The organism is Paenibacillus sp. P5_B5, from assembly GCF_056400365.1.
The window spans coordinates 287,853-403,195 of the sequence record NZ_JBFULK010000001.1 but is presented as its reverse complement, the minus strand read 5'-3'; the positions used below and the strand labels follow the sequence as shown (position 1 = coordinate 403,195).

At 40.6% G+C, this 115,343-nt stretch carries 118 protein-coding genes, 1 tRNA gene and 1 pseudogene (2 of these 120 cut by a window edge); 22 read left to right on the top strand and 98 right to left on the bottom strand.

The genetic code is table 11. The features are described from left to right. A protein-coding gene (corA, locus tag AC1DOK_RS02060; protein WP_477552678.1) for a magnesium/cobalt transporter CorA crosses the window boundary here: on the bottom strand, positions 1–43 show its 5' end (the start). 908 nt of this gene lie to the left of the window's left edge; 43 of the gene's 951 nt are visible here — the first part of the coding sequence; it begins with the start codon at positions 41–43; the stop codon falls past the left edge of the window. 671 nt (positions 44–714) lie between these two features. On the opposite strand from corA, the gene AC1DOK_RS02055 reads away from it, so the two are divergent. Beyond that, positions 715–2,532 (top strand): APC family permease, encoded by a 1,818-nt coding sequence (locus AC1DOK_RS02055; RefSeq protein WP_477552553.1) that lies wholly within the window; start codon positions 715–717, stop codon positions 2,530–2,532. Between the two features lie 41 nt (positions 2,533–2,573). Here the strand turns inward: AC1DOK_RS02055 and AC1DOK_RS02050 are convergent, their stop codons facing one another. Continuing rightward, positions 2,574–3,671 (bottom strand): winged helix DNA-binding domain-containing protein, encoded by a 1,098-nt coding sequence (locus AC1DOK_RS02050; RefSeq protein ID WP_477552552.1) that lies wholly within the window; start codon positions 3,669–3,671, stop codon positions 2,574–2,576. A 151-nt stretch (positions 3,672–3,822) separates the two neighbouring features. On the opposite strand from AC1DOK_RS02050, the gene AC1DOK_RS02045 reads away from it, so the two are divergent. Beyond that, positions 3,823–4,323, top strand: a complete 501-nt coding sequence (locus AC1DOK_RS02045) for a ferritin family protein (protein ID WP_477552551.1) — start codon at positions 3,823–3,825, stop codon at positions 4,321–4,323. Positions 4,324–4,400: 77 nt separating this feature from the next. Here the strand turns inward: AC1DOK_RS02045 and AC1DOK_RS02040 are convergent, their stop codons facing one another. Beyond that, entirely contained in the window at positions 4,401–5,177 is a 777-nt protein-coding gene (locus AC1DOK_RS02040; RefSeq protein WP_477552677.1) for a DeoR/GlpR family DNA-binding transcription regulator, read from the bottom strand. Positions 5,178–5,423: 246 nt separating this feature from the next. On the opposite strand from AC1DOK_RS02040, the gene AC1DOK_RS02035 reads away from it, so the two are divergent. Together AC1DOK_RS02035 and AC1DOK_RS02030 are read left to right on the top strand one after the other, a co-directional pair. After that, positions 5,424–5,732 (top strand): antibiotic biosynthesis monooxygenase family protein, encoded by a 309-nt coding sequence (locus AC1DOK_RS02035; protein ID WP_477552550.1) that lies wholly within the window; start codon positions 5,424–5,426, stop codon positions 5,730–5,732. A 177-nt stretch (positions 5,733–5,909) separates the two neighbouring features. Continuing rightward, positions 5,910–6,671, top strand: coding sequence for an SDR family oxidoreductase (locus tag AC1DOK_RS02030; protein WP_477552549.1), 762 nt, complete (start codon positions 5,910–5,912; stop codon positions 6,669–6,671). Between the two features lie 144 nt (positions 6,672–6,815). Here the strand turns inward: AC1DOK_RS02030 and AC1DOK_RS02025 are convergent, their stop codons facing one another. The 5 genes from AC1DOK_RS02025 to AC1DOK_RS02005 all read right to left on the bottom strand — a co-directional run bounded on the left by AC1DOK_RS02025 (position 6,816) and on the right by AC1DOK_RS02005 (position 10,007). After that, entirely contained in the window at positions 6,816–6,977 is a 162-nt protein-coding gene (locus AC1DOK_RS02025; protein ID WP_477552548.1) for a hypothetical protein, read from the bottom strand. A gap of 157 nt (positions 6,978–7,134) precedes the next feature. Then, positions 7,135–7,356, bottom strand: a complete 222-nt coding sequence (locus AC1DOK_RS02020; protein ID WP_477552547.1) for an XRE family transcriptional regulator — start codon at positions 7,354–7,356, stop codon at positions 7,135–7,137. 148 nt (positions 7,357–7,504) lie between these two features. Beyond that, complete coding sequence (locus AC1DOK_RS02015) at positions 7,505–8,383, bottom strand: hypothetical protein (RefSeq protein WP_477552546.1); 879 nt, start codon at positions 8,381–8,383, stop codon at positions 7,505–7,507. 167 nt (positions 8,384–8,550) lie between these two features. Then, positions 8,551–9,240: a Crp/Fnr family transcriptional regulator gene (locus tag AC1DOK_RS02010; RefSeq protein WP_477552545.1), complete on the bottom strand. Its 690-nt coding sequence runs from the start codon at positions 9,238–9,240 to the stop codon at positions 8,551–8,553. A 182-nt stretch (positions 9,241–9,422) separates the two neighbouring features. Continuing rightward, on the bottom strand, positions 9,423–10,007 hold the full coding sequence (locus tag AC1DOK_RS02005; protein WP_477552544.1) for a phosphatase PAP2 family protein: 585 nt from the start codon (positions 10,005–10,007) through the stop codon (positions 9,423–9,425). A gap of 334 nt (positions 10,008–10,341) precedes the next feature. Between AC1DOK_RS02005 and AC1DOK_RS02000 the strand changes: the two genes are divergently transcribed. From AC1DOK_RS02000 to AC1DOK_RS01990, 3 genes are all read left to right on the top strand, one after another. Beyond that, positions 10,342–10,770 carry a VOC family protein gene (locus AC1DOK_RS02000; protein WP_477552543.1) on the top strand — a complete coding sequence of 143 codons (429 nt, stop codon included), beginning with the start codon at positions 10,342–10,344 and terminating at the stop codon, positions 10,768–10,770. A gap of 207 nt (positions 10,771–10,977) precedes the next feature. Next, positions 10,978–11,781 carry a DUF2935 domain-containing protein gene (locus tag AC1DOK_RS01995; RefSeq protein ID WP_477552542.1) on the top strand — a complete coding sequence of 268 codons (804 nt, stop codon included), beginning with the start codon at positions 10,978–10,980 and terminating at the stop codon, positions 11,779–11,781. A 307-nt stretch (positions 11,782–12,088) separates the two neighbouring features. Beyond that, entirely contained in the window at positions 12,089–12,556 is a 468-nt protein-coding gene (locus AC1DOK_RS01990; RefSeq protein WP_477552541.1) for a GNAT family N-acetyltransferase, read from the top strand. A gap of 14 nt (positions 12,557–12,570) precedes the next feature. Here AC1DOK_RS01990 and AC1DOK_RS01985 read toward each other — a convergent pair whose 3' ends face one another. Both AC1DOK_RS01985 and AC1DOK_RS01980 read right to left on the bottom strand, forming a co-directional pair. Further along, positions 12,571–13,092 carry a type 1 glutamine amidotransferase domain-containing protein gene (locus AC1DOK_RS01985; RefSeq protein WP_477552540.1) on the bottom strand — a complete coding sequence of 174 codons (522 nt, stop codon included), beginning with the start codon at positions 13,090–13,092 and terminating at the stop codon, positions 12,571–12,573. 93 nt (positions 13,093–13,185) lie between these two features. Further along, complete coding sequence (locus AC1DOK_RS01980; protein WP_477552676.1) at positions 13,186–14,031, bottom strand: DUF421 domain-containing protein; 846 nt, start codon at positions 14,029–14,031, stop codon at positions 13,186–13,188. A 264-nt stretch (positions 14,032–14,295) separates the two neighbouring features. On the opposite strand from AC1DOK_RS01980, the gene AC1DOK_RS01975 reads away from it, so the two are divergent. Together AC1DOK_RS01975 and AC1DOK_RS01970 are read left to right on the top strand one after the other, a co-directional pair. Further along, on the top strand, positions 14,296–14,484 hold the full coding sequence (locus AC1DOK_RS01975; RefSeq protein WP_477552539.1) for a hypothetical protein: 189 nt from the start codon (positions 14,296–14,298) through the stop codon (positions 14,482–14,484). A 64-nt stretch (positions 14,485–14,548) separates the two neighbouring features. After that, positions 14,549–15,022: a hypothetical protein gene (locus AC1DOK_RS01970; RefSeq protein ID WP_477552538.1), complete on the top strand. Its 474-nt coding sequence runs from the start codon at positions 14,549–14,551 to the stop codon at positions 15,020–15,022. Between the two features lie 244 nt (positions 15,023–15,266). On the opposite strand, the gene hemQ is transcribed toward AC1DOK_RS01970, so the two are convergent. The 7 genes from hemQ to hemA form a co-directional block, all read right to left on the bottom strand. After that, positions 15,267–16,013, bottom strand: coding sequence for a hydrogen peroxide-dependent heme synthase (gene hemQ / locus AC1DOK_RS01965; protein ID WP_477552537.1), 747 nt, complete (start codon positions 16,011–16,013; stop codon positions 15,267–15,269). A 63-nt stretch (positions 16,014–16,076) separates the two neighbouring features. After that, positions 16,077–17,390, bottom strand: coding sequence for a glutamate-1-semialdehyde 2,1-aminomutase (gene hemL / locus AC1DOK_RS01960; protein ID WP_477552536.1), 1,314 nt, complete (start codon positions 17,388–17,390; stop codon positions 16,077–16,079). Next, entirely contained in the window at positions 17,387–18,325 is a 939-nt protein-coding gene (gene hemH, locus AC1DOK_RS01955) for a ferrochelatase (RefSeq protein ID WP_477552535.1), read from the bottom strand. The genes hemL and hemH overlap by 4 nt, the downstream gene beginning before the upstream one ends. 26 nt (positions 18,326–18,351) lie before the next feature. Next, the gene (gene hemE / locus AC1DOK_RS01950; RefSeq protein WP_477552534.1) at positions 18,352–19,398 is read right to left on the bottom strand and encodes a uroporphyrinogen decarboxylase; all 1,047 of its coding nucleotides are present in this window, start codon (positions 19,396–19,398) and stop codon (positions 18,352–18,354) included. Between the two features lie 47 nt (positions 19,399–19,445). Further along, positions 19,446–20,435 (bottom strand): porphobilinogen synthase, encoded by a 990-nt coding sequence (gene hemB / locus AC1DOK_RS01945; RefSeq protein ID WP_477552533.1) that lies wholly within the window; start codon positions 20,433–20,435, stop codon positions 19,446–19,448. 5 nt (positions 20,436–20,440) lie between these two features. Next, a complete protein-coding gene (gene hemC, locus AC1DOK_RS01940; RefSeq protein WP_477552532.1) occupies positions 20,441–21,385 on the bottom strand; it encodes a hydroxymethylbilane synthase in 945 nt (314 codons plus the stop codon). Then, entirely contained in the window at positions 21,306–22,655 is a 1,350-nt protein-coding gene (hemA, locus tag AC1DOK_RS01935) for a glutamyl-tRNA reductase (protein WP_477552531.1), read from the bottom strand. The genes hemC and hemA overlap by 80 nt, the downstream gene beginning before the upstream one ends. A gap of 205 nt (positions 22,656–22,860) precedes the next feature. On the opposite strand from hemA, the gene AC1DOK_RS01930 reads away from it, so the two are divergent. Then, complete coding sequence (locus tag AC1DOK_RS01930) at positions 22,861–23,724, top strand: class I SAM-dependent methyltransferase (RefSeq protein WP_477552675.1); 864 nt, start codon at positions 22,861–22,863, stop codon at positions 23,722–23,724. Positions 23,725–23,727: 3 nt separating this feature from the next. Next, a complete protein-coding gene (locus AC1DOK_RS01925; protein ID WP_477552530.1) occupies positions 23,728–24,450 on the top strand; it encodes an RluA family pseudouridine synthase in 723 nt (240 codons plus the stop codon). Here the strand turns inward: AC1DOK_RS01925 and AC1DOK_RS01920 are convergent. The 15 genes from AC1DOK_RS01920 to leuC form a co-directional block, all read right to left on the bottom strand. Further along, positions 24,430–24,834 (bottom strand): MarR family winged helix-turn-helix transcriptional regulator, encoded by a 405-nt coding sequence (locus AC1DOK_RS01920; protein WP_477552529.1) that lies wholly within the window; start codon positions 24,832–24,834, stop codon positions 24,430–24,432. The two genes, AC1DOK_RS01925 and AC1DOK_RS01920, sit on opposite strands and share 21 nt — an antisense overlap. 182 nt (positions 24,835–25,016) lie before the next feature. After that, positions 25,017–27,458 carry a DNA gyrase subunit A gene (gene gyrA, locus AC1DOK_RS01915; protein WP_477552528.1) on the bottom strand — a complete coding sequence of 814 codons (2,442 nt, stop codon included), beginning with the start codon at positions 27,456–27,458 and terminating at the stop codon, positions 25,017–25,019. A gap of 24 nt (positions 27,459–27,482) precedes the next feature. Beyond that, positions 27,483–29,453, bottom strand: coding sequence for a DNA topoisomerase IV subunit B (parE, locus tag AC1DOK_RS01910; protein WP_477552527.1), 1,971 nt, complete (start codon positions 29,451–29,453; stop codon positions 27,483–27,485). Positions 29,454–29,466: 13 nt separating this feature from the next. Then, positions 29,467–30,459, bottom strand: coding sequence for an ABC transporter permease (locus AC1DOK_RS01905; RefSeq protein WP_477552526.1), 993 nt, complete (start codon positions 30,457–30,459; stop codon positions 29,467–29,469). Continuing rightward, a complete protein-coding gene (locus AC1DOK_RS01900) occupies positions 30,452–31,459 on the bottom strand; it encodes an ABC transporter ATP-binding protein (protein ID WP_477552525.1) in 1,008 nt (335 codons plus the stop codon). The genes AC1DOK_RS01905 and AC1DOK_RS01900 overlap by 8 nt, the downstream gene beginning before the upstream one ends. 25 nt (positions 31,460–31,484) lie before the next feature. Beyond that, entirely contained in the window at positions 31,485–32,306 is an 822-nt protein-coding gene (locus AC1DOK_RS01895) for a GDSL-type esterase/lipase family protein (RefSeq protein ID WP_477552524.1), read from the bottom strand. Positions 32,307–32,450: 144 nt separating this feature from the next. Beyond that, entirely contained in the window at positions 32,451–34,286 is a 1,836-nt protein-coding gene (locus AC1DOK_RS01890; RefSeq protein ID WP_477552523.1) for an ABC transporter ATP-binding protein, read from the bottom strand. After that, positions 34,286–36,073: an ABC transporter ATP-binding protein gene (locus tag AC1DOK_RS01885; RefSeq protein ID WP_477552522.1), complete on the bottom strand. Its 1,788-nt coding sequence runs from the start codon at positions 36,071–36,073 to the stop codon at positions 34,286–34,288. The genes AC1DOK_RS01890 and AC1DOK_RS01885 overlap by 1 nt, the downstream gene beginning before the upstream one ends. 194 nt (positions 36,074–36,267) lie before the next feature. Next, positions 36,268–39,978, bottom strand: a complete 3,711-nt coding sequence (locus AC1DOK_RS01880) for a dynamin family protein (RefSeq protein ID WP_477552521.1) — start codon at positions 39,976–39,978, stop codon at positions 36,268–36,270. Positions 39,979–40,169: 191 nt separating this feature from the next. Then, positions 40,170–40,445, bottom strand: coding sequence for an NAD/NADP transhydrogenase alpha subunit (locus tag AC1DOK_RS01875; RefSeq protein WP_477552520.1), 276 nt, complete (start codon positions 40,443–40,445; stop codon positions 40,170–40,172). Between the two features lie 29 nt (positions 40,446–40,474). Beyond that, positions 40,475–41,143, bottom strand: a complete 669-nt coding sequence (gene nth / locus AC1DOK_RS01870) for an endonuclease III (protein ID WP_477552519.1) — start codon at positions 41,141–41,143, stop codon at positions 40,475–40,477. Between the two features lie 9 nt (positions 41,144–41,152). Further along, positions 41,153–41,722 carry a GerMN domain-containing protein gene (locus tag AC1DOK_RS01865; protein WP_477552518.1) on the bottom strand — a complete coding sequence of 190 codons (570 nt, stop codon included), beginning with the start codon at positions 41,720–41,722 and terminating at the stop codon, positions 41,153–41,155. Further along, on the bottom strand, positions 41,719–43,197 hold the full coding sequence (locus AC1DOK_RS01860; RefSeq protein ID WP_477552517.1) for an N-acetylmuramoyl-L-alanine amidase: 1,479 nt from the start codon (positions 43,195–43,197) through the stop codon (positions 41,719–41,721). Before AC1DOK_RS01860 ends, AC1DOK_RS01865 begins: the two co-directional genes overlap by 4 nt. 371 nt (positions 43,198–43,568) lie before the next feature. Then, positions 43,569–44,153 (bottom strand): 3-isopropylmalate dehydratase small subunit, encoded by a 585-nt coding sequence (gene leuD / locus AC1DOK_RS01855; protein ID WP_477552516.1) that lies wholly within the window; start codon positions 44,151–44,153, stop codon positions 43,569–43,571. Position 44,154: 1 nt separating this feature from the next. After that, a complete protein-coding gene (leuC, locus tag AC1DOK_RS01850; protein ID WP_477552515.1) occupies positions 44,155–45,570 on the bottom strand; it encodes a 3-isopropylmalate dehydratase large subunit in 1,416 nt (471 codons plus the stop codon). A 131-nt stretch (positions 45,571–45,701) separates the two neighbouring features. Here leuC and AC1DOK_RS01845 point away from each other — a divergent pair, with 131 nt between their 5' ends. Then, positions 45,702–46,601, top strand: a complete 900-nt coding sequence (locus tag AC1DOK_RS01845) for a LysR family transcriptional regulator (RefSeq protein WP_477552514.1) — start codon at positions 45,702–45,704, stop codon at positions 46,599–46,601. A 107-nt stretch (positions 46,602–46,708) separates the two neighbouring features. Here AC1DOK_RS01845 and AC1DOK_RS01840 read toward each other — a convergent pair whose 3' ends face one another. From AC1DOK_RS01840 to AC1DOK_RS01830, 3 genes are all read right to left on the bottom strand, one after another. Beyond that, positions 46,709–47,548: a carbon-nitrogen family hydrolase gene (locus AC1DOK_RS01840; RefSeq protein ID WP_477552513.1), complete on the bottom strand. Its 840-nt coding sequence runs from the start codon at positions 47,546–47,548 to the stop codon at positions 46,709–46,711. A gap of 74 nt (positions 47,549–47,622) precedes the next feature. Beyond that, entirely contained in the window at positions 47,623–47,991 is a 369-nt protein-coding gene (locus AC1DOK_RS01835; protein ID WP_477552512.1) for a VOC family protein, read from the bottom strand. Between the two features lie 13 nt (positions 47,992–48,004). Beyond that, positions 48,005–48,784, bottom strand: a complete 780-nt coding sequence (locus AC1DOK_RS01830) for a methyltransferase domain-containing protein (protein WP_477552511.1) — start codon at positions 48,782–48,784, stop codon at positions 48,005–48,007. A gap of 193 nt (positions 48,785–48,977) precedes the next feature. Here AC1DOK_RS01830 and AC1DOK_RS01825 point away from each other — a divergent pair, with 193 nt between their 5' ends. From AC1DOK_RS01825 to mtnB, 7 genes are all read left to right on the top strand, one after another. Continuing rightward, on the top strand, positions 48,978–50,171 hold the full coding sequence (locus AC1DOK_RS01825) for an aminotransferase class I/II-fold pyridoxal phosphate-dependent enzyme (protein ID WP_477552510.1): 1,194 nt from the start codon (positions 48,978–48,980) through the stop codon (positions 50,169–50,171). A gap of 579 nt (positions 50,172–50,750) precedes the next feature. Further along, positions 50,751–51,857: a glutamate 5-kinase gene (gene proB / locus AC1DOK_RS01820; protein ID WP_477552509.1), complete on the top strand. Its 1,107-nt coding sequence runs from the start codon at positions 50,751–50,753 to the stop codon at positions 51,855–51,857. A gap of 25 nt (positions 51,858–51,882) precedes the next feature. Next, a complete protein-coding gene (locus AC1DOK_RS01815) occupies positions 51,883–53,130 on the top strand; it encodes a glutamate-5-semialdehyde dehydrogenase (RefSeq protein ID WP_477552508.1) in 1,248 nt (415 codons plus the stop codon). A 14-nt stretch (positions 53,131–53,144) separates the two neighbouring features. Further along, complete coding sequence (gene proC / locus AC1DOK_RS01810) at positions 53,145–54,008, top strand: pyrroline-5-carboxylate reductase (protein ID WP_477552507.1); 864 nt, start codon at positions 53,145–53,147, stop codon at positions 54,006–54,008. A gap of 37 nt (positions 54,009–54,045) precedes the next feature. Beyond that, entirely contained in the window at positions 54,046–55,314 is a 1,269-nt protein-coding gene (locus AC1DOK_RS01805) for a 2,3-diketo-5-methylthiopentyl-1-phosphate enolase (protein ID WP_477552506.1), read from the top strand. Positions 55,315–55,316: 2 nt separating this feature from the next. Next, a complete protein-coding gene (locus AC1DOK_RS01800) occupies positions 55,317–55,982 on the top strand; it encodes a 2-hydroxy-3-keto-5-methylthiopentenyl-1-phosphate phosphatase (protein WP_477552505.1) in 666 nt (221 codons plus the stop codon). 8 nt (positions 55,983–55,990) lie between these two features. Beyond that, complete coding sequence (mtnB, locus tag AC1DOK_RS01795) at positions 55,991–56,650, top strand: methylthioribulose 1-phosphate dehydratase (RefSeq protein WP_477552504.1); 660 nt, start codon at positions 55,991–55,993, stop codon at positions 56,648–56,650. Positions 56,651–56,722: 72 nt separating this feature from the next. Here the strand turns inward: mtnB and AC1DOK_RS01790 are convergent, their stop codons facing one another. The 9 genes from AC1DOK_RS01790 to AC1DOK_RS01750 form a co-directional block, all read right to left on the bottom strand. Continuing rightward, positions 56,723–57,400, bottom strand: coding sequence for a DnaD domain-containing protein (locus tag AC1DOK_RS01790; protein ID WP_477552674.1), 678 nt, complete (start codon positions 57,398–57,400; stop codon positions 56,723–56,725). Positions 57,401–57,511: 111 nt separating this feature from the next. Then, a complete protein-coding gene (locus AC1DOK_RS01785; protein WP_477552503.1) occupies positions 57,512–57,733 on the bottom strand; it encodes a hypothetical protein in 222 nt (73 codons plus the stop codon). A gap of 58 nt (positions 57,734–57,791) precedes the next feature. Continuing rightward, positions 57,792–59,087, bottom strand: coding sequence for an asparagine--tRNA ligase (gene asnS / locus AC1DOK_RS01780; protein WP_477552502.1), 1,296 nt, complete (start codon positions 59,085–59,087; stop codon positions 57,792–57,794). A gap of 202 nt (positions 59,088–59,289) precedes the next feature. After that, a complete protein-coding gene (locus AC1DOK_RS01775) occupies positions 59,290–60,489 on the bottom strand; it encodes an acetate kinase (protein WP_477552501.1) in 1,200 nt (399 codons plus the stop codon). Beyond that, the gene (locus tag AC1DOK_RS01770; RefSeq protein WP_477552500.1) at positions 60,486–61,361 is read right to left on the bottom strand and encodes a 3-hydroxyacyl-CoA dehydrogenase family protein; all 876 of its coding nucleotides are present in this window, start codon (positions 61,359–61,361) and stop codon (positions 60,486–60,488) included. Before AC1DOK_RS01770 ends, AC1DOK_RS01775 begins: the two co-directional genes overlap by 4 nt. 228 nt (positions 61,362–61,589) lie before the next feature. Further along, on the bottom strand, positions 61,590–63,107 hold the full coding sequence (locus AC1DOK_RS01765; RefSeq protein WP_477552499.1) for an AAA family ATPase: 1,518 nt from the start codon (positions 63,105–63,107) through the stop codon (positions 61,590–61,592). Further along, positions 63,100–63,636 (bottom strand): hypothetical protein, encoded by a 537-nt coding sequence (locus tag AC1DOK_RS01760; protein ID WP_477552498.1) that lies wholly within the window; start codon positions 63,634–63,636, stop codon positions 63,100–63,102. The genes AC1DOK_RS01765 and AC1DOK_RS01760 overlap by 8 nt, the downstream gene beginning before the upstream one ends. 115 nt (positions 63,637–63,751) lie before the next feature. Further along, a complete protein-coding gene (locus AC1DOK_RS01755; protein WP_477552497.1) occupies positions 63,752–64,276 on the bottom strand; it encodes a cell wall elongation regulator TseB-like domain-containing protein in 525 nt (174 codons plus the stop codon). After that, entirely contained in the window at positions 64,257–65,549 is a 1,293-nt protein-coding gene (locus AC1DOK_RS01750) for an amidohydrolase (RefSeq protein ID WP_477552496.1), read from the bottom strand. Before AC1DOK_RS01750 ends, AC1DOK_RS01755 begins: the two co-directional genes overlap by 20 nt. A 327-nt stretch (positions 65,550–65,876) precedes the next feature. On the opposite strand from AC1DOK_RS01750, the gene AC1DOK_RS01745 reads away from it, so the two are divergent. Continuing rightward, complete coding sequence (locus tag AC1DOK_RS01745) at positions 65,877–66,497, top strand: DUF47 domain-containing protein (protein WP_477552495.1); 621 nt, start codon at positions 65,877–65,879, stop codon at positions 66,495–66,497. Positions 66,498–66,523: 26 nt separating this feature from the next. Further along, complete coding sequence (locus tag AC1DOK_RS01740; RefSeq protein ID WP_477552494.1) at positions 66,524–67,534, top strand: inorganic phosphate transporter; 1,011 nt, start codon at positions 66,524–66,526, stop codon at positions 67,532–67,534. Between the two features lie 121 nt (positions 67,535–67,655). Here the strand turns inward: AC1DOK_RS01740 and AC1DOK_RS01735 are convergent, their stop codons facing one another. The 14 genes from AC1DOK_RS01735 to AC1DOK_RS01670 all read right to left on the bottom strand — a co-directional run bounded on the left by AC1DOK_RS01735 (position 67,656) and on the right by AC1DOK_RS01670 (position 81,099). After that, on the bottom strand, positions 67,656–68,276 hold the full coding sequence (locus AC1DOK_RS01735) for a redox-sensing transcriptional repressor Rex (RefSeq protein ID WP_477552493.1): 621 nt from the start codon (positions 68,274–68,276) through the stop codon (positions 67,656–67,658). Next, the gene (gene dinG / locus AC1DOK_RS01730) at positions 68,254–71,130 is read right to left on the bottom strand and encodes an ATP-dependent DNA helicase DinG (protein WP_477552492.1); all 2,877 of its coding nucleotides are present in this window, start codon (positions 71,128–71,130) and stop codon (positions 68,254–68,256) included. Before dinG ends, AC1DOK_RS01735 begins: the two co-directional genes overlap by 23 nt. Before the next feature lie 78 nt (positions 71,131–71,208). After that, positions 71,209–71,820, bottom strand: coding sequence for a tetratricopeptide repeat protein (locus tag AC1DOK_RS01725; RefSeq protein WP_477552491.1), 612 nt, complete (start codon positions 71,818–71,820; stop codon positions 71,209–71,211). A 108-nt stretch (positions 71,821–71,928) separates the two neighbouring features. Then, on the bottom strand, positions 71,929–72,312 hold the full coding sequence (gene panD, locus AC1DOK_RS01720; RefSeq protein WP_477552490.1) for an aspartate 1-decarboxylase: 384 nt from the start codon (positions 72,310–72,312) through the stop codon (positions 71,929–71,931). A gap of 5 nt (positions 72,313–72,317) precedes the next feature. Further along, positions 72,318–73,193, bottom strand: a complete 876-nt coding sequence (panC, locus tag AC1DOK_RS01715) for a pantoate--beta-alanine ligase (protein ID WP_477552673.1) — start codon at positions 73,191–73,193, stop codon at positions 72,318–72,320. A gap of 129 nt (positions 73,194–73,322) precedes the next feature. After that, positions 73,323–74,174 (bottom strand): 3-methyl-2-oxobutanoate hydroxymethyltransferase, encoded by an 852-nt coding sequence (gene panB, locus AC1DOK_RS01710; RefSeq protein ID WP_477552489.1) that lies wholly within the window; start codon positions 74,172–74,174, stop codon positions 73,323–73,325. A 345-nt stretch (positions 74,175–74,519) separates the two neighbouring features. After that, the gene (locus tag AC1DOK_RS01705) at positions 74,520–75,497 is read right to left on the bottom strand and encodes a biotin--[acetyl-CoA-carboxylase] ligase (protein WP_477552488.1); all 978 of its coding nucleotides are present in this window, start codon (positions 75,495–75,497) and stop codon (positions 74,520–74,522) included. Continuing rightward, positions 75,494–76,936 (bottom strand): CCA tRNA nucleotidyltransferase, encoded by a 1,443-nt coding sequence (locus tag AC1DOK_RS01700; RefSeq protein ID WP_477552487.1) that lies wholly within the window; start codon positions 76,934–76,936, stop codon positions 75,494–75,496. The genes AC1DOK_RS01705 and AC1DOK_RS01700 overlap by 4 nt, the downstream gene beginning before the upstream one ends. 44 nt (positions 76,937–76,980) lie before the next feature. Then, positions 76,981–78,180, bottom strand: coding sequence for an N-acetyl-alpha-D-glucosaminyl L-malate synthase BshA (gene bshA / locus AC1DOK_RS01695; RefSeq protein ID WP_477552486.1), 1,200 nt, complete (start codon positions 78,178–78,180; stop codon positions 76,981–76,983). A gap of 5 nt (positions 78,181–78,185) precedes the next feature. After that, complete coding sequence (bshB1, locus tag AC1DOK_RS01690; RefSeq protein ID WP_477552485.1) at positions 78,186–78,890, bottom strand: bacillithiol biosynthesis deacetylase BshB1; 705 nt, start codon at positions 78,888–78,890, stop codon at positions 78,186–78,188. Next, the gene (gene mgsA / locus AC1DOK_RS01685) at positions 78,890–79,312 is read right to left on the bottom strand and encodes a methylglyoxal synthase (protein WP_477552484.1); all 423 of its coding nucleotides are present in this window, start codon (positions 79,310–79,312) and stop codon (positions 78,890–78,892) included. The genes bshB1 and mgsA overlap by 1 nt, the downstream gene beginning before the upstream one ends. Before the next feature lie 15 nt (positions 79,313–79,327). Further along, the gene (dapB, locus tag AC1DOK_RS01680) at positions 79,328–80,131 is read right to left on the bottom strand and encodes a 4-hydroxy-tetrahydrodipicolinate reductase (protein WP_477552483.1); all 804 of its coding nucleotides are present in this window, start codon (positions 80,129–80,131) and stop codon (positions 79,328–79,330) included. A 57-nt stretch (positions 80,132–80,188) separates the two neighbouring features. Further along, a complete protein-coding gene (locus tag AC1DOK_RS01675; RefSeq protein WP_477552482.1) occupies positions 80,189–80,701 on the bottom strand; it encodes a tetratricopeptide repeat protein in 513 nt (170 codons plus the stop codon). 59 nt (positions 80,702–80,760) lie between these two features. After that, positions 80,761–81,099, bottom strand: coding sequence for a nucleotide pyrophosphohydrolase (locus AC1DOK_RS01670; RefSeq protein WP_477552481.1), 339 nt, complete (start codon positions 81,097–81,099; stop codon positions 80,761–80,763). Positions 81,100–81,214: 115 nt separating this feature from the next. Between AC1DOK_RS01670 and AC1DOK_RS01665 the strand changes: the two genes are divergently transcribed. Beyond that, on the top strand, positions 81,215–82,057 hold the full coding sequence (locus AC1DOK_RS01665; RefSeq protein WP_477552672.1) for a YitT family protein: 843 nt from the start codon (positions 81,215–81,217) through the stop codon (positions 82,055–82,057). A 14-nt stretch (positions 82,058–82,071) separates the two neighbouring features. On the opposite strand, the gene AC1DOK_RS01660 is transcribed toward AC1DOK_RS01665, so the two are convergent. The 40 genes and pseudogenes from AC1DOK_RS01660 to AC1DOK_RS01465 form a co-directional block, all read right to left on the bottom strand. Continuing rightward, positions 82,072–82,950, bottom strand: a complete 879-nt coding sequence (locus tag AC1DOK_RS01660) for a sporulation protein YpjB (protein ID WP_477552480.1) — start codon at positions 82,948–82,950, stop codon at positions 82,072–82,074. 60 nt (positions 82,951–83,010) lie between these two features. Further along, positions 83,011–83,616, bottom strand: coding sequence for a DUF1405 domain-containing protein (locus tag AC1DOK_RS01655; protein WP_477552479.1), 606 nt, complete (start codon positions 83,614–83,616; stop codon positions 83,011–83,013). A 156-nt stretch (positions 83,617–83,772) separates the two neighbouring features. Then, entirely contained in the window at positions 83,773–84,642 is an 870-nt protein-coding gene (locus AC1DOK_RS01650; protein ID WP_477552478.1) for a c-type cytochrome, read from the bottom strand. A 22-nt stretch (positions 84,643–84,664) separates the two neighbouring features. After that, entirely contained in the window at positions 84,665–85,336 is a 672-nt protein-coding gene (gene qcrB, locus AC1DOK_RS01645; RefSeq protein WP_477552477.1) for a menaquinol-cytochrome c reductase cytochrome b subunit, read from the bottom strand. 16 nt (positions 85,337–85,352) lie between these two features. Further along, positions 85,353–85,898 (bottom strand): Rieske (2Fe-2S) protein, encoded by a 546-nt coding sequence (locus AC1DOK_RS01640; RefSeq protein WP_477552476.1) that lies wholly within the window; start codon positions 85,896–85,898, stop codon positions 85,353–85,355. Between the two features lie 210 nt (positions 85,899–86,108). Beyond that, entirely contained in the window at positions 86,109–86,540 is a 432-nt protein-coding gene (locus tag AC1DOK_RS01635) for a DUF2487 family protein (protein WP_477552475.1), read from the bottom strand. 204 nt (positions 86,541–86,744) lie between these two features. After that, the gene (locus AC1DOK_RS01630; RefSeq protein WP_477552474.1) at positions 86,745–86,933 is read right to left on the bottom strand and encodes an IDEAL domain-containing protein; all 189 of its coding nucleotides are present in this window, start codon (positions 86,931–86,933) and stop codon (positions 86,745–86,747) included. Positions 86,934–86,980: 47 nt separating this feature from the next. Continuing rightward, the gene (locus tag AC1DOK_RS01625) at positions 86,981–87,493 is read right to left on the bottom strand and encodes a gamma carbonic anhydrase family protein (RefSeq protein WP_477552473.1); all 513 of its coding nucleotides are present in this window, start codon (positions 87,491–87,493) and stop codon (positions 86,981–86,983) included. Between the two features lie 95 nt (positions 87,494–87,588). Continuing rightward, positions 87,589–88,710, bottom strand: a complete 1,122-nt coding sequence (locus AC1DOK_RS01620; protein ID WP_477552472.1) for a hypothetical protein — start codon at positions 88,708–88,710, stop codon at positions 87,589–87,591. 144 nt (positions 88,711–88,854) lie between these two features. Then, a complete protein-coding gene (locus AC1DOK_RS01615) occupies positions 88,855–89,427 on the bottom strand; it encodes a histidine phosphatase family protein (RefSeq protein ID WP_477552471.1) in 573 nt (190 codons plus the stop codon). Positions 89,428–89,476: 49 nt separating this feature from the next. Next, a complete protein-coding gene (locus AC1DOK_RS01610; RefSeq protein WP_477552470.1) occupies positions 89,477–90,115 on the bottom strand; it encodes a hypothetical protein in 639 nt (212 codons plus the stop codon). 15 nt (positions 90,116–90,130) lie between these two features. Then, a complete protein-coding gene (locus AC1DOK_RS01605; protein WP_477552469.1) occupies positions 90,131–90,703 on the bottom strand; it encodes an RNA polymerase sigma factor in 573 nt (190 codons plus the stop codon). 490 nt (positions 90,704–91,193) lie between these two features. Continuing rightward, positions 91,194–92,279, bottom strand: coding sequence for a prephenate dehydrogenase (locus AC1DOK_RS01600; RefSeq protein WP_477552468.1), 1,086 nt, complete (start codon positions 92,277–92,279; stop codon positions 91,194–91,196). Next, positions 92,276–93,379, bottom strand: coding sequence for a histidinol-phosphate transaminase (gene hisC, locus AC1DOK_RS01595; protein WP_477552467.1), 1,104 nt, complete (start codon positions 93,377–93,379; stop codon positions 92,276–92,278). The genes AC1DOK_RS01600 and hisC overlap by 4 nt, the downstream gene beginning before the upstream one ends. Before the next feature lie 67 nt (positions 93,380–93,446). Further along, positions 93,447–94,259: a tryptophan synthase subunit alpha gene (gene trpA / locus AC1DOK_RS01590; protein ID WP_477552466.1), complete on the bottom strand. Its 813-nt coding sequence runs from the start codon at positions 94,257–94,259 to the stop codon at positions 93,447–93,449. After that, positions 94,246–95,460, bottom strand: coding sequence for a tryptophan synthase subunit beta (gene trpB / locus AC1DOK_RS01585; RefSeq protein ID WP_477552671.1), 1,215 nt, complete (start codon positions 95,458–95,460; stop codon positions 94,246–94,248). Before trpB ends, trpA begins: the two co-directional genes overlap by 14 nt. A gap of 1 nt (position 95,461) precedes the next feature. Then, complete coding sequence (locus AC1DOK_RS01580) at positions 95,462–96,163, bottom strand: phosphoribosylanthranilate isomerase (RefSeq protein ID WP_477552465.1); 702 nt, start codon at positions 96,161–96,163, stop codon at positions 95,462–95,464. Continuing rightward, positions 96,160–96,960 (bottom strand): indole-3-glycerol phosphate synthase TrpC, encoded by an 801-nt coding sequence (gene trpC / locus AC1DOK_RS01575; RefSeq protein ID WP_477552464.1) that lies wholly within the window; start codon positions 96,958–96,960, stop codon positions 96,160–96,162. The genes AC1DOK_RS01580 and trpC overlap by 4 nt, the downstream gene beginning before the upstream one ends. Beyond that, positions 96,950–97,993, bottom strand: coding sequence for an anthranilate phosphoribosyltransferase (gene trpD, locus AC1DOK_RS01570; RefSeq protein ID WP_477552463.1), 1,044 nt, complete (start codon positions 97,991–97,993; stop codon positions 96,950–96,952). Before trpD ends, trpC begins: the two co-directional genes overlap by 11 nt. A gap of 39 nt (positions 97,994–98,032) precedes the next feature. Further along, on the bottom strand, positions 98,033–99,607 hold the full coding sequence (gene trpE / locus AC1DOK_RS01565) for an anthranilate synthase component I (RefSeq protein ID WP_477552462.1): 1,575 nt from the start codon (positions 99,605–99,607) through the stop codon (positions 98,033–98,035). Positions 99,608–100,078: 471 nt separating this feature from the next. After that, positions 100,079–100,453, bottom strand: coding sequence for a chorismate mutase (aroH, locus tag AC1DOK_RS01560; RefSeq protein ID WP_477552461.1), 375 nt, complete (start codon positions 100,451–100,453; stop codon positions 100,079–100,081). A gap of 3 nt (positions 100,454–100,456) precedes the next feature. Then, positions 100,457–101,560 carry a 3-dehydroquinate synthase gene (gene aroB, locus AC1DOK_RS01555; RefSeq protein ID WP_477552460.1) on the bottom strand — a complete coding sequence of 368 codons (1,104 nt, stop codon included), beginning with the start codon at positions 101,558–101,560 and terminating at the stop codon, positions 100,457–100,459. Between the two features lies 1 nt (position 101,561). Next, positions 101,562–102,722 (bottom strand): chorismate synthase, encoded by a 1,161-nt coding sequence (gene aroC / locus AC1DOK_RS01550; RefSeq protein ID WP_477552459.1) that lies wholly within the window; start codon positions 102,720–102,722, stop codon positions 101,562–101,564. Positions 102,723–102,902: 180 nt separating this feature from the next. Continuing rightward, positions 102,903–103,073: a hypothetical protein gene (locus AC1DOK_RS01545; RefSeq protein ID WP_477552458.1), complete on the bottom strand. Its 171-nt coding sequence runs from the start codon at positions 103,071–103,073 to the stop codon at positions 102,903–102,905. A 100-nt stretch (positions 103,074–103,173) separates the two neighbouring features. Further along, complete coding sequence (locus tag AC1DOK_RS01540) at positions 103,174–103,992, bottom strand: CheR family methyltransferase (RefSeq protein ID WP_477552457.1); 819 nt, start codon at positions 103,990–103,992, stop codon at positions 103,174–103,176. A 29-nt stretch (positions 103,993–104,021) separates the two neighbouring features. Next, positions 104,022–104,465, bottom strand: coding sequence for a nucleoside-diphosphate kinase (gene ndk / locus AC1DOK_RS01535; RefSeq protein WP_477552456.1), 444 nt, complete (start codon positions 104,463–104,465; stop codon positions 104,022–104,024). 136 nt (positions 104,466–104,601) lie between these two features. Then, positions 104,602–105,576: a heptaprenyl diphosphate synthase component II gene (hepT, locus tag AC1DOK_RS01530; protein ID WP_477552455.1), complete on the bottom strand. Its 975-nt coding sequence runs from the start codon at positions 105,574–105,576 to the stop codon at positions 104,602–104,604. A 35-nt stretch (positions 105,577–105,611) separates the two neighbouring features. Continuing rightward, positions 105,612–106,445 (bottom strand): menaquinone biosynthesis protein, encoded by an 834-nt coding sequence (locus AC1DOK_RS01525; protein WP_477552454.1) that lies wholly within the window; start codon positions 106,443–106,445, stop codon positions 105,612–105,614. Next, the gene (locus AC1DOK_RS01520; protein ID WP_477552453.1) at positions 106,438–107,022 is read right to left on the bottom strand and encodes a UbiX family flavin prenyltransferase; all 585 of its coding nucleotides are present in this window, start codon (positions 107,020–107,022) and stop codon (positions 106,438–106,440) included. The genes AC1DOK_RS01525 and AC1DOK_RS01520 overlap by 8 nt, the downstream gene beginning before the upstream one ends. Positions 107,023–107,029: 7 nt before the next feature. Then, on the bottom strand, positions 107,030–107,899 hold the full coding sequence (locus AC1DOK_RS01515; RefSeq protein ID WP_477552452.1) for a UbiA-like polyprenyltransferase: 870 nt from the start codon (positions 107,897–107,899) through the stop codon (positions 107,030–107,032). Positions 107,900–107,928: 29 nt separating this feature from the next. Next, on the bottom strand, positions 107,929–108,633 hold the full coding sequence (locus tag AC1DOK_RS01510) for a demethylmenaquinone methyltransferase (protein ID WP_477552451.1): 705 nt from the start codon (positions 108,631–108,633) through the stop codon (positions 107,929–107,931). Positions 108,634–108,660: 27 nt separating this feature from the next. Then, on the bottom strand, positions 108,661–109,524 hold the full coding sequence (locus tag AC1DOK_RS01505; RefSeq protein WP_477552450.1) for a heptaprenyl diphosphate synthase component 1: 864 nt from the start codon (positions 109,522–109,524) through the stop codon (positions 108,661–108,663). A 108-nt stretch (positions 109,525–109,632) separates the two neighbouring features. After that, complete coding sequence (locus AC1DOK_RS01500; protein ID WP_477552449.1) at positions 109,633–110,154, bottom strand: hypothetical protein; 522 nt, start codon at positions 110,152–110,154, stop codon at positions 109,633–109,635. Positions 110,155–110,215: 61 nt separating this feature from the next. Further along, positions 110,216–110,437 carry a trp RNA-binding attenuation protein MtrB gene (gene mtrB, locus AC1DOK_RS01495; protein ID WP_477552448.1) on the bottom strand — a complete coding sequence of 74 codons (222 nt, stop codon included), beginning with the start codon at positions 110,435–110,437 and terminating at the stop codon, positions 110,216–110,218. 101 nt (positions 110,438–110,538) lie between these two features. Then, positions 110,539–110,612 (bottom strand) — tRNA-Pro (locus AC1DOK_RS01490). A gap of 109 nt (positions 110,613–110,721) precedes the next feature. Beyond that, positions 110,722–111,762 (bottom strand): HD-GYP domain-containing protein, encoded by a 1,041-nt coding sequence (locus tag AC1DOK_RS01485; protein WP_477552447.1) that lies wholly within the window; start codon positions 111,760–111,762, stop codon positions 110,722–110,724. A gap of 182 nt (positions 111,763–111,944) precedes the next feature. After that, positions 111,945–112,229: pseudogene (locus AC1DOK_RS01480) on the bottom strand (HU family DNA-binding protein); the annotation flags it as partial. Positions 112,230–112,618: 389 nt separating this feature from the next. Then, positions 112,619–114,097, bottom strand: coding sequence for a stage IV sporulation protein A (gene spoIVA, locus AC1DOK_RS01475; RefSeq protein ID WP_477552446.1), 1,479 nt, complete (start codon positions 114,095–114,097; stop codon positions 112,619–112,621). A gap of 244 nt (positions 114,098–114,341) precedes the next feature. Further along, complete coding sequence (locus AC1DOK_RS01470; RefSeq protein WP_477552445.1) at positions 114,342–115,082, bottom strand: hypothetical protein; 741 nt, start codon at positions 115,080–115,082, stop codon at positions 114,342–114,344. A 27-nt stretch (positions 115,083–115,109) separates the two neighbouring features. Then, on the bottom strand, positions 115,110–115,343 hold the 3' portion of the coding sequence (locus AC1DOK_RS01465; protein ID WP_477552444.1) for a 2Fe-2S iron-sulfur cluster-binding protein. Its footprint extends 123 nt past the window's final position; the window shows 234 of its 357 coding nt (coding positions 124–357); the start codon falls outside the window, past its right edge; it ends in the stop codon at positions 115,110–115,112.

Sequence of the window (115,343 nt, the reverse complement as noted above, 5' to 3'; positions counted from 1 at the left end):
TAAGCACTGTGTGGTCATAAGTTATAGCAATTGATCGAAGCAGACAATCTCACCTCTATCTAAAATCCTATTTAACGTTATTGTTAGCAAAAACAGAAAAATACAACCAGATATCGAAATAACCTATATATATATACAGTTTTACAGTTTTTTCTGTCCATATCATTTAATTTATCCCATTTTTATTTGATATGTTAATTCCTTTATACCTTCTTTTCTTACGTATTTTGACATATTTATTACAAGTTCGCCACAATAAATAAGGTATAATATATGTTGAAAACAACAGAAAACAATAATAATTCTATAAAAGTAGAGAAAGAGGAGATACCAAATGGTTACTACCATTACATACTGTGGAAAACAAATTACGGTTTACCAAAATCAACCCTCGATTAAATCAAATTTTAAAATACTTTATAACAAGTTGAATGATCTGGCTTTGAATTTCGAATTCAGAAAAAAATTAAAAATCATTCTCTATATTGAACTCATCCGTGATTGCGCCATATTTTATTTCGCAGATAAAACGAAGCTATATTTATAAATGTAAAAAACCGACAACGGCCATAACCCCTATTACCTCTTTTGTGTTCATTTTCAGTATCCATTGGGAATATCTACTTTCTCGGTATTGTGCGAAACTGGGGAACATATAAGTAAAGACCACATTCAATTATTTAGCTAAAGTGGATGAATAAAGGGGAAGTCAACATGGTCAGGAAGTTAAAACGAGTCTTAATCGGGCGCCCGAGGAAAAGTGCAGAAATTGAAGGGGAGAAGCTAACGAAGCTGAAGGCTCTTGCCGTACTTTCCTCGGATGCACTCTCATCCGTCGCCTACGGTACGGAACAGATCTTGATTGTGTTAATGGCAGTCGGGTTTACGGCAGTCTGGTATTCCATCCCGATTTCCATCGCTGTATTGGGACTCTTATTGATTTTGATTTTATCGTACCGTCAAACCATCTTTTCTTATCCGGCAGGCGGTGGTGCATATATGGTTGCCAAGGATAATCTAGGGGTATCCACGGGACTATTGGCAGGCGGATCGTTGCTTATTGACTACATTTTAACCGTGGCGGTAAGTTCCTCGGCAGGAACAGACGCGATTACATCTGCATTTCCTGCTCTGCACGATCATCGGGTGCTGATTGCGCTGACAATGATTGTGTTTCTGACGTTAATGAATTTACGGGGGGTCACGGAGTCGGCTTCCGTATTAGCGTTACCGATTTATTTATTCGTTATTGCCATTTTTATATTAATTATTTCCGGCGTGATCAAGTATATGATAGGTGGCGCACATGCTGCCGTTCCGCAGCTTGGTTCAGCCGTGTCGAACATCAGTCTATTTATATTGTTAAAAGCATTTAGTTCGGGTTGTTCCGCCTTAACCGGGGTTGAAGCAGTATCCAACGCTATTCCGAACTTCAAGCAACCATCCGAACGGAATGCAGCTGCAACGCTTGTAATGATGGGCGTGATTCTTGGCTGCATGTTTATTGGAATTAGCTTACTTGCCTATTGGTATGGCATTACACCGAACGAGAAAGAGACGGTCGTATCGCAAATTGCCAATTCCGTATTCGGTCGCGGAACGATTTACTATATCATTCAAGGGATTACAGCACTGATCTTGTTTTTGGCTGCGAACACGGCTTACTCCGCATTTCCTTTACTTGCGTATATGCTTGCCAAAGATAAATTCATGCCGCGAATGTTCATGGCTCGCGGCGACCGTTTAGGGTTCTCAAACGGTATTATTATTCTTGGTATTTTGTCCGCTGTACTAGTTATTGCATTCCGTGGGAATACGAAGAATCTGATCCCGCTCTATGCCGTTGGGGTATTTATTCCGTTCACATTATCTCAGCTGGGAATGATGATACGTTGGATCAAGCTGAAACCCAGAGGCTGGGTGACCAAGTTAATAATTAATACCATCGGGATGTTAACCACCCTTACGATTACCATGATCTTTATTATCACGAAGTTTAGCCAAGTGTGGATGGTCTTTATTTTCTTGCCAATTGTGATTATTACTTTCTTCAAAATTCACAAGCATTATAAGAATACAGCTTATGAATTGCGTATTAATATGCAAGAAGACAAGCCAACGATCAAGGGAAGTACCATCATTGTCCCAATCGCAGGTGTGACACGCGTGGTGATGCACTCCTTGAGTTATGCAAAATCACTGACGGATAATGTGATCGCCGTCTATGTTGGCTTTGATGATGAAGAAATCGAACAAATGGAGAAAAAGTGGGCTGAGTGGAATCCAGGCGTACGCTTGATTGTACTGCGTTCAAGCTATCGGAGTATTACGCGCCCGTTAATTAAGTTCATTGATACGGTGGAATGGAAGACACATGAGACAGATCATCTGACGATTCTAATTCCTCAATTTATTACGAAGCATAGGTGGCAAAATATACTACACAATCAGACGAGTCTGATGCTTCGAACTATTCTTTATGCTCGTAAAGATGTCGTTATTGCGACAGTACCTTATCATTTTCAACGTTAATTAGAACTTTTAATATAGAACGCTTGAAAGCAACGATTACATTATAATTCCATCACTTGAAAAGAGGTCGAAGCTAAGGGCATTTCCATAAACTCGCAATATCGCCGAGCATTCTCTAAAATGCCATCTTCCTTGTCTTCCTGAGGCCTAAATAAGTTAAATTCAATATCAATACCTTTAGGTTTGATCGTTCGTTTCCATATACCGGCGACTTGACCGTCGATGATAATGATCGGCATAAATACGCCGTTGTTACCTGGAACAATTGTATGTGCATATTCCGCTCTAAGTATCATGCTTCGATCTTTATAGCCGAGTAAATACTCATCGTACCCCGGAAGCAAATAGACAGTTGGTCCATCATCGGTAGATTTTGTTTGGGAATGATCGCTCTCCCAATAGACCTGATTATTTATCTTCTCTGATACCAACCTTGATTGTATAGCTTCGACACCCTCCCTAGCATCTGAGAGCGTGATACCTGCCCACCAAGCAAAATCATGGACAGTTGCAGGCCCGTGACTGGTAAAATATCGTTCCGCGAGCATAGCAAGTGCTTCGTTCATCGTTAATTCTTTGGCCTTGGGTATCCACTCATCTAGTAACACAAAGGTTTGCTGCTTCCCTTCCCTCGGCCCTTGACAGATAAAACCGGTCTGTGCGAGTAGCCATAGTATGTGATACCCTCGTTGATTCTTTGTACTGATCCCTGCTTCCTCGAGCAATTGCATTAGCTGGGGCCTGGATATCCGCTTGTTCCCGTGTAAGGCGTCATAAATGATCAGCCCACAGCGTTCAATAATCTCCTCGGTAAGCTCCAATTGTTCCAACCTTCGGTTATTCTGCGCCAGAACACGTGAAGCCGTGAGCTTTAACATCCATCTTACATCTTCCGGAGGTACAAAATGGATCGTGCCTCGCATCGGCCAGGTCAGCATGATTTTACGATCTGCAATGGATTGCTGAATATCCGCAACAGTTGAAGATGGCATTCGCAAACCGAGCGCCCATAGGGCTTGATGATAATCCTGAGCCTGCACAGCGCCAAGCTGCTTTACGATTTGTTCGGGATTCCTCAGCCTCTCGCCATGTATACCGAGATTGTGTAACCGCCGATTAGAAATACTTTGCTTCTTCATGGACTTCCCCCTAATTAGGATAATAAATAATAAAGAATCGTCTTAACTCAAGGAGCTTCTCCATGAGAAGGTGTGCCAAAGTTCGCACATATGTGGGCATTTGTGCATATCAATAATCCTGGAGAGATTGTTCTAGGAGGGAATGTACATTATGTATATTTGGGACTCACCTTATTGGTATCGTACTGAATTTAAACCCCTTTGGGCAACGGATTATCCTCAAGCTCTAGAAATGATGAAGCAGGCAGTTCAGGGTGAACGTAACGACGAATTGTTTTACGAGGAATTAATTCAACAAGCGCCATCGAAATACCAGAAAGATATCATTTCTTCAATTAGGGACGATGAACGTGGACATAATCAGATGTTTCGTGCCATGTACCAGGATTTAACCGGAATGATAATCTCTCCAAGCGGGAATGAACCATACCAGAAGATTGGAACTTATACTGAAGGGCTTGTGAAGGCATTATTCGGCGAACTTAGCGCAGTCGAGAAGTATAGAAGAATATGGTCTGGTCTGCCAGCGGGAGTGTACCATGATACAGTTCAAGGTATTATCATGGACGAACAAAAGCATGCTGATAAATATAATTATCTATATACTTTAAATCAGATTCAAGGTAAGCGTCAAATAGCCTCCATCTTGTGAAAGGATGAGGGCTATTTGACGTTTATTTCGTATAAACTCAGCAGGCGATCGGTAAAGTCTTGCATACATAATACTGATCATTCAATATCTTCCACTTGTGCAATGAGCACCTTGACCCCTAGCGCCTGAATCCGTTCGATCACTTTCTGATCAGCCTTCTCATCTGTAATTAACAGATCGAGATCCTCAACCACTCCATTCTTTGCAAAACCATCGTTTCCGATGGAATGATGGGTCGCAATTCCAATTCGGCGACGGGATACAGAAGTGACCGCTCGTCCGAATGCTGCTACTTCAGGAGTTGCCACAAATATACCCTCGTCAGATATACCTCCTCCAGTGGAAAAACTGATATCAAACCTGAATTGACGAACAAATTCGTTCGCGAGTACATCTGTAATATTTCCTGAATGCTTTACCCTACCACCAATTAAGTAGGTATCGATCCACTCCCGTTCACGTAATACATCCGCCACCCGCATACAATTGGTAACGATCGTTAGTGGCATCTGGTCCGGTAGATGCTTCAATAACAAATACGAAATTGAGGCACTGCCAATAAATAAAGTATCTTTTTCTCGAATATACGATACTGCTAATTTGGCGATTGCATTCCCTTCCGGTGACCCATCGCCATATCGCTTTTCTGGAGGTTGAGCGGGCTGTCGAACTTTCATAGAAATAATCGCCCCACCATGAGTTTTCTGGAGTAAACTCTTTTCCTCCATAATGGAAAGGTCACGACGGATAGAATCGATAGAAATCTGAAACATCTCTGCCAAGTCTTTTGCTAATACCCGTTTGTGTTGATGCAGTAAAGCAAGAATCTTCTCACGTCGTTCTTCGGCAAACATTCCTGAACCATCATGCGCCACGCTTTATTCCTCCTAAATATTCATTTATTTTCCAATTACTCTTTGAGTATATTCTGTTATATTCATTTATGCAACTATTTTCATTATATTGGATTCATTATTATTCTTGTTTATTCATTTTTGTTCATTTAATTTAACTTTTAACACATTCGCTATTTTATCGAATTTATAATAGTATAATCTAATATAAACATAGACTTTTACAATTGAAGGAGATTGATAAGATTGGTTCATGAAACAAACGGATCGTATTATGCAGTTATATTTTCGAGTCAACGCACTGCGGGGGATAATGGTTATGCTGACATGGCTGACAAAATGGAGAAACTAGCAGCTGAGCAACCTGGTTTCCTAGGAGTTGAAAGTGTCAGGGATGCTTCAGGAGCCGGCATTACCATATCCTACTGGGATAGCCTGGAAGCGATCAGTAACTGGAAGCAGAATCAATCTCACAAAGTTGCTCAAGAGAAAGGTATGCAAGACTGGTATCAAAACTACAAAGTGAAAATATGTAAAGTTGAAAGAGAATATTAATAAGAGCCTGCGTTAATATGCAGGCAATTGTTTTAATACTCAGAATAATATGATTTTAACTACATTATTGTGCGAAATGTCACAGTAATATTACAGGATGTGATATCCTTATTATTAACAACATGAGTTCGTTTAACAAAGAAAGAACATATCCAACCAGTTGAAAGGATGATACAAATGAAATTACAAGGAAAAACTGCCGTAATTACAGGTGCTGCATCGGGTATGGGTAAAGAAATGGCTATACTATTTGCTCAAGAAGGAGCTCAAGTTGTTGTAACTGATATCAATGAAACTGCAGTAAACGAGGTTGTCGCGGAAATCACTTCAGCTGGAGGACAAGCAATTGGTGTCGTTGCCAATGTTGCCAAGGAAGAGGATATAGCTAACATGATCGACATAGCTGTTAACGGTTACGGTAAACTCGATATCCTGGTGAATAATGCAGGTATTATGGATCAAATGCAAGCTGCTGAGTCTGTTACGGACGAAATGTGGAATAGAGTAATGGATATTAATGTTACAGGACCAATGAGAGCGATCCGTAAAGCAATTCCTCTCATGAAAGAGCAAGGCCATGGTGTAATTATTAATACGGCTTCAGTCGGTGGACTTAACGGATCACGTGCTGGAATTGCCTACACCGCTTCGAAACATGCTGTTATTGGTCTAACTAAGAATGTCGGGTTCCAATATGCTAAGTTCGGAATTCGTTGCAATGCGATAGCTCCAGGCGCAGTTGCTACCAACATAGGTTTAGGGTTAACACAGCCTGATCCTCATGGTTTACAGCAAGCGATGTCTGGTATGTCATTACAACGCGGAGAACCAGGAGACCCGAAACAAATCGCTACAGTTGCCTTGTTCCTAGCTTCTGAAGATTCTAGCTTCGTGAACGGAACTGTGATTACAGCCGATGGCGGATGGACCGCATACTAATTCTTTGATACTATTCTTTAAAAGCAGAGGGAGCCATCATTGTCGATGGCTCCTTATTAATTTCCATCCAACCTCATCTCATTCCTTCTGTTCTTTAACTTTTGCGCCAAAGTCGATTTAAGTACATTTGGTCTATTTCTCAAATCACACATGATATTTCTCTACTGGTGCATTCAAAACCCATTCCAGCATTTCGATTCTCATTTGAAATTGATTGGCTACATCTTGATTGCCTGCTGCCTGCATTTGCTGCATAGTCATTTGTAGCTCAATAATTTTACGTTTAATTTGATCCTCGCTTCTCATCCTTACACCTACCCGTTATCTATTATCCTGACCGTATTCGGTCTCTTCGCTAAGTATAGATTTTCTATACCGACTGATAGTTTTCTTGCTGTTGCAAAATGCCGAGCTGATGAACCAACAGGTCTGAATTAGAACAGGGAACTCCTGAATACAGTAGTTATCTCATTTCAACTGCAATTAGCTCATATAACTCTTTCACCCCACAACCGATCGTTTCCGAGATAGAGATTGCCGTTTTCAAAGGCATGATTCTCCTGTTTTCGATAAAGTCGGCTTGGCGTTCAGGCTTATAGCGTAGGGTATGGGCGAGCTCCTCCTGGGTTATTCCGGCTTCCGCCAATCGTACATGTAGCAAGCAATTGCCAAGTTCGATTTTCATGTTACTTGATCCCCCCTTATCAGTTGATATAGAAACATCTTTGCCCATTAAGTGAATTAACAGTCCCCAACAATAGTATTAATGCCATGGACAAGCCCCCTTATAACTGATGGTGGCGATGAAGAAACTTCTTAGTACGATTCTCCGATCAATCCCTACAAAGTATAAAATAATCCCTCAAATCACGCTGAAAATCTGTAGTTACACGCTTTGGTTCGCGTATCTTACATTTTTCTAAATACTCAATTGCAATACTTTTCGTATTTGGGTATTTATTAGCGATTGCAATAAGGCATCCAATGATTCCTAGATTATTCACTTCATCTTTCTTCTTTAATTTATAGGTGGCATTCGCAATAAAATGACTTAACCACAATTCATACGTTTTATCACTATCCGGTATCTTGGTTTCAAAACATCCATTTCTAACCGCTGCCCATATAGCCAAAAGAGAATTTTGAACGAGTTCATCTGTTTCTCTGTTATGGAATATCGTAACGAGTGATCCAATAACACTTGATATATTGACGCCTTGGTCTGCAAGTCTCCAATAAATACTACAGCTAAATTCTTTTGTTGCATGATCAGATAAGTATTTGTTTCCTGAAGCAAGGATCGTTGTTATCACTTCTTTTGAAAATCGGATTTCCTGTGCAAGTAAAGTATCTAAAATGGCAGTGGCTCGGTATTGAAGATAAAGCTCAGTCTTAGATTTGGTAGATTCTTTGCGGTCCAGATAATGGATTTGAGTAATTAGTAGGATTAAATCAAACAAGTCCCCACCTTCTTGAAAACAGTGCTGAAGTATCTCCAATAGACTAACAACTAACTCTGGATCACTGACATTTATATAAGTACCAATATCTCCGAGTTCCTGTCCCCTTAGTGTATTCTCCAAGTAATCTTTTACTAATACAATCGCTTTTGAAGCCGTTTCTGGAGAGAAGATTAATTCTATGATCTCTGTTACAAGACTCTCACGAATTTCTAAATCTGATAATATTAACTGTTGCACTTTTTGTTCCAAGCTACATACGTTCATATATTACCCACCGTGTTCGTTGATTTATTACATTTCATTATACCATATAGAGGAAGAATTAAGTGGGGGGAGAAGTCGACTCAGATCATCCAAAGCCGATCTTCATTACACACAAAAGGGTTGCCAATGGCAACCCTTTATCCTTAGCAGAATCACATGGACCCCGTCATCGCTTCTAATTTCGCACTATTGCAAATCAAAATCTTCTTCTTATCAACCTTTATCATTTCCTGGTTTTGCAGCTCAAGCATAACCTTCGTTACTGTCTCCCTAACTGTGCCCGTCATATCGGAAATTTGTTGATGAGTCAGCTTAAGATCAATCAAGATCCCATCTTCAATTTGGACCCCATGTATTTCTATTAATCGAAGTAGACCTCTGGCAATTCGAGTGCGGGCATCAAGTATAGTCAAGTCCGTAATAAATTCATTCGCTTTTCTTAGACGCTCAAGCGCCGTCTGCAGAATCTTGAATGTAATTTGCGGATTGTTGTTCATAAGCCAAGCAAAGTCATTCCGTTTCAATACATACAACGTCGTTTTCTCTACAGTTTGAGCAGAGGCAGAGCGCACTTGTTCATTTTCAAGCACAGCCATTTCTCCAAAAAAGTCCCCTTCTCTAAAAATAGCAAGAATGATTTCTCTAGCTTCGTTTTCCTTGTAAATTTTGACGACACCGGATTGAATAATATAAAGCTCATCACCCTCATCATCTTCAAGAAACACATTAATTCCTTTCTCATAGGTTCGAATCATGAATAACGAGGCAACCTTCTCCAGATCTTCTTCCTCTAGATTATGAAAAAAAGGAAAGTCTCGTAAAAAGCCAAGCATTTCTTTCATATTATGTACCGCCTTTTATATGAAATGGTTGATTAGAATAAGTTCAATTAACTAATTATACCATTCCTCCCTTATTACAGGAACTCATTTCAGATTAAAGTTATGTCAATTCAATAAATTATTAGGCGCACGCAAAAACCTCCGTCCAGCTAGGAACGGAGGTACACGTTGTAGCATTTTATTTAAGACTCAAACCCTTGATCTTGTAATTCTCGTTTTCTAGCATATCGACTCCGGTATAGTGCTGGCAACGTATAAATTAATAAGTAGTAGACTTCAACTAGTGCAATGGCACTAATAACATCCCAGATCACATGCTGCTTAACAAACAATGTAGATGCGATAATAAGCAGCGACATCCCGCTAATTAAAGTTGTATTCACACGATTACGTGCAGGACTTGTAAGCATTAAGCGCATCACCATATAACTGGAGAAACAATGAATACTAGGAAAACAGTTATACGGCAGATCTCGATTATAAATGAATCTAACAAGCTGAGCGAACGGGTCACTGCCTATTACTTCAGGCCGCGGTACGGTTGTTTGAAATACTAGATAAATAACATAACAAGTAAGTGCACAGATCGTATATAACAACATGGCCCGATAATACGATGTTCGATCACGGATGAAGAAATACACAACGCAGACGTAGATATAGAAGATCCACACACCGTAAGGTAAAGCAAAATATTTAATAAATGGAATTGCCTCATCTACTGGAGTCATTAGAGAATAGACCTCAGCTGGAAGGGTGTTAACCAAATGATAGATTTCTCCTAGCACGGGGAAAATTAGCATTAGCGATAGAGGCGCCCATCTAATAACCTGCTTGGGAAATCGCGAAAAAAATCTTATCACACAAATCAATACCTTTCTATTGCAAAGTCACATGATGTTATTTATACAAAGAGTACCGGTTTATTATATAAACCTGAATTTATCTCGTTACATTATAAGCAACAGATTAGCTGTTAATCAACACAATGTTAATCGAAATCGATCCGATTATTTGAAATTTTGTCCATAAATGATAAAATAAAACTATAATCATTGCATCATTGCATATGATTAACATTAGATTTTAAGGAGTGAGCGCATGTCCGTTGATGTTTATCTGAATTTTAATGGAAACTGCCGTCAAGCAGTAGAGTTCTACGCAGAGGTTTTTGGGACAGAGAAACCGCAAATTATGACCTTTGGAGAAGCGCCTCCTGCCCCGGAATTCTCCCTTCCAGAGCAAGCCAAAGATTTGGTCATGCACACAAGGCTTAACATTATGGGTAGCAATGTGATGTTCTCAGATGTTTTTCCTGGCATGGAGTTTATTGTAGGAAACAATATTACTCTTGCATTAGTCCTGAACGACATTGATGCCGTTAAATCGTTGTTCCATAAGCTAAAAGAAGGCGGAACTGTAGTGATGGAGCTGCAAGAAACCTTCTGGAGCAAATGCTATGGCCAAATCACAGATAAATTTGGAATTGCATGGCAATTTAACTATGACAATGGCGAAATGGCCATGTAATACATTCTTGTTTTTTAAAATAAAGGGCCAGTGATGTTAGTCAGAACATTTGACTTCATCACTGGCCCTATTTATTAGATATACTTATTAATGAAGGACAGTTGTCTTTCATCAATAGTTGTCCTATTTTGTAAAAGTATGGCATACCTTTCTCTCCAAGGCAGTAAACATAAGATATTAGAATGTCTGCGGGGAGAGTGATAAATTTTGGCTAATGAGTTTGTTACGCGTTCTTTGGATGAAATACGGTTCTGGTCACGTATCATGAAAGAACATTCCTTTTTCCTAAAGCTAGGATTTCGGGCTGAGGACACACTATTAATTCAAGAAGCGAATCAATTTTACAGTATTTTTGAGCAAATAGAAGGGAAATCTCATTCCTTTAACGAACAGACCGACCCTGAAACAATTAGAAAATTCAACTCGGAAGTACATTTGGCTGTTACACATATTTGGGTTTTTAAAAGAAAGGTGTTAGGACTTATCCTACAATGCAAATTACCCGGTGGAACCAATTTCCCGTTATTAGTAGACCATATTAGCAGAGAAGCAAACTATTTTAGAAATCGATTAGAGGAATTAAATCAAGGCAAGCTAGAACCACTACCCGATGCCATAATTGATGAAAATGTATTCTTTCTACGCATAATGGCTGACCACTCCAAATTCATTGGACATCTTCTTGACCCATCTGAACGCCAATTAGTTGAGCAAGCCCGTAATTTTAGTCATGATTTTGACCAACTTCTATTTCAAGCTATTGATTTAAGCGGAATGCGTCCTCAATCTCAGACTAAACCTCTACTGGATCAATTTCTTGACCAAAATCGTGTTTCTGTGGTGTCTCTCCGTGATTTTAAAAAGACGGCAAAAGATCTAATCGATGCATGTCGCATTAAAAGTATCATCCACCCCTTGTTAGCTGACCATGTGTTTCGTGAAGCAGAAAGATTCTTACACATTATTGATCTATTTGAAGCAAGCTTAGCAGGTAAGCAAGCAATACAATAGTATATTTAGGCCAACCTAGTCAACTTTGATTATATCTAACCTTCTCGACTTATGATAGATAGAGATAGGTATATTATTCCAATATATGGGGATAGTAAATCGTATAGGCATATGCCTTTTATAAAAACGTCAGTGATTCCTTCTCCCCAGAAGTCATTGGCGTTTTAATTTGTTTATATAACAATAGAACCTTCAAATCTTGCCTCAGCAAATAGGTATGAACACAAATATTCTAGATGAGATTGTATCCTTTTAGTAGACTCAATCATCTATCACTAGCATATATATAAGGGTAGGAGGCGATTAAATGTGGGATATTGTGAATCAAGAAACGAGTATAATTCTAAGTCAAGGACATCATCATATCAAGAACTCAGTTGCTAATGATAATGCCGTTTTAATCCTCTATCACCCTGTTTACAGTAAGCATGCGATCTTCGCTCGGGTCGTTACACCAGATCGTAGCAGAACCTCAGAATTCGTTAACGATTTGAAAATGTTTGTTATCAAGGGAGCCAACAATCAATTTGAGTTAGTGAACATCCTCATACATCCTAGCTTTATGAATAAAGGCTATGGAACGATTCTTATGAATCAACTAATTGAGAATGCCACCAAACGTTGCATCAATTATATTGAAGGACATTTAAGGAACACAGATGGTAACGATGATCCTAAATTGCAGCATTTTTATGCTAAACATGGGTTTGATATTGATGAGTATAGAAATATTCTTTGGCGTAATCGAGTTCAGGTTACCATGAATTCTTCATAACCAAATCTCCATAATTACTCTGCGAGTAAATCTGCAAATGCTTTGGCATACTCTGGTAAATCAGATGGGCGACGTGATCCAACAATATGTCCATCCACTACAACAACTTCATCCACCCAAGCTGCCCCCGCATTCTCGATGTCATCTTTAATTCCAGGTGTTGAGGTAGTTCTTACTCCCTGCAATATTTTGGCTGAAGCAAGAACCCACCCTGCATGACAGATATGACCAATTGGTTTCTTGGCCTGATCCATTTCCTGAATAAACGATATTACTTCTGGATAACGTCTAAGCTTATCGGGAGCCCATCCACCAGGAACAAGCACACCATCATAATCAGGAGCAGCTATATCTGAGAGTGCCTTATCAGTTCGACATGGAACACCGTATTTCCCTTTGTATGTATAATTAGCTTGAGGGCCAACAAGATGAACGATAGCGCCTTCTTCACGTAAACGATACACAGGATACCATAGTTCTAAGTCTTCAAAATCCTCTTCTACAAAACAAACTATTTTCTTTCCTTCAAGACGCATAAGTAGACACTCCCCATCCAATTCATTTATGAAATTTAATAAGCATTATAACATAAATTTGAAGAGTCTTCTCTAAGGCCTTGAAATAAACCGTTACCGCCGCAATAAAGGCTTTAAAGATTGAACTGCGTTATCCAATTGCAATGAGCATTGCTCATACATGTTTTTGGCAGTTTTATTAGTTGTAGTTAGACTGTAAAGCTCAATATCTGCTTCACATTTCTTTAAGGTTGCAAATAACTCAGCTCTAGCTTGAGGCAATGGTACTGAGATTTGATCATCATACAAATCAACAAACAACGTACCATATGAATCGACTTGTCCTATGAGAACATTGTCCACAGTTAGCCCTTGTTTTTCTAGTTCAGTATTCAACCATTGCCTTGTGAATCCGATAGTGACTAAAGGTTCGTCCATTATTTTACCATCCATAATAACGCACTGTGGGGTCTGTTCAGGTGCGACCTTAATACCTAAGTGCTTAGCGGTTAGAGGACTATTTTCTTTCTTTAACAGAACATTAATATCTCCACTCGGCTCCATAATGGCAAATTCAACTTCAGCTATATTGAACGCTCTTTTCTTACGCAATTGTTCCATGAGCTCATCCGTAGTTAAACGTTCTTTCTTGAGATTATCTTCTAGAATCTTACCATCTTGAATCAGGGTAGAGCCTTTACCGTCAATAAAATCCCTTGCTTTTTTACTTTTCATTTGTAAGAATTCAATTCCTAGCGATACAGCAACCCATACCACTACAGCAATGATCCCCAGATACCATTTTGTATCTAAATCAAGCGAAATATATGCCGCAATGCTACCGATCGTAATGCCTGTAATGTACTCAAACATAGATAATTGAGAAACCTGTCGTTTACCCAATACCTTCGTCATAATGAATAGAACCACTACAGCTAATAAAGTACGCCAAACAATCATAAACTCATCTGCCAAGATTAGTCCTCCTATGCAAAACATTTTACCTGTCAAAAGTATTCCTCATAAAAATACCATCCATTCATCCTTTACGAACAAACGACATGGTATATAAATGGCAAATAGCAATTTCAATAACTTTTTTATAATATTGCAAATATTGTAATAATTGCTCTAAATAACAGCGATAAATATGTGACATTTTTAACAGTGTTCCATTTAATGGATATGTTACCATTTGCAAAAAAGCTACAAAGGTGGATTAAAATGCCAAAGAAAATATTAAGAAGTCAGTCCGAACAATACCCTTACAGAGTTCAGATAAATATTACTAAGGTTCAAACACGTGATGGAATAGGAACTGTAACACATCAGATGTCAGAGTGGTTAATGGTTAAGCTTGATCATAACGAAAGAACAATTAGAACCAATATTTACTTAGCAGAGCCTATATAAGCATAAAACATTACTTTTAGAGAAAAATAACACCACAAATGAATTTATTCATGGAGGTAGTAGGATGCTTAAGCCCCAGGACAAGAACAAACAAGCCGATGAGCTCATGAAACAGAATGAGACGCTTATGAATGCTCTGCAAAACGCGAATCAACTATTAGAGCAATTAAGCAAACAACCGCAGCAATCAGATCAACAACAGAACGTTCAAAGCCAACAGAATCAACAGCAACAATCAAATCCTTATACTCAGCAACAGAATTCTAATCCAAATCAACAGCAAGCCTTGGATTGTTCGAACCCTAATCAACAACAGAATCAACAAGGACAACAAGCGGGTGAACTCGCTAATGAATTACTAAAAATTAAGGAGCTTGTCACTACGCTAGAAGCTAAGACAGAGAACTATGTAGTTAATTCATCCAGCAAAGCGCTTAACGAAAAAGACGTTGCCTCATTAGTTCTCATATTAATCGATGGTATGATCGATTGGGCTACTGAATTTATTAATCAGAAGAATGGGTCATCTAATAGTTAATCTCGTTTATGTAGATGGGATGCCGAGAATCCTGGCGAATAGAAGCATCCCTACTTTCTCACAAGAAGAAATAACTTTACCGTCTTTAACAGACGAATACGTTTCTTATGGTGATACTTAGAATTTGTGAACTGAAAGTTGTAAATTCTATATTATAAAAAAAGAACCAATAATTACCTCTACTCGAGTAAAGGTAACTATCGATTCATACTTTTACGAGGTCAGAGAAAGAAATTACTTTCTCTTACACTGTGAATAACTGTTTTAACTTGTCATCTGTTAGAAGATTTCCAACATAGAATTCCCCGAACTCACCGAAGCGTGCGCTGACTTCATCAAAACGCATCTCATATACTAGCTTTTTGAATTGAAGGGCATCGTCTGCAAACAGTGTAACTCCCCATTCCCAGTTATCAAAACCAACAGAACCTGTAATGATCTGTTTAACTTTACCTGCATAGGAACGTCCAATCATACTATGTGAGCGCATCATTTCTTTACGCTCTTCCATGCTAAGCATGTACCAATTGTCATTTAAGTCCCGTTTTTTATTCATAGGATAGAAGCATACGTGATTAGATTTAGGTAACACTGGTTTCAATCTTTCAACAATTTGAGGAACTGACATAGGGTCTACACCTGGTGCCGCCATGTAAGCACTAAGCTCCACGATTGATACATACGAATGAACAGGGATCGTAAAACTAGCGAATCCAGATTTATTAAATGAAGTTTCAATGGATTCCAATTCTTCGAGTGTTTCACGTAAATGCATAAGCATGAAATCAGCTTTCTGACCCACTATCGTGTAGAAAGCAGTTGAGCCAAGTTTATTAGCTTCAACTTCACGCCAGTTTTGCAGCATACTCACTAATTCGCTTTCCGCTGCAATTCTTTCCTCTGATGTAGCAGCTTTCCAAGCCTTCCAATCTATTCGTCTAAAATCATGTAACGCATACCAACCTTCTAGCGTTCCGACAGCTTCACTCATATAATGCGCCTCCTTGGGATAAACCTATTTAATACGAATCAATTTCCTAACTCATTGAAACCATTACAATAACTGTTTTAACGCTACTCTATGAGCTTCGATTGTAAGTTCGATATCTTCGTCAGAATGTGCTGTTGATACGAACAACGCTTCAAACTGCGAAGGAGCTATCGATATACCCAGATCAATCATAGCGGAGAAATATTGTTTGAACCGTGATAGATCAGATGTATTTGCTGTGGAGAAGTCTACCACCTGTTGATCTGTAAAGAACATACTCATCATCGCTCCGACTCGATTGATGCACACTGGAATTCCGACTTCTGCAGCACTATCGCGTAAGCCTTCTTCTAACCGGGCGGATTTGCGTTCGAGTTCTTCATATACATCAGGCCGTCCAAGTATTTCAAGCGTCTTCAGACCTGATATCATAGCTAATGGATTACCAGATAATGTCCCTGCTTGATAAATCGGACCGCTTGGAGCAACCTGCTCCATTATTTCACGTTTGCCACCATAAGCACCCACTGGCAATCCACCGCCGATTACTTTACCTAGACAAGTTAGATCAGGAATAACACCGTATCGGCCTTGTGCAGAGTGCAAACCAACTCTGAATCCAGTCATAACCTCGTCAAAAATGAGCAAAGCTCCATGATGTGTAGTGATATCACGCAATCCTTGAAGGTAACCAGGTAATGGTGGTACCACTCCCATATTACCTGCAATTGGTTCCATGATGATTGCCGCGATTTGTTCCGGATATTTATCAAATGCCAATTGAACAGCAGAAATATCATTATAAGGTACTGTGATCGTATTAACAGCTACACTTTCAGGTACACCAGGAGAGTCAGGTAAACCTAGTGTTGCAACACCTGAACCGGCCTTAATGAGCAGGGCATCAGCATGACCATGATAACCGCCTTCGAACTTAAGAATAATACTGCGACCAGTATAGCCTCTTGCTAGACGAAGTGCACTCATGGTCGCCTCTGTACCAGAGTTTACCATACGAACTACTTCAATTGAGGGAACTCGATCAATAACCAGCTTGGCCATCTCTGTCTCAAGCAATGTCGGTGCACCAAAACTAGTACCATTCGCTGCAGTATCCTGTATAGCAGCAATAACCTCTGGATGTGCATGACCGACAATAAGTGGTCCCCATGAACCGATGTAATCGATATACGTATTGCCATCGATATCCACTATACGAGAACCACTGCCTTTCTTCATAAATAGTGGTGAACGGTCTACGGATTTAAACGCACGAACAGGAGAATTCACGCCTCCTGGTATATACTGCTTCGCTTCTTCAAATGCCTGAGCTGATAGAACAGTTTTGTTGCTATTCCCCTCATTCAGTTCGTTCATTCAGTGGTTTCCCCCCGCTTTAATTGCTTATACACACAATCACTTAATGTTTCAATATAAAGTGGATCATCATTTAATGAGGTCGTACGCTCCAAATGGATACCTAACTCCTTGCATAATTGCTGGCATTCAATGTCGATGTCGTACAGGACTTCCAAATGATCGGATACAAATCCAATCGGACACATTAATACATTCTTGATCTTCTCTTCTTGATGAAACTTGTACAACACTTCAGTAATATCCGGTCCAAGCCATGGTACTGAGGTGCGGCCTGCGCTTTGCCAAGCGAATTGCCATTCATGTACACCTGCTGCTTCAGCAACTGCTTTGGATGAAGCGAGCAATTGATCCTGATAAGGATCGCCCATCTCAAGAATTTTCTCTGGCAAACTATGCGCACTGAAAATCACTCGTACGGGCTCACCATTAAATTTCTTCAAAGCTGTTTCAACCCGTTCAGTTAAAGCTTGGAGCAGCAAAGGATGCAGATGATAATTCCGAACAAACGACATTTCTATCCCTAGCTCAGTAGCTTTGGATTCCGCTCTTTGGATGTAACCCCCAACACTCATGACGGAGTAATGCGGAGCAAGTACAATCCCAACAGCCCGCTTTATTCCAGCTTCAGCTATTTGGCTAAGGCCATCTTCAATAAATGGATATGCATGCTTGAGTCCTTGATAACAATGGAAATCAAATTCTGGATACGTATGATTTAAGGACTCTTGTAGCTTTTCAACCTGACGATTCGTATTTTCACGTAGTGGGAATACACCACCTACAATAGCTTTATAACGATGTGTGAGCTCTGCTAATTGTTCGCTAGTTGGTGGATTTCCCCGACGAATATGTGTGTAATAGGATTCAACCTGCTCTAAACTTTCGGGTGTTCCATACGACATGACGAGTACACCGATTTGCTCTTTAGCCATCAGACGTCACTCCTATTCTTACGTTATTAATTTTTGTTCAGAATGGAACTTGAGTATGAATGAATAAACGAAGTGAGATCTTTCAATTTATCTAATGATGCTTCAGGGAACAAACCATGACCTAGATTAAAAATATAACCAGGCTTCTGTATACCTGCATCAATAATCGCCTTAGCTTGTTTCTCTATGACGTCCATAGGCGCTGTTAATATAAAGGGATCTAAATTACCTTGAACTGCATAACGTTCGCCTAGTCGACTTCTTCCTTCTTCAATCGATACTCTCCAGTCAAGACCGATTACATCCGCCTCGATACCACGAAGTGTGGGAAGAAGCTCGCCAGATGCTACACCTGGGAAATAAATTTTAGGCTGTGGCAAATCAGATAATGATGCCAAAATACGAGTTATTGTCGGCAATACATACTTCTCGAAATCAGCTGGCGCAAGAGACCCAACCCAGGAGTCGAATAATTGAATTGCCTTTGCACCGCTCGCAATTTGTGCTCTTAGATACGTAATAACCATATCTCCCAGCTTATCCATTAGTGCAAACCATAGCTCAGGGCGACTGTACATCATGGTTTTGGTACGAATGTAGGTTCTAGAAGGACGACCTTCGATTAAGTAAGAAGCAATTGTAAAAGGCGCGCCAGCAAAAGTAATCAAGGGTACTTGTAATTCACGATCTAGAAGGCGAATCGTTTGCATGATGTGACTTAAGTCTGCATCAACATCGATTGGTTTAAGCTTCTTTATGTCATCTTCTGAACGAATCGGATTCGCTATGACCGGACCAATATTCGGTACGATGTCAAAGTCAATTCCGAGTGATGCGACAGGATTCATAATATCGGAATATAGAATAGCTGCATCGACACCTAGCTTACGAACTGGCATCATCGTAACTTCTGCAGCAAGTTCAGGCTGTTTACATATTTCTAAGAGGGAGTATTTCTCTTTGATTTTACGGTATTCGGGATCGTAACGTCCTGCTTGTCGCATATACCATACAGGCAATTGATCAACAGCTTCTTGTCTACATGCCCTAATAAAAGTCTCGTTGTAGCTCATATGTACCTTCTTTCCTCAGGGTAAAATTTAAATTAGCAAGATCAGCTTTATTTAAGCCAGTTTGCAGCATCTTTGGCATAATAGGTAAGGATAATGTCCGCACCTGCTCGTTTGAAACCAAGTAGCATTTCCATCACAATCGCTTGCTCATCAATCCATCCGTTTCTTGCAGCAGCCTTCACCATCGAATATTCACCTGAAACATTATAAGCAACAACAGGAAGATCGAAATTCTGTTTCAACAGTTGAATAACATCCATATAAGCTAGTGCTGGTTTTACCATCAAGAAATCAGCACCTTCAGTTACATCGCTCTCTGCTTCGCGTAATGCTTCACGTGCGTTAGCAGGATCCATTTGGTACGTTTTGCGATCTCCGAATTGTGGCGCAGAATGTGCTGCATCTCGGAAAGGTCCGTAGAAGGCAGAAGCATATTTAACCGAATAGGACATGATGGGGATATGAGAGTACCCTTCATGATCAAGACCAGCCCGTATTGCAGTTACGAAGCCATCCATCATATTAGAAGGAGCAATAATATCTGCACCCGCACGAGCTTGCGAAACCGCTGTACGTGTCAATAATGCGAGCGATTCGTCATTCGTCACATCAGCACGACCTGTAAGAGGGTTATGATGAATAACGCCGCAATGCCCTGTACTTGTAAACTGACATAGACATGTATCTGCTATAACAAGCATTTCTGGATACAATTCTTTCACTCTTCTTGTTGCTCGTTGAACAATTCCGTTATCATCAAATGCAGAAGTACCAATTTCATCCTTCTCATCAGGGACACCAAACAAAAGAATACCTTGCAAGCCTAAAGCTGCAATTTCATGTACTTCTTCATCAAGACGATCCATCGAGAAATGGTATACTCCTGGCATGGAGGAAATCTCTTCTTTAACATTATTACCCATAGTGACAAATATAGGCTGAATTAAATCATGAACTGTCAATCTATTCTCTCTTACGATATTACGGATTGCAGCTGAGCTGCGTAATCTTCTATGACGAATAGTCGGAAATCCCATTGAAATTAACCCCTTCCTCTAACCGATGCAAGTATTTGTTCAGCACCTTGCGCCTTAAGCTGTTCCCCAACTTCGATACCCAGCTGTTCTGGGTTCGTGCTTGGGCCACTAACCGTCTCGCGAAGTAATTGCTTACCATCTGGTGTTCCCACGATGGCCGTGATCGTTAACATTGACGTATCCGTATCTAACGTTGCGTGTGCGCCGATTGGTACTTCGCAGCCGCCGTTTAGGCTGCCAAGGAACGCGCGCTCGGCTCTAACAGCGAGCGCAGTCGGTTCATGCTGAATCAATCCGAGTAGATTCAGCATGAACGTGTCGTCTCCGCGGCACTCAATCGCTAGAGCTCCCTGCCCTACAGCAGGGATGAACGTCTCAAGTGCCACATTCGCTGAGATGCGATCTTCCCATCCCATACGCTTTAAACCAGCGGCAGCTAATAGAATCGCATCGAAGCTTCCCGCTTGTAATTTATTTAATCGCGAGTCAATGTTGCCTCTAATCGATTCAACTCGTAAATCATGACGCAGGTTCATCAATTGACACGCTCTGCGAAGTGAGCTTGTACCCACGAGTGCTCCGATTGGCAACTGTTCAAGCGTTAAGTTATTTTTAGACACAATAACATCTCTTGCATCTTCACGTTCTGGTATAGCCCCAATTACAAGACCCTCTGGCAGTTCAAATGGCATATCCTTCATCGAGTGGATGGCAATATCAATTTCTTGATTAAGAAGTGCTTGTTCGATTTCTTTCACGAATAAGCCCTTACCTCCAACCTTGGATAACATCGTATCCAAAATGCGGTCGCCTTTGGTAACGATTGTGTGGATTTCAAAATCACAATCTATCCCATGCTTACGACTTAGTTCACGCAATTGTTCCAATACTTGCCCGGTTTGAGTCGTTGCTAATTCGCTTTGTCTGGTCCCCACTTTGATCGTGCGCATCCATGTGTTCCTCCAATGCAAAAATTTTAGTGAAAAAGGATAATGCTTCATCCTTATTACGATCAGCCGACATTTCTTTAATTCGAAGAATTGGATCTTGCAGCATTTGGTTTATAATGCTCTTCGTTAGTTTGCGAATTACTTTAACTTCCCTCTCTTCAAGATCAGGGAGTTTCTTGAACAAGCTTTCCATCGTATCTTCATGCAGCGTTTTGGCCTTTGAATGAAGTGCTTGAATAACAGGAACAACATCTAAGGTCTGCACCCAAGTATCATATTCCACCAATTGAGAATCAATTAAGCCCTCAATCTTCTGTGCTTCTTCTCTACGTTTGGACAAATTGCTTTCGACAAGCAGCTGTAAATCATCTATATCATGCAAGAACATATTTGGTAGCTCAGTGATTGCAGGATCTATATCACGTGGTACTGCGATGTCCATTAAATATAGCGGTCTGCTGTTACGATCATTCAGAGTCGTTTCAAGCATGTCTTTGGTTAGAATATAACCAGTCGCACTTGTCGAAGATATGACAATATCCGCTTCAACTAAACGTTCTAACAATTGATCCCATAGATAGGCTGTTCCTCCGCATTGTCCTGCTAATTCTGCAGCCTTGTCAAATGTTCTATTTATCACATAGACTTCCTTAACTCCACTAGAAATTAAGTGTTTAATCGTCAATTCGCTCATCTCACCTGCACCGATGATCATTGCTTTCTTTCCTGTATATGAACCTAATACCTGTTTGCCAATTTCTACTGCAGCGTACGATACCGATATGGGGTGATCACCAACAGAAGTCTCATTATAAGCTCGTTTTGCAAACGTAATCGCTTGTTTAAACAAGCCATTAAATAAAGTGCTGGTCGTGTTAAGCTTCTGCGCCATGAAGAAGGAATCTTTAACTTGTCCTAATATTTGAGTTTCACCGACAATCATCGAATCCAAACCTGATGTGACACGAAATAAATGCTCGATTGCTTTTTGTTTTTCATGCATGTATATATATTTACGAAATTGTTGTTTGGGGATTCCAAATTGCTTCTCCATAAAACCACTTATATCATCAGCACATGGATTCGACTGATTCACAACTGCATAGATCTCAGTTCGATTACATGTGGCTACAATAACGCATTCTAAAATGCCTTTGGTATGTTTTAAATCCAGAAGCGCTTGTGACAAATCATCGGTAGATATGGTGAATTTCTCACGCAAATCAACTGGTGCCGTTCGATAATTCATGCCAACGACCACAATGTGCATGATACACTTCCTTTCGAGAAAAACATTCATTTAACAGAACATAGTTTCTATTAATCTTATCACACACATAAATCATTAGAATTAAGGGGAAATGAACAATTTATGAATACCAGACATACTAATGAATTCCAGTTGGATATTGGACCAATACTCATGTACAATATGTAGTTAGAACTTTGATACATATATGGAGGAACACTTTATGATGTTTTTAGCGGATAGTTGGAAGGATTACGAACTACTGGATACAGGGAATGGTGAGAAGCTTGAACGCTGGGGATCACATGTATTGCGAAGACCAGACCCTCAAATCATCTGGCCATTAGTAAACGAAAGTAATGAGTGGATACAAGCAGAAGGACATTATCATCGTAGCAATAGTGGTGGTGGACAATGGGATTTCAATCCTAAATTACCTGAGCGTTGGACGATTGAGTGGAATAAGCTTAGATTTCACATTAAACCAACAGGATTCAAGCATACGGGGTTATTTCCGGAGCAAGCTGCTAACTGGCAGTGGATGATTGATAAAATTCAAGCGGCAAATAGACCGATTAAGGTATTGAATTTGTTTGCTTATACAGGCGGAGCATCGGTAGCATGTGCTTATGCTGGAGCAAGCGTATGTCATGTAGATGCGGCTAAAGGAATGGTTCAGTGGGCTAAAGAGAATGTCCAGCTATCTGGACTAAGCGAGAAACCTGTGCGTTATATTACAGATGATGTATTCAAATTCGTACAGCGTGAACAAAGACGTGGATCTAAATATGATGCGATTATTATGGATCCTCCTTCTTATGGCCGTGGTCCAAGTGGAGAAACATGGAAGCTAGAGAACGATCTATACCCTTTCATCCAATCCTGTATGGGTATTATGTCAGATGACCCTCTCTTCATGTTAATTAACTCATATACGACAGGAATCTCATCAACTGTTCTTCATAACATCCTATCGATGGCGATGAAAAATAAATTTGGCGGAACAATCACTAGTGGGGAAATCGGATTACCGATTACAAGATCAGGGCTCGTATTGCCATGTGGTATTCTAGGCCGCTGGGAGGCGTAGAACGTGGCTGGACCTGCGCATAGTGCGGATGGGAGTAAGATCCCAATTATATATGAGGATAATCATATTCTAGTGGTTGAGAAGCCTGTCAATATGCCTTCCCAAGCAGATGATTCTCGTGACCCTGACCTATTGTCTGTCCTTAAAGAAGATATTAAACGCCGCTATGGCAAGCCTGGGAACGTTTATCTAGGGCTTGTCCATAGATTGGACAGACCTGTTGGAGGTGTGATGGTATTTGCCAAAACATCCAAAGCAGCGTCGAGACTATCGGACGCAATCCGAACAAGGCACTTCGACAAAACCTATATTGCGGTCGTTCACAAGAAGCCACAGGATAAGCAAGCAACCCTCAGACATCACTTACTCAAAGATACAAGAAATAACATGGTGTCTGTGGTGTCCTCCCAAGTAGATGGTGCCAAGGAAGCGATCCTAGATTACCAGACACTATCTTCGTCAGATGGGCTGTCATTAGTGAAAGTCAAGTTGCATACAGGGCGTCCGCATCAGATTCGTGTACAATTTGCAGCCATTGGTTGTCCCTTATTTGGGGATCAACGTTATGGAGCAGAGGTCAATTCACACGGTCAACAGCTCGCCCTATGGTCAACTAGTCTAGCATTTGAACATCCAACAACCAAAGAAATGCTTCATTTCTCATCTAAACCACCAGAGCAGCACCCATGGTTTCTCTGGACAGAATTAATTCGCAACCTTACCTAGTAGATATATAAGTAATTGTTGATTATGAGCGGATATGCGGTTCAGATAGTGATTCAGGAGTTCCTCCCGAATGGCTATCCCTCTCGCACATTCCGCTTTTCCTTTATCTGTAACATGAATCCATACAATTCGACGATCCTTCTCGTCTCTATGTCTAGTAATTAATTCATTCTTCTCCATACGATCTAGTAAAGTTGTAATAGCCGCTGGTGTTGTTTCTAAATGTTCAATAAAATCTGAAGGCTTCATCCGTTCTTGTGACGTTGCTAACTCAAGTACAATCAGCTGGCCTTCCGTCAGTACGGGAGCAAGCCTATCTTCCATATGCGATTTGAATTCCTTGGAGAGCTTAAACCACAGCTTGGCAAACTCATTTGAGTACATTCATCAATCACTCCCGAGAAACATCTTTACCAAATTATTCTAGTTATATTATATCACGAACCATCAGAATTGAAAGACTTACCTCATAAATACTATAGTTACAAGAAAGCCCATATTAGCTTAATCGATCGAGAAGTAGCAACTATGCTTACGAACGATCAATGCTATTATGGGCTACAACATTAAGATTGTGGTAGTCTTAACACTTGTATAATCGAATCTGTTTTAGCCGTAGGTACAAGTAACTTGCCTGTTGATTTACGGTCATCCAGCGGTGCAGCATCAGTTGAGAATCGAACAGTTTCACCTGATCCAAGCACTACGGTTAATTCATAATCCAGCTTTACAATAAACGTTTTAATCAGTGAGTTCCCATTCGGACGTACTCTTTTGCCTTCTTTAAACTCGAATGTTGAAATACCTTTACCGCCACGTCCCTGCAGTGGATAATCGCATAGCAAGGTTCGCTTGGCATAGCCAAGATCCGAAATAACGAGCAATTCTCCCTCATCCTCTTGCATGAATTCTGCTGAGATGATTTCATCATCATCCTTTAACTGGATGCCTCTGACGCCACCTGCAACACGTCCCATCGCATTTACCTCATCCTCGCGGAATCGAATGCACATGCCTTTGCTCGTAACGAGCATCACTTGCTTCGAGTAATCACTTTGGGATACTTGAACGACTTCATCGCCATCACTCAGCTTACAAGCCACTATCGCAGAAGAACGATTCGTCATATATTCCTTCAGCTCAGTACGCTTTACTTGTCCCTTGCGAGTGAAGAATATCAGTGTTTGAGAAGGTGCTTCAAAGTCTTTCACAGCAATCACCGAAACAATTCGATCCTCTTTGGCAATCGGAATTACGTTCACGATCGCTGTACCCGATTCCTTCCACTTGTACTCAGGTATTTGGTGAACCGGCAGCATGAAATACTGACCTCGCTTGGTAAACACGAGTAAATTATCGATCGTGTTTACTTCACTCACATACTTAACGAAGTCCCCTTCCTTGACGCCTGAAGACTCAATTTCGCCACCAGAACGTGTGTAGGAAAGCATGGAAGTCCGCTTAATATAGCCTTCGTGCGATAAGGTTACAAGAACATCCTCTGGTGTAACCATCACTTCCAGATTTACCTTCAGCTCTTCAACTTCACCCTGTATTTCAGAGCGCCTAGCAATACCGTATTTATCACGAATAGCGGTCATTTCCGATTTGATCACATTAAGCAATTTTCGAACGGAACCCAGAACACCTTGCAAATACTCAACCGTTTTTTGCGTTTCCTTCAGTTCTTTCTCAAGCGTTGTGATCTCAAGATTAGTTAATCGGTATAATTGAAGGGTTAAAATGGCATCTGCTTGACGTTCCGTGAAATCAAATTTACTCACCAAGTTATTCTGCGCATCTAATCGATTCTTGGATGCCTTAATGGTCGCGATGACTTCATCTAGGATGTTGAGTGCTTTAACAAGCCCTTCTAACACCTGTTCTCGATCAAGTGCACGATCCAGATCGTATTGTGTCCGGTAAGTCACAACTTCCTTCTGGTGTTCAATATAAGCTTCTAGCAATTCTCTTAGGCCAAGTTGCTTTGGCGTTTTATTTACGATCGCTACCATGTTGAAGTTATAGGTTACCTGTAGATCCGTTTTCTTAAGCAAGTAAGTCAGGATTCCCTTGGCATCTGCATCCTTGCGAAGTTCGATTACAATCCGAAGTCCATCTCGTCCACTTTCATCACGAACTTCTTGAATACCTTCCACTTTCTTCTCAAGTCGGATATTCTCCATGGCCGTAACTAGACGCGATTTCACTACACCATAAGGAATCTCGGTAACTACGATTTGCTGTCGTCCTGCACGCATATCTTCGATTGCCGTTTTGGATCTGATATAGATGCGTCCCTTACCGGTCTTATATGCTTCTCGTATTCCTTCTTCCCCCATAATAGTGCCGCCAGTCGGGAAGTCTGGACCCTTAATAATTCCCATCAATTCGTTAACCGTAAGGCCTGGAGAATCGATCATTGCGATACATGCATCCACGACTTCAATTAAGTTATGAGGCGGGATTTCAGTAGCAAAACCAGCCGAAATTCCGCTTACACCGTTAACAAGTAAATTCGGATAACGGGATGGCAATACAACGGGTTCTTTGGTCGAGTTATCAAAGTTATCCTTGAACGGAACGGTATTCTTCTCAATATCTCGAAGTAGTTCTAGTGCAATTGGAGATAACCGAGCCTCTGTATAACGCATAGCTGCTGGAGGATCATCATCAATAGAGCCCCAGTTACCATGACCATCCACAAGCATATGCCCCATTTTCCAAGGCTGTGCCATCCGTACCATTCCATCATAAATGGAAGAATCACCGTGTGGGTGATAATTACCCATTACATCTCCGACCGTTTTGGCTGATTTGCGGTACGCTTTATCCGGATGGTTTCCCGAGTCATACATCGCATATAAGATACGTCTTTGTACCGGTTTAAGCCCATCACGAACATCAGGAATAGCACGATCTTGGATGATATATTTGGAGTAACGGCCAAATCTGTCGCCAACTATTTCTTCCAGATAAGCAGGCAAAAACTCTTCTAAAATGCCCATTCTCTCGTCTCTTCCACCTTTCTATTATTCCTCGAATTCCGTAAAGTCAACATTGTCAATAATCCAGCGTTTACGAGGATCTACTTTATCTCCCATGAGCGTTGATACACGGCGCTCAGCTTTGGCCGCGTCTTCAATCTGCACTTGCAACAAGGTGCGTGATTCAGGGTTCATCGTTGTTTCCCACAGCTGTTCCGGATTCATCTCACCTAGTCCTTTGTAACGCTGTAGTTCAACTCCTTTACCGAACTCCTTCGTTATCGCATTAAGCTGCTCATCTGTCCATGCATAACGCATCATGCTATTTTTCCCAGCCTTCTTCGTCACCTTATATAAAGGCGGCTGTGCAATGTACACTTGGCCTAGATCTATAAGTGGTTTCATGTATCTGTAGAAGAATGTCAGTAAGAGCACTTGAATATGCGCTCCATCTGTATCCGCATCCGTCATGATGATGATTTTACCATAATTACTCTCTTCTGCATCGAACTCCGACCCTACACCTGCACCAATTGAAGCGATAATGGCTTGATACTCATCATTCTTCAGAATATCGATCAGCTTTGCCTTCTCGGGATTCATCGGCTTACCTTTGAGCGGCAGAATAGCTTGATGCTTCGAGTCTCGTCCCTGCTTAGCAGAGCCACCTGCTGAATTTCCTTCGACAATAAACAATTCGTTCCGTTTATAATCCTTAGACTGTGCAGGTGTGAGTTTACCATTCAAATTCGAGCTCTCACTTCTGCCCTTCTTACCATTACGGATATCTTCACGAGCTTTGCGTGCTGCTTCACGAGCCTTGGAAGCTTGTACCGCTTTCTTCAGCATACTCTGAGCAACAGCAGGATTCTCTTCAAGGAAGATCGCCATTTTCTCTGATACGACTGAATCAACCGCACTTCGAGCAGAGGCAGAACCAAGCTGATCCTTCGTTTGGCCCACGAACTCGACTTCACTCATTTTAATATTAATGACGGCCATCATGCCTTCTCGTAAATCAGTACCGTCTAGATTCTTATCTTTTTCCTTAAGAATGGCACTCTTACGAGCGTAATCATTCAACACACGGGTGAATGCGGTTTTGAAGCCAGTTTCATGCGTTCCTCCACCACGAGTCGGAATCGAGTTAACGAAGGAAGCAAGAGTTTCCGTATAACCATCGTTGTACTGGAGCGCTACTTCGACTTCAATATCATCCTTCTCCGCGTAGAAGTGAACGACATCATTGAGCACTGTTTTGCCTTCATTCAAGAAACGAACAAATTCACTTGCGCCGCCAACATATAGAAAGGTGTCATTCTTATCAGCACGTTCATCCTTAACCACAACTTCAAGTCCAGAGTTAAGAAAAGCGATTTCTTGCAACCGTTCTGCTAGTGTATCATAGTTAATCGCAATGCCGGCAGAAAACACACGTTTATCTGGTTTAAAAGTTACTTTGGTCCCCGTGCGGTTAGTAGTCCCGACTACCTCAAGACCAGTCGATGGCTCACCTACATGCTCCACACCTTTGTTATCCACCCAATATTCGAACCGCTGCTTGTGAATTTTACCTTCACGATAAATTTCTACTTCTAACCATTCGGACAAGGCATTCGTAACTGATGCACCTACACCGTGCAATCCACCTGATTTCTTATATCCTCCACCGCCGAATTTACCTCCAGCATGTAGAATGGTAAACACGACTTGAGGGGTAGGAATACCAGTCTTATGCATGCCAGTCGGAATTCCGCGGCCATTATCGTGAACCGTTACTGAACTATCTTTATGTAAAGTAACCGTAATCTTGGAACAATGCTTTGCTAGATGCTCATCGACCGCATTGTCAACAATTTCCCAGACAAGATGGTGTAAACCCGATGAACTCGTCGAGCCAATATACATGCCGGGACGCTTACGTACAGCGGTCAGTCCTTCTAGTACTTGAATATCATCGACACCATAATCTGCCGAGGATTCTTCACCTGTAAATAAATTTAACTGATCGGCCAACCTAGGATCCCCCTTAATTTAAAACATCTCTTCTTGTAAAAACAGTAAATGAAATCACTAACGAAATAATTGTCCATACGAGCAATACAATTAATGAGAAGCCTAATGTCATACCTTGAATAGGCGGCAATGCACCTGTTAAGTAATCAGTTAGTCTTAAATTCACCATGAACAAATATTTAGCTGACTCCCAAGATGATACCATATTTGTAAGTATTGTACCTGATATTAATACGGCAAGCATGATGCCCATTCCTGCTGCGGTTGAACGAATTAATACAGATAACATAAGTGACAACACCGCAACAACGAACCCAACGAACCAAATAAGGCCGAATTCCATCAGAATAAACACCCATTGATCAACGGCACGGACATAGGAATAATCGACTTCTGTACCCGTAGTTTTGAAGCCTATGAACACTGGCATATCCCATCCACCAAAGCCAAATACGAGCCCGGATATGAGATAAGACATCAGACCTGTGGCAAAAACAATTAACGAAACAAAAAATATAAGTGTAATCAATTTACTCATTAGGATTTTCCACCGTGAAACCGGTCTTGTCAATAACAATTTAATAGTACCCGAACTAAACTCTGATGATACAATGTCCGCAGCAATCACCATAATGATTAATGGAATGAACAAAGAAATTGCATTTTTGGCAAACTCACGTGTAAATGTAACCGCATTAGGGGCGTTCGGATCGACATCTTTTTCTAAATAATATTCAGCTAACTGAATTTGTACCTTCAAGTTCTGTTTCCACTCTTCAGCAATTCGTGGTGAACCAAGAGCACGCGACCAATCAGCAATCTTCTGACGTTGTTCAGCACGCCAATCTGTTGTTCCAAATTGCTTCTGGTTATTTTCTGCTACGCGCATCTGTGCATATGTAAACATGGGAATGAGAGCAAGCAAAATTAGAATTACGACGTAGAAGCGTTTTTTCTTAATCATTTTGATGCATTCATTCTTTACGAGTTGAACTAAATTATTCAATACGCTCACCTCCTGTTAAACCAAGGAACAGGTCTTCGAGCGTCGGATTTTTAATTTCAATCGAATAGATCCGTACTCCTGCTTGTACAAGTGCCATATTAATCTCAGGAATATGGTCTGCATGAACACTTGTCATAAAGGTTGCTTTGGTACTGGTATTCACATTCTGCACATAAGCTTTATCAGGATCCATTGGCTCCGTATAATTGTCCAAATGATCTTCATTCCATTCAGATAATAGCTGAACTTCCTCTCGTTCTGACAGTATTCCAGCAGCTTGTCCTGCAGGTTCAACGGTCCACAGAACCTTGGTTCCTGTAGAAGACACAAGCTCTTCCACTTCACCAACTTGTACAACTTTACCGTGGGATATAATCGCAACACGATCACACATCTGCTGAATTTCACTCAGTAAGTGTGACGAAACAAATAGAGATAGTCCACCTTCTGCTAAACGGCGAATAAACTCCCTCATCTCTTTAATCCCCTTGGGATCTAACCCATTCGTAGGCTCATCTAGAATAAGAAGTTTAGGACGTCCAAGTAAAGCTTGTGCGATTCCAAGCCGCTGACGCATTCCTAGGGAATAGGTCTTAACCTTATCATGAATACGCTGATCAAGGCCAACTGTTTCGACTACCTCGATAATACGATCCTGCCCAACGTCAGGAAGCATACGCGCAAAATACTCTAAGTTCTCCCATCCTGTTAAATAGGGATATAACTCAGGATTTTCAACGATGCAGCCAACTTGGCGCAAGGCTTCATTATGCTCCGTACGAATGTCATGACCACATACAATAACCGTTCCTTCAGTGGGTTTAATAAGTCCAACCAGCATACGAATTGTTGTTGTTTTACCTGATCCGTTCGGTCCTAGAAAGCCGAAAATTTCTCCCCTATATACTTCAAAAGAAATCCCCTTTATGATCTCTTTATCACGAATCCGCTTTTTGAGATTCTGAACGGATAATACAACCTCATCTCTTCTATATGTCATCTGCTTGATTCTCCTCCCCATTGTTTTAACGTAGTATTTGGGCCATTCGTTCTGCTATCCGTTCATAACCATCGCTATTCGGATGAAAATGATCAGTAAACAAATATCGTGTTCCATCACGTTCAAATAAATCATAAGTTGGGACGAAAACCATATTCGGATAACGATTTAGTATACGAAACATGCCATCATTGAACGTCTGAACCCCGTAAACACCCTTTTTATCTTTATCCATATCCATAAAAGGATGATATAAGCCAAAATATAATACAATTGCGTTCGGATTAGCACTGTTGATTTCCGCTACAATTTGTTCTATTAGTGCAAGTGTAGGCTCTATTCTCGCAACGGCTTTATCTGCATTAAACTCAAGCTCATCTCCATTCATTGTAAAACCACCTGTTGTGCTTGGGAAGATATCGTTACCACCAATACTAAACAGAATAAGATCCGCATCTGCTAACGCATCTCTGACCTTCTTCTGCTTCAAATTTTGAAGGAGCTGCTCACTCCGATAGCCAGGAATAGCTAAATTATTTAACACATGTGTTTCTTTCCCTGATTGCTCTTGCAGCTTGTCCTTTAACCTGAGCACATAACCCTTACCCGTTGTGTCACCCGTTCCAGAGGTTAATGAATCCCCTAAAGCGACAATCGCAATTTTATTTTCTTTTCCTAACTCTTCCTTCTTCTCAGGAGTTGATGAAGGTGTCCCCGCAATGTTAGCGGCAGATTTCTCTGGATAAATAATTTGTTTGACTCCATAAACGAATCCAGTCACGAACACAACAGTTAATATGACCGATGTAATTGCAATCGTAACCCAAAGTAGACGCGATGATTTCAAGGTGGCCCCTCCTATATAACTGAAAAAATGTAATTTTCAATAGATATACGCTTATTGTATCAGCAGATGACACGAACTACAAAAAAACCTTTACTTTCACAATCCATTATAGGACTGGACTGTCAAAGCAAAGGTTACATGTATTTAGGATTGCAAGAAGCGGTATTGCGATTGAATTAAGCCGTGATAAATACCTTGATGCTCCATTAATTCATCATGAGAACCCTTCTCCATCATTCGACCATGATCCATAACTACAATAAGGTCAGCATGTCTGATCGTGGATAAACGATGAGCTACAATGAAGGATGTACGACCTGCTAGCAATGTCTTAAGTGCCTCTTGGATCTTCAGCTCAGTCTCGGTATCAATGCTGGCCGTAGCTTCATCCAATATGAGAATACGTGGGTTGGCTAAGAGTGCACGAGCGAATGAAAGTAGCTGACGTTGTCCCATTGACAGAACACTTCCACGTTCCTCAACCTCTGTATCATAGCCATCTGGTAAGTTCATAATAAAGTCATGTGCATGAACAGCTTTGGCGGCTTCGAGAATCTCATCCTCACTTGCATTTGGCTTACCAAAAGCAATATTTTCTCTTATTGTACCCGAGAATATGAATGTATCCTGAAGTACTATTCCAATTTGTGAACGCAGACTTTGGATCGTAACATCTTGAATATTATGACCATCAATCCGTACACTTCCACTTATAACATCATAGAATCGGCAGATCAGATTAATAATTGTACTTTTACCTGATCCAGTATGACCTACTAGGGCAATCGATTGACCTGATTTAACCTCAAGTGATATTCCACTAAGTGCAGGACGACCCTTCTCATACTCGAATACAACATCTTCGAGCACAACATTACCTTTAATTGTTGGCAATACATGAGCATCTGACTTCTGTCCAACAGCAGGCTCTTCATCAATAAATTCAAAAATCCGTTCTGCTGAAGCCATAGCTAATAATAGTTGCGTATACATTTGCCCAATCCGGTTAATTGGATCCCAGAAGAAAGCAATATAAGACGAGAAAGCTACGAGTTGGCCAACCGACATGTCTCCTACATTAATTAATTGTGCACCATACCAGAATAGAATACAGTAACCGATTGCACCTGTTATTTCAATGATGGGTCCAAACATGTTATTGAGTTTAACGGCTTTTTTCCAAGTAAGTCTATTGTCAGCATTCATTTCTTTGAAAAACTTCATATTCTCTTGTTCTTGTGTATAGGCTTGCGTAACTCGCATCCCTTGAATACTCTCATTTAAATGTGAATTAAGACGTGATTGCTTAATATTCACAAGCTGCCAAGACCATCTAATATGTTTGCGTAGCTTCGTAGATACTAGGAACATAATAGGTACGGTACAAATTATGGCAAGCCCCAGCTTGAAATTGAGTGTCAATAAGATCACAACAATACCAATCAATTGCACAATATCAATCATCAGATTGACTACACCGTTAGAGAACAAGTCCTGTAATGAATTGACGTAGTTTGTAATTCTTACAAGGATTGAACCCGCTGGTCTTGTATCGTAGAAACGAAACGAAAGACTTTGGATATGAGAGAACAAATGATGTCTTAGATCATAGATGATATTGTTACCAATAATATTCGTATATTTAATTTTGATCGTATTAGCGATCCATTGCACAATGTATGTAATCAGTAAGATACCTACCATCCAAATAAGAAGCTGTGCGTTTTTCGTCTCAAGTGAATGATCAATTGTATAAGAGATAATGAGTGGATAAATTAATTTCGTTGCCGTGCCGACAATCATCATGATAATGATGATCGGTAATATTTGTTTTGCATACGGCTTCATATAGCTAGCTAAACGTTTAATTTGCTTCCAATCAAATTTCTTATCGATTAACGTATCATCTTGATAAATAAATCGTTCTTGTTTATGTTCTGAATTAGCCTTAGTCGATTGTTGTTTAACCGTCTCTGACATTATAACTGCCTCCCTTCAGCAACCTGCCCAATCGTGTCTAATTCTGTCGATTGCTTAGGCCGATCAGCATATTGGATGTTATAGGTTGTCAAATACGGTCCGTCTTCCTTGACAAGCTGCGCATGACTACCACGCTGCACAATCCGCCCTTTATCAAGTACGATAATTTCATCTGCATTCTTTAGGGAGGATATCCGATGCGCAATAATAAAGGTCGTGCGACCTTGCATCAATTGCCGGAATCCGGCCTGAATCTCATGCTCTGTCTCCATATCAACCGCACTTGTAGCATCATCAAGCAGAAGAATGTGTGGATTGATCACTAGTGCACGAGCAATCGCAATTCGCTGCTTCTGACCACCTGATAAGCCAAGTCCACGTTCACCAACAATCGTATCATAACCTAATGGAAGCTCCATAATGAAATCATGTGCCTGAGCTAATTTGGCTGCAGCCACAATTTCATCCATTGTTACATTCTTAGCACCGTACGCAATGTTATTGCGAATCGTAGATGAGAATAGGAATGTTTCCTGAAAGACAGTGGCAATCTCTTTACGCAGACTTTGGAGCCCAATATTCTGAATATTAACACCATCTAATGTAATTCTTCCATTCTTGGTATCATATGCGCGCATAAGGAGTGAAATAATGGTTGTTTTGCCTGAGCCTGTGCCTCCTAGTATCCCAATAACAGAGCCTGCAGGGGCATCAATATTGATGTTGTGCAGAGATGGCTCACTGTCTCTATAAGCGAACGTAACATCTTCAAATCGCACATGACCTTTAATCTCTTCTTTTTTCAAAACGACTGCATTTGGTTTATCCTGCACATTCACATTTTGATTGAGTAAACCCAGGATTCGTTCTGCAGAAGATTTGCAGTTAGCATAGTTGTTAATATGATAACCAAGTCCCCACATCGGACCGATAATAAACCAGATTAAGCTGAAAAAAGCTACAAATTCACCGATCGTGATATGACCTTGTATGACTCGATAACCGCCAACACCTAGTAGAATCACAATACTTAAGTTTGCGATAAGCTCCATCACTGGGAAATATTTAGCCCAAATACGTGACGTCAATATGTTCTTTGAACGATACTCATCATTCTGCTTAGCAAATTTATCCGTTTCATTCTCTTCACCCGCAAATGATTTAACCGTACGAACGCCCATAATATTTTCTTGCACTGAGGTTGTTAACATCGACAATGCTTGGCGAACAGAACGGAATGCAGGATGGACTTTATTCTCGAATGAAAAGGCTGTAAAAGCTAGAAAAGGAATGGTGACCATAGTGACAAGTGTCAGGAACCAATCAATCGAGAACATCATCGCCATACCAAATACAACCATTAATACAATGTTAAAAATTTGAGCAAACCCGAACGCCAAAAACATCCGAACAGCTTCAAGGTCCGCCGTTAGACGAGACATTAATTCACCTGTACGTGCAGAATCGTAATATTGATACGACAATGTCTGCAATTTGTTATACAGTGTATTACGCATGTTATATGCGGTATTAAGTCCGAACACTGCCCCCGTATAACCATGAATAAATTGAATAAGTGCCTTAACCGAGATTACAGCGACAAGTAGTAAAGATAAGAACGGAACAACATCAAAATTACCTTCTCTGATCACATCATCAATTAAATAACGTAGTAAATTTGGATAAACAAGTCCAAGCGCAGTTGTCAGTATGAGTGTGATGATCGAAATGATGAACCATTTACGTTCCGACCAGTAAAAAGACTTCAACTGGCGAAAAGCTTCCATGAATTGTACCTCCCGAATTTAATTCGAGCTACGCGAGTTGTCATAGCAATGAATGCATATTATCATCAACCACTAAATCCGGCAACGAGACTATACACGCAAACAATACGCAATTAGCGATTAAAATGCTAAATAGCGTAAATATTCCCTAAAATACAGCATATTGCTACCGATTAAAGCGAATTTCTTATTTATCAGGCCTCAGAAGCCACATACTGGCTCAATAAATAACGTTTATCATTTAAGGTAGAAACATCGATTTTCATTTCTAGAGCAGCAATTGATCCTTGAATATATTCTGATAAAGCGGCCTCTTGACCCTCTTGAAGTTCAGTTAGGCCTGTTGTTAAATAATCGCTATATGTTTGAATCAATGTATGCTCCAATTGTTTAAGCTCATCTGCAATTCCTTCGTTCAAATACTTCTCAAGCTCAGCCTTCAGCTTATTGCGTCCATCTGACTCAAAGAAATATTTTGCATTCTTGTAGAAGCTTGATAGCAGCTTGGCATTTACCTCCGAAGCTTTCGCCTGTATCGTGATCTGAGGGGTAGGAAGCCTACGTGCTTCATAGGACTCATACTCATAGCCATCCGCTACAGTTTGCAGCATGTGCCCCCACTTATCATATTGCTTACTGTACATCTTATTAATGGCCTTCTCAATTCGCAGAGTCGTTGCAAGTCCCTCTTGTTCAAGATCGAAGGAGATCAGTCTTAACAGTTCATTCCAAGCAGATACGAGTATTTCTTTGCTATCCTTGCTCTCATCCCGAAATACAGCTGGATTGAATGAATACGCAAACAACTCCCCGTAACGATACATCGTTCGCTGCTTTACATAATAAAGAAGCTCTGCTATTTCTCTAGTTAGTTCTCGTCCCATATCATCTGCATCGGACACTCCTAATACTTGAGAAGCTTGTGTATAAGTTGCTTGTAAATGCACAATCCGTACATTACGTTCTTCTTCAGATGCTTGCATTTCACCGATTAAACGATCTAGTGTATGGATGCCGCGCTTAAACTCTGCTTCAGCAGACCGAATGGCAACCTGTGACAGTTCGTCAAACGCATATTTCGTAAAATCAGCTTCAAATGGCGGCAAACCAGATTCAGCTAACAATGCGTGATCGTTCTTTAATTTGCCATCTGCAGCATTCTGACTCGAGATTGGGTATATGCGTGGATGTCTTATGCCATGAGCAAGTAGATTGGACTCTACATGCCTAACAACACCGCTCAGCTCTTCCTCTGAAGCCGCTAGGTCAGCCGCATTGACGATAAAGAACATTTTATCTAGCTCAAAGGCATCTTTCACCCTGCCAAGTTGTAATAAGAATTCTTTATCCGCATGAGAGAACGCATGATTATAGTAGGTAACAAACAGGATTGCGTCTGCATTCTTAATATAATTAAAAGCAACTCCAGTATGTCGTGCGTTAATGGAATCTGCTCCTGGTGTGTCTACAAGCACAATGCCTTGATCAGTTAACGGACTTGAATAATACAGTACAATGCCATCAATAAAGCAGGATTTACTCTCTTCAGCTACATACTGAGTAAATTGTTCATGATTCGCTCTAATTTCAGTCCCCAGCAGCGGCTCAGCTTCATTCCATCCTTTATGAACAGCTCTTAGGAATGAATAGTGCGGTTTACCTTTGGCAGTGACATGGTTAGGAGATAGCTCCTTAATCGCTTGTAGAGCTGTCTGCATATCACTTACTTTAACTCCAAGCAGTTCAAGTGAATACAAGACATCACTTAATAAAGCCTCAAATGACTTCATAGTTACCCTAGCTGAGCCATGTGGCCAATCTGATTCTGGTGGCATAATTCGGTTAATTGCCGCGGTCGTTGGATTTGGTGACACAGGTAATACACGCTCACCCATCAAAGCATTAGCAAACGACGATTTACCTGCTGAAAAAGCTCCAAATAAAGCAACTGTATAAGTCTGCTTTATCAAGCGATTCGCTTTATCCGTCAGCGACCGTGCAATTAGCTTGAGGGCTGGTATGTCACCCATTGCTTGTGCTGCCGTTAGGAAGGAACCCGCACGTTTTTTCACCAGATCTGCACGAGCAAGATTATCACTCATAGCCTGCTCCTGTAGCTGTGATTCAACTGACTGTGAATCATTCAAATGCTCATTCGTATGTGAAGCACGAAGTACGACATCGATCGAAGCCGTATGTAGTTTATTATCCTTCTGTACTCGTAACCACTTATTTGCTGATAAATTAGTAGATAAACTATGTAAGTTCGGCAATTCTGGAACAGATAGAAGAACCTTGCCCATCAGTGCGTACAGCTTACGATCCGCTTCAGCCTCCTGTGCTTCGATTCGCTTCCGTTCATCATAAGCCTCTAGACGAACGTCAAGCTTCGTAATTGCTTCACTTTGCATGATAACCAATTGTTTTGCTGCTTGTTCAGCTTCAGCCACGAGCAAATCAATTGCCTCATAAGCTTTCTTCTTATAGTGTGCTTTGACCTCACTCGCTACTTGCTTCATATAATTGAGTGTATATTCATTGCCGAAGACAGCTGCTGTATTCACTTGTCCAGCAAGCCAGGCTGGTGAAATGTCCATATGGATGTTGTCGATCACTTCTATAAATGCAGGTGTCTCTAGCCCTGCCTTATTAGTTGCTTCCCGCATGAGGATCTGTAGATGCCGTTCTAGCTGTGTTGATACACTGCTGATAAATGCCTCATGAAGCTTATCTAGGCGCTTCTGTATCTCAGCAGCAGTCTGTGATGCACGCGCGAAGAAGCCCGCTTTAAAGCCTGCTTCACGGCTTTGCAGGTAATGGTGCGCGACATCGCGTGCCACTGCAGGGGTTACATTGGCATTCTCGATAATACCAGTAACCTCACGCCGCAGCGCAGCTTGTAATCGCTGCGGTTCTTGCTGAGCCGATGCTAGTCCTTGCTGCAGCTCCTCACGCTGCTTCGCTAATGCTTCACCCTCGCCTGCCAGAGCCTCATCCAGCGTGGCTTTGCGTGGAGCAAGCTGCTGCGATCTTGCCTCGCGATGCTCTTCGAGCAAATGACGAGCTGCCTCGTCCATGCTGTACGAGCTCAGTTCATTGCCGCGACTAATAAGCTCTGCAATTAATGCACACAGCTTCTCCCAGTCATTACGCGGATGCTGTGGGGCCTTCATGGATACATATAACACACCATCAGGCTGTATCCCCCAAGATTGAAACACATGATCGACACCTTCACAGTAGGTGTCAAATGGCAGTTCTTCTTCCCGATGCTTATCGATCATATTCACGATCAGATAAAGTGGTTTGCCACGCTCTTTCATTTGCTTTGCAAAAGCAAGATTAATTTCAGATTGTACATGGTTGTAGTCCATGACATAGAATACAACATCAGCTAGATACAAGGCAGATTCAGTCGCCATGTGATGAGCATCATCTGTTGAATCAATGCCAGGAGTATCAAGCAAAGCTGCATGCTTACCTAAGAATGGCAAATCAAATGTAATCTCTACGCGCTCGATTCCTTTACCATCTACACAATAGGCAGCTAAATCCTCTAGCTGCACTGGCTTCATCAGCGTATCCATACCAGCTTGCTTTCTCTCAATGACAACTGCTCCATTCGAGCCGTTAGCAATTGATACAATATTGGCACTAGTTGGAATAGGGGATGAAGGTAGCAATGGATAACCACATAACTGGTTAATAAGCGTTGATTTACCTGCAGAGAAATGCCCACAGAATGCAATATAGAAACGATTAGCCTCACCTTTATGAATTAAGCCATCGAGCTGATTTACCCGCTCCATATCACCTTCAGCTTGCATATAATTTCTTAAACCATCTAATCTGTTCATAATTTCTGATTTACTTAACCCTTGCCGATCTATACTTGCAATTGTCATCATGAATCTCCTCAATGTATAGTCACGTTATGCTGCATGGTACCAACCATAAGTGTAATAGGCAGATAAGTCATTGACAAGATATTTCAAAAAATTCTTTAAAATCATTTCGATCGATAAAACAAAATAAGCTTCCGATCGATAGACCCTTAAAGTCTAATGATCGGAAGCTTATGTGAAGAAGCATGCTATTAGATGCTTGCCACTGGGTTTTTTTCAGGGAAAATAATTTCAAATACACTACCATGTTGTAAGATCGTTACACCATGTTCCTTCTGCTTCATAACAACTACATCTAATCTTTCTTTCATGCGATCAACATAATCGCTTGTTACTTCTCCTGCTTCAGAAACGGTAATACCTTCAATCTCGGTTTCTTCATTTTCTGCTAGCGAGGTTTGCATTACTTCTTCATAAATGTCGGAAAATGCTCCGAAATCACCGGTATATACGGAGATACACTTCATGTCATCCCATCCTTTTTCTATTTTCGCGTCTATCCCATAGTTTTTCTACCCGTTGCTATTTTCATTCGTTTCTTACCTTCTCGGCAAGAATCAAGTAACGGACAAAGTTCGCACGCTGGGTTTTGCGCCTTACAATGGTATCTCCCAAAGAAAATCAACCGATGATGTGTTAGCGTCCATTCATCCTTTGGTATCTTGCGCATTAGCTTCTTCTCTACTTCAAGTACAGAATCATCTACATCAGCAAGTCCAAGTCGCTTAGCTACACGTTCAACGTGCGTATCAACTGCGATTGCTGGCACCCCAAAGGCATTTGAAACTACTACATTAGCAGTTTTACGTCCAACACCAGGTAACTCGACCAATTTGGCATGCTCTTGTGGCACTTCACCATTATACTTTTCCAATAAAAGATGACAAAGCTTTTGAATATGCTTAGATTTATTACGAAATAATCCAATCCTGCGAATATCCTGCTCCAATTCTTCAATCGGAACTGCAATATAATCTTCTGGACCCTTGTATTTCTGAAACAAATCATTCGTCACTTTATTAACCGTTTCGTCCGTACACTGAGCCGACAATAGGACTGCAATGACAAGTTCAAACGGATTAGAATGGTTCAACTCACAATGTGCATCAGGAAACATAGCTGCCATTGTATCAAGAAAATGTCTTACTTTCTTCGACTGACTCATGTAGACTCCTTATCTGGTGAAGGGAGAATCCAAAGAGACATGTCCCATCAAAGATTCGACTTTCTTACCATCTCGTGTCACATATAGAGAATTCACTTCAGCAAATTGAAAAGCAACGTTATTCAAAGCTTGAACGAAGAAGCTTTCACCGCTTGATCCAAGCTGAGCTCCCTCATTTAAAGTAAGATCGACTCGCAAGGCATCGCCATCCAATTTAGCAGAATTAAATGTAACCTTTTTGAACAAAGAACTCAAGTTAGGTTCATCAGTCGTCTTAAGCGCATTGAATGTAGCCAGATACTCGTCTCCATCTTTCTTATATGTAATCTTCACAACTCTTTCGAGTAACTTTTCCAGATTATCATCAGTAAAGTAAACTTTAACTTCCTTCGTTTTATCTGGAATTGGAGTTGGTGTTGGTTCAGGCGTTGGCGTTGGCGTTGGTGATGGCGTCTCAGTTGAAATTACAGGAGTTTCAGTCTCAGGTGCTCCTACTAGGGCTTTGTTCTTCTGTCCACACCCAGTTAATATTAACGCAACCGTAAGCATTAACACAACCCATTTTAGTAGTTTATTCATTTGATTCCCTCCTTGATGCCAGTAAACTCAATTATTGATTCTGCAATTGACTCTGCTAGATTGTTCTGAAATGCTTCGTTATACATCAAAGCTTCGTTATTAAGATTAGATAAGTACCCAGCTTCTAACAATACGGCAGGCATCGTAGTTTTAGTAATAACTCGGAAATTATTTTTACGGACTCCGCGATCTGCAAACCCACTCATTTTAAGCACATTTTCATGAATGATATTGGCCAAGCCTATACTATCTTCACGCCAATAATAGGTTTCAGTCCCATTGACTGTTTTCTTATCGAATTTGTTACCATGAATAGATAAGAATACTGCGGCATTATTATTGTTAGCAAACGCTACGCGATCATCTAGCTCGACAAAGGTGTCATCTTTTCTAGTATATAATACATTCAAATGCTGTTGTTTTTCAAGAATAGCTCCAACCTTCATAATCATAGGTAAAGTAAAATCTTTTTCAGCTCGATTAAGAATGGATGATGCTCCTGGATCTGTTCCTCCATGTCCTGCATCAAGCACAACCGTATATTTCTTAACCCCATCGATGACAACAACTTTATGGCTAGGAATGGAATAGGTTGTAATCTCGACTGCGATTTGCCCTTGAGGTGTTTGAGGTACGATAAAATGGTTCGCACCTTTCTTCAGCTCAAGCGTTACACGCACTGTGGCTGGGCTTTGACTATACTGCGAATATCGAACTTGCGTAATCAACGGATGGTTAGATACTAAATTACCCTCTCCTACCTTAGCGCTTTCAGATAGTTTAGCATCCAATCGTGCATTAGGAATATCAATGACAAGTCGGCTAGGATTATCTAGATTAAACATTTTGGTTTCAGGCTTATCAGCATCTGTTTGAATAATAATACCATTCTCATTAAGTGTAATTCCAGTCACTAATGACGATTTTTCTTGATCAACTGGATCTTTATCCCCATTATTCGTTTCATTGCCATTATTTACGTCTGGATCCAGTGGTTTGTTACCATTATTTACTTCGTCTCCAGGTTCGATGACGGGTGGTGGAGCAGATTCCATATGTACTGTCTTCGTGTCACCATCATATTTGAACTGAACACCAAACCGTTCCGCTACAAACCGTAAAGGCACAAGCGTAGTCCCACTATCAATGATCGGAGCCACTTCAAACTCTGTTTCCAGACCGTTTATGTATACTTTCTTCATACCGATAAATAGTGATATCTTATTGTTCTTTTCTTCAATAATGACATTTTTCTTTTCATTATCCCACGTTATTTTGGCATTGAATTCATCCGCTATAACCCGAAGTGGCACGAATGTATAATTCTCCATAATTCGAGCTGGAACAGGTGTGTCGAGCGGTTTGCCGTCTAGCACTAGCTGAACAGGTCGTTCAGGCGAAGCATTCGCTTTAGCTTTAGCATCAGCCTTTGCTGGCGTCGTAGCAGCAAATGTGCTGCTTAGAGGTATTAGCATACATACCAAGATGATTGAACATAATAGTTTTAAAAATCTCATGAAGCACCTCGAATCAGAATGATAGTTTTAGCGATAATACCCTACAGCAAGAAAGAAACGGTTTTCCGTCTTTAAAAGACAGAATATCGCCCAGTTCAACATATATGTATACATATAGACGTGAAGAAGATCAAAAAAGTTTCTATATCTACAAAGAATAAATTGTTTCCACATTATTTTCAATAAAGAAATGAATAAATAGTAAAATAATAGCTAAATTTCCAGCCAAGAAAACAAAAAAAGACTCTATTTCTAGTAGATACTAGTAATAGAGCTTCTCATAAATGAGATATATGATTATACGAATTTATTTGTTAGCTAGACTTATATTACGAACGTTGTTCAAAAGCTGTAATCTTCTCTTCATGTTGCAATGTAAGCCCAATATCATCAAGCCCTTGTAACAAGAATTGACGACGGTGCTCATCTAGCTCGAAATCATAGGAAAGTCCATGGTCATCTGTAAGTTTCTTTGCTTCTAAATCTACATGAAGCTGATAATTCTCGAACTTACCCGTGCGCTCGAACAATTCATCAACTTGCTCTTCAGACAATTTAATGGGTAGAATACCGTTCTTAAAACAGTTGTTATAGAAAATGTCCGCATAAGATGGAGCAATAATAACTTTGAAGCCATAATCAAGAATCGCCCAAGGAGCATGTTCACGAGATGAACCGCAACCAAAGTTGGCTCTTGATATCAATACAGAAGCACCTTCGTAGCGAGATTTATTCAATTCAAACTCAGGATTTACGACACCACTTTCATCAAATCTCCATTCGAAGAATAGAAATTGTCCGAATCCTGTACGCTCGATGCGTTTAAGAAATTGTTTAGGGATAATTGCATCGGTATCCACGTTAACGCGGTCTACTGGAGCTACGATACCTGTTAGTTGTTTGAAAGCTTCCATGTTACTTTGCCTCCTTAAATTCCCAATTACGAACATCATAGAAATGTCCTTTGATCGCAGCTGCTGCTGCCATTTCAGGGGATACTAGATGCGTTCTACCACCACGACCTTGACGACCTTCAAAGTTACGGTTAGATGTTGATGCACATCGTTCACCAGGACTCAGTACATCTGGGTTCATTGCTAGACACATCGAACAACCCGCATCACGCCATTCAAAACCAGCCTTAATGAAAATTTGATCCAAGCCCTCTTGCTCAGCTTGTGCTTTCACGCGGCCAGAACCAGGTACAACAATCGCGTTCACATGTGATGCTACTTGATGGCCACTCGCTACTTCTGCAGCTGCACGTAAATCTTCGATTCTACCGTTTGTGCAGGAACCAATAAATACAACGTCAATTTTCAAATCGCTCATTGGGGTTCCCGGAGTCAGCCCCATATATTCAAGCGCTTTTTCAGCAGCTTTACGTTCATTTTCAGTTGTAAAATCTTGTGGATTTGGTACATTAGCAGTAACATCAGTACCCATACCTGGGCTAGTTCCCCAAGTTACCTGTGGAATTAGCGTGTCAGCGTCAAATTCACAAAGAAGATCATACGTTGCACCTTCATCTGTAGGTAGAAGTTTCCATGCTTCAACAGCTTGATCGAAAGCTTCACCTTGAGGTACGTACTCACGTCCACGAAGATAATTGAATGTCGTTTCATCAGGTGCAATTAGTCCAGCTCTTGCTCCACCTTCAATAGACATGTTACATACGGTCATACGCTCTTCCATCGTAAGATTGCGAATAGCTTCACCTGTATACTCTATAACATAACCTGTAGCAAAGTCTGTTCCGTACTTCGCAATAATACCAAGGATTAAATCCTTTGCTTTAACGCCTGGCTTAAGTGAACCGTTCACTCTTACCTCAAGCGTCTTAGCTTTGGCTTGTTGCAATGTTTGTGTAGCCATAACATGCTCCACTTCACTTGTACCAATCCCAAAAGCAAGCGCACCGAATGCTCCGTGTGTTGATGTATGTGAGTCACCACATACGATTGTTTTGCCCGGATGAGTAAGACCTAGTTCAGGTCCCATAACATGGACGACACCTTGGTCAGCAGAGTACAAATCAAAGCATTTTACACCAAAGTCAGCACAGTTCTGTGATAATGTATCAATTTGCTGTTTAGATATTGGATCCTTAATATTAAAACGATCTTTGGTAGGAACATTGTGATCCATTGTTGCAAATGTTAAATCGGGTCTACGTACCTTGCGGCCTGCAAGACGCAATCCTTCGAATGCTTGTGGAGAAGTAACTTCATGCACCAAATGCAAATCGATATAAATAATACTTGGTTTACCTTCTTCTTGATGAACAATATGATTATCCCAAATTTTCTCGAACATTGTCTTTTTACTCATAACCTTCACCCCATGTTCAAATCTTTGTTCTAATCCTAGCATTTCTTTCTTCATTGTTCCAAGATATAATATCTATAATCTTAATAGGTAAAAGCAATAAGGAAGATCGACACAGGGGGTATTTTAATCTAATGGAACTCAGACAACTATCATATGCCGTACAAATAGCCAAGGAACACAATTTCTCAAGAGCTGCAGAGAAGCTTCATATCGCACAGCCTTCACTTTCGCAACAACTATCCAAGCTTGAGAAGGAAATTGGTGTGCTGCTCTTCCATCGGAATACGAGTTCTGTTGAGCTCACACATGCGGGATCATTGTTCGTTAATAAAGCACAACAGATCTTAGGTATGGTTGAAGGATTAAGACAAGAGATGGAAGATATATCTCAAATGAAAAAAGGACGTCTCATAGTTGGCTCCATGCCAATCACTGGAGCAACCATCATGCCTCTTGTTCTCCCTATATTTCAGAAGCGATATCCCCAAATTGAAGTTACCTTAATTGAAGAAACATCTGCTAATCTCGAAGGCTTGACCGCTAGCGGTGAAACCGATATTTCTCTGCTTATGCTTCCATTGCAGCAAGAGACACTTGTATATGAAACCATCTATGATGAAGAGATCGTGATTGCTGTACCGCCTACACATGAATTAGCAGCAAGAGAATCGACCATTATCGATATCTCAGAGCTCTCAAATGAGCCGTTCATTGCACTCAAAAGAGGTCAAGGCTTGCGTAAAATGACGAATGAATTATGCGAAGATGCTGGCTTTGTTCCACGAGTTGTTTTTGAGAGCAGCAATATGGAAACCGTACTGTCACTCGTTGCAGCAGGTATGGGGGTTGCTTTTGTTCCATCTATGATTTCGAAGCGAACTTATAGCGATATTTCACCTGTTAGTCTACGCCTAACAAATATGCCAACTCGTACACTAGTTATCGCTCATCGTAAGGGACGATATTTATCAAAAGCTGCAGAAGCATTTATTTCTACACTCAGCGAAGTCATGCGTGCTCAAACCCAATGACTAAATCAACATAATGTTCCCCTAATATAATTCGGCGTCATGAACGAGCTAATATTAATAGCCATTCAGGACGCCGAATTATAGTAAATGAATTCCTATCTAACCCATCAGTAAAGCTCAGGTCTGCGATCAGCAAAAACAGGAATACGACTTCGCACTTCACCAACAAGATTAAGATCAATTTCAGCATAGATAATTTGTTCACTTTCATTACCTTCAGCTAGGATCTCTCCCCAAGGATCGATGACAAGTGAATGACCGAAGAACGCTGTGGTGCCACTCGTTCCCACCCGATTACAAGCAACAACATATGCCTGGTTCTCAATCGCCCTTGCCATCAACAGCGTACGCCAGTGATGTAATCTCGGGTGTGGCCATTCCGCAGGAACAAATATGATTTGGGCACCATCAAGTGCAAGTTTACGTGATAGCTCTGGAAAACGAATATCATAGCAGATCATCATACCTGCTTGGATATCATCGAGTGAAAATTTACCTAGTTGATCACCTGAAGCTAGGTGAAGATGCTCATCCATTAAACGGAACAAATGAATTTTAGAGTAATCTGCTACAAGGTTCCCTGCTCTATCAAATACATAAATCGTATTATAGACTTCTTCTTCACGTCGATCAGCGACTGAACCAGCAATAATATTAACTTGATGCTGTTTTGCAAATGAGGAAAGGAGTTGCTTCGTTCGATCCCCACTATGATCTGCCAAATCGTGAATACGATCTAATGCATAGCCTGTATTCCACATCTCAGGAAATAGAATGACATCTGGTTTACTACCTGCTTCCAGAATCGCTCTATTTAATTGCATCATTAGATGAGCTTCATTCGTATCTGGTTCTCCAATTTGGATATCCATTTGAATGAGACATATATTTAACTTATTCGAATTATTCATACCTTTATCCCGCTCCTCATGCATCAATAATGCCATATATATTTATGATAATGTTAATGATAGAATAATCGATCACCATGCGGAGTGCAATTCAAGATTCCGGGCTAGATTTACTTTCGTTCCATAAATTCCAATCGGTTACCATAGGGATCTTCTGCATGAAACCGAATTACATCTTCAATTGAATCATCAACTTGTACCGCTACCCCTAGCTTCATTAATCGATCACGAAGTAGGTGAATATGTTGAATTTCAAAGCCAGGATGAGCCTTCTTCGCTGGTTGAAATGGATCCTCTACACCGATATGAATTTGCTGATCTCCGCACTGGAACCACACGCCACCACGACTTTGTAATTTCTCTGGCTTTGGTATTTCAGTTAGTCCTAACCACTCTCCATAGAACTCTCTTGCTAGCTGTTCACAACCAATTGGTGCTGCTATTTGTATATGATCAATACCCCTAATCGCAAATTCCATTCGAATCACTCCTTTATTTGGTTGCAGTCCATATCGTCCAGCGATCCATCTCTATAATCTGCTTATCTGTCACATTCGACATGCTCGCTTCTACACCATCTACTAGCTCCACTAGTTCTTCATCACTTAATTCATGAAGAATAGATCTGCCCTTGCGACAAAGTAAATCTGCTCTAAGCTCACTCTTTTCAGAATAAACCTGTCTAACCTCCCACAGCTGTGTCTCTTGGATTTGCGTAAACCCAGATAACTGTAAAGCGGCTTGAACAGTCTTGCTCTCATGTCTTCGTCCTAGCTCAAAATCAATTAAACGAGGGAATTTCTCAGTAAAATATCCACGAATATGAGTTTCACTTCCTGGAAGTATACAATCCTCCGGTGTTCGATCTTGAATCATCAATTGGCCGCCTGATCGAAGCAATCGATACGCTTCTCCCAAACAAGCTCCCAAATCCTCTACATGGTGCAGAAGTGCCCTTTGCAAAATAAAATCATATTCTGCGCTCATTAGCCCTGTACATAGTGCATTTCCTTGTTGGTAATCAATTTGATGATTATTCATGGTCGAATTACGGGCACCCTCGAGCATGCTATTAGAGAAATCCATCCCTAACACCTCTGCAGCACCAAGCTCCGCTAGGGCTCTTGAATAAATTCCGCCACCACAGCCAAGGTCAAGAACCTTCTTTCCGCGCAGATCGTACTTACTATGGACCCAGTCAATCCAAGATGCATTTGCTTCACGCAAAGCATAACTATTCGTTAATTTCTGATCATGAAAATCAAATGACATTCAAATACACCCCTTCAATTAATTTCATCTAATGAAACTTAGTATTACATAATGAAACTATATGTTTCCATTATAATCCTATAATTGATCCAGTCAAGATACTCAGTAATGAAACTCTATACCTATACATCCCGATCGTTTTTTGTTAAATTAACAATACAATAATAATTCTTACGGAGCGTGAACAAGTATCATGAATGGACAGCAGCCTTTTCAAATAACACCTGCAGACCGAATGAATGCACTTCCGACTCAATTCTTCTCTAGCCTAGTATCGAAAGCGAATGCCCAAATAAATGCAGGTCACGATGTCATTAATTTAGGACAAGGTAATCCGGACCAACCAACGCCTTCTCACATTGTTCAATCCTTACAAACTGCAGCAACTAACCCGCTTTATCATAAATATCCACCTTTCTCTGGCTTTAGGTTCCTCAAAGAAGCTGTCGCTAAGCGGTATCAAGAGGATTATGGCGTGATTGTGGATCCAGACACAGAAGTTGCTGTTCTGTTCGGTGGTAAAACAGGACTTGTTGAATTGCCTCAGTGTTTACTCAATCCCGGTGACGTTTGTCTTGTACCTGATCCTGGATACCCCGATTATTGGTCTGGAGTAGCTCTTGCCAGAGCACGAATGAGCTTCATGCCTCTAGTAGCAGACAATGCTTTTTTGCCTGATTATTCGGCTATTTCAGAGTCTGATCTCAGAGATGCCAAGCTGATGTTCCTGAACTATCCGAATAATCCAACGGGTGCTGTCGCCCCATTATCCTTCTATGAAGACACTGTTAAATTTGCTGCCAAGCATGGAATCGTTGTAGCAAGTGATTTTGCCTATGGTGCAATCGGATTTGATGGGAATAAACCAGTTAGCTTTTTACAAGTGCCAGGAGCCAAAGAAGTCGGGGTCGAGTTCTATACCTTATCCAAAACGTACAATATGGCTGGGTGGCGTGTTGGATTTGCATTAGGCAATAGCGAAATTATTCGACTGATTAATCTCATGCAAGATCATTACTACTGCTCCTTATTTGGCGGCATTCAAGAAGCGGCTGCTACAGCTTTAACGGGTTCTCAAGCTTGTGTTCAAGAGTTAGTTGCTAGGTATGAAAGCAGAAGAAATGCGCTATTCGGCGCTTTAGATACAATCGGTTGGAATGCCAAACCTTCTCAAGGCTCCTTCTTCACTTGGCTCCCAGTTCCTCAGGGACATACAGCATCAAGCTTTGCTGATCTTGTACTGCAAGAAGCGAAGGTTGTTGTAGCACCAGGTATTGGCTTTGGGGAACACGGTGAAGGCTATGTTCGACTCGCTTTACTTGCTTCAGAAGAAAGATTAACTGAAGCTGTTAACAGAATTGGCAAACTTCATCTGTTTGATCGCTGATCTTACCTTTACATCGGGCTTCATTATATGTTATTTTATACAAAACGAAACGCACTCTCCGTCCATCACTGGATGGTAACTGATATAATCAACGTATTGATGGGAATAGTAGGAATAAGATGCCATGTTACAGAGAGTAAGCTTCTTAGTCTGGAAGAGCTTACCTTGAGCCTTGTCCGAACCCGCCCCTGAACGGTCAGCGATGAGCTGAACAGCCTACCCTGCTGTTATCTAGGGACACAAGGAAACTTCTTTGCAGTTTGCAGTCTTTAAGCTGTAGATAGGCATGAATTTCCTGCAGTCGTACATATCTTATTAGGATCATTAATCACCTTAATAGTTGTATGATTGAATAAGTTGGATGCTTGCATCAATTAAGGTGGTACCGCGGAAGCTTAGACTTTCGTCCTTGACAGGACGGAAGTCTTTTTTGCTATAACCAGACTTATAGTAACCTCGTCATGCTTAGTAATACTTTAATGAAACGACATTATCCTTCATAAGGATGAACCCGTTTCAATTCATGGCATATAGACATGATATTCAAATAATGATGTAAGAAAGGGATAAGAAACTACTATGGAAATTCAACGGATTGTAGTCAAAATTGGCTCTTCTTCCCTAACATCCGAAACTGGTGGATTGAACCTCAATCAAATTGAGTACTATGCTAAAGAACTCTCCACCCTGTATAAGGCAGGCTATCAGATTCTGCTTGTTACATCTGGCGCAGTTGCGGCTGGATTCAAGGCTCTTGGCTTTGAAACACGCCCAAAGCTTCTACATGAGAAGCAAGCTGCCGCTGCAGTAGGCCAAGCGCTACTAATGCAAGCTTATCAGGATAAACTAAGTCAATATGGTATCGGAGCTGCCCAAATTTTGCTAACACGCTATGATTTTACAAGTCGGCAGAGAGTTCATAACGCTTCCATGACCATTGACGAATTGCTTAAACGCGGTGTGATCCCCATTATTAACGAGAATGATACGGTATCTGTCGATGAACTTAAATTTGGTGACAATGATACCCTATCTGCGCTCGTAGCCAATTTAGTGAAGGCATCTAACTTATTGATTGTGACGGATATAGATGGCTTATATACCGATAATCCACGAAACAATCCATCTGCTACTCGGATTGAGCGGGTATCCGAAATTACGGATGATATCTACCAAATTGCAGGCGGGTCTGGTTCTGCTGTAGGTACAGGTGGAATGCGTTCCAAAATCGAAGCTGCTCGCATTGCGATTCGAGGTGGGGTATCTGTGTTCATAGGCCGAGTGACTGCACAAGATGATTTAATTGATGCTGCCAATAATAAAGGACATGGCACTTATTTTGATACAAACAATAGTACACATAACCTATCCATGAAAAAACAATGGGTGGGTTATCATTCAATTGTCCATGGATCGATAATGGTCGATCAAGGCGCAGTCGGTGCGCTTAAGATCGGCGGTAAAAGCTTACTTCCAGTAGGAGTAAAAGCCGTATCTGGTGAATTTCACCCCGGTGATGTTGTTGAGGTTGTTGATCTGAATGAAGCCATCATTGGTCGCGGCATCGTGAACTATACTTCTTGGCAGTTACAGGCTGTTGCTGGCTTATCCACTGATGAAGTAAGCAAGCGAATTGAAGTCAATCGAATTGAGGTCATTCATCGTGATGAATGGGTTACTTTATAAATCAATTGATTAGGAGTGATTAGTAATGAGTGAAGTGATCAAGAAAGCAACACTTGCCAAGGCTACTGCTACCCTTCTTGCCAGTCTATCAACGCAGCAGAAGAATAATGCGCTACAATTAATGGCAACTGCCTTACTACAGCATAAACAATCCATTATCGAAGCAAACGAGCAAGACCTTGAAAGGGGTCGTCAGAGTGGTATTAGTTCCTCTCTACTCGACCGATTGCGATTAAACAGTGAGCGAATTGATGCGATGGCTGAAGGCTTAACGCAAATTATCAGCTTGCCTGATCCGATCGGTGACTTATTAGAGTCAATTGATCGACCTAATGGACTTCAAATTAAGAAAATTCGTGTTCCGCTAGGCGTGATCGGTATTATTTACGAAGCACGTCCTAACGTAACAGTCGATGCTGCTGGGCTCTGTCTCAAAACAGGTAATGCAGTTGTGTTACGTGGCGGATCGTCTGCATTAAGCTCGAATGAGCGAATTGTAGAAGTTCTGCATGAAGCTTTACGTCAATCCGATCTGCCTGCTGATGCCTTGCAATTAATCATGAATCCAGATCGCTCATCAGTCGACGAAATGTTGAAGCTTAATGGGCTTCTAGATGTGCTGATTCCACGTGGAGGTCATTCATTAATTCAGAATGTTGTCAGTAATGCGACGGTCCCTGTGATCGAGACTGGTGCAGGCGTATGTCATACCTTTGTTGATGCAAGCGCTGATCCTACTATGGCTATTGCAATTAGCTTAAATGCCAAGGTTCAACGGCCTTCAGTATGCAATTCAATGGAAACACTCATCTTGCATCAAGATTTTGCAAAAGGGCATCTTCCTGCAATGGTTGAAGCATTCAAACTAGCAAATGTAGAGCTGCGCGGCTGCCCGAATACCGTGCTACTCGAAGCATCAATTAAATCAGCTACTCCTGCGGACTGGGATACAGAGTACGGTGACTATATCCTGAATATTCGTATCGTTCACGACTTAGACGAAGCTCTAGCACATATTCAAAAGCACAGTACCATGCACTCGGAATGTATCGTTACCGAGAATCAAAAGAATGCGGAGCGTTTTCTACAACAGGTAGATGCTGCTGCCGTATATCATAACGCATCGACTCGTTTTACAGATGGATTTGAGTTCGGCTTTGGCGCCGAAATTGGTATATCTACTCAGAAGCTTCATGCTCGTGGACCAATGGGGCTACCTGCACTCACATCTACAAAATATCGTATTTATGGGAATGGACAAATACGCGAATAAGGGGAACAAACTTCATGTTTACAAACTTACGAGAGACTCGAATTACACTAATCGGCGCTGGGTCCATGTCTGAAGCACTTATTCGTGGACTGATTAAGCATAATATTGCTCTACCTGAAATGGTCTCTGTCATTAATCGTACCAATCAAGACCGTTTAGTAGAGTTACATAAACGGTATCGGATCCATATTCCTTTAACTGAAGCCGATAAAGAGACGATCATCCAAGAATCCAATATTATCATGCTTGCGATGAAGCCAAAGGATGTCACAGGCTCTTTAGCTTATCTCAAACCTTTGCTGAATTCCAAGCAAATGATCATCTCCGTTGTAGCTGGCGTTGCGATCCATACAATTGAAACTTTGCTAGAAAGCTCTCTTCCAATTGTTCGTTCCATGCCGAATACTTCTTCAATGATTGGACTTGGTGCAACTGGACTTAGCTTCTCGCGCAATGTTTCCGAGAAACAGAAAGAGCTTGCATCTGAAATATTTGAATCGGTTGGTGTTGTGACCATCGTTGAAGAGCCGAAGCTTGAGATTGTAACTGGATTATCTGGATGTGGACCCGCTTATGTGTATTATTTAATGGAAGCACTTGTCCAAGCAGGAATAGATGGTGGATTGCCTGAGGAAGCAGCTAGAGACCTTACGATGCAAACCTTAATTGGGGCAGCTAACATGGTTAAAGAAACAGGGAATTCCCCTCGAACACTTCGTCGTAACGTATCCTCTCCTGGAGGTGCTACTATGGCAGCAATTGAAGTTCTTGAACAATATAGGTTTAGTGAAGGTATTCGAAAAGCAGTCGCACGAGCAACTGAACGTTCAAAGGAAATGGGCGAAGAAATCGCTGATGCTTGCTTAAAGTTGAAGTAATCCCCCCATTCCAAATGCAAACATGAGGTGATCCTAAATGAATGAATATTGTATAGCAACATACCGTTGTTATGATGACATAGCTGATTTTGATAAGAAAGCTACTAGTATAGCTATTGGGCTTACAATTGGTAGCTGGACAGAACTACCTGAAGCACGCAAGGCAGAGATGGAGAAGCATCTGGGTCGTGTTGTTTTAGTAGATGTACATGCGCCATCATCTGAAGATACAACGACAAAGCGTTATGCTGATATTACGATTGCTTATCCTGATGTTAATTTTTCCCGTGATATCCCTTCCCTACTCGTTACTGTATTCGGCAAGCTATCGATGGATGGTCAAATCAAATTAATCGATCTCAAATTCTCAGAGAGCTTCTTAAATGCCTTTCCCGGACCAAAATTTGGGATGAAAGGCGTACGAAATTTACTAGGCGTCCATGACCGCCCACTGCTAATGAGTATTTTCAAATCGGTCATCGGACACGATTTAGCTGGACTTCGCGAGCAGTTCTATCTGCAAGCCGCTGGTGGCGTCGACCTGATCAAGGACGACGAAATCTTGTTCGAGAACCCGCTGACACCAATTGAGCAGCGGGTAACTGTCTGCCTGGAGGCTGCGCACCAGGCAAGTGCACGTACCGGTCAAAAGCTGCTGTACGCAGCGAACTTGACCGGTAGCACCTCGCGCCTTGCGGAGCAGGCGCGGAAGGCTATCAGCGCGGGTGCTACCGCGCTGCTGTTTAACGTGCTGGCGTATGGATACGACGCCTTGCACGAACTAGCGACCGACCCGCAGGTGTCGGTGCCAATCATGGCGCACCCTGCAATGGCGGGTGCGTTCTATCCCGCGCCGAACTACGGGATCGGCGCGTCTGTGCTGCTAGGCAAGCTCATGCGGCTTGCCGGAGCTGACCTTGTGCTGTTCCCATCGCCATACGGCTCAGTCGTTATGCCGAAGGCAGACAATATGGCAATCCAGCGTGCACTTATAACAGACAAGTCTGACGATTACTTGTTCTCATTCAATGCAAGCAATCCTACCAATCAGCTTTCACTTGCACCTGCTTTCCCTGTACCTTCAGCTGGCATTCATCCAGGTCTTGTACCGCTGATCCTACGCGATTTTGGCCATGATGTTGTTGTCAATGCTGGCGGAGGGATTCATGGACATGCAATGGGTACGATAGCAGGTGGACAAGCCTTCAGACAAGCTATAGATGCAACACTACAAGGTAAGACACTTGAAGAATACGCTGTACATCATCCAGAGCTTAAAGCAGCAATAGACCAATGGGGAGTTTAACAATGACTATAGAGACGAATACTAAACAACGTATCATTTTTTGTGATTTTGATGGAACGATAACCCAAAGTGATAATATAGTTGCCATTATGAAGCATTTCCAGCCTACTGGCTGGAAAGAGCTTGTCGATCAAGTTGTGAATCGGCAAATTTCCGTGAGACAAGGTGTAGGAGCTATGTTCCGATTACTACCGAGCGAACGTAAAAATGAGATCGCCCAATTCGCGATTCAAAACGCTGTAATCCGAGAGGGATTTACAGAATTCTTAGATTATTGTAAACTATACAACATTATACTTCTTATCACTTCGGGTGGAATTGATTTCTTCCTCCATCCTATTCTTGAGCCATTTGATATCGCTCCTGAGCAAATCTATTGTAATGGATCATCTTTTGAAGATCATATGATCGAAATTCTATGGCCTCATGCTTGTAATGCAGAATGCCATAATGACTGTGGTATGTGCAAAACTACGATAATACGCTCGTATCCAGCATCCGAATATCACCGAATTTTAATCGGAGACTCCATTACCGACTTTGCTGGAGCAAAGCTAGTGGATACCATATTTGCTCGAGCTCAGCTAATCGACTTATGCAACGAAGTCAATTTAGCTCATATTCCTTTTGATAATTTTTATCAGATTATAGAGAACCTGGAGGTATAAGCAGTAAGATGAGTATAGAAACAGCGCAAGAACATAAACTTAGTGTCTTCGCAGCATTACACGAGGTCAAAGTACTATTCGCCAATCGAGGTTGGTTTCCTGGAACAAGCGGTAATCTCTCCGTGATGGTAGAGTATACTAATCCATCTGAATTTACCTTTGCAGTTACTGCTTCAGGTAAAGATAAAACAGTACATACCGATGATGACTTTCTGCTTGTCAATAAAAGTGGCCGTCCAACAGAAGCAACCCATTTGAAGCCATCCGCAGAAACACTCATTCATTGTGAGATCTATCGTACGATGGGTGCTGGAGCTATCTTTCATATTCATACCGTATTTAATAATATCATCTCGGAGCTTTATGCTGATCTGGGTTTTATTCCAGTCGAAAAAGTGGAATTAATCAAAGCCTTCAATATTTGGGACGAGGATGCACGAATCGAGATACCTGTTCTACCGAACTATGCTGATATCCCTCGTATAGCTGAACTTGTAGAAGGTGCTATTAATCCCAATATTCCAGGTATTGTCCTTCGGAATCATGGAATATATGCATGGGGAGCTAATGTTTTTGAAGCTAAACGCCATTTAGAAGCGTTTGAATTCCTATTCGAATATGTATACCGCAAACAGCTTTTACCTAATGACTTATTAAGAACTAAATAAATGCACCTTCATACACAACCAAAGGCTAACCCCCTCGTAACAGCCTACGAGAAGGTTAGCCTTTAACTTTTTTTATTTCAAACCACGGAATCGCTGTGAGTATTGTTTCGCTTGCTCGATCGTACCAACACGATTACGTTGCCATTCCAGTAAGATTCGATCCACATAGCGGAAATACAATTTTCCCGTGAATACGGCTTCCTTGAGCGCAGCAAGAATAAGTTCTTCCTTGTAGTGATCACGATCCAGCCATCCTGTAATCGTCTCAAGTTCCATCGGTGTGAGCGGACGCGCGAATTCCTTCTCGAAAATCGAAAAGAGATCGGTCTCCTTACTTGTTTCACCATTGGTATTTTGAGCGTTATTACTTGGTCTGTTGTATGAAACTACCGTGTTGCTACGATTAGCTTGATTGTTAATCCCATTCGTTTGTTTATCTTCTAAGAGATGTATGGCTATAGCCTCGTACAATGGCTCTAGATTATATCGTTCAAAGCGAACGCCTGAATCCGGTTCTTCCCCTTCATCAATGATGAATAACCCTTCATTCAGAAGCTTACCGAGCAGCATAGCGACTTCTTTCCTCGTCACTGACATCCGAGCCTGCAGCTCTTCTATCGTAGGAAAATCATTGCGTTCATGCTGGATAAAGGTGAGTAAATGAATGAGCATCATCGCTTCTGCTTCAGATAATTTCATTCGTTTATACATTCTAAGTAAAGCAGTCGGAACAGCAACTGTCCCATTCATAAGCCCTAATGTGAGCGCTGCTTGCAGTTTCTGTTGATCTTGTTGCAACTTGAATCACCTCGCCCGCATAACCTATAATTTCTCTTTCACTAAAATAGCTCAACACCAAAATCAGTGCTTGAAAAATTGTAATGTTGCCGTTAGATTACCGCTGCGTGGACGGATTGTCCTTACGATCGCTGTTGCCCCCAGATTTCTTGATCCTATACCGCTTATAGCGGTAGAAATCCGGTGGCAAAGCATATGCTTACGAAGTAGTTTTCCTTCGGAAAACTTGTAGGCGAACGCTTCGCTTCTCCAGGACAATTCCGTCTTCTCTGCTATGATCTGCATATGGTTCTGTCTTTAGCAAGCACTGATTATGATTCAAAGTCACTAAAATTAGCTCTTTTTACGGGTATAGACGATAAAGCATGCGCGGGAATGCAATTGTCTCACGAACATGGTCAAGACCGCATATCCATGAAACCGTACGCTCGAGTCCAAGTCCAAACCCAGAGTGTGGTACAGTACCATATTTACGTAAATCCATGTACCATTGATACGCTTCACTGGAAAGATCATGCTCTTTAAAACGCTGTTCCATTAGTTCCGGATCATCGATCCGCTGGCTACCACCAATAATTTCACCGTAGCCCTCTGGTGCGATCATATCGGCACAAAGTACAACCTCAGGACGATTCGGATCAGGCTTCATGTAGAACGCTTTAATTTCCGTTGGATAATGGGTAATGAACACCGGTGTCTCAAAACTCTCAGCAATTGCTGTTTCGTGAGGAGCACCAAAATCTTCACCCCATGTAAATTCGTGACCGTTATCTTGTAAGAATTTAACAGCCTCATCGTAGGTAATACGAGGGAAAGGTGCTAAGCATTTCTCTAACTTAGTCACATCGCGCTCCAATACTTCTAACTCACTTGCACAGTTTGTAAGTACGGATTTGACAACATATGCAACGAATTGCTCTTGTACACGTAAATTTTCTTCATGATCTACGAACGCCATCTCCGGCTCAATCATCCAGAACTCAATTAGATGACGACGAGTCTTCGATTTCTCAGCACGGAATGTAGGGCCAAATGAATACACGCGTCCCAAAGCCATTGCTGCAGCTTCCATATATAATTGACCGCTTTGCGTTAAATAAGCATCTTCATCAAAATATTTGGTATGGAATAGGTTCGTTGTTCCCTCACAGGAAGAAGGTGTAAGCACCGGTGGATCAACAAGCTTAAATCCACGCTCATCAAAGAACTGTTGAATCGCACGAATAATTTCAGCGCGAACAACTAGAATTGCACGTTGACGCGGTGAACGAAGCCATAGATGACGATGATCCATCAAATAATCAATACCATGTTCCTTAGGTGTTATCGGATAATCTTGTGTTACTTGAATAATATCGACACCGGTAACAGTAAGCTCATAGCCAAATTTGCTTCTTGCATCTTCTCTAACAATACCGGTCACATATAAGGAGCTCTCTTGTGTAAGGGATTTAGCGTTCTCCCAAATCTCTTCACTCACTTCGCTTTTAACAACTACCCCTTGAATATATCCTGATCCATCACGTAGCTGCAAAAATTGAATTTTACCACTTGACCGTTTGTTATGTACCCAACAGCCAAACGTTACCGTTTGTCCAACATAATTCTTTACATCGCGAATCATACATTTTTCACTCATATCCCGCTTCCTCCCACATTTGAAACATAAGAAATGCTTAAAGGTGGTAAAGAAGGTATTTCTTCGCCGCCCTTTAAGCAAATTATTACTGTTTCCTAATTGTACTATATTTTAATGAAAGAAGAAACGGCATCACAATCCTATAGAGATGGCGATCCGTTTCTTGCTTGAATGAATCAAATGATCAAGACATTACGCTTCATTATTTACTAACAAGTTCATAGGTATCACGAGCAATCATCCACTCTTCATTCGTAGGAATAACCAGAACTTCAACTTTGGAAGAATCAGTGGAAATTCGTTTATCGAAGCCTCTACCTGTTTTATTGCGTTCGCTGTCGAATTCAACACCAAGATAGTTTAGCTTGGAACAAACTGCTTCGCGGATGACAACTGAATTCTCTCCGACACCAGCTGTAAATAGAATGACATCAACACCATCCATTGCTGCAGCATAGGCACCAATATATTTACGTAGTCGATAGGTGTACATATCAAATGCCAATTTGGCATTAACATCACCTTCAGCCATTGCATCCGTCACTTCGCGCATATCGCTCGAAATTTTGGAAATCGCTTGTAAACCACTGTGCTTATTAAGCATCGAATTGACTTCACCAAGCGTTAATTCTTCTTTACTCATGGCATAAGGAACAACTGCAGGATCTAAATCTCCAGAACGTGTTCCCATCATCAATCCTTCAAGTGGTGTTAATCCCATTGACGTATCAATTGATTTGCCACCTTGAATTGCTGTAACAGAAGCTCCGTTACCAATATGGCAGGAAATGATCTTCAGATCCTCTAGCGGACGACCAATAAATTCAGCAGCACGTTCGCTTACATATTGATGTGACGTACCGTGGAAGCCATAACGACGGACCTTGTGTTTGGTATATAGAACCGTAGGAATTGCATACATAAATGCAGTCTTCGGCATCGTTTGATGAAACGCAGTATCAAAAGCAAATACATTGGGAACACCAGGCATATTCATCTCAACTGCATTCAAGCCTAGCAAAGCTGCTGGGTTATGCAATGGAGCTAAGTCAATCAATCGCGTGATTTCTTTCTTGACACTTTCGTCCACGATAGCTGAACCTGCAAACGATTCTCCTCCATGTACAACACGGTGACCAACAGCATCAATTTCTTGAATGCTTGTAAGTACACCATGCTCTTTATCTACTAGCTTATCGAGTACTTTACGAATAGCTGTTGTATGTTCAAGGATCTCACTAACCTCTTGAATTTCTTCTTTACCTTGAGGTTCATGAGCAAGAATGGCGGAATCCATGCCGATCCGTTCAACGCGACCTTTAGCTAGTACAGCTTGGGTTTCCATATTGAATAATTGATACTTTAACGAAGAACTTCCCGCATTAATAACTAAGACCTTCACAGACGGTCACCATCCTTATCGTATTGAAAGAAGCCTTGACCCGATTTTACGCCTAAATGACCTGCATGGACCATTTGCTTAAGCATAAATGAAGGGCGAAATTTAAGCTCTCCATAATCACGGAACATTCTTTCAAGAGCTGCAAGTACGGAATCTAGACCAAAGCGATCCGCCATTTCAAGAGGCCCTTTGTGGAACTCATATCCCGTACGCATAGCTCTGTCAATTTCTTCTGCTGAGGCAACGCCCTCTGACAACGTATGCATAGCTTCGTTAATAAGTAAGCAAATCAATCTAGTCGTTACAAATCCAGGAGATTCAAATACTTGAATACCCGTCTTCTGAAGTGAATCCTGTACAAAATTAAGTGTAGAGCTATATGTTAAATCTGAGGTCTTCATTCCTCTGATAATTTCTACAAGGTCAATTTTGGAAACTGGATGCACAAAATGCATACCAATTACACGTTCAGGATGTTTAGTTGCTGCACCTAGCTCCGTAAGGCTTAATGTTGAAGTATTACTTGCAATAATCACATTTTCCGAGCAAACTTGATCAACCTCGTGGAAAACTGCTTTTTTCGCTTCAATATCTTCCGTAATGGATTCAATGACTAAATCACAATCCGCTACTGCTTTTATTTCAATGGAACCTTTTATTTTGTTCAAAACGAGTTTTTTCTCAGATTCCGTAATAGCCCATTTTTCAAGCTGCTTGTCGAGTGATAAATGAATTTGTTCAAGTGAAGAGGCTAGAACGCTCTCGGAACGTTCAACGAGAATAACGTCCATACCTTTTTTAGCAAGCATTTCGGCAATTCCTACACCCATTGTGCCGCCGCCGATGACACCAATCTTTCTGTACTGACTCATGATCTGGCTCCTTCTTGTTCATCTTACAAGTGTTAACACTTGTACAATAAGTTTAGTATACGCAAAATCCGTCCATGACTAAATGTAAATTATAGTCGTAAACCATGGGTATTCCTGTGAATTATATCACAACGAAAATGGATTAGACCATACGAGATCATGAAATAAGAATAGTAATTATTTACAAAATGTATCATCTCAAAAATATCCTTCTTGTAAAATCTGGTATTACGCTACATTTTGGTTCATCATTGTTCTAAACTTATCACCAGAAAGAACCTCTTCTTTAAGTAAAATAGCTAGTCCACCCTCTAGCACCTGTTGATGCTGCACTAATGTAGCTTTGGTTTGTCTAAATAAGTCCTCTAGTATCGTCACATTCTCTTGTAGTAATTGATCTTTGGGAACCATATTAACATCAACAATTCCGAGCGAAGTTAATCCGCAATCCACCATCATTCGAACAAGCTCCATTGCTTTCTCAAAATCATTTCTTGAGCCTGTACTTCTACCTCCGTAAATAACTTCTTCAGCGGCCGCTCCACCTAAGGCAACCATGATCTGCTCTTCAATATAAGTTTTGGTATATAAATAATGGTCTTCTGGTGGGTTATGACGAACATATCCAAGTGCTTTACCACGAGGGGTTAATGATACCTGTGAAACCGAATTACTCCGTACTGTTTCAGCTATAATGGCATGTCCAAGTTCATGATAAGCGACCCGAATCTTCTCCTCTTCATGTGCTTTACGATCCGTTTGCTCACCCAACATAACCTTATCGATCGCTAATGATAGGTGCTTCTGAGTAATTTCATTCGACTCATCACGAAGTGTATAAATCGCAGCTTCATTTAACACACTCTCCAGCTGCGCACCGGAGAATCCAAAGGTTTGCTCTGCAGCCTTCTCCATGCTAACGTCATTTGCAACTGGTTTATTCTTTGCATGAATTTCCAGAATAGACATACGACCCTGTTTATCAGGTAAATCAACCTCGATTTGACGATCAAATCGACCTGGGCGTAGTAGTGCTGAATCTAGCATCTCTTTGCGGTTTGTTGCAGCAATGATCAGAATTTGCACACCTTCTGTTGAATGAATACCATCCATTTCGGTTAACAATTGATTAAGTGTTTGATCGTATTCACGCTGTTGTCCACCTTCACGTTTTCCACCGATGACATCAATTTCATCGATAAAGATGATCGCATTCTCTTTGTTTTCCTTCTCAGCTTTGGTACGTGCTTCTTTAAATAGATCTCGAATTCTGCTCGCTCCAACACCTACATACATCTCAACAAATTCACTGCCTGAAGCAGCTACAAATACAGAATTAGTATAATGTGCCGATGCTCTTGCAAGTAAGGTTTTACCGGTACCTGGAGGTCCAGTTAACAAAAGACCCTTCATTGGACGAATACCAAGCTTGGCAATTTGTTCTTTCTTGATGATAAAATCAAGTGCCTCCATAATTTCGGCCTTCGCTCTGTCTTGTCCACCTATTTGATCGAATGATAAGGCTATTGGCTTACGATGCTTAGTCTTAGACTGCTTAGTAGAACCGCCAAACACGCCTGCCATGCCCCCATTTTTGGTTTTCATCATAACAATAACACAAGTTAGTACCATTCCAAAAAATAACATAGGAAACAACTGCTTCGAAATAAAACCTATAAAACCAAAGAAGATTGGGATGATCCCAATAAGAATTTCGATTCTAAATTTCAAGACTCGATTAAGCATTAGCAAATACCTCCATTTTATTCGGCATACGAGGTAAAATGATGATCTTTACCGCTTCTTGATGGGTTAGCTTAATATATACGTTCTTCTCATCAATATCAGTGGTAATTCCGAGTCCAGGAAGCTCTCCTGCTTTATTCTGTAAAGTAGTTGGAATACGGCTGTACTGCTTTAATTCCATTGCCTCCGCTACATCAAAAAGAGTAGAACTCCACCAAGCTTCAATTGCTGGTGAAGATTGTTCCTCAATGTGTAGATTCACATTTCTACTACCTATATAGGACTGGCCTTCTTTATATATCGTATTCATGAATTCACGAATGTTAATATCTTGGGTTACTTTCAAATCAACATCTAATTCATTGTCATTCAATTTTATCGTAGCATCCTCAACTGATGGTTGTTCATTGATCAGCTTTACCAGAGGAGATTTTAAAGCGAGATGTTGATAAGTAAACCAACCGCCAAACAGGACAACAAGCGTAATTACACTAGTGATTAGGATCACTGCTGGATTCAACTTTTTCATAAAACTCCTCCTTTATCTAACTGAATATATATCAGAGTATATCATATTTGATATACGATTAAGATGGTATAACTTGGGCAATGCCAACCTCTATGCATAAAAAAAGCTTAGCCTGTTAAGCGCTAAGCTTGTAAGTATCAATATATTCTCCATCGGAGAAACGATAGTAAGTATAATAATACGATGGATCACCATTCTCATCCACTTTCTTATAGTACGCTTCCCATACATTCACATTTTGAACTCTATTCGGTATGACACGCAAGAATTTAGCAGATGGCTCAAGCTGTAATACTTTAGCACGCACCTCAGCTTCCTGAATAGCTCCTTCTGCGAATTCCGAGAAAAATATTGTATCAGATACCCATGCAACGATTGGACGATCCGAATTATCTGTCCCAAAAACAATATGATAAGCCTCATCACCATAAGAAGATTCAACCCGTGTTACTGTCCTTAAGCCCAATTGCTCCTTAGCAATTTGCGAAGCTTTATCTCGATCTGCGAAATAATCCTTCTGCACACTTGCATAGAAGAATGCGAGTCCAATAATCACGACAACAAATACGGTAATTGAAATCCATAGAAATTTTTTGGGCCTAGACATCCGGCTATATACATTACTGCGTAAGCTTCTCAAAACAAAGCTCAGCCTCCCGCTTTACTTTCTCTTCATCCAGTGTTAAACATTCACGTCCACGAACAATCCATTTGCCATCTATTATAACATCAACTACATCATTTGCAGAAGCAGAATATATGACATGAGAAATGAAATCGCTTTTCGGTAAGAAATGTGGTTGGTCGATATCAATCGCAATGACATCAGCTTTCATTCCTACTTTAAGCAGACCAACATTATCTAACCATATAGAACGAGCTCCATCAATTGTTCCCATCTGTAAGGCTTGCTTAGCTGGAACTGCTAATGGATTGCCAGATGCTCCCTTGTGGATTAATGCGGCAAGTCGCATTTCTTCGAACATATCCAAATTATTGTTGGAAGCAGGGCCATCCGTTCCTAGGGAAACTAATATGCCCATCTCTAGCATCTCTGGTACACGTGCGAAGCCAGATGCTAATTTAAGATTACTTCCAGGATTATGTGAGACGCGTACGTCATACTGTTTAAGAATTGCAAGCTCTTCGTCATTCAAATGAACAGCATGTGCAAGCAGTGTAGGACGATTGAAGACACCAAGCTTCTCTAGATGCTGGGTAGGTCTTAATCCATAATCATCGACATTTTGTTGAACCTCATGCTGTGTTTCAGACATATGCGTATGCATAGGTATGTCTAAATCATACGATACCTGCACAAGCTTTTCGATATAATCTGGCGGACATGTATAAGGCGCATGTGGAGCGATCATAGTCGTAATTCTACCATCTGCCTTACCGTGCCAATCCTTAGCGAACTGTTTAGCCATTTGAAGCTTCTCATCTTGTACCTCTGGAGGACAGAGTCCGATTACACCACGCGTTAGACAACCTCTAATCCCTGACTCTTCAACGACACAAGCAACATGCTCCATTTGATCGTACATGTCGACAAATGCTGTAGTCCCCCCCTTGAGCATTTCCACGATCGATAATGCAGATCCCCACTTCACATCATTAGAGGTAAATTTAGCTTCGATCGGCCACATCTTCTCCTCAAGCCATACTTTTAGCGCTAAATCATCACCATAACCTCTGAGCAGTGACATAGCTGCATGTCCATGTGTATTAACTAGACCAGGCATATATAGCTTATTGTTTCCGCGAATAACCTCATCGTACGATTCAAGTGGCTCAGGTGGCTCAGAACCGATGAATTCGATTTGACTGTCGTTAATCACTAAGCATCCTTTAGTAATTAATTCCTGTGCATCAAGCGTAACAAATAAACCATCAACTATAATTTTTTTCATTATTATTGTATCCCTCACTTCATTTTCATCTTTATATGTAATTATAATCTTTTTACAATGTACATGTTAGAATTTATAAAATCAACAATTTAACATAAAACCGCATTGCTTTCACCTAGCTGGATATGCTATTTTTATCAAGTGGGTTTGGAGATATAGAAAACAGACCAGACCTATATTTACCAATAGAAAAGTAATTGACAAATCTAATCACCAGAACAAACAATTGATTAGATTAGAGCTTAACTTTTCTATTATGTTATAAAGAATTTATTCCACAGTAATATCTTTATAACAAACATAATTTAAGGAGGTTGTGAGAAACCTATGCTGTTCACCAAAAAAAATGATGTTGACTTTCTAAATCTACTCATTAAAGCAGCTGAGAATACTTTAGAGGCAGCGCATGTGTTTCGCAAAGCAATGAATGATACAAAACCGCCTGCAGAAACCTTTCAAGCTGTTAAAGATTTAGAAAGTGCAGGGGATGTACTGACCAGAGATATTTTCCATGGCTTAAACAAAGTATTCATCACGCCTATCGAACGAGAAGATATTCTAGAGCTTGCTTCTTCTTTAGACGACGTACTCGATGGAATCGAAGCCTCAATTGCACGCTTTGATTATTTGTCAATTCTTACAACTGACAAGTATATGAAGAGTTTTGCTGAAATCATTGTGGATTGTTGTCAGCTAATTCTTGATGCTTTCAAAGTATTAAGTAAGAAAAAATACCTTCAGCTTACTCAATTCACTGAGCAAATCACTGTATTAGAGAATGAAGGCGACAGATTAATGCGTGAGGGCATTCGTGAAATCTTTATACATAGAAAAGATCCTTACGAGGATTTTAAGCTTAAAGAAATCTATGAGCGCCTTGAGGAAACAACAGATTCTTGCAAAGACGTCGCTAATATTCTCCACGGCGTTGTGTTACGCTACTCTTAAGTAGCTACGAAACTTAGGAGGAGATCATGGACAACAGTTTACTCGTCATTATCATCATTGTGATACTCGCATTAGGATTCGATTTTATTAACGGTTTTCATGATACGGCTAATGCCATTGCAACATCAATATCAACACGTGCCCTCCCCCCTAAAGTAGCTGTTCTTTATGCAGCAGTGCTTAACTTTATTGGAGCAGTCATCTTTTCTGGGGTAGCCAAAACGATTGGTGGTTCAATTGCTGATCCGTTCAGTGTAGATAATGGACTTTATATCGTTATAGCAACCCTGATCGCATCAATTTTTTGGAACCTGCTTACATGGTATTATGGCATTCCATCTTCCTCATCACATACGTTAATTGGTGCGCTTGCTGGTGCTGTTATAGCAGGGGCTGGCTGGGATGCAGTAAACTTAGGTGGTTTCGGTAAAATTATTGCGATTTTATTGCTATCCCCAATTATTGCCTTTACTGCAGGCTTTATTATGATGACAATTATCAAGTATTTGGTACTTTGGAAAGGAAATTCTTCCCGAACTAAGCTTAATCGGGTATTTCGTTTTTTCCAAATTATATCTGCTGGACTACTATCGTTCTCGCACGGGGGTAATGATGCTCAGAAAGCAATGGGTATCATCGTCTTTGCACTAGTAGCAGGCGGATTCCAAACCGATCTTGAAGTGCCACTTTGGGTTAAAATTCTAGCTGCCACAGCAATCGGTCTAGGAACTTCAATTGGTGGTTGGAAAATTATCAAAACAGTTTCATCCAAAATCATCAAAATTGAACCAATCAATGGCTTTGCTTCAGATTTAACATCGTTTGTTGTTATCCAAACGTCAACATTCTTGAATATGCCATTATCAACAACTCATGTCATCACATCTGCCATCATTGGTACAGGTAGTGTTATTCGTTTCCATGAGGTGAAATGGGCTACTGTTATTCGAATGATCATCACATGGCTAATCACAATCCCTATTTCAATGGTACTGGGTTACCTACTATACAAAGTCATGTTCGGATGGGTATTATAAATTACAACCTTTAGAAGACGACCTAATGGACGTCTTTTTTTGTTGATTCATTTACTTTCTAATTAACAAAAAAGGTAGCAACTTCAAATAATGAAGATGCTACCTTATTCATTTTATGTGCTTATTCTAAATAATAAGCTAAGCTTTGGAGATCTGTTGTAAAGTCAGCATGATGAACGCGGATGTTATTAGGAACCTTAATTATTACAGGAGCAAAATTCAGTATAGCTTCTACTCCCGCTTCAACAAACTGTGTAGCCACTTGTTGTGCAGACACGGAAGGAACCGTAATAATACCAATACGAATTTGAAGTAATTTAATCGTTTCCTCGATCTGCTCCATTGGTTGTACAATTAAATTGTTAACCACTTTGCCATGCTGCTCAGGATTAGAATCGAATACAGCAACTATTTTCATCGAATCCTTAAGATACGTATTGTAGTTACATAATGCACGACCTAAGTTACCAGCACCTACAAGTGCAACAGATAATGTCTTGTCCAGCTTCAGAATTTGACGTATTTTTTCAATTAAGAAAAGCACATCATATCCAATTCCTTTTTTGCCAAATTCCCCAAAATAAGCTAAATCTTTGCGAATTTGTGCTGGGTTTAAATTAAGCTTTTGTCCTAAATCCTGTGATGAAACCGTAAGCACATTATTAGTAGCTAACTCACTCAAGAACCGTAAATAAATTGGCAGTCTGCGAACAACTGCATCAGATATTTTCATCGATTTCAAGAAGATTCTCTCCCATCCATTGTTGGATACTAGGTACAATTTGGGAGGTATACATAGATTCGATCTTCGGACCTGGTAGTGAATAAAGAAAATTTCTCCCATAACGTGTCTCAATAACTCTTGTATCATAAATAATTACGACACCTTTATCTCGGGACGAGCGAATAAGCCGGCCAAAGCCCTGCTTAAACCGAATTACAGCTTGCGGTACGGAAAATTTCATAAATGCATTTTTATTTTGTTTCTTGAGGTTCTCGCATTTAGCTTCCACTAACGGATGACTTGGCGGTTGAAATGGAAGTCTTACAATTGCCAAACATGTAAGCGCATTACCGGGAATGTCGACTCCCTCCCAGAAAGAACTAGTTCCAAGTAATACACTTGACTTACCTTCTTGAAATAAACGAGTTAATTTACTGCGATTTCCACTATCCACCCCTTGGCCAAGCACTCCAATACCATGAGGTTTAAGTCGTTCCCTCAATTCTCCATGAACTTGTCGCAACATTTTGTTTGATGTAAATAATACTAGTAAACGCCCCCTTGTGGCAAGTGCAACTTCATAAAGTGATCCAATTAGTTTATCAATAAACAGAACATCTCCGGACGAACCTTTAATTCCAGGGAAGTCTCTAGGAACACATACAAGCGCTTGCTCACGATATTTAAAGGGGGAAGGAAGCATAACCGTACGCAGCTTATCTTCATCATTCTCTTCGTTAAATCCTAGCTGTGAAGCTGTGTATTGAAACGATTTATCTACCGAGAGAGTTGCTGATGTCATAACAACGCTTGCTTTTTTATCAAAAACATATTCCTGCATGAGCTTACTAACATCAATAGGCACACAACTTAGAAGGATGGAGCTCTTCTTATTATTCAAGCCTCCTTCTATCCAATATACAAAACTATTGTCCTTCATTTCCATGAAAATTTTCATATTATCACGACATTGTGCGATTTCTTTCACATATCCATTAAAATCAGTAAGAAAAGCTTGTAAATCATATTCATCTTGATAATCTTTGATCTTATTCATTAATTTATCTAACGCTTTAAGTAGATCTCCTAGATCCTCTTGCAAATCATCAGACATTTGACTTAAGTTAGACCAGTTTGCGGGTAATGATTCCGATTTAATTCGGAGCACATATTGTCCTGTATCCTGCTGAGCAGCATCTTTGGTACCCGTCGAAACAAGATCATACATCTGGTCACAGAACGTATCCCACTGTTCTTTAATTGACATCAGCTTTGGATATAAGAGCTCAATCGTTTCACACCAAGCCGCCGCACGATCATCCCCACTTATATTCGCCAATTTATTTCTCAAGAGCGGTAGCTGGCCAGTACGTATATCTTTAAACAACCACTGTAATGCTCCAACTAATGAAAAATAATATAATTCAGTTCCTAGATGCTTGCTAGCCACTTCTTCAAGATGATGGGATTCGTCGATAATTAAATGATTATAACCTGGCAGAATGCGATGATCCGCTTTGATATCAGTAAATAACATGGAATGATTCGTAATGACTAAGTCAGCTTGATTGGCTGAATTCCGTGCACGGTGATAGAAGCACTTCCGAAACCATGGACATTTACGATTAAGGCAGGAATCAGCGTCACTAGCAACGGAGTGCCAGAAGTTAAGCCCTCTACCCGTTAAATTAAGCTCTTCATCATCACCTGTCTCCGTCTCGTTCAGCCAAACAGTCATCTGTGAAGCTGTCATAGCATCCTCTTTGGAGCTGTCAAGATCCAGCGTACTTACTCTGCCTTCAAATTTACGTAAGCACAGGTAATGACTTCTTCCCTTGAACACTGCAGCTTCAAAAGGAACAGGAAATATTTCACTAAGAAGTGGGACATCCCTAGTACGAAGCTGTTCTTGTAAATTAATCGTATGTGTTGAAACCACAATCTTATGATCGTTCTTGATCCCATAATACAGGGCGGGGATTAAATAGCCAATGGATTTACCCGTACCTGTACCCGCTTCAATCATCAGATGATGACCATCATTCAGAGCAGATTGGATCTCCTCAATCATCGTCTCTTGCGCTTCTCGCTCTTCATAATGATTAAGGCTTTCCTTCATAGTCGATTTAAGATCTGCGTAGAACTCTTCAAATTTCTCTGGGAGAATACGCGGTTCTTCGTTCTTAGAATCATCCTCATCACGCCAATCTGTGACTCCAAGCGCAAAACCCCGATAATAGCGATCCAAATTCGGATCCTCACTTACCTGTAATTCACGCTTGTTTCTAATTTCGCTTAGAAACCAACCGATATCATTCCCAATCTGCTGCTCTAATAATAGATGAAGCCGCTGGATTGTGATTAATGGTAACTCGTCCATACGATCCAAGCAACGCTGGAGAATAATCGCAGTAACCTCTGCATCACTATCTGCTTGATGAGGTCGTTCATGCTCAATATCGAACCATTGGCAGGCAAGTGTAAGTTGATATGAATTAATCGAAGGAAATAAGGCCTTTAATAAATCAATCGTATCTAGAACCCGACCCCCAAATGGGAAATAACCTGATTTAGCGAGACCACGCTGTAAAAATCCAAAATCAAATGCAATATTATGACCAACTAGCACACAATCGTGTATAAGCGGATATAATTTGGCCATCACATCCGATAATTCAGGCGCGTCCTCCACCATTTCATCGGTAATTCCAGTTAGTCCAGTAATTGAAGAAGGTATACCGATCCTTGGATTAACAAGGGAAGTATACCTATCTGTAATTGTTCGATTATTTATGATGACAAGGCCAACTTGAATAATCTCATCGTCAGTACCTGGTCCAGTTGTTTCAAAATCGATAACCGCAAACTTCATTCCCCTCTATCCTTCCCTTCTTCTTGCTATACAGAGTAGCATAACAGAATCTGCAAAAAGACGAAACAAGGAGGCGAATTATTCTTCCAAATTCATAACGGTCGGGTCAAAATGATACGCTTTGTTAAAGTATTCAACCGCCTTATCCATATTACGTTTTTCATACTGAATGCAACCCATTATATTGTAAGATATCGCCTTAATTTTGGCATTGTCCGTTAGCGGAATGATAAATTGAAAATGTCTTGATGCTTCAGAATAATCTGCTTTACGCATAAAAGACATAGCTAAATAGGCACGCGCAAGCATAAAATCTGGATTCATTTTAATCACAGCTTCAAATTCTCTGATCGCATTATCATACATACAGAGCTTGTAATATCCTTGACCTTTATCAAATTCAATTGACTTGGATGTAGGTGCTCCAGCATCAGAAATATAATGAGGCGACAATTTCTTTGCATGCGATTTTGTTGGCTGATCCCCATGCTCTTCTTCGGGTTTATCTGAATAGAATGCTCTTAACTTTTCTTCAAAACCTAACCAGTTTTCAATAAACTCATCACTCATCGTTTTTAATACTTGTAGCTGCTCGTCTAATTTCACCCTTTGGGCTTTATTTGCGTGAGGATATTGCTTAGCGACTTCACCCAGTACTTCGTTCATCGTCTCAAATAAATGTTTGAACATGTGCATCCCGCCTTTGTCATAAGCAGATGAGTTCGTTGTTACTTTATGAATCACACCAATGTACGCTTATTGTTTGTCACTTGGGATAAATCATGCGTCAAATCGTGATTAAAGGACGGTAGAATGTGTTTCCATACCGAGAACTTGTTTAACTTTGTTTCCTTCTCCAAGAATAGCCACCTTAGGTGTGTAATTTCGTGCCTCTTCATCGCTCATTAATCCGTATGCAATGATGATAACAGTATCGCCTACTTGAACAAGTCTAGCTGCCGCTCCGTTTAAGCACACAACACCTGAGCCGCGAGGACCAGGAATAATATACGTTTCTAAGCGCGCACCGTTATTATTATTAACTATTTGTACTTTTTCATTAGGAAGTAAATCAACAAGATCAAGTAAATCCTCATCGATTGTAATTGAACCGATATAGTTTAAATTCGCTTCAGTTACCGTCGCGCGGTGAAGCTTAGATGTCATTATGGTTCTGAACATGCAGATTATTTCCCTCCCATGGAAATGATAATGTTATCAATTAATCGCGTATTACCGAATTTAACTGCTAATGCAATGATCAGTTGATCTACATTCTTTAACTGATCAGACCTTATCGATTCAAGCTGCGGATAGGTTAAAATTTCAATATAGTCTACATTGGCAGACGGTGATTGATTAATAAAATGATGAATATGGGTCTGTAATACGTTCACATCAGTAACTTGTCCATTCGCAATCAATCGCTTAGCTTCAGCTAAGCTATGTGATAGCACAAGTGCTTCGTGTCGCTCCTTATCACTCAAATAAATATTACGCGAACTGAGCGCAAGACCATCCTCTTCTCTTAGAATTGGACAAGGTACGATCTGAACGGGCATGTTAAGATCATGAACCATTTGCTGAATAACCGCTACTTGCTGCGCATCCTTCATCCCGAAGAAGACTTGATTTGGCTGTACAATATTAAAAAGCTTCGTGACAACTGTCGATACCCCGTCGAAATGACCAGGACGAGATGCTCCACACAAGCGTGATGTTAATTCACTGACAGCTACTTTCGTTTTGGATGGAGCTGGATACATTTCTTCAACACTTGGCAAGAATACAACATGAACACCAGCTTGTTCAGCAGTGTGGAGATCACGTTTCTCATCACGCGGATATTTATCGAAATCCTCATTCGGACCGAATTGGATTGGATTCACAAAAATACTAAGAACGATTAGGTTGCAGGTTTCTTGTGCACGTTTAATCAATGACACATGCCCTTCATGTAAATATCCCATCGTTGGAACGAGTCCTATTGATATATCGTCTTGTTGCTTACGCTGCTGCGACAAATAACCTTGAAGTTCGATAATGCTGCGAATTACGATCATCTTATACCTGCTCCATTTCTTATTAATCTTCACTAAATGAACGCTGCGTGGAAGGATTATCCTTCTGCATTCCCGCTTTGTTCTGCAAATGGTTCTTTCTATAGCAAACAATGATTATGAGTGAGAGCCTTAATTCGATCCGTATAGTTTACCAACTATGTCTTGATTGGCGTGGAATCCATGTTCTGCTGCAGGGAAGCTGCGTTCTTTGACTTCCTTAACGTATTGTTCAATACCTTGCTTAATCATCCCTCCGACGTTCGCATAAGTTTTGACGAATCGTTTCGGATGAGTTTCAGGCCCATATTGCAAGACATCATGGAATACAAGAACTTGACCATCACAAGCTGCTCCAGCACCAATACCAATCGTTGGGATTGTAAGTTGTTCACTGATCCAAGCAGATATTTCATCTGTTACAAGCTCAAGCACGATTGCAAATGCACCTGCTTGTTCAAGCGCCTTGGCATCCTCTAATAATTTCTGAGCTTGGCTATCTGTTTTCCCTTGTACCTTATAGCCACCAATTTGATGGATGGATTGCGGAGTTAAACCGAGATGGCCCATAACGGGTATCCCTGCAATCGTAAGGGATTGAACTGTATGAGCAATTTCCACGCCACCTTCCATTTTGACTGCCTTAGCAAGCCCTTCTTGCATAATTCTAGCAGCATTACGCATTGTCGTTTCTAGTGAACCATGGTAGGTCATAAACGGCATGTCCGTTACGACGAACGTTGATTTAACTGCCCTTGTTACTGCTTTTGTATGATAAATCATATCTTCAATCGTTACTGGCAATGTCGAATCATAACCGAGCACTACGTTTCCTAATGAATCTCCAACGAGAATAACTTCGATACCAGCCTCTTCTGCTAGAAATGCAGAAGGATAATCATAAGCTGTAATGACGGTGATCGGTTCTCTATCTTCTTTCATTTTTTGAAGCCTAGAAGTGGTAATTGGTTTACGTATTTGCATGTCATGTACCCGCTTTCTATCCTTATTTTTGACCAAATAAGTACAACCCACATAAAGAGAATCAGTTAAAAATAACAACAAAAAAAACCTTTTAGGCAGGCTAAAAGGCACACGAATAAAAAGAATCATATGATCCTTTCTGTCTCGGTCCTTTTGGCTCAGAGCAGAATCCAACATACTACGTTAAGATTATCCAGTTGTCTAACGGTTCATAAAGAGTTGTACGACCTGAGTGCGATTCTGATTCAGATATCGCCTCACAACAATATTATATCAACACCCTAATCTGATGTCACTGATTAATTCATCATGATGTCACGAATTATTTCATCCTGATATCAGTTATTAACTCATCATGATTTCGCCAGCATAAATACGGACTTCCTGACCATCAAGCTGTTTAATAATCAGTGCACCTGATTCATCAAGAGCTGTAGCGATTCCTTCAATAATCCCTTGTGCTGTGTAAGCATGAATTGGTCTTCCCAAAGATACGGATAAAGCTTCCCATAATGAGCGGATTGGGCTAAATCCTTGCGTATAATAAAGCTCAAATAAGTCTTCAAACTCCTTGAGAAACGTTGCAACCAACTTTTCGCGTTCAATTTCATGGCCCATTTCAATCGCTAGTGAAGTCGCAATGGATTGTAATTCATCCGGGAATTCATCTAATTGCATATTAGCTGAAATACCGATTCCACAAACAATATATTTTAGACGTTCATCCTCAGCGCTAGATTCGAGTAGAATACCACTTACCTTTTTTCCAGAAATAAGTAGATCGTTAGGCCATTTAATCCCGATATCTACTGCACACATGCGTTTAATTGATCGGCACAAGGCAACTGCTGTTACAAGTGTTAATTGTGGTGTGAAAAATAGGGGGATGCGCGGTTTAAGAACCAGACTCATCCATATCCCTTTACCTTTGGGGGAGAACCACGGACGGCCCAACCTACCACGTCCATCTGTCTGACACTCGGCTATGATTAATGTACCTTCCTCAGCACCTTGTACTACCTGCTCATGTGCGATCGTATTGGTGGAAGTCACCGTATCATAATAATGAATTTTACGTCCCAATTTTTGCGTCTGAAGCTCGGATGATAATCTTGCAATATTAAACTTAGCTGGAGCCTTAATAAGGCGATAACCTCGTCTAGATACAGCTTCAAACACATACCCTTCAGCTCGTAAGTTCTCAATTTGCTTCCATACAGCAGTCCGTGAGCAACCTAATTGTTTGCTAAGCTGCTCGCCAGAAATAAAAGTGTCTCCTTGCTGTTCAAACACTTGGAGAATTTGCTGGTAATTGTCATTCATTGTTTTGAAGCCTCCAATAAAGCCGCTTTATCGTTCGGTAAAGAACCAAGTGCTACCTCGCGAAGCAGTCTTTGTAATTCATTCGCAACCCAAGGACCACCCGGTTTACCTATATGTGCAATGAGTTCAGTCCCTGTTATCATCAGATCCTTAATTGAAGTACACGGCATTGTGTTAAGCCATTCATAACCAGACATAGCAATTTCGGCAGCGTATGCTTGCAAGAAGGGTTCTAAGTGTAACATAAGGGGTGTAGTGATTAACTTGGCGTCATTACTAGCTGCTACTTCAGTTGATTCTTCACTTACTGCTTCTTTACTAACTATTTCTTTATTAATTACTTCTTTATTAATTACTTCTATACTAGCTTCTTCTTCACAGCTTACTACGTCGCTGTTAAGCACAGTAATAACTGCGAGCCATAGTTCAGCGGCTAATTGGCCATGAGCAAGTACAGAGAGTTTAAACGTCGTTTCAAGCGTTGTGACAGGGTGTCCATCTTCCGGCAACTGACTGAGCGGCTGAATCACACTGCTATGTAGCGCTAGTGCACTACTAATAGCTGTGATCGTAGCACGGGAGAAAGTCAGCTTGCGAAGTGCGCTGCTGACGTTAACAACCTCCTCCTCCATTAGCAGGAGGAGAAGTACCCAGCGCGCCTTCGTATCTGGCAGCGCAGTAAGCTTCCGCAGCGCGCGCTCAGCAAACGCGCTGCTCCACCTAGCCGCGATCGGCAGGCCCAGCGGCTGCCGAAAGTATTGCGGAAGCTCGCTAGCCACGAGCATCCGGATCCCTCGGTGGGGGTCACTCCCCCCCACCAGACGCTCTAGCTCCGCGCGTACGCGCTCCATCGCAATATGCGATAGGAGCGGTGCTTGCACGCGGAGCGAATCCCATGTGGCCTCCTCAACACGGAGGCCATAGTCCGAGGCGAAGCGCACGCAGCGCAGCATGCGCAGTGCGTCTTCGCCAAAGCGCTCCTCCGCTATGCCAACGCAGCGGAGGAGCCCTGACTTAAGATCCGCTTGCCCTGCAAACGGATCGATTAATTGCCCCGCGATGTCCATCGCCATCGCGTTCATGGTAAAATCACGCCGGCGTAGATCCTCCACAAGTGAAGTTACGTACTTCACTTCTTTGGGTCGCCGGAACTGCTCATACTCCGTTTCTGTGCGAAACGTTGTCACTTCGAACGGCTGATGGTCGATCAGCACCGTCACTGTACCATGCTTAATACCCGTTGGCACTGTTCGCTCAAAGCAACTAATTACTTGATCTGGCGTCGCAGAAGTTGCAATATCATAATCATTGACTGGCCGATTAAGAACTCTGTCCCGTACACAGCCACCAACAAAATAAGCCTCATACCCATGAGTTAATAACTGCTGTAGCACTACTCGGCCTTGATTTTCAGCTTCATTGATTTGCAAACTTGTCATCGCCTTCATCCCTTAAGCTATAATTCAATAAGTTTCTAATATTTTTATATAATATGATCATTTATCGATTCATCACAATTTTGAATAGCCTGTTGTCTGATACATTCTGGCATTGATTTACCTGTTACGCGATAATAAATCTCCTCGTACTTATAGGTCATATAATCATTACAGAAGGTGTGATGTGCTCGATAGAGACATGCTTTAGACATCGCTGAATAAAGATTAGAATCTGATAATAAGTTAATTGCATGTGAAGCCATCGCTGCTGTATCACCGACATCTGCCAAGAAGCCAGTATCTCCATGAATAATTAATTCTGGTATACCTCCTGCATTCGAGCTAATTGTCGGAACACCGCAAGACATTGCTTCTAACGCAACTAAACCGAAGCTTTCTTTTTCTGAAGGTAACAACATAAGATCAGCTAGCGAGATGACCTGCGCCACATCATCCTGTTTACCGCAGAATATAACGCGATCCGTAAGTCCTAATTCCTTAACACGATGAATGACCTTAGACAACTCTGGGCCTTCACCTACTAACATTAACTTACTAGGTACTTGCTGTTGAACAAGGTTAAACGTATCAATTACGTCAAGTACTCGCTTAACTGGACGAAAATTAGATATATGAATCAGAATCTTCTCGTTTGGCTCAGCAAATTCTTGTCGCAATTCACTTACCTCATGAGGATAATAGATTCTTCTATCAACAAAGTTATGGACCAAATCGATGTCACGAACAATATCGAGTGACGCTCTGGTTTCATTTATTAAATCCTGTGATACCGCCGTAACAGCATCACTCTCATTAATTGCATATTGAATCAATTTCGAAATGGATTGATCCTGCGCTAATACCGTTATGTCCGTACCATGAAGTGTTGTTACAACCTTTAATTTACTACCTACCATTTGCTTGGCAAGCAGCGCACACACAGCATGCGGAATTGCATAATGTACATGAAGTAAATCTAGTTCTTTTAGTTCAGCAACTTGAGCTAACTTGGTAGCAAGAGCTAGGTCGTAGGGGGGGTATCTAAATACATGATAGTCAGGTACTTCTACCTCATGATAGAAAATATTTTTATCAAATCGTCCGAGGCGAAAGGGTATCCCATGTGTAATAAAATGTACTTCATGTCCTTTTTCGGCTAGCAGCATACCAAGTTCAGTGGCTACAACACCGGAACCACCTAAAGTGGGGTAACAAGTAATACCTATTTTCAAAAAACCACTCAATTCAATCACTTCCCAAAATAATCTATGTTAACAGGACTTTTACTAATAAAGCCCTCTGCGTATTGCACTCCTGCTTTTTGTCCGACCAAGAAATCCCGAGCCTCCACTCGTTCCAAATAGCTTTGATTCAGTGGAGTTAGCACATAGTCATTACCACTATGAGCAGGCTCAAATTGTGAGCGATATGCCCGTAAACCATTGCGTTTATCCTCATATTCAGCCGTAATGTCAACGATCATACTAGCTTCATATACATCATTAATAAAATAAAAGACCAGTTTAGGTACAGTCCATGCAGGTAAATCGGGACAATACTTGCGTAGCTTCGCATTAAAAACTGCTTCTTGCACAATAAGTGAACACATCACATGATCAGGATGACGATCCTGCCAATAAGGTGCGAATACGACAGATGGCCTTGCTATTCGGATAGCCCTTGTTACTGCTTCAATATGTTCAGCAGAGACCATGAGTCCGCGATCAGGTAGTCCAAGATTCGAACGCAGATGCAGTTTGAGCGCTTTAGCAGCAACCTCTGCCTCCTGCTTGCGTGTTTCTACATCACCGTTGGAGCTCATCTCCGCATAAGTCAAATCACATATTCCGACTTTATAACCTGCAGCAGTATGCTTAGCTATTGTGCCGCCCATACCAATTTCTGCATCATCTGGATGAGCACCAAATATCAATAAGTCAAGCTTTCCATCCATTATAATTCACCTGAACCTGGTTTAAATGTGTCATCAAGTTCACGCCATGCAAGATCTCCACGTTGAAGTGCCTTAACCAGAATTTCTGCAGTAGCAATATTAGTTGCAACAGGGATACCCATCACGTCACATAATCTTAGCAAAGCAATAATATCCGGTTCATGCGGCTGAGCCATTAGTGGATCTCGTAAAAAAATGATTAAATCCATCTCATTAGTAGCAACCATAGCACCAATCTGTTGATCTCCACCAAGTGGACCCGACATGAAACGATTCACTTGAAGTCCTGTATTCTCCATGATTCTAAGACCTGTAGTCCCTGTTCCATACAAGGTGTGGTGTTTAAACACCTCTTCATAGGCAATAGCAAAAACAATCATTTCTTCCTTCTTACGATCGTGTGCAATCAATGCGATATTCATTTCTAATGTCCTCCATTACTCGATGAAATGATCAAATCCGTATATAAGACCTTCATAAGTCATAACTTTCTTGATGGATAAATTAACGCCCGGCATATAAGACGCACGTTCATAGGAATCATGTCTAATTTTAAGTGATTGGCCATTCGCTGCCATGACAACTTCTTGCTGAGCGAACACTCCAGGCAATCTAACGCTATGTATTCTGAAACCATTATAATAAGCGCCTCTAGCACCTTCCAACATTTCTTCTTCGTTCGGATTACCTTGACGAATTTCTTCACGATTCTGAGCAATTAATTCAGCTGTCTTCACTGCTGTACCCGAAGGTGCATCTAGCTTCTGATCACCATGATATTCGATTATTTCGAGATGCGGAAAATATTTGGCTGCTTGAGCTGCAAATCGCATCATTAGAATAGCACCAATGGAGAAGTTCGGCGCAATTAGCCCGCCAATCGCTTGATCGCGGCATAGCTTGTCCAGACTTTCCGTTTCTTTATCTGTAAAGCCTGAAGTGCCCATTACAGGGCGAACGCCATACGAAATGGCAAGTTTAATATTTTCTTTAGCGACTTCAGGTCTTGTGAAATCAACAAGCACATCAGGTTTCATCTCCTTAAATGCTTGCTCTAGATTATCGCTAAGCATGACTCCGCAAGGCTCCATACCTACCATGCTTCCAGCATCTGTAGATTTAGCAACCCGATTAACAGCAGCTACAAGCTGTAGTTCGGAATCAGCTAACACCATTTTAACGACTTCTCTACCCATTCTCCCACTTGCCCCTGCTACCACAACTTTAATTTGGTTACTCATTCTGTTCCAGCACCCTTTCTCTCTATAACCATAAAAAATAATAATTAATGAACGATATTAGGATAAATATTGTTCAAGCTTTAGCTTATATCGTTCATGTAGCTGCAAAGCATATTCAGCCATTGGATCAAGCTTTAACGCTTCTTTCGCATTCTGAACAGCGAGGAAATAATCTTCAACACCCGCATATGCCTCACTAAGCAACAAATAACCATGTATGGCAAGTGGATCTAGATTAACGGCCTTACGCAATAAAAAAATGGCGTTATAAAGTGATTCGGTTGTCCCATCAAAATAGCTTTGAGCTTGAACAATTAAACGACGAGCTTCTAGATGTTGTAAATGTGCGGTATACAAAACATTCGTTGCATCTATGTTTACCGCATTCTCCGCGTACACGATACCCTTATGCAATTTGTTATTGCGGGCGTATGTTACAGACAACTTATAATGAAGTGAAGCATTATAAGGATCACCTTCAATTGCAAGTTCAAACCATTTCTCAGCGCTAGCGAAATCGTTAGATAATAAACATTCATAAGCTTTTTGAACTTTTTGATCACTGTCCATCTTCCATCCTCCTCTATATTCTGATAGCATGAAACTGGGAGATGGTACAGCATATGGAATTAATTTGAATCTGTGTTGACTTTTGTCCAGCGATTTGCATCCCTAGTATTAAACTTGTGCATCACTTTGTTGTGTGCTTCAGTCAAATCGATACCAAGTGAATTAGCAAAACAGATTGTGATGAACAAAATATCACCAAGCTCCATTTCAATGGAATTATCATCTTCAGATAATTTTTTCGGTTTTTCACCGAATTGATGATTCACTTCCCGGGCTAACTCGCCTACCTCTTCTGACATTCGTGCCATCATAGATAAAGGAGAGAAATAGCCTTCTTTAAATTGAGAAATATATTGATGAACTTCTTCTTGAAGCTCATGTAAAGAACGTTCCGACATTGTCACCCTTCTTTCCATTTACTATCTTTCTCCATGTTAACTGAAAGTAGTAGGCTTGACAAATCCTTTTCTGCAGGAGGTAATTCGTTTGCAATCCAATCCATTCTTAAGCCATATGAGAAACTTAGTTCCTATCTCAATAGGTACTGCCATATTCGCATTTGGCATACACATCATCATCATTCCAAATCAATTAATGGAAGGTGGTCTCACAGGGATCGCACTTCTCTTAAACTATGTACTTAGCATCCCACCATCATTAACAACACTTGTGCTCAATATCCCATTATTCTATATCGGGTGGCGAGCATTTGGCGGTAAAACAATGTTTTATACCGTATACGGGACACTTTCTCTATCGTTCTTCTTATGGGTAGTCGAATATTTGATTAAACATGGCTGGGTGATGCAATTCCTTGCAGGAAATGACTACATATTAGCTGCCTTATATGCAGGTGTGACCATCGGGATCGGGTTAGGAATCGTATTTCGTTTTGGAGGCACTACTGGCGGGGTCGATATTCTCGCAAGATTAGGCAACAAAAAAAGAGGTTGGAGTGTCGGACAAATGATATTCGCCATGGATATCATTGTGATTGGCTCCTCGCTCTTCTACATTCCATTAGTTAAAGTGTTATATACACTTGTCACTGTGTTTATCTCTTCTAGAATTATCGATTATATTACAGAAGGGGCTTATGCAGCCAAAGCATTTACCATTATTACGAAGTATCCAAGAGAGATCTCTGAGAAAATTACGCTTGAAATGGAGCGCGGAGTTACCCTATTTCATGCTACTGGGGCTTATTCCAACGAATCCAAGGAAGTCGTTTATTGTGTAGTTCCAAGACAAGAAATGCGAAAGCTAAAAGAGATTGTTAGACTCATTGATCCAGCTGCATTCGTCATTGTAGGAGAAGTCCATGATGTACTGGGAGAAGGCTTCAAGACAGAATAGACAGAATAGATAGTCTATCCATGTTTTCTGTCTCCTTTTTTGCGAGCCGGAACGACATCTTCTTGACCTCTATACATTTGCCAAGCTGTATATGTCAGCGCTAGAATAATAGCTGATCCAATTCCAAGTGTCCAGTAGACTGGATTCTCAGGCTGAGCTAAGGGTAGAAATGTACCTTGATTATTTTTCTCAAACAACTTGTCCAGTGCCACTTGTAAATATTGTAGACCTTTGCGAATTTCATTTACTTGATAAGGCTGAATCCTAAGTTGTGCTTTCATATAAGCAATTAGAGATTCCACTTTCTCTACTTCTTCGGGCTGTTTGGATATCAGGAGTGCAGGTTTAATTGTATCCAAATGTAAGATGAATTTAGCAAAAGCGTCATTCGCATCTTTTCTCTGATTAATATTTACACCCTCAGCTATTAATTGTAAATCGCCTGTCAACAAGTCATAGTACTGATGCCACAGTGGTGCATGCTTATGCGTCAATGCATCTGTAGCAAAGCGGATTTTGGCAGTGACTATTTTGACGGAATCCATGTTGATCTGTATAGCATTCGATAGCCTTATTGCTTCCATCACACTGCCCGTTAATGCATGTAATCCTTCTATAGTGGAGATCCCTGCAAACTCGGTTTCAGATATTAAAATTGATATCCGTTCCAAATCTTGCTTAATCCCCGGAACATCACCATTTAAACTCTTTTTGTATAAAGAATCGCTTACGGTAACTAATGATTGTATTTTGTGAAGTTGATCAGGTTTGACTTGTGTTAAGCTTTGTTTATTCTCTTCACTTTGCACAGTGCCACTACAACCTACCATAACAAACATTATGCTGAATAACAGCGTACTGATTATACTTATTCGAACAAGCTTATAATACATAAAAAGACACTCCCCCATACAATAAATGCTCATTTACATTGTATGGGGGTTTGTCCTATTTTAGACCTTATTCCGTTTACGATAAAGATAGTAAAGGATAGCAATTACAGTTCCAATTAAGCTCAGTCCAATTGTAAATAGTTGTATGGTTGACAAATCATCATGTAATACTCTAGATAAGTAAGGGAAGATTCCTTCCTCATAATCCATATAATCATTCCATAATGCCCACACTGCGACAGCTCCTACAGCCCCTAGACCATACCGGTAGAAGCGACCATACAAGAGCACCTCAATAGCCATTCCTAGATGCGAGCCAATTAACATCCAATCCTGCCAAACCATAGGTGTTCCTTGTAAATCTGCAGCTACGATCATCGTCACAGCCCATATACCATATTTAAAAGAAGTAACAATAGCAAATGCCTCAATAAACCCTCTTAACCATGAGCTCTGCTTACGCATAATTAGATCCTTACCGCGATATGAATCAAATAATAACCAGCCAATGCTAAGCGTAAAAAACAAACTAGCTGTAGGAGAGTCCGGAACAAAAGGTAAATACCAGAGAGGCTCCTCTGAAGCTGTTATCACCAACTGCCCCCAGTACCACATATAACCGTAAACTGTACCGCCGAGATTAATTAAGAATACTAACCATAGCATAGAACGATGTAAAAGCAGATGCTTACTCCATAAAAATGATAGACCTAGGCCCTTATCCAATTCCAAACCACCTTCACTATTAAATAATTTAAAGCTGTACGATTTAATTCACAAAAAACCTGACTGTTTAGTAACAGTCAGGTTTACTTTATTATTTTATTCTGGTTTCTTTTGAGTTGCAAGCCATGCGATCATTTTATCCATGTCTTCTGCAGAAATGCCTTTATCCATACTTGCTTTATATTGAGATTTCATTGAACCTTCTTTAATTTTTGCTGCCAATTCTTCTGGTGAATAATTATCACCTACATTTAGAAGCTTCGGACCCATTCCACCTTTTAAATCAACAGCGTGACATTGAAGACAAGTAGCATTCTTATAAATCTCGTATCCTTCTTCTTCAGCACCGACTAACGCGAGCTTCTTGCTTGGAGTTGAACCCTTTTCACCAGATTCCTTCTGCGCAAGCTTCTCTTCATAACGGATACTATGCTCAGTCTTGATGCCTTTATCAACAAGATCTTTTTGATAATGGTGCCAAGAGAAAACAGTTAGATAAGTAATTGCAGCAATTGAAAGTAACATTAAAGATGAAGCAATTGGACGCTTGTAGAAGCGACGTTCTTTCCCTGTATCAAGAAATGGTGCAAGCAATAACGCCCCAAACATAACCCCTGGTAAAATAAGTGTTCCTAAAATTTTGAAATCTCCTGAAGCGTATGGATACTTCAATAATTGATACATGAATAGGAAGTACCAGTCAGGCATCGGAATAAACCCAGGTGTGAGCGGATCTGCCGGTTTACCTAACGGTGCCGGATCTGACATAACCAGACACAGTACTCCGACAAGAGCAACAACGGCTACCATCCACTCCTTAAGTAGGAAGTTCGGTATGAACACTTCCGACTTACCCGGATATGCAGTGTAGTCAGTCGGTACAGGACGGTCAGCCATATTCTTTTTAATTACGCGTGAATCTCCGACATATACTATTTTTTCATCTGATTTATGACCATGTGCCATTTCTTATGCCACTCCTTTCACCTTATAGCGGTCCAGATATACCTTGCTTGCGAATCATGAGGAAGTGTCCGCCGAGTAAAGCTAACAACCCTGCAGGCAAGAAGAATACGTGAATCGCAAAAAAGCGAGTTAGTGTTTGTGCACCAAGCACTTCTCCACCTTGTAATAGCTCTTGAATATAGACACCAAGATATGGAACTGAAGCAGCAATTTTGACCCCTACTTGAGTAGCAAAATAGGCTTTATTGTCCCAAGGTAATAAGTAACCTGTGAATCCTAGACCTAACATCACGAAGAAAATTAGCATGCCAACGACCCAGTTCATCTCACGTGGTGCTTTATATGAACCAGTAAAGAATACACGGAGCGTATGTAAGAACATCATGACGATTACTAAGCTAGCTCCCCAGTGATGCATTCCACGTACGATGGAGCCAAACGCTACTTCATGTTGAAGATAATCTACGCTCGCATACGCATTAATTACGTCAGGAACGTAGTACATGGTCAGGAACATACCTGATAAAATTTGAATAACGGTAATAAAAAAGGTTAATCCACCAAAACAGTAAACAAATGCTGAAAAATGATGCTCAGGATTTACGTGTTCCGGTACTTCATGATCAGCGACATCTCTCCAGAGCGGCGTGATGTCAACACGTTCATCAATCCAGTTGTATATGCTCTTTAACACTGACAATTACGCCTCCTTATTTCACTATCGTGTTCGCACCGAGTTTGCCGACATAGACAAATCCGTTCTCCACTTTAATCTCGTACTCATCAAGTGGAGCATCGGCAACAGCGAGGTGTTTCCCATCAATTGTGTAATGTGCGCCATGACAAGGGCAATAGTACTGATCTTTGTAATCTGTGCTCCCATTCCATTCCACTTGACATCCCAAATGCTTACATGTGGGGTTTAGAGCGAAAATTTTGCCATTTTTCTTCACGATCCAAACCTTTTGAGTTGGGTCACTTTCAAACCAACCATCAACTTGGTGCGAGACAAATTCAAATGATTGCGGCTGTTCAGTTAACTTTGATTCTTCCACAACTTTCACGAAAGATGCTTCTTGCTTTGGTTTCAAAATAGGGTCAACTGCGAATCTGACCATTGGTAACGTCACTCCTGCAGCCATAAATGCAGTGGTTCCACCTAGAGTGTAGGTAAGAAACTGACGTCTAGACATTTCACGTCTTGATACATTCTTACTCTCTTGATCTTCCTCGTTGTGATCCATGTGCTCACTCATTTTGTCATGCTACCCCCCTAAACTGTTAGCACATACCCGGTAACTAACATTTCATATTTCATGTCTCGTTCGACAACATAATAACCTCATATTACTAGGACATAAATATCATAATCGACGACTAATTGGGCGTCAATAATCCCAACCTTTAATAAACGTCTAGTTTGCCTAAGTATTCAGTAAATTTAACTAAATTGTCACATCTATGATTTAGATCACAGTTCTCCACATTTGACTGACTTTTTTGTTCAAACTTTCACGTACTTCTTGCGGACTTTCGTATAACTTTTTCGGATCTATGCATATGAATAAATCTGGCTGATCCACATGAGATTCTCTAAGATCAGCTTGAACTGTCATGACAACTACATACTTAAACCCAGTTTCTTTAAGCTTGCTGACCAGTTCATTGATGACTTGTTCAGCATCTCTAGCATTCGTATAATGCAATGCTGGATATGTAATCATTCGTCCATAATATGGCTTCTCAAGACAATCTAATGCGTCTCGCAGCTCTTCTAATCTCGCAGTTGCTTCTAATGGATTCTCATAACCTGTTAATCCTGTTACTGGTAATAAGCAAGTGTCTAAATAAGGCTTTAACTGTTCCCATTTGTCCTGTTCGATATCGCTGAACTTCATCGTTTCATTGCCTCCTGCTCCATATAACTCTCTTACTATAACTATATATGTATCACACTTACAATAGATTTAGCGTTCTCAAAAGTCAATTCATTCAAATTATAGACACATTCTTTGATAGCTCAAATAGCGCTGATCCCCACTAACTATGTGGATTGCAGCGCTACTGTAGCTTTCTTATTAATCCTTATAGACGGAGCAACATTAACCGAGAAATTGCAATGATTTAAGTTCTGAAGTTAATGTGAGAAACGTTACTTCGTCACCTTCGGCCAAAGCATGATCGATCGCTTCATAGAGATGATCTTGTTTGTATTTCAGTAGCGCTTCATCCCAGATCATTTCAGCGAATAAGTTAAGCATGACATCGCTCGAAACATTCATTTTTCCCATAGGACTTACCTCCAAGCACCGTCTTTATTTTACAAATCCAATTATCGTTATGTTGTCTCCTGTCTGTACTCTCTACCTTTGATAACATAACTGTCTGCTGTACGCTTCATTCGTTCTAAATCTGTTTCAGTAAGCTGTCTGACTACTCTTGCTGGTGAGCCTAATGCCAAAGTGTAGGGTGGAATAACCATATTCTCAGTAACGATGGAACCAGCTCCTATTAAAGCATATTCACCAATTTGCGCTCCGTTAAGTACAATAGCCCCCATACCGATTAATGTACCATTGCCTATCTGACATCCGTGAATAATGGCTCCATGACCCACAGATACACCATCACCAACGATTAGCGGTTGATCTATATTTACGTGACCTACGCATGCGTCTTGAATATTACTACCTGAACCTATTTGAATGGGAGCTAAATCCCCTCGTAAAACCGCATTGTACCAAATGGATGAACCCTGCCCTATTTGTACATCACCAATGATATGAACTCCTTGTGCAATATAAACATCCTCTGCCACATTTGGCGTAACACCTTTGTATGGATATAACATAAGATCCGCTCCTCAAATCAGTATAAGTACTGATCTTATCTTAGAAAGCTTTAAATCTTACGTCAATCATTCTTCATGAATCTAATCCTTCATCCTCAAAAATGAGGAAGCTTGATCACGGATTCTTCACGATGCGAGTTATTACTAAATACATCCAAACCTAAATTAGTTACTCGAATGATTTGTCCCTCAGTTGGATGAGTTTCACCTATTGCAATCAAGCCAAGATGCATCATCATTTGCAGAATTCGCTGTTCCATAATTGACTCTGGCCCATCATAATAATAGGGGCGTATTAACCTACAAAGCACTGCGCTTAATGAAGTCAAGCTGACCCAGTTACGAGCAAGCTGATTAATCCAGTGGACAAGGGATTGTAAATTTGGAATAGGTCCCTTATACAGCCTTAACCAAAACCGGTAAACATCTAACACATTTTCTTTCGTTCCTTTCTCAAGTTTTGATTTACCATAAGGTGTCAAAGCAATTACTCCCTCACCCTCTGTTATTAGTTTGTTGTAGAAACAATAATCATAAATGAGTGAGAACCGATTGGGGTATTCCTTAAACTTACGTCCATATCCAAAACGCCATGCTCCTTTTACAACTGCTTCTTCACGAACAGACATGTGCTCTAACGCTTGAGTTAATACTTTCTTGTACATAAATTGCTCTACAGTCATTAATACATTGTTTTGATCTACAAATCGCATAAACCGATCGATATCGTCGACAAGAAGCGTCTGCTCATCTCGATAAACCACTGGATCTTCCAAGTAAACTAATTCCTCCCGGAACTTCTGGGCTAGTACATCATTGAACCTATTTCTGAAATCTTGTGGCACTTGATACAAATACTTGGTTTGCAATGAAAATCCTTGGAAAATCCAGCCCAAGCCTTTAAATCTTGAAATAGTATCTCGAGGGTTCCAATCTTCTTCCTCTGCTTGCTGAAATCGTGTTAGCTTGACGCGTGCTAGCAATTCCTCTAATGAAAAAGAAGACCTAGCATCAAACATTAATGTATTCAGAAACCTAATTTCCTCCATACTTAAATTGGAAACCTGCCGTTCAAACACATCCTTACGACCAACAGTCATCAGAATCGTTTGAATTAATTCATTCTTGGAATGAGAATTGCAAGTACAATCATAGTTTGAGGCTATTCGGTTTAACTCCTGAATATCAGCATAACTGAGCATGTCGGCAAAATTCATGGATCTCCCCCCTAGCAAAAGGTATTATCCATTATTGGATTTATTTACAAAAATATTCGATTAAATATAAAAAAACATAGAAAGAGCGATAGAAACGGTTATTGAGACCCATTTCTAAAGCTATCACTATGTTTGAACTTACTATTATTTAAGATGCTGTGTACAAGAATAAAGCGGACAGGACCAGCTGTGACCATCGTAATGGATAATCGTTAAAGAGGTGTTGGTTATATAACCATCAGGTTCCTCAAGGTCTAATACACGCAGCACAGTGCCAATGAAAGAACCATGTGAAACGATCAAGATGTTACCATCAGGATATTTCTGTATGAGTTCGTCATTGATTTGCGACCATCGTTCATAAACCGATTCATCACTTTCAACGCCTAGCTCAAGTGTTCGCCATTCCTTACCGTATCGTTCAATTCGGTCTTCTAGGGTAGTCCCTTCAAGATCTCCAAATGCTCGCTCTCTAAGTCTAGATTCCTTTGCAAGCAAGGGAATTCCTGATTCATTCGAAATAATTCGAGCTGTTTCATAAGCACGAGTTAAATCACTACTAATTATAAAATCCCATTCGCTTTTCTGAAAACGCTTGCCCATTAAATAAGCTTGTGTTATTCCTATTTCCATTAATTGTGTATCTTGATGCCCCTGTAATTTACCGAGTTTATTCCACTCTGTGGCACCGTGTCGAATAAGACCATATGTAGTCATTTCTAACCTCCAGAACAAGAAAAAACGGTTTTAATTCCTAATAATCATTCTATGATTTAACACGCGTAAACCAGTTCAGCACTAAGATCGCTGTAATAAATCCTAGTATGGATAGGATTAATAAAAAATGAGAATATGATTGAATGGGTCCCATATGAAACGGAATAGGATCAACAAATGTTTGCGATACACTGGCAACAGCCGTCGCCATGTTGTAATCTGAGGTTATTTTATTGCTACTTGACACAAGCGTCTGCGGTGTCTGAATGGAATAGACTGAGTTATCGGTTGCAGCAACTTGATCAACAGGAGCGAATACATTACCAACAAGTGCAAATAAAAATGATCCAACAAACAACGCCAGACAAAATGCTAGTACTAAAGTTAAATTTCGTTTGAGTCTGTCTGAAATTGCATACATCCGGCTCTGAACAGGCATCCGCCATGATTCGTCGGAGTAAATCCTTTGCATAACATCAGAAGTAATGGAATGATCACGACTTATATCTATAGTCGTATAACCTTCCATCTCGGTTTGAATCATCAACTCACTAGCTTCCCAAAACTTGAATTCTTCATTGCAGGTTTCACATGTCACAATGTGGTTATCGACTGCAATGCGCCTTACATCATTTTCTGGCAAGCTCCAATAAACGGAAAGAAGTTCCCGAATATCATCGCATTTCAATGTAATACACCCTCTCTAGCCCTTGAAGGAAGATTCCAGATAGTATGGCTCGAGTTGCAGCTTAACGCTGGCTCTAGCACGAAACAATAAGGACTTGACTGAGCTTACTGTTTGCCCTAGAATCGTAGCGATTTCTTGATAATCCATCTCATCATACTCACGCAAGATAAGAGCTGAACGTTGTTTATCAGGTAATGCGTTAATTGCTTCACGCACCTTCAAAACTTGTTCACCACGGATAACCGCTTGTTCTGGGAGCACATCAGTAGCTGTCTGAGGAATTTGCGCACTCTGTTCGAGTGATAGCTTCATTGTCTTATGTTTACGCAATTCACTTAAGACTGTATTACGAGCAATCGTATATAACCAGGTAGAGAATGATGCTTCTACCTCACGGAACGAGTGCAAGCTACGGTATGCCTTATAGAATGATTCGTTACATAAGTCTTCAGCCATTGTCTCGAGGTTTGCGCTTTTCAACATATGGTAAATAAAGGACATGATCTTACGCTCGTAACGAAGCATTAGAATTCCGTAAGCTTCGGCATTACCGTCTTTAATTTCACGAATTAATTCAGAATCCATCATTACTAACGTACCCCCTTGTCATTTATTCTGCCCTCAGTCTTTCCTTACAAGGTTTGACGAGTGTAAGAGCAAAAAGTTGCGCTAAATAAAATGAACAATCTATAGAATTTCTTGAATAATATCGGAATTCCTACGTATCTCCTAATTATTTTAACTAATTAATTAACTTATGTCCAATGTTTAATTGCCTATGCACAATATATGTTTGAATTATATAAATATTGAATAAATTTTATATTATGAATTGATTCATTATTAAACAAAAAAAAACCACCTGAATCAGGTGGGTGCACATTGTGCATTATCGGATAGGAGTGGAGAGAAACCATACTGTACTTTTATTATATGTATCCGCTTTCAAAATGTCAACGTTTTTTTTGCAAACGCTTCCTTTAATATTATTGATCCGATTTATATGACAACAAGGCTACTGCAAATAAGCTTGCAATAGCCTTGTTATACTCATAACATTATATGATTTCGCACACGTCTAGACGTACACTGTATACTTATGCTGTAGAAGCTCTGAAGCTTTGTCAGCATCCTGACGGTTTCGGAACGATAATCGACATATACCAGGAACTTGCTCCCTGCTTTCAATAATCTCAACGTTACTCAGATTAATTTGATGATTACCAAGTTCAGTCGCAATTGAACCAATCATACCTGGATGATCTGGGATATCGATATATATATCATGCAAGGAGGCAATCATTCCTGGTCGACGTTCCTTAACTCCCTTACGGAATAGATTCGCTTTCTTAAACTGCGTTTCTATGCCCTCTCCATCGCTCTCATCAAGTAGTGTAATGAAATTACTTATCTGTTCATTCCAGTTACCTAGCAGCTTGAGTAGCACTTCACGATTATTAATAAGGATATCCCGCCAAATCGTCGGATCAGACGAAGCAATTCTCGTAATATCTCGGAAACCACCTGCAGCTAAATTCTTGTACAAAGGATCGATTTCATTATAATCACAAACTTGATTAACGAGTGCAACAGCTATGATATGCGGCAAATGCGATATCGCACCAACAATCTGATCATGTTGATCAGGAGCTACTTGAATGATCTGTGCTCTTGTCCGTTTCAGCAATTCTGTCAATTTATCTACAATATGCATAGGTGTATCAGCTTCAGGTGTGAGTACATAATAGGCATTCTCAAATAATAAATAAGAAGCGGCCTCCACACCTGACCGTTCAGAACCTGCCATTGGATGGCCACCTATAAAATATACTTCCTCTAGCTTAAGTCCCTTGGCGAACTGAGCGATGGAAACTTTTGTCGATCCAACATCAGTTATAATACAGCCCGGTTTGAGCTTAACATCCATCAACTGCTCTAGGTAAGATTCCAACAGGGAAACGGGAACACAGAGAAAAATAAAATCTGCATCTTCTGCTGCCTCGCTCATCGAGGTAGTTGCATGGTGGACTACACCACGGTCTACCATTTTGCGAACGGATTGTTCATTCGGAGAATGTCCCATGACAGAAACTCCTGGAATATCCTTAAAACAGAGCGAGAGCGATCCGCCAATTAGTCCAACTCCGAAAATAGCTATTTTCATTGCGATATCAACGCCACATCAGCAAGCGCTAATTCCAATGCTTGAACTAATTTCTCATTCTGTTCACGGGAACCAATTGTAATTCTTAAGCAAGTTGGTTTCTTCCACTCTGGATCTTGACGGACAATAAATCCTCGTTTCAGTAACCCTTGAAATACATCTGCTGCTGGCCGCTCAACGTCCACCATGATGAAATTTCCGTGTGCAGGATATGACTTAAGACCCAATCGTTTAAATTCAGCTTCGAAGTATGTAATACCAGCTGCATTCTTCTCACGACATTCGGCTATGAATTGTTCATCACTCAGTGCAGCAATTGCCGCAGCTTGTGCAAACCTAGCTGTATTAAACGGTTCACGAACTTGATTAATCGTATGAATGACATCCGGGTGACCAATTCCATACCCAATACGTAACGATGCAAGACCATAAATTTTGGAGAAGGTGCGAAGCGAAATTGCGTTCTTATAAGCTGCTAACAGCTCAGACGTTCTTGGATATTGATCCGTGACAAAATATTCACAGTAAGCTTCATCCAATACCACAAGTACACTGCTCGGTACTGCTTTGAGAAAGGCAGCTACTTCATCATGTGTAACCATTGTTCCAGTTGGGTTATTCGGATTACAAATCCAAACAATTTTGGTTTTATCGGTTACTTGATCCAGCATTGCTTCAAGATCATGTTTACCATCTTTGAGCGGAACTTCAATACAAGTCGCACCTTCTATATGGGCGTTATGCTTGTATTGAGGAAATGTCGTAGACGCCATGATCGTCTCATCACCTGGAACTAGATAAGCGCGTGCGATCATCAGGATGATCTCATCTGAGCCCATACCAAAAATTAGTTGATTCGTATTTACATTAAACTTGCTTGCTAGTACTTTCGTAAGTTCTACAGCAGCGCCATCTGGATACAGAGAAATTTTGTCCATTTCTGCAGCGATAGCATCTCTAACCTTAGGGGAATATCCATATGGATTCTCATTCGAAGCAAGCTTCGTTATTTCAGATAATCCGAGTTCTCTTTTGACATCATCTGTTGACTTACCAGGTTTATAAACCGGCAAATGCACAATATTTTGCTTTGGTTTCATAATCCAATCACCTCTCTAATTATTTTATGTCGTTACCCTATAATCGATAGCCGGGTAAAAGCATTGCTTATTGATTGTTCATCAATTGTCGCACAAACTGTGAAATTTGCAATAGACTTTGCACTTTGGTCTCCTCATTAAGCAAATCCTCGTTAAGCTCATGAATGAGTTTTACCAGTGCACTACCTACAATGATTCCATCAGTTGTACCTTCTAAAGCTACAACCTGATCTCTGCTGGAAATACCAAAACCCACAGCAATCGGCAAGTCTGTCGAAGCTTTCACACTCTCAATGAATGTGTGGATGCCAGAATGAAGCTCCGAGCGAACACCAGTGACGCCTAATGACGATACACAATAGATGAATCCAGTTGCATTTTCAACAATTTTAGAAATACGGTTGCTTGAGGTCGGAGCAACTAATGGTATCAGATGAATATCATATCTACGTGCAATTGCCTTGACTTCACTATCTTCCTCAAAGGGCAAATCTGGAATAATAATACCTGAAATATCACTATCCTTCATCAACTGAAAAATATATTCAATCCCAAGTTGAAGAACTGGATTAAAATAAGTAAATAGAATAAATGGAAGCTTCGAGCCACTTTGTCTTGCTTGCTTCGCAACATCTATACAGTTAAGAACCGTCACAGAATGACGAAGTGCACGCTCAGATGAAGCTTGAATGACGGGCCCATCTGCTAATGGATCGGAATATGGGACGCCAAGTTCGACGATATTTGCTCCTCCGCGTTCAAGCTCATGAATAATATCAACTGATAGCGAGATACTTGGATCACCAATTGTAATAAAAGGAATGAATGCAGTCTTACCTTGAGCTTTCAATTCAGCAAACTTGGCATCAATACGATTCATGACTTTCACCTCCAGCTGCGTCTAAATAACCCATCACTGCTTCAACATCTTTATCTCCACGTCCTGATAAATTAACAACGACAATCTGATCCTTCGACATCGTCTTCGCCGTCTTTACCAGTTGAGCTATAGCATGAGAGCTCTCTAATGCCGGAATAATTCCTTCTGTTTGAGATAATAGCTGCAGTGCTTCAAGCGCCTCGTTATCAGAAATGGGTACATAATCAGCGCGCTTCGTATCATTCAGATAGGAATGCTCAGGACCAATACCTGGATAATCTAACCCTGCAGAGATCGAATGAGCAATCTTAACTTGTCCATATTCATCCTGAAGCAAATAGCTCATAGAGCCTTGGAAAACACCATGTGTACCTTTGGTAATCGTAGCAGCATGTAAAGCTGTATCCATACCTTTACCTGCAGCCTCTACACCAATCAACCTAACTGCAGTGTCCTCAATGAAAGGATAAAACATACCAATTGCATTAGATCCGCCGCCTACACAAGCAATAATAGTATCAGGCAATCTACCTTCAAGCTCTAGTATTTGACTGCGAGTTTCATCCCCAATGACACGTTGAAAGTCACGTACCATCATCGGATATGGATGTGGTCCAACAGCAGAACCAAGAATGTAGAAGGTATCTTCGACATTGCTTACCCAATAACGAAGTGTTTCATTACCCGCATCCTTCAATGTGCGTGAACCACTCATAACAGGCACTACTTCAGCTCCTAAGAGCTTCATCCGAAACACGTTTAATTGTTGGCGCTTCATATCTTCTTCGCCCATAAATACCTTGCATTCAAGTCCAAGTAGCGCAGCAACTGTAGCAGTTGCGACACCATGCTGACCCGCTCCTGTTTCGGCAATGACTTTGGTTTTACCCATTCGCTTAGCAAGTATTGCCTGTCCAATCGTGTTATTAATTTTATGTGCACCTGTATGATTCAAATCTTCTCGTTTTAAATAAATCTTTGCGCCGCCTAGTATTTCTGTTAACCTCTTAGCATGATAAAGCGGTGTCGGTCTACCTGAATATTGCTTAAGCAGATCTTGAACTTCAGCAATGAATTCAGGCTGAGTTGCATATTTACGATAAGCCTCTTCCAACTCTAACAATGCATTCATCAATGTTTCTGGAACGTATCTTCCACCAAACTTACCAAATCTTCCTTGTTCATCAGGCACTGTATGCATCTTACTCATGCTGCCTCACCCTCTCCACGAATGATTTAACTTTATCTAAATCTTTAGTTCCATCAGTTTCTACCCCACTAGAGACATCCACTCCATCTAACGAATATGAATTCAATAATTCATTTACATTATCTGAATGAAGCCCCCCAGCAACGAATAGCTTAATCCCATTATCACGAGCCCAAGTAGCATATGCAGGGATAGCCTCCCAGCGGAACGTTTGACCTGAGCCTCCACCGATCTTCGGTTCATAAGTGTCTATTAGTAGCACATCAATATATTCGCGATACGCATCGAGCTTCGACTTCGTTTCAGCGCTCAATTGATCACTCACAGTACAATCACTTGTCTCCTCATTCCGAATGGAGAACGCTTTAAACACGGGAACACTATAAGTATTCTTAACGTATCGGCAGAAATCTGGTGTCTCATCACCGTGAAGCTGGATCATATCAAGCGGCGCAACTTCCATTACTGTCGCGAGCTGTTCTTCGGTAGGATTCAGGAAAACACCAGCTACTTTGGGAACTTGATGTCCCATATCTCGCATTTCCTTCACATAAGTAATCAGCGCTCTTGCCTGATCTGGAGTCACTTGTCGCTTACTTTTAGCAAATACCAAACCTATAAATTCAACATTTAATTCTATTGTTGATTTTAGCACTTCAACGCCCTGAAGTCCACAAATCTTTATACTCGTCATGCTCCTGTCATCTCCAATCTACCCATCAAACCATTGACAGCATCCACTACGGAATTTTGCCTCATAAAATGCTCCCCAATTAGAACAGCTCGTGCACCAATCCCATACAAATAATCGATATCGCTAGGTTTAGATATGCCACTTTCACTTACAACAGAACAATGATCAGGTATGAATGCCATTAGTGACTCTGTCGTATACAAATCAGTTTCGAATGTTTTTAAATTGCGATTATTAATCCCAATTAGTGTTACATCAAGTTCAAGTACGCGTTCAAGTTCGGCTTGATCATGCACTTCAACTAACGCATCCATACCAAGATTCCGAGTTAAGTCTAAATATTGCTTAAGCTGCAAATCAGTTAGTATCGCAGCAATTAATAAAACAGCATCTGCACCAATCATTCGAGCTTCATAAATTTGCAAAGGGTCAATCGTAAAATCCTTGCGAAGAATAGGAACATTTACTTGCTTACGTATACTTTGTAAATATTCATTGCTGCCTTGGAAATAGGATCTATCTGTCAAAACCGAAATACAGTCTGTATGAGCTATTTCATAAGCTTGTGCTAATTCAATCGGATTAAAATCTTCACGGATCAGTCCCTTAGAAGGCGAGGCTTTCTTCACTTCAGCTATGAGTCCTACCTTGCGCCCTTTACCTACAGTTAATTTATATTCGAATCCGAGGCACGGTGGCAACTTCTCAATAGCCTCTTCTGCTTGTTTAATCGATAATTCGTTTCGCAATTGCGAGACTTCCGTTAATTTGGTTGCTACAATTCGATCAAGAAACATGGCTATACGCTCCTGTAAATGAAATAAGATGCTGTAATTTCTCATAAGCGTCACCAGAGTCAATTACATGCTCTGCATAACGCACTCCGTTCTGCAAGGAATCGCATATACCCGACACATAGAAGCAAGCTCCACTATTAGCTAGAACAATATCACGATAAGCTCCACACTTTCCTTTAAAAACTTGTTTAATAATGTCTGCATTCACGTCAGCGTCACCACCAATCACATCCTGTAACTGATAGCGAGGCAATCCAAGTAGCTCAGGTGTCAATTCATATGTGTTGATGACACCATCACGCAATTCGGTTACCTTCGTTGCCGCAGATATGGATATTTCATCAATCCCATCTAAGGATGATACAACAAGTGCCCTTTTTAGACCAAGCTCACGAAGCGTCTGTGCCATCAGCTCCGTTTTGCTCCGATCGAACACGCCAAGTAATTGATGGTCTGCACCAGCTGGATTCGCTAGAGGGCCAAGTAAGTTAAAAATATTTCGCACGCCTATTTCCTTACGAGGACCGGCTGCATATTTCAATGATTGATGATAATGCTGTGCGAACATAAAGCAAATTCCAATTTCCTGTAAACATTTACTCGCAGCATCGCCAGGTAAAACTATATTCACACCAAGTGCTTCGAGCACATCAGCAGACCCGCTTCGAGAAGACATTCCTCTATTCCCATGCTTAGCTACCCTGACACCCCCTGCAGCAGCAACAATCGAAGCAGCAGTGGATATATTAAATGTACCCGCTCCATCCCCGCCTGTGCCCGCAGTATCTAGAAGATTATTCGGCTCGATGAATGACGACATGGCTTTGGCACGCATTGTTTCTGCAAAGCCTGTCACTTCATCTATGGTTTCACCCTTCATTCGAAGTGCGGTTAGCAATGAACCGATCTGAGCAGAAGTTGTCAAACCCTCCATAATATCATTCATTACGAAACGCGCCTCTTCACGATTAAGATGTTGACCTTCAATCACTTTAGCGATCGCTTTGGTTATATGAGCTTCATTGACATTCATTCGTTATCCCTACCCTTCTCATCTCAAGTTCAACACGACTTAGTAATGCTGATATCCACCAATAACCGACTCTTCTTCCTTCATTGTTGGAGAATTCGCCTGCACTTTCGATTCAGTTCCTGTAAACATTGCCTCTGCGACACGTATGGAAGTGATCAACGCTTTCGCTTTATTGACAGTCTCTAAATACTCATTCTCCGGAACCGAATCCCACACGATACCTGCTCCTGCTTGGATGTAAGCTTTCCCACCTTTAAATATTATCGTTCGAATCGTGATGCAAGTGTCCATATTCCCCGCAAATCCTAAATAGCCTATCGCTCCGCCATATGCTCCACGTGCTTCTTGTTCCAGCTCACTTATAATTTCCATTGCTCTAAGCTTAGGTGCTCCTGATACAGTTCCAGCAGGCATACACGATAATAGGGCATCATAGAAATCTTTATCCTTACGAAGTTTACCTGAGACATTAGAAACGATGTGCATCACATGTGAATAGCGTTCTATCTCCATCCAAGCATCACACTTAACTGATCCAAACTCTGAAACACGTCCGAGATCATTACGACCGAGATCAACTAACATTAAATGCTCAGCTCGTTCCTTATCATCTGCTAATAAATCTTGTTCTAGTGCTAAATCTTCTTCTTCTGTTTTACCTCTAGGTCTAGTTCCTGCAATTGGACGAGTTTCAACCTTCTCATCCTCAACTCGCACAAGAAGTTCGGGTGAAGTTCCCACGATAATCTCATCATCCATTTTCAAATAATACATATAGGGAGATGGATTCATCACACGAAGTACACGATATACTTGCAGCGGAGATACTTCTGTCTCTATTTCGAACCGTTGTGAGATGACCGTCTGAAAAATATCTCCTGCACGAATGTAATCTTTTATTTTCTCTACATTATGAATGAATTGCTTCTTCGTCACATTCGACTTTACATCCCCGAGCTCAATTTCCTCCGCAATCGGCATGTGTGAACCCATTAATGAATGAACTGGATTCTTCAATCGTTCTACAATCTCATTAATTTTGACAAGAGTCTGGTTATAAGCTTCTGCGATATCCTTATCTGTTGCATGCTGCGGAATATGAACATTCGCAATCACTTTGATCTGCTGCTTGATATGGTCAAATACAATAACCTGATCGCAGAACATGAACTGAATATCGTTCATTTGCAAATCATCTTTGCGATGAGCTTGCAGCTTCTCGTAGTATTGAAGCAAATCATATCCAAAGAATCCAACCGCACCACCTGTGAAACGAGGTAAACCTGGCAATGCGGGAGAAGAATAGGACCTCAGGTATGCTTTTAAAGTTTCAATGGGTTTATCAGATGAAAGGGTTGTCTGCTGTTTTGTTTCAACTCGCGTAACACCATTCTTGGCTTGAATCATAAGAAAAGGATCTCTGCCAATATAGGAATACTGAGCCCATTTAACCCCGCCCTCGACACTCTCTAGTAAAAAAGCTCGCTCCTCCTGATAAAACTGTTGAAACACCCGAATTGGTGTCTCTGTATCTGCAAGCACTGTACGTGAAATTGGGATTAGGTTATAGTTTTTCGCTAATACTTTGATATTCTCAAGCTCAACTAAACTCATGCTCATCTCTCCTCGATCATTTCTTTCCTATATAAAAAACAAAAAAACCTCTACAATTGTAGAGGTGGAAGTTCGTTTGTTTAAGACAAAACGACCTATAAGAAATGATGCTATTGTCCAAATCATGGACTCATGCATTTCCAAAGGTGAATAGACGAAAGTATAACTATAGTCTCGTTCAGAAACTACGGTCATGAAGTCAACAACTTCTACTTTCTTATTCATAAATCATACGGTTACTCCTATCTCTAACAGACAGGTTCGTTATATCCGCACATTTGCTCGCTCTGCTCATCTAAACTCTACTCGGCTCAACTCTACTTGGCTAAAATCTACTCAGCTAGAAATCTAATCATCTTCTCGGCTTAAACTTAATTAAAATTTCAACTTTACTCATTTATATGAGCTTAATCTTACTGTGGTTATCAGGTATTGTCAATAAACGTAAATAAGATTTATTTCATTCGCTATTTATTTGGCAGCATTGACAATGTCAGGACGCAATATGGTAGCATTTCTCAGATAAACATGACACATTTCATTCTGCTTCTTATTGGTGTTAACATGCACCATTAACCTTATACAAAGTGGTAATGAATTATCCACTGGAATCTCAAGTGCACACATGAGCGGGACAAGATCCCAACCTGCCATCTGACGAATAGCTCGTGCTGGGAATGTAGCTGTAACATCATCCGTAACAGTAACAATTACTGATCCAATGTCTTCTGGTGTAAACTCGTTCGCGGCAATAATTTGCTCGAGCAGCTCACTAGTAGCTTCTAATATTTCAATTTCTTCGTTCTTATCAACGGTTGTTGCTCCTCGAATTCCGCGTACATACATAAGTTATACTTCTCCCTTCAATTGTTCAAGCGTTTCACGTACCCATTCTGAAGATACGTTACGATTAATCTCTACTTCACCGATCATGGTAGGAATCACAAATACCATCTTGCCTTCTTTGAATTTCTTATCATGCGCCATAGCAGTCATAATGGCATCCACATCAAAGTGACTTGGCAAATATACAGGTAATTCGAATTTCTCTAATAAGCGCTTTGTCTGTGTATGAATTTCGGATGAATACCCTAGTTTTTGTGCAAGTAATGCAGAACCAACCATCCCAATAGAAATAGCTTCACCATGCAGCAATTCTCCATATCCTGCAACAGCTTCAAGCGCATGACCAATCGTATGACCTAGATTTAAGATTGCGCGAAGATCATTCTCACGCTCATCTTTGGAAACAACATGCGCTTTGATCCGGCAACCGCTATAAATCCCATGCTGGAGCGCATCTGTATCAAGGGCGAGCAGCTTATCAGCTGAACGGTCAAGCCATTCTACGAAATTAGCATCCCATATAAGGCCATGTTTGACCATTTCAGCGAGTCCGGAGCGAACCTCCCGCGAAGAGAGCGAACGCAAAGTTTCAACATCATACAGTACAAAATCTGGTTGATGAAACGCACCAATGATATTCTTGGCGAGTCGATGGTTGACCGCAACCTTTCCACCAACAGAAGAATCATGAGCTAGAATAGTTGTTGGAATCTGTACAAACCGGATTCCGCGCATATAAGTAGCTGCGACGAAGCCTGCAAGGTCACCAATGACACCGCCTCCTAAAGCGATGACCGCTGAATTACGATCCAAATTACCTGTTAATGCCGTCGTTACGATCTCCTCAAGCATTGAAAGTGATTTGGTTTTCTCTCCAGCTGGCACGATATGTGGAACTACCGTATAACCTGCTTTAAGAAGCCCTTCCGAAACATATTCCAGATATAAAGGAGCAATAGTCTCATCTGTCACAATCAGTAATGGAGATCTAGTTCCGAAACCATGATGATGTAAATACTTGCCTACATCACCAAGTAGCTTTTCTCCTATATAGATTGGATACGAACGGTCACCTAATTCAACCTTTAATTCGACCAGGCTCGACATTTTAGTATCCCTCCACTTGTTTGCGGTATTGCTCTAAATTGTTACGAATTTCTTCTAGAGAATCTCCGCCAAACTTCTCCATAAATGCTTGTGCGATTTCCCAAGCAATAACATTCTCCATAATGACTGCTGCTGCAGGCACAGCGCAAGTATCTGAACGTTCTACCTGTGCAGTGAACGGTTCTTTCGTATCAATATCAACACTCGGCAATGGCTTATACAAAGTTGAAATTGGCTTCATTACACCGCGTACAATGATAGGTGCTCCATTAGTCATACCACCTTCAAAGCCACCCGCATTATTAGACGAACGGTAGTATCCACGATCTTCCGAATACATAATCGGATCATGAACTTTGGATCCTGGACGCTGTGCCATCTCAAAACCAAGACCAAATTCAACACCTTTGAAGGCTTGGATTGAAACTACAGCTTGTGCGATTCTTCCATCTAACTTGCGGTCCCATTGAACATGACTACCTAAACCAACAGACACACCTTCGACGATAACTTCAACAATTCCACCAAGCGTATCACCTGCAGCTTTGGCTACATCAATTGCAGCGATCATAGCTGCTTCTGCATCCTTGTCTGTCACTCGAACGGGAGATTCCTCTGTAATCTCGATGAGTTCATCGATTGGTAAATCGCTTCTCTGCGCTACTACATCACCAATTCTGATAACTTGACAAGCAAGCTTAATTCCGAATTGCGCAAGCAATTGTTTGGCAATTGCCCCAACTGCTACACGCATTGTTGTTTCACGTGCAGATGAACGTTCTAGAATGTTACGCAAATCCTTCTGATTATATTTTAATCCGCCACTTAAATCAGCGTGGCCAGGTCTAGGTCTATGTACACGTCTCTTCGCTTCACCATCTTCGATCGGTTCAACATTCATGATGGCAGTCCAGCTTTTAAAATCCTTGTTCACAACTTCAAGCGCGATTGGAGCTCCTGTTGTTCTGCCGTGTCTTACTCCACCCACAATGTTCGCTGTATCTTTCTCTATAAGCATCCGGCGACCACGACCATGACCTTTCTGACGACGACCAAGCTGAAAGTTTATTGCTTCAAAATCTATCTCCACATTGCTCGGCATTCCCTCAATAATTGCAGTTAACTGTGGACCATGTGTTTCACCTGCTGTCAAATATCTCATCGTAATCTCTCCTCTTTCATAACTTCTGATTAACTCCTAAGTCTATCACACTTTATTACATCAATGCGCTAATTTTATGCATATTATAAAAGAAAATTGAATAAAAAGAAAGAACACGCCAATGCCGGTTAGACAAAAGCGTGTTCATATTAACGATTATTCGTCGTACTGTAATCCATCCTAGACGGTACCAGGAGCCATTTCTTTTGGAATGAAACCGGGTATCTCAGTCATCTCAGGCTCGTTCATTAATCCAATAACATTTATGGAGTCTACTCCCAAAATCTGTGCGCATTCCTGCATCGTAATGAATCCACGACGATAAGCAGAAATGACCTTTCTTTTATCCATCATATAACCTCCAGTGATGTCGTAAGGAACGGATTTCTTCCTATTTAACATAGTATTGGAATGATTGGGAAAGGTTATACACTCGAACCACATTATTACATTAATATACTTTCTGCCCAATATTAGATGGCGTACCCACTTCCACCTGTTTACGGTAAAAGAAAGTATCTACCGTTTCTAATTGATAATGAGCTGGATTAAATATTTGTTCAGTCGAGCCTACAAACAATAATCCACCGGGTTTCAATGCACGTGAAAATTTATGGAACAAGAGATCCTTAGCTTCATCCGTAAAGTAAATAATTACATTCCGACAAACAATCAAATCAAACTCATTTTCAAAAGAATCAACGAGAAGATTCTGTTTCTTGAAAGTAACTTGTTTCTTCAATTCATCCGTAATATAAATGAGCTCATCTTGTTGACGAAAATATTTATGCAGGTAGGGTGCAGGCACTTCACGAACAGATCGAACTAAATACTCGCCTTGTCGTGCTTTATCAAGCGCTTGCTCATCGATATCAGAAGCAAGTAAATACGCATCATTCAAAGCATGCTTCTCAGCTAATATCATAGCTAATGTATAAGGTTCTTCGCCAGTTGAACAAGCAGCACTCCAAACCTTCAGCCTTCGATTATTAGCCAATAACTCTGGTAAAAATCGATCTACTAGAATAGACCAACGATAACTGTTCCGCCAAAATTCTGACACATTTATCGTCATTCTGTCTAGGAATTCATTCAAAAGCGTTTTGTTTTGCTTCATCGCTTCGAAATAAGCCGAAAAAGTATCAAAACCACGTTTAATACGAAGTGTCGTTAACCGTCGCTTCATCTGGGTCTCTTTGTATTGTGCTAGATCTATCGAAGTGTACGCTTTAATAGCTTCAACAAAACGTGTAAAATCGCGATCCTCCATGTGCCTACACACCTCTGCAAAATAATATGTTACATCCAGCTTTGAATTTCACGCGTATAATCAAGTATTTCTTCTGGTTTAAAGAAATTATTGATTTCTTTCTCAGCATTTTCTGGGGAATCTGATCCATGAATCAAATTCATGCCTGTATGTAATGCGAAGTCACCACGAATTGTGCCTGGTGCAGCATCAAGAACATTCGTTTTACCCATAAGTGTACGTGAAAGAGTGATTACTTGATCTCCTTGCCATACCATTGCGAATACAGGACCTGATGTAATGAAATCAATCAACTCACCAAAAAATGATTTGCTTGCAAGGTCCGCATAATGCTTCTCAGCTTGTTCTCTGCTAATTGTCATTAGTTTAGCGCCAACAAGTTGAAATCCTTTGCTCTCAAGACGTTTAACTATTTCCCCTACTAAACCGCGTTGAACACCGTCAGGTTTAACCATTAGGAATGTTTTTTCCATGAAAAAATGCCTCCATTGTATGTTAAAGTTGAAATACCAGTTTTAACTATACAATGCAAGCGTTTAATTAGCAATTGAAAAGAGTGATTGTTCACAAGATTCAGGAAAAGTCTGAATAATTGATGATATTTTGGCTTTAATAGGAACGTTCTCCTATAAAATGGGCAATTTCTTTCAATTCGCGCTTTGCTAAGATATCAGGTAAATCATCAAGAGAAGCAATTGCTTTCGTGATATATCGCTGAGCTAAATGACTAGCTCTGTCGATACCATCCGAGCTTTTCACCATTTGAATAACTGGGGATATATTCATCTGACCATCTGTCTCCTGGATGAGTTGTAATTCTCCCCGTATTGCTAGACTTAGTGCAGGGTCTTGCAATGCATAAATAACAGGCAACGTAATATTGCCCTGTTTAAGATCACTGCCTGGCGGCTTGCCAATTTCCTTCTCAGTTCCACATAGATCAAGAATATCATCACGTATTTGGAATGCCATACCGACATAATACCCAAAATCGTACAGTTTGCGAGAAGCATAATCCGAAGCACCAGCTGCAATCGCACCTAATTGACAAGAAATAGCTATTAAAAGTGCTGTTTTGCGTTTAATACGAAGTAGATAATCTCGCAGTCTTTGATTGGTATCATAGAAGAAACGAATTTGTTCCATTTCACCTATACACACTTCGACCATCGCATTAGACATAATCTGATGTAGAGCTGGGTTCTTGATATTCGTCAATTCTTGAAGTGCTTTAGCAATAATATAATCGCCTGTGTACATAGCTATTCGATTATCCCATTTGGTACGAACAGTCAATTGCCCTCTTCTTGTGTTAGCATCATCAATTACATCATCATGGACTAACGAAGCCATATGTATAAGTTCTAAAGATACTGCCACATGCTGAATCTGGGTGATGCTATACGTTCCAAACTCCCCACCGAGCATTACAAATACAGGACGTATTCGTTTGCCTCCTGCTTTAAGTAAGTGTAAGGAGGCATCGTACAGCAAGGCATATTCAGATCGAATTGTCGCTTCAAGCTGCTTTTCAATAATATCTATTTCTTTTTTCTTACGTGAATAAATGTCCGTCAGTTTCATTCCGTCACCCATGTCACTAATTTTTCTGACTAAATTTAGAGAAGCTTGAGCGGTACTCGCTTAGACAGAAGTCCGAGTTCCCAAGCGTATCGATAATATAAATTCAGTCCTTCCCATTGTTCAGAACCAAAATCATAACACAAATCATTAAAATAATGAAGCCAATAACTCTCTGTTCCACCTATACTCGCCTGGGCATCATGAATCATGGAAGCCGGATCTGCAAGTGATTGTTGTTTACTATGTATAAATGCCTGGTGTAAATTATCAATGAGCTCTGGATACTGACGAACTGCTTCTTCTCGAATTGCCCATACGGCAAATGTCATCCCTTTGCCTGTCCATTTTCTCCATTCTTGCCCAAGATCTGTTACCATATACCCCGTTTCCGTCCAGCTTGCACGGATAGCATCGTCCCCTATCAACAAGGCACCATCATGCTCTTTCATCATTTCATCAAGATTAGGGCTACTTGTCGTATATTCAGGCGTACCACCATAAAACTTCTGTATGATGATTTTCAGTAAGTTCACTGAAGTAGCTGAAGCACTAGTTAAGGCAATGCGACCATTCTTTATTTGATCGAGCGGTTTACGATGAAATAGAAGGATAGAGTTGACTTCATTCTTCGCACTAACGGATAACTCTGGACACAATACATATGAATCATAGTTTTCTCCGTAAGCGAATGAAGAGATCGGCCCCATATCAATATCACCTGATGCCATAGCTTTGTTTAAGGTTGAAGGCACCTGTTCAATAAACTGAACCGAATCACCAAACTTTGCAAATGGAAAATAATAAAAAATAGGCCAAACGTTCGAATAAGTAATCCGTCCGACCCTAATCTGTGCAGATTGTTTATTCATGTTTATCTCCCCATCTAGTAAACAATTTATGTTCAATTCCCATATTGTCTAATACTTTACCGACTAGAAAATCAACAATATCATCAATTGTTTTGGGACCATAATAATAAGCTGGCATAGCAGGAATCAATCGTACGCCCATCCGAGTTAGTGTTAGCATATTCTCCAAATGAATCGCATGTAAGGGGGTTTCCCTTGGAACAATAATGAGCTTACGACCTTCCTTTAACATCACATCTGCAGCACGTTCTAGCAAATTCCCAGAAGCGGCATGTGCAATACCTGATAAAGTCCCCATTGAACAAGGTATAATTACTAGTCCTTCAACAAGATAGGAGCCTGAAGCAATACTTGCTCCAATATCTACAATCTTGTGGTATTCAAACGTGCCTGGAAACGAACTAAACCGTTGTTCGATTGTCTCCCTGCGTTCACCTAATTCTTCATTCAGAACACGCCAGCCAGCGTCTGTTACAAGCAGATGCAGGTGGTGTCCTTTATTCAATAACTCTTCACATAGTCTGATCCCGTAAATAGCTCCACTTGCTCCTGTAATTCCAACAGCCCAAGCTTTCATATTCTGTCTACCTCACTAATACCAAGTCTATAAATGTAAAAGAGAATACAACTAAGCTTAACACGCCATTCATCATGAAAAACGCAGCATTGAGCTTTGACAAATCATTTGGTGATACTAATCGATGTTCATAAATTAAAATCATATAAGCAATAATAAGACCAATTAAATAAACAAAACTCAAATTAGTCATAAAAAACATCGTTAAAAGTCCAATAGCGGTTAAGATATGAAACAACCGTGCAATGAATAACCCCTTTGAAACTCCAAACCGGCTTGGAATGGAATAAACACCCGTAGATCTTTCAGACTCAGCGTCTTGGCATGCATAAATGATATCAAATCCTGCAGTCCAAAGTGCGATTGTGAAATAAAGGACCAGAGATACACCATTGACTTCTCCTGTAACGGCTACCCAGCCACCCATAGGGCCCATTGCAATTGTTAAGCCAAGGACAATATGACATAACCAAGTAAATCGTTTGGTATAGGAATAGAATACTAGGAAAACAACAGCGATTGGTAATAACTTCATCGATAACGGATTTAAATTATAGGTTGCCCAAAAGAATAGAACAAAAGATATAATGACGAACAACATGGTAGTTCCCACTGATATAAGTCCTGTTGGAATCGCTCTCCCTGCTGTACGAGGGTTCTTGCTATCGATCGCTTTATCAATAATGCGATTAAGTCCCATAGCAGCTGTTCTTGCACCAACCATAGCAAGTGTAACCCAGCCAATTTGCGACCAGGAAGGTAAAGTATTAAACACTACCACTGAACCAAGGAGTGCTCCCATAAAGGCAAATGGTAGTGCGAAGATCGAGTGTTCAAACTTAATCATTTCTAGAAAAATCTTAACTTTATTCCACATAATTAGATCTACACTCCCAAATCATACGTTCATTTATCTCCTATATGCAAGGCAGCAATTCCACCAAACAAAGCGTAAACTTCCACTTCTTTAAGTCCTGTTTCTCTAAAAATAGTAGCTAATTGCTTATGATCCGGGAAAACTGCTAGTGACTCAGGCAACCAGCGGTACTGCTCATATCGATTAGCAATCAGTTTACCAAGCAACGGTAATACTTTCTGAAAATAGAAATAATAGATTCCTTTAAATGGCTGCCAAGTAGGCTTGGACAATTCCAGGCAAACTACTTTTCCTCCTGGCTTAACCACTCTACGCATTTCTTTTAACACTTGATGAAGATCAGGAACATTCCGAAGTCCGAAACCAATCGTTACATAATCAAATGAATTATCTTCAAAAGGTAAACTCATTGCATTACCCTGAATCAGATTAATTTGCTGCTGTAATCCAGCAGAAGTAACTTTACGCTTACCAACTTCAAGCATATTCTGAGAAAAATCCAGACCGACGATACGACCAGTGTCACTAGCTTGTGCTAGTGAAATTGTCCAATCGCAAGTACCACAGCATAGATCGAGTGCAGTTTGTCCTCTCTGAACATCCATTTTACGCATCGTAAACTTCCGCCAAGCCTTGTGACGACGGAAACTCGTAATATCGTTCATTAGATCATATTTGGGAGCAATGCTTTCAAACACCTCATGTACGAACTGCTCCTTGGATTTAACTTTCATTCTTCGCTCTCCTATAAAGTTCAGTTATTATATTTCGCTTGATACATGTGTTTTCGTGATAAAGCGTTTATATGGCTCTCCAATTAGCAGCAAGTCATTCTTTAAGCTCTCAGGTACACAATCATGAGCTTTCACACTATATGCCCTGTAACAGCTTTCTAACTGCTCGTTAAGATGAGATGAAATTCGGTATTTATGAACCATTGCTCGCAATTTAGTATAATCCCAGTCTCCATGCTGCAGGCCTTTACGATCTTCTCTCGAACCTTTGTGCATGATATACCAGAATCCGTAGCTCTCTCTAAAATCAGAAGCAGATTCCAATCTGTATAATTCTTCAAGTAAAACTTCACTGCGAATGAGTGAATCAACTATCTCTGGCCATACCGAGCGATTAGCCTCACTAATTAAATTCGTATATCCAAGGAGAAGTTGAGACTTCATCTGAACCTTAAGCTGTAGATACTCTTCAGCACGCAGGTGTAAACTTTTTATTTTCATATACAACATCATCTTCAAACGATTGGTTTCACAAATACTTGCCGATAGAATCTTGATTAGTTCGATGTCATTCGATTTAGACAATAGCTGGTAAAATCTCGAGGAGAAATAATCACCTGCAAGAACTTTAAGCTGCCTCTCACGTGAAGCTGACTTCTCCTTGTTGTCATTCGATACGGAGACCAAATCATGTGTATCCATACCCATCTGCAAAAGAGATACAACAAGCGTATATAATTCACTTGATTGCTTCATTTCTTCGTCTTTCTCTAGAAATGCATACAACAAGCGAGTCCTAGATTCTGGAATGTTAGGTAAGTCTGTATGAATTGTAATCATGTCGTAATCTGTATACTGTTTTGCGATTTCAGGAATTCGATATCCGCTCATGTAATCCTCCGTACCTTTTGCCGTTATCCAGCTAAATACATTTCAGATAATTATAGCACAGTCAAATGATTTGCGCACAATTCCTGTAATCCGTTACCATTCCAATTTTCAACTAGAAAATCGTCCCGACCACCTTGGTGTAAACATAATTTGAAAATTGGATTCCATTTCTTTACGATAAAAATTCGAACTTTTGTCAAACTTATTCGCAGATAAACCATTGGCATCATTGCGCTTTAGGTCAGTTGATAATAACAAGGTGTTCGTAGGATAGCTTCCGTCCGCATTCGGATCAGATTCAAACACTCGTACAAGCACTCGGTTCAAGTTAGTCGTTCGCTTTATTGTAGATTGAGCGACTTCATACAAATCATGATATACCGATGCCTTATCTGTTTTACTCGTTATAATTAAATCAATGGATAAAATCGTATGATTCAGCTTCACTTTACGAATCCGCATTTGAACAGGAACTCCCGCAATTAAATCAACCAGATTATCCTCATTCACGAATGTGACTCTCTGATCCTCTGCTGGATGTAAATAAAGTGTAGGAAACCACGACATTGCAATGATAATTCCAAATGAAATGGCCGCGATGGTCACAACCAGTATTAGCTTTTTCCACATACAAATGGCACCCCCTTACACCATTGTACAAAGAAAAAAAGCAGGCTATGCCTGCATCGCATTAATCTTCTGTATCAATTGTTCCAAACTTGGTATAAATGACAGCTTTACCTCTTACCTTAACCGCTGAAGTATGATCGGTAAATTGGGCTATCATCACTTCACCCTTGTCCAATTTCTCTGAATGATGAAAACGAGTATCTTGTCCACGAGTTAATCCGATAACGTGAACTCCGTTTTCTTTGGCTTTAATCACAAAATGATCATTTTGATTAGCTTCCACTTGACATATCCTCCTAAATAATAAATAAAAGACACTCCACCCTAATCACATTGCACTAAAATCAGAGCTGCAGTGTTTCCAGAGGTATGTCTTTCAACTTATCGGAGTAACACGATTTGAACGTGCGACCTCACCCACCCCAAGGGTGCGCGCTACCAGGCTGCGCTATACCCCGATGTTGTACCTCATGAATACGGTCTCATAAGTGGATAGAACCACTTAGATCCTCATATCTAACTCCAATTGTAAATTGGTCGTTGTCGAAAGTAAAGTAATTTGAGGAGCTAAGCAAGAACTTGTTCGATATGTATGGATGAATCTTTACTCAGATCCAGAAAGCGATCTTGTAGGTTAACAAGTGGATAGATGGGTGCATGAGGATTAATCATGACGATATTACCAATTCTTCCGTCAGTTAGTAACACATCATTACCAACGAGTGACTGCATCATTTTGTCCATAAACACATGAATAATGCGCGGATCGAATTCTCCAAATGAATTATGATGCATCAGTTTAAGCGTTTCATAGAAAGGTGATGCGTTCCGATAAGGCCGATCTGATGATACAGCATGGAATACATCAGCTACCGCGACGATTCTGCTGAATAAATCAATCTTGTCTCCGAGTATTCCAAATGGATAACCACTTCCATCATTGCGTTCATGATGCTGAAGTGCGACAAGTGCTTGGCGATGACTGAGCCCAACCGTATCCTTCAGCATCTCATAACCGAATATGGCATGTTTTTTCATCAATTCAAGTTCGCTAGGCTCAAGCTTCCCTTTCTTGTTCAGTAGTTCCATGGGAATCTTGACTTTACCAACATCATGCAGAGTGGCTGCAAGTGTAAGTTGAGCTAATTCAGAATCATTGAGCTTTATCCACTTACCTATTAGGTTAGATAGTATCCCTACTGCAATATTGTGACGGAACGTGTAGTCATCCTTTGACTGCAAGGAAGAGAATAATTTATAAAGACCTGGTTGTTCGGTCGTTTGGTTAATCATTGGAATAACCGTTTTTCGAATATCCATAAGAGGTACTTGCTTGCTATGACGCATCTCTGTAAAAATTTCTTCAACCTGGTAAGTAGATTCGTTCACAAGGTTATCGATGTCTACACTAGTACGCGCTTCTTCAAAAGCTTGATCTTGAAAATCATTCCTATTTAAGAAAACTTGATGCATTTCTAGTTTTCGAATTTGTTCTTCGTCGATTACAGTCATTGCAGGTACTATGAGCAAACCCGAAGTATTAAAAACATCTCGCTTCAATTGTTTACCGTAAACTCCACCTTGTAATTTAGGATGAAGAGAATGCATAGCATCACCTCTTTCTAATTTCAGTTATATTCATAATTTTCATAATAAACAATATATAACAAACAAACAATCTCTAATTTCGAGACCATTTGACTCTTTCAAACAGAAAAGAATGCAACAAAAAAACCGTGTAGGACTTCCGACACGGTTTTATTTGTCAACCAATATGTAGCAACAACGAATTATTGAATTCCGTCTTTAAGTGCTTTACCTGGTTTAAATGCTGGTATTTTACTAGCAGGAATTTCGATTTCTTGACCCGTTTGAGGATTACGCCCTTTACGAGCGGAACGCTCACGAACCTCAAAGTTACCGAATCCAACTAGTTGTACTTTATCCCCTTGTTGCAATGCGGAAGAAATAGCTTCAAATACAGCGTCAACTGCTTTTGTTGCATCTTTCTTAGATAGTTCAGAGGTCTCAGCCACTTTCGTGATCAATTCAGATTTGTTCATGCGATTCACCTCCTCCCAAAAGGAATGAAATTGCTTTTACTCCCTGTTTTCACCGATTTCCTATAAATTATACACGGAAAGCATGAAGAAACGAATAATCGTTCATATCAAGGTAAGCATATCCTATGGTTATATGTCTAGCTTCAGTTGTTGTTTTAGCTAATCAGATCAACTAAAACAATAAATTCATAGTAATATACCCGTATAGCAATTTCAAGTCCACAAACTCCTTTTCATAAAAAAAAGGAAAAAGCAGGAGGAAAGACTTACATAATTGTAAATATTTCTGATACAAAAATAGCACAAAAGTAACATGTTAGAATTATATAAATTTATACTTAATTATTGGGCCAATAAAAAGACTGCTGACAACTAAGTGTCAACAGCTTCTTAGATACAAGCTATAGTATAATCGCGATTAAACCACCTGAACCCTCATTAATAATTCGTCCCAATGTTTCTTGGAGCTTATATCTTGCGTTATCAGGCATCATAGCGAGCTTACCTTGTATTCCTTCTCGAACGATCGAATGCAGTGATCTTCCAAAAATATCAGATTCCCAAATTTTGAGTGGATTATCCTCGAAATCCTGCATGAGATAACGGACCAGCTCTTCACTTTGCTTCTCTGTACCGATAATTGGTGAGAACTCAGATTCAACATCTACACGAATCATATGAATCGATGGCGCAGTTGCCTTGAGTCTGACACCAAATCGTGAGCCCTGCCTGATCAGTTCTGGCTCGTCTAAAGCCATTTCTGCTAAGGTAGGAGGTGCAATTCCATAACCCGTCGTCTTGACCATCTCTAGCGCTTCTGCAAACTGATCGTATTCACGCTTAGCGTGCGTAAATTCCTGCATCAGCTGCAGTAAATGATCCTTACCACGAATTTCTACACCAACAACTTCCATTAGAATCTTATCGTACAGTTCATCTGGCGCATACAGATCGATCTCTGCAACACCTTGCCCCATATTCATACCAGCGAGAGCAGCTCGATCAATAAATTCATATTCATTGAACTGACTAACTACGCGATCAACATCACGGAGTCGTCTGATATCCTGTACTGTCTCACGAACAGAATTCTCGAAATTTCCACGAAGCCAGTGCTTCTCATTTAGTACCATGACCCAGCTAGGTAGATTAACGTTAACTTCATGAACCGGGAATTCATATAGAACTTCCCGTAGAACAGAGATCATCTCTTCTTCGCCTGCAGTTGCAACACTCATTGTAACGACAGGAATATCATATTTGGCTTGAAGATCAGTTCTCATCTCTTGCGCGTGATCACTAAACGGCTTGAGAGAGTTAATAATGACGATGAAGGGTTTACCTACTTCTTTCAATTCAGCAATCACGCGTTCTTCAGCTAGCACATACGATGATCTTGGAATATCCGAAATTGTACCATCAGTTGTTACAACAACACCGAGTGTGGAATGCTCTTGAATGACTTTACGAGTACCGATTTCAGCTGCTTCTTGGAACGGTATCGGTTCATCAAACCATGGTGTAGAAATCATTCTTGGTCCATTCTCGTCCTCATAGCCTTTAGCGCCATCCACCGTGTATCCAACGCAATCTACCAAACGTACATTGACGTTCAAGCCTTCAGCAACTGAAATTTGCACCGCAGTATTCGGAACAAACTTAGGCTCTGTTGTCATTATCGTTCTTCCCGCAGCACTTTGTGGAAGTTCATCTATCGCTCTTATGCGATCACTTTCACTTTGAATGTTAGGGAGTACGATTGATTCCATAAATCGTTTAATAAAGGTTGATTTACCCGTACGGACTGCACCAACGACACCTAAGTAAATGTCTCCTCCAGTTCGTTCTGCAATATCCTTAAAAATATCCACTTTTTCCAATGAAGTCCCCTCCTAGCAGGATTCGCCTACTTTTCGTAGGAAAATGCTTCTTCACATTTTATAATGGTGAAGCTATTTCCTCTTGACACGCTACTATGATAGAAATATATGTACAGGTAGTAGAAATATGATTGTTTCCCTTAAAAATATATGTGTTTACTGTCAACTTATTCTGAACAATTGAGATAAACAAAAACACCCCTACCCTGCTTTCCCAAGCAAAGTAAAGGTGTAGCCCTATTTATTATTCATTTCGAGGTATTGGATGCCCTTCATCCCAATAATAAGGGACGGACTGAATAGGTACGAATGGCGTGTTATGGACGAGCAAGTCTCTTAAATCTTCTTTAGAGGTTAATTGACTTTGCAACCCTTTACTATCAATCAATTTCATTAAATCAAAAGCATACTCAATACTGACCACACCTGATTCCTCTATGAGAAAGTTTAATTCATTATTGCGATTATAAACGGAATTAACCTTTATTTTTTCTTGTTTCAATTGTTCTAGGTCAAGTGAATAGAAGTTTGCACTGATCTGCTTACCCAGAGGTAATTTACCATTATTTTCATTTCTATATGTATTCACTTTATCTTGGATTTGGTTAACGGCTTGATAAGAGGCGACATCGAGCAGCTTAACCTTGGGGTTCTCATCCGCATCAACAATAACATATATGTATCCACCGCCACTTTCGAAAGCATTCGCAGGTAATGTTGTAAGTAGACGGTATTGCTGTATTAATCCAAAATCAACTTTATACTTCTCATATAGCGGTGTATCCATTGTACTGTTCTTAATCGGGAGTATATGTCCCCCTTTCATTTCACGGTACTTGTCAATGGCACCTTGTACAACCGTTATGAATTCCTCAGGATTTGTTTGGTTTTGCTTAAGCTCATCCTTAGGGTAGAAGCACCCCGTCATGATTGTCATCATGCTAATAAGCAGAACAACGACTAAACCTTGGCTTATATGTTTCAACAGTGATCCAACACCTTTTATAAGTTATTAGGTAAACATCCAATCATCATCTTCTTTTTGCTTAGCTAACTGCTTACGTATCGCACTTTTGAGAGGATCTTCTGGAACTGTTACACTGACGTCCCCCTCTACCCTCGCCTGACAGGACAGTCTAACCCCTTGTAGTAATTCACTCCCAAGCTTCCTGCGTTCATTAAGAGCCGGCTCTGATAGCCCAGCTTGATCCTTATCAACATTCACTTTACACATCAAGCACGCGGC

Excerpts from the sequence above, each read along its gene's own strand:
- AC1DOK_RS02055 (WP_477552553.1), top strand. The coding sequence starts at position 715 with ATGGTCAGGAAGTTAAAACGAGTCTTAATCGGGCGCCCGAGGAAAAGT.
- AC1DOK_RS02050 (WP_477552552.1), bottom strand. The coding sequence starts at position 3,671 with ATGAAGAAGCAAAGTATTTCTAATCGGCGGTTACACAATCTCGGTATA.
- AC1DOK_RS02045 (WP_477552551.1), top strand. The coding sequence starts at position 3,823 with ATGTATATTTGGGACTCACCTTATTGGTATCGTACTGAATTTAAACCC.
- AC1DOK_RS02040 (WP_477552677.1), bottom strand. The coding sequence starts at position 5,177 with ATGTTTGCCGAAGAACGACGTGAGAAGATTCTTGCTTTACTGCATCAA.
- AC1DOK_RS02030 (WP_477552549.1), top strand. The coding sequence starts at position 5,910 with ATGAAATTACAAGGAAAAACTGCCGTAATTACAGGTGCTGCATCGGGT.
- AC1DOK_RS02025 (WP_477552548.1), bottom strand. The coding sequence starts at position 6,977 with ATGAGAAGCGAGGATCAAATTAAACGTAAAATTATTGAGCTACAAATG.
- AC1DOK_RS02020 (WP_477552547.1), bottom strand. The coding sequence starts at position 7,356 with ATGAAAATCGAACTTGGCAATTGCTTGCTACATGTACGATTGGCGGAA.
- AC1DOK_RS02010 (WP_477552545.1), bottom strand. The coding sequence starts at position 9,240 with ATGAAAGAAATGCTTGGCTTTTTACGAGACTTTCCTTTTTTTCATAAT.
- AC1DOK_RS02000 (WP_477552543.1), top strand. The coding sequence starts at position 10,342 with ATGTCCGTTGATGTTTATCTGAATTTTAATGGAAACTGCCGTCAAGCA.
- AC1DOK_RS01990 (WP_477552541.1), top strand. The coding sequence starts at position 12,089 with ATGTGGGATATTGTGAATCAAGAAACGAGTATAATTCTAAGTCAAGGA.
- AC1DOK_RS01985 (WP_477552540.1), bottom strand. The coding sequence starts at position 13,092 with ATGCGTCTTGAAGGAAAGAAAATAGTTTGTTTTGTAGAAGAGGATTTT.
- AC1DOK_RS01980 (WP_477552676.1), bottom strand. The coding sequence starts at position 14,031 with ATGATTGTTTGGCGTACTTTATTAGCTGTAGTGGTTCTATTCATTATG.
- AC1DOK_RS01975 (WP_477552539.1), top strand. The coding sequence starts at position 14,296 with ATGCCAAAGAAAATATTAAGAAGTCAGTCCGAACAATACCCTTACAGA.
- AC1DOK_RS01970 (WP_477552538.1), top strand. The coding sequence starts at position 14,549 with ATGCTTAAGCCCCAGGACAAGAACAAACAAGCCGATGAGCTCATGAAA.
- hemQ (WP_477552537.1), bottom strand. The coding sequence starts at position 16,013 with ATGAGTGAAGCTGTCGGAACGCTAGAAGGTTGGTATGCGTTACATGAT.
- hemL (WP_477552536.1), bottom strand. The coding sequence starts at position 17,390 with ATGAACGAACTGAATGAGGGGAATAGCAACAAAACTGTTCTATCAGCT.
- hemH (WP_477552535.1), bottom strand. The coding sequence starts at position 18,325 with ATGGCTAAAGAGCAAATCGGTGTACTCGTCATGTCGTATGGAACACCC.
- hemE (WP_477552534.1), bottom strand. The coding sequence starts at position 19,398 with ATGAGCTACAACGAGACTTTTATTAGGGCATGTAGACAAGAAGCTGTT.
- hemB (WP_477552533.1), bottom strand. The coding sequence starts at position 20,435 with ATGGGATTTCCGACTATTCGTCATAGAAGATTACGCAGCTCAGCTGCA.
- hemC (WP_477552532.1), bottom strand. The coding sequence starts at position 21,385 with ATGCGCACGATCAAAGTGGGGACCAGACAAAGCGAATTAGCAACGACT.
- hemA (WP_477552531.1), bottom strand. The coding sequence starts at position 22,655 with ATGCACATTGTGGTCGTTGGCATGAATTATCGAACGGCACCAGTTGAT.
- AC1DOK_RS01930 (WP_477552675.1), top strand. The coding sequence starts at position 22,861 with ATGTTTTTAGCGGATAGTTGGAAGGATTACGAACTACTGGATACAGGG.
- AC1DOK_RS01920 (WP_477552529.1), bottom strand. The coding sequence starts at position 24,834 with ATGTACTCAAATGAGTTTGCCAAGCTGTGGTTTAAGCTCTCCAAGGAA.
- gyrA (WP_477552528.1), bottom strand. The coding sequence starts at position 27,458 with ATGGGCATTTTAGAAGAGTTTTTGCCTGCTTATCTGGAAGAAATAGTT.
- AC1DOK_RS01900 (WP_477552525.1), bottom strand. The coding sequence starts at position 31,459 with ATGACATATAGAAGAGATGAGGTTGTATTATCCGTTCAGAATCTCAAA.
- AC1DOK_RS01890 (WP_477552523.1), bottom strand. The coding sequence starts at position 34,286 with ATGTCAGAGACGGTTAAACAACAATCGACTAAGGCTAATTCAGAACAT.
- AC1DOK_RS01885 (WP_477552522.1), bottom strand. The coding sequence starts at position 36,073 with ATGGAAGCTTTTCGCCAGTTGAAGTCTTTTTACTGGTCGGAACGTAAA.
- AC1DOK_RS01880 (WP_477552521.1), bottom strand. The coding sequence starts at position 39,978 with ATGACAATTGCAAGTATAGATCGGCAAGGGTTAAGTAAATCAGAAATT.
- AC1DOK_RS01875 (WP_477552520.1), bottom strand. The coding sequence starts at position 40,445 with ATGAAGTGTATCTCCGTATATACCGGTGATTTCGGAGCATTTTCCGAC.
- nth (WP_477552519.1), bottom strand. The coding sequence starts at position 41,143 with ATGAGTCAGTCGAAGAAAGTAAGACATTTTCTTGATACAATGGCAGCT.
- AC1DOK_RS01865 (WP_477552518.1), bottom strand. The coding sequence starts at position 41,722 with ATGAATAAACTACTAAAATGGGTTGTGTTAATGCTTACGGTTGCGTTA.
- AC1DOK_RS01860 (WP_477552517.1), bottom strand. The coding sequence starts at position 43,197 with ATGCTAATACCTCTAAGCAGCACATTTGCTGCTACGACGCCAGCAAAG.
- leuD (WP_477552516.1), bottom strand. The coding sequence starts at position 44,153 with ATGGAAGCTTTCAAACAACTAACAGGTATCGTAGCTCCAGTAGACCGC.
- leuC (WP_477552515.1), bottom strand. The coding sequence starts at position 45,570 with ATGAGTAAAAAGACAATGTTCGAGAAAATTTGGGATAATCATATTGTT.
- AC1DOK_RS01845 (WP_477552514.1), top strand. The coding sequence starts at position 45,702 with ATGGAACTCAGACAACTATCATATGCCGTACAAATAGCCAAGGAACAC.
- AC1DOK_RS01840 (WP_477552513.1), bottom strand. The coding sequence starts at position 47,548 with ATGGCATTATTGATGCATGAGGAGCGGGATAAAGGTATGAATAATTCG.
- AC1DOK_RS01835 (WP_477552512.1), bottom strand. The coding sequence starts at position 47,991 with ATGGAATTTGCGATTAGGGGTATTGATCATATACAAATAGCAGCACCA.
- AC1DOK_RS01830 (WP_477552511.1), bottom strand. The coding sequence starts at position 48,784 with ATGTCATTTGATTTTCATGATCAGAAATTAACGAATAGTTATGCTTTG.
- AC1DOK_RS01825 (WP_477552510.1), top strand. The coding sequence starts at position 48,978 with ATGAATGGACAGCAGCCTTTTCAAATAACACCTGCAGACCGAATGAAT.
- proB (WP_477552509.1), top strand. The coding sequence starts at position 50,751 with ATGGAAATTCAACGGATTGTAGTCAAAATTGGCTCTTCTTCCCTAACA.
- AC1DOK_RS01815 (WP_477552508.1), top strand. The coding sequence starts at position 51,883 with ATGAGTGAAGTGATCAAGAAAGCAACACTTGCCAAGGCTACTGCTACC.
- proC (WP_477552507.1), top strand. The coding sequence starts at position 53,145 with ATGTTTACAAACTTACGAGAGACTCGAATTACACTAATCGGCGCTGGG.
- AC1DOK_RS01805 (WP_477552506.1), top strand. The coding sequence starts at position 54,046 with ATGAATGAATATTGTATAGCAACATACCGTTGTTATGATGACATAGCT.
- AC1DOK_RS01800 (WP_477552505.1), top strand. The coding sequence starts at position 55,317 with ATGACTATAGAGACGAATACTAAACAACGTATCATTTTTTGTGATTTT.
- mtnB (WP_477552504.1), top strand. The coding sequence starts at position 55,991 with ATGAGTATAGAAACAGCGCAAGAACATAAACTTAGTGTCTTCGCAGCA.
- AC1DOK_RS01790 (WP_477552674.1), bottom strand. The coding sequence starts at position 57,400 with ATGAATGGGACAGTTGCTGTTCCGACTGCTTTACTTAGAATGTATAAA.
- AC1DOK_RS01785 (WP_477552503.1), bottom strand. The coding sequence starts at position 57,733 with ATGCAGATCATAGCAGAGAAGACGGAATTGTCCTGGAGAAGCGAAGCG.
- asnS (WP_477552502.1), bottom strand. The coding sequence starts at position 59,087 with ATGAGTGAAAAATGTATGATTCGCGATGTAAAGAATTATGTTGGACAA.
- AC1DOK_RS01770 (WP_477552500.1), bottom strand. The coding sequence starts at position 61,361 with ATGAGTCAGTACAGAAAGATTGGTGTCATCGGCGGCGGCACAATGGGT.
- AC1DOK_RS01765 (WP_477552499.1), bottom strand. The coding sequence starts at position 63,107 with ATGCTTAATCGAGTCTTGAAATTTAGAATCGAAATTCTTATTGGGATC.
- AC1DOK_RS01760 (WP_477552498.1), bottom strand. The coding sequence starts at position 63,636 with ATGAAAAAGTTGAATCCAGCAGTGATCCTAATCACTAGTGTAATTACG.
- AC1DOK_RS01750 (WP_477552496.1), bottom strand. The coding sequence starts at position 65,549 with ATGAAAAAAATTATAGTTGATGGTTTATTTGTTACGCTTGATGCACAG.
- AC1DOK_RS01745 (WP_477552495.1), top strand. The coding sequence starts at position 65,877 with ATGCTGTTCACCAAAAAAAATGATGTTGACTTTCTAAATCTACTCATT.
- AC1DOK_RS01740 (WP_477552494.1), top strand. The coding sequence starts at position 66,524 with ATGGACAACAGTTTACTCGTCATTATCATCATTGTGATACTCGCATTA.
- dinG (WP_477552492.1), bottom strand. The coding sequence starts at position 71,130 with ATGAAGTTTGCGGTTATCGATTTTGAAACAACTGGACCAGGTACTGAC.
- AC1DOK_RS01725 (WP_477552491.1), bottom strand. The coding sequence starts at position 71,820 with ATGTTCAAACATTTATTTGAGACGATGAACGAAGTACTGGGTGAAGTC.
- panD (WP_477552490.1), bottom strand. The coding sequence starts at position 72,312 with ATGTTCAGAACCATAATGACATCTAAGCTTCACCGCGCGACGGTAACT.
- panC (WP_477552673.1), bottom strand. The coding sequence starts at position 73,193 with ATGATCGTAATTCGCAGCATTATCGAACTTCAAGGTTATTTGTCGCAG.
- panB (WP_477552489.1), bottom strand. The coding sequence starts at position 74,174 with ATGCAAATACGTAAACCAATTACCACTTCTAGGCTTCAAAAAATGAAA.
- AC1DOK_RS01705 (WP_477552488.1), bottom strand. The coding sequence starts at position 75,497 with ATGAATGACAATTACCAGCAAATTCTCCAAGTGTTTGAACAGCAAGGA.
- AC1DOK_RS01700 (WP_477552487.1), bottom strand. The coding sequence starts at position 76,936 with ATGACAAGTTTGCAAATCAATGAAGCTGAAAATCAAGGCCGAGTAGTG.
- bshB1 (WP_477552485.1), bottom strand. The coding sequence starts at position 78,890 with ATGGATGGAAAGCTTGACTTATTGATATTTGGTGCTCATCCAGATGAT.
- mgsA (WP_477552484.1), bottom strand. The coding sequence starts at position 79,312 with ATGAATATCGCATTGATTGCACACGATCGTAAGAAGGAAGAAATGATT.
- dapB (WP_477552483.1), bottom strand. The coding sequence starts at position 80,131 with ATGAGTAACCAAATTAAAGTTGTGGTAGCAGGGGCAAGTGGGAGAATG.
- AC1DOK_RS01675 (WP_477552482.1), bottom strand. The coding sequence starts at position 80,701 with ATGGACAGTGATCAAAAAGTTCAAAAAGCTTATGAATGTTTATTATCT.
- AC1DOK_RS01670 (WP_477552481.1), bottom strand. The coding sequence starts at position 81,099 with ATGTCGGAACGTTCTTTACATGAGCTTCAAGAAGAAGTTCATCAATAT.
- AC1DOK_RS01665 (WP_477552672.1), top strand. The coding sequence starts at position 81,215 with ATGAGAAACTTAGTTCCTATCTCAATAGGTACTGCCATATTCGCATTT.
- AC1DOK_RS01660 (WP_477552480.1), bottom strand. The coding sequence starts at position 82,950 with ATGTATTATAAGCTTGTTCGAATAAGTATAATCAGTACGCTGTTATTC.
- AC1DOK_RS01655 (WP_477552479.1), bottom strand. The coding sequence starts at position 83,616 with ATGCTATGGTTAGTATTCTTAATTAATCTCGGCGGTACAGTTTACGGT.
- AC1DOK_RS01650 (WP_477552478.1), bottom strand. The coding sequence starts at position 84,642 with ATGGCACATGGTCATAAATCAGATGAAAAAATAGTATATGTCGGAGAT.
- AC1DOK_RS01640 (WP_477552476.1), bottom strand. The coding sequence starts at position 85,898 with ATGAGTGAGCACATGGATCACAACGAGGAAGATCAAGAGAGTAAGAAT.
- AC1DOK_RS01635 (WP_477552475.1), bottom strand. The coding sequence starts at position 86,540 with ATGAAGTTCAGCGATATCGAACAGGACAAATGGGAACAGTTAAAGCCT.
- AC1DOK_RS01630 (WP_477552474.1), bottom strand. The coding sequence starts at position 86,933 with ATGGGAAAAATGAATGTTTCGAGCGATGTCATGCTTAACTTATTCGCT.
- AC1DOK_RS01625 (WP_477552473.1), bottom strand. The coding sequence starts at position 87,493 with ATGTTATATCCATACAAAGGTGTTACGCCAAATGTGGCAGAGGATGTT.
- AC1DOK_RS01620 (WP_477552472.1), bottom strand. The coding sequence starts at position 88,710 with ATGAATTTTGCCGACATGCTCAGTTATGCTGATATTCAGGAGTTAAAC.
- AC1DOK_RS01615 (WP_477552471.1), bottom strand. The coding sequence starts at position 89,427 with ATGACTACATATGGTCTTATTCGACACGGTGCCACAGAGTGGAATAAA.
- AC1DOK_RS01605 (WP_477552469.1), bottom strand. The coding sequence starts at position 90,703 with ATGATGGATTCTGAATTAATTCGTGAAATTAAAGACGGTAATGCCGAA.
- AC1DOK_RS01600 (WP_477552468.1), bottom strand. The coding sequence starts at position 92,279 with ATGAAAATAGCTATTTTCGGAGTTGGACTAATTGGCGGATCGCTCTCG.
- hisC (WP_477552467.1), bottom strand. The coding sequence starts at position 93,379 with ATGAAACCAAAGCAAAATATTGTGCATTTGCCGGTTTATAAACCTGGT.
- trpA (WP_477552466.1), bottom strand. The coding sequence starts at position 94,259 with ATGAATCGTATTGATGCCAAGTTTGCTGAATTGAAAGCTCAAGGTAAG.
- trpB (WP_477552671.1), bottom strand. The coding sequence starts at position 95,460 with ATGCATACAGTGCCTGATGAACAAGGAAGATTTGGTAAGTTTGGTGGA.
- AC1DOK_RS01580 (WP_477552465.1), bottom strand. The coding sequence starts at position 96,163 with ATGACGAGTATAAAGATTTGTGGACTTCAGGGCGTTGAAGTGCTAAAA.
- trpC (WP_477552464.1), bottom strand. The coding sequence starts at position 96,960 with ATGTTTCTTGATCGAATTGTAGCAACCAAATTAACGGAAGTCTCGCAA.
- trpD (WP_477552463.1), bottom strand. The coding sequence starts at position 97,993 with ATGAATGTCAATGAAGCTCATATAACCAAAGCGATCGCTAAAGTGATT.
- trpE (WP_477552462.1), bottom strand. The coding sequence starts at position 99,607 with ATGAGTTTAGTTGAGCTTGAGAATATCAAAGTATTAGCGAAAAACTAT.
- aroH (WP_477552461.1), bottom strand. The coding sequence starts at position 100,453 with ATGTATGTACGCGGAATTCGAGGAGCAACAACCGTTGATAAGAACGAA.
- aroB (WP_477552460.1), bottom strand. The coding sequence starts at position 101,560 with ATGTCGAGCCTGGTCGAATTAAAGGTTGAATTAGGTGACCGTTCGTAT.
- aroC (WP_477552459.1), bottom strand. The coding sequence starts at position 102,722 with ATGAGATATTTGACAGCAGGTGAAACACATGGTCCACAGTTAACTGCA.
- AC1DOK_RS01545 (WP_477552458.1), bottom strand. The coding sequence starts at position 103,073 with ATGGATAAAAGAAAGGTCATTTCTGCTTATCGTCGTGGATTCATTACG.
- AC1DOK_RS01540 (WP_477552457.1), bottom strand. The coding sequence starts at position 103,992 with ATGGAGGATCGCGATTTTACACGTTTTGTTGAAGCTATTAAAGCGTAC.
- ndk (WP_477552456.1), bottom strand. The coding sequence starts at position 104,465 with ATGGAAAAAACATTCCTAATGGTTAAACCTGACGGTGTTCAACGCGGT.
- hepT (WP_477552455.1), bottom strand. The coding sequence starts at position 105,576 with ATGAAACTGACGGACATTTATTCACGTAAGAAAAAAGAAATAGATATT.
- AC1DOK_RS01525 (WP_477552454.1), bottom strand. The coding sequence starts at position 106,445 with ATGAATAAACAATCTGCACAGATTAGGGTCGGACGGATTACTTATTCG.
- AC1DOK_RS01520 (WP_477552453.1), bottom strand. The coding sequence starts at position 107,022 with ATGAAAGCTTGGGCTGTTGGAATTACAGGAGCAAGTGGAGCTATTTAC.
- AC1DOK_RS01515 (WP_477552452.1), bottom strand. The coding sequence starts at position 107,899 with ATGTGGAATAAAGTTAAGATTTTTCTAGAAATGATTAAGTTTGAACAC.
- AC1DOK_RS01510 (WP_477552451.1), bottom strand. The coding sequence starts at position 108,633 with ATGAAAGTTAAATCCAAGGAGCAGTTCGTACATGAGGTGTTTGAAAGC.
- AC1DOK_RS01505 (WP_477552450.1), bottom strand. The coding sequence starts at position 109,524 with ATGAGCGGATATCGAATTCCTGAAATCGCAAAACAGTATACAGATTAC.
- AC1DOK_RS01500 (WP_477552449.1), bottom strand. The coding sequence starts at position 110,154 with ATGTGGAAAAAGCTAATACTGGTTGTGACCATCGCGGCCATTTCATTT.
- AC1DOK_RS01485 (WP_477552447.1), bottom strand. The coding sequence starts at position 111,762 with ATGCATTCTCTTCATCCTAAATTACAAGGTGGAGTTTACGGTAAACAA.